107 protein-coding genes (1 of these 107 cut by a window edge) are annotated in these 111,736 nt (G+C 67.2%); 42 read left to right on the top strand and 65 right to left on the bottom strand.

Annotation, left to right across the window (positions count from 1 at the left end; all coding sequences use genetic code 11):
- On the bottom strand, positions 1-252 hold the beginning of the coding sequence (locus ABLE91_RS24875) for a glycosyltransferase (RefSeq protein WP_348935241.1). Its footprint begins 1,425 nt before the window's first position; the window shows 252 of its 1,677 coding nt (coding positions 1-252); it begins with the start codon at positions 250-252; its stop codon lies off the left edge, out of view.
- Positions 252-1,757: an oligosaccharide flippase family protein gene (locus ABLE91_RS24870; protein WP_348935240.1), complete on the bottom strand. Its 1,506-nt coding sequence runs from the start codon at positions 1,755-1,757 to the stop codon at positions 252-254. Before ABLE91_RS24870 ends, ABLE91_RS24875 begins: the two co-directional genes overlap by 1 nt.
- A gap of 265 nt (positions 1,758-2,022) precedes the next feature.
- Between ABLE91_RS24870 and ABLE91_RS24865 the strand changes: the two genes are divergently transcribed.
- From ABLE91_RS24865 to ABLE91_RS24855, 3 genes are all read left to right on the top strand, one after another.
- Positions 2,023-3,216: a glycosyltransferase family 4 protein gene (locus ABLE91_RS24865; protein WP_348935239.1), complete on the top strand. Its 1,194-nt coding sequence runs from the start codon at positions 2,023-2,025 to the stop codon at positions 3,214-3,216.
- A 205-nt stretch (positions 3,217-3,421) separates the two neighbouring features.
- A complete protein-coding gene (locus ABLE91_RS24860; RefSeq protein WP_348935238.1) occupies positions 3,422-4,441 on the top strand; it encodes a glycosyl hydrolase in 1,020 nt (339 codons plus the stop codon).
- A gap of 376 nt (positions 4,442-4,817) precedes the next feature.
- Positions 4,818-5,531, top strand: a complete 714-nt coding sequence (locus ABLE91_RS24855) for a sugar transferase (RefSeq protein ID WP_348935237.1) — start codon at positions 4,818-4,820, stop codon at positions 5,529-5,531.
- A gap of 37 nt (positions 5,532-5,568) precedes the next feature.
- Here the strand turns inward: ABLE91_RS24855 and ABLE91_RS24850 are convergent, their stop codons facing one another.
- Positions 5,569-5,826 (bottom strand): hypothetical protein, encoded by a 258-nt coding sequence (locus tag ABLE91_RS24850; protein ID WP_348935236.1) that lies wholly within the window; start codon positions 5,824-5,826, stop codon positions 5,569-5,571.
- 120 nt (positions 5,827-5,946) lie between these two features.
- Between ABLE91_RS24850 and ABLE91_RS24845 the strand changes: the two genes are divergently transcribed.
- Positions 5,947-7,398, top strand: a complete 1,452-nt coding sequence (locus ABLE91_RS24845; protein ID WP_348935235.1) for a hypothetical protein — start codon at positions 5,947-5,949, stop codon at positions 7,396-7,398.
- 177 nt (positions 7,399-7,575) lie between these two features.
- On the top strand, positions 7,576-9,084 hold the full coding sequence (locus ABLE91_RS24840) for an oligosaccharide flippase family protein (protein WP_348935234.1): 1,509 nt from the start codon (positions 7,576-7,578) through the stop codon (positions 9,082-9,084).
- Here the strand turns inward: ABLE91_RS24840 and ABLE91_RS24835 are convergent.
- Complete coding sequence (locus ABLE91_RS24835) at positions 9,081-10,295, bottom strand: glycosyltransferase family 4 protein (protein ID WP_348935233.1); 1,215 nt, start codon at positions 10,293-10,295, stop codon at positions 9,081-9,083. The genes ABLE91_RS24840 and ABLE91_RS24835 overlap by 4 nt on opposite strands.
- Positions 10,296-10,545: 250 nt before the next feature.
- Here ABLE91_RS24835 and ABLE91_RS24830 point away from each other — a divergent pair, with 250 nt between their 5' ends.
- The gene (locus ABLE91_RS24830) at positions 10,546-11,685 is read left to right on the top strand and encodes a glycosyltransferase family 4 protein (RefSeq protein ID WP_348935232.1); all 1,140 of its coding nucleotides are present in this window, start codon (positions 10,546-10,548) and stop codon (positions 11,683-11,685) included.
- Between the two features lie 154 nt (positions 11,686-11,839).
- Here ABLE91_RS24830 and ABLE91_RS24825 read toward each other — a convergent pair whose 3' ends face one another.
- Complete coding sequence (locus ABLE91_RS24825) at positions 11,840-13,081, bottom strand: glycosyltransferase (RefSeq protein WP_348935231.1); 1,242 nt, start codon at positions 13,079-13,081, stop codon at positions 11,840-11,842.
- 298 nt (positions 13,082-13,379) lie between these two features.
- On the opposite strand from ABLE91_RS24825, the gene ABLE91_RS24820 reads away from it, so the two are divergent.
- The 3 genes from ABLE91_RS24820 (at position 13,380) to ABLE91_RS24810 (ending at position 16,523) form a co-directional block, all read left to right on the top strand.
- A complete protein-coding gene (locus tag ABLE91_RS24820) occupies positions 13,380-14,249 on the top strand; it encodes a glycosyltransferase family 2 protein (protein ID WP_348935230.1) in 870 nt (289 codons plus the stop codon).
- Positions 14,250-14,385: 136 nt separating this feature from the next.
- On the top strand, positions 14,386-15,630 hold the full coding sequence (locus ABLE91_RS24815; RefSeq protein WP_348935229.1) for a polysaccharide biosynthesis/export family protein: 1,245 nt from the start codon (positions 14,386-14,388) through the stop codon (positions 15,628-15,630).
- 89 nt (positions 15,631-15,719) lie between these two features.
- Positions 15,720-16,523 (top strand): class I SAM-dependent methyltransferase, encoded by an 804-nt coding sequence (locus ABLE91_RS24810; protein WP_348935327.1) that lies wholly within the window; start codon positions 15,720-15,722, stop codon positions 16,521-16,523.
- Positions 16,524-16,654: 131 nt separating this feature from the next.
- On the opposite strand, the gene ABLE91_RS24805 is transcribed toward ABLE91_RS24810, so the two are convergent.
- Positions 16,655-18,532: a Wzz/FepE/Etk N-terminal domain-containing protein gene (locus ABLE91_RS24805; RefSeq protein WP_348935228.1), complete on the bottom strand. Its 1,878-nt coding sequence runs from the start codon at positions 18,530-18,532 to the stop codon at positions 16,655-16,657.
- A 1,458-nt stretch (positions 18,533-19,990) separates the two neighbouring features.
- Between ABLE91_RS24805 and ABLE91_RS24800 the strand changes: the two genes are divergently transcribed.
- The 10 genes from ABLE91_RS24800 to ABLE91_RS24755 all read left to right on the top strand — a co-directional run bounded on the left by ABLE91_RS24800 (position 19,991) and on the right by ABLE91_RS24755 (position 30,661).
- Positions 19,991-20,644 carry a LuxR C-terminal-related transcriptional regulator gene (locus tag ABLE91_RS24800; protein ID WP_348935227.1) on the top strand — a complete coding sequence of 218 codons (654 nt, stop codon included), beginning with the start codon at positions 19,991-19,993 and terminating at the stop codon, positions 20,642-20,644.
- A gap of 84 nt (positions 20,645-20,728) precedes the next feature.
- Positions 20,729-21,757, top strand: coding sequence for a glycosyltransferase (locus ABLE91_RS24795; protein ID WP_348935226.1), 1,029 nt, complete (start codon positions 20,729-20,731; stop codon positions 21,755-21,757).
- Between the two features lie 190 nt (positions 21,758-21,947).
- Positions 21,948-23,237 carry a methyltransferase domain-containing protein gene (locus ABLE91_RS24790; protein WP_348935326.1) on the top strand — a complete coding sequence of 430 codons (1,290 nt, stop codon included), beginning with the start codon at positions 21,948-21,950 and terminating at the stop codon, positions 23,235-23,237.
- A 29-nt stretch (positions 23,238-23,266) separates the two neighbouring features.
- Positions 23,267-24,094, top strand: a complete 828-nt coding sequence (gene rfbF / locus ABLE91_RS24785) for a glucose-1-phosphate cytidylyltransferase (protein ID WP_348935225.1) — start codon at positions 23,267-23,269, stop codon at positions 24,092-24,094.
- Positions 24,091-25,158 carry an NAD-dependent epimerase/dehydratase family protein gene (locus ABLE91_RS24780; RefSeq protein WP_348935223.1) on the top strand — a complete coding sequence of 356 codons (1,068 nt, stop codon included), beginning with the start codon at positions 24,091-24,093 and terminating at the stop codon, positions 25,156-25,158. Before rfbF ends, ABLE91_RS24780 begins: the two co-directional genes overlap by 4 nt.
- Before the next feature lie 22 nt (positions 25,159-25,180).
- Complete coding sequence (gene rfbC / locus ABLE91_RS24775) at positions 25,181-25,711, top strand: dTDP-4-dehydrorhamnose 3,5-epimerase (RefSeq protein WP_348935221.1); 531 nt, start codon at positions 25,181-25,183, stop codon at positions 25,709-25,711.
- Positions 25,708-27,045, top strand: coding sequence for an NAD(P)H-dependent oxidoreductase (locus tag ABLE91_RS24770; protein WP_348935220.1), 1,338 nt, complete (start codon positions 25,708-25,710; stop codon positions 27,043-27,045). Before rfbC ends, ABLE91_RS24770 begins: the two co-directional genes overlap by 4 nt.
- Before the next feature lie 224 nt (positions 27,046-27,269).
- On the top strand, positions 27,270-28,292 hold the full coding sequence (locus tag ABLE91_RS24765; protein ID WP_348935218.1) for a hypothetical protein: 1,023 nt from the start codon (positions 27,270-27,272) through the stop codon (positions 28,290-28,292).
- On the top strand, positions 28,289-29,434 hold the full coding sequence (glf, locus tag ABLE91_RS24760) for a UDP-galactopyranose mutase (protein WP_348935216.1): 1,146 nt from the start codon (positions 28,289-28,291) through the stop codon (positions 29,432-29,434). Before ABLE91_RS24765 ends, glf begins: the two co-directional genes overlap by 4 nt.
- An 87-nt stretch (positions 29,435-29,521) precedes the next feature.
- On the top strand, positions 29,522-30,661 hold the full coding sequence (locus ABLE91_RS24755; RefSeq protein WP_348935215.1) for an alpha/beta hydrolase: 1,140 nt from the start codon (positions 29,522-29,524) through the stop codon (positions 30,659-30,661).
- 49 nt (positions 30,662-30,710) lie between these two features.
- Here ABLE91_RS24755 and gltS read toward each other — a convergent pair whose 3' ends face one another.
- From gltS to ABLE91_RS24690, 13 genes are all read right to left on the bottom strand, one after another.
- A complete protein-coding gene (gene gltS, locus ABLE91_RS24750) occupies positions 30,711-31,922 on the bottom strand; it encodes a sodium/glutamate symporter (RefSeq protein ID WP_348935213.1) in 1,212 nt (403 codons plus the stop codon).
- Between the two features lie 626 nt (positions 31,923-32,548).
- A complete protein-coding gene (locus ABLE91_RS24745; RefSeq protein ID WP_348935211.1) occupies positions 32,549-33,997 on the bottom strand; it encodes a GntP family permease in 1,449 nt (482 codons plus the stop codon).
- A 3-nt stretch (positions 33,998-34,000) separates the two neighbouring features.
- Complete coding sequence (locus tag ABLE91_RS24740; RefSeq protein WP_348935209.1) at positions 34,001-35,035, bottom strand: patatin-like phospholipase family protein; 1,035 nt, start codon at positions 35,033-35,035, stop codon at positions 34,001-34,003.
- Positions 35,036-35,068: 33 nt separating this feature from the next.
- Positions 35,069-38,140, bottom strand: a complete 3,072-nt coding sequence (locus ABLE91_RS24735) for an efflux RND transporter permease subunit (protein WP_348935207.1) — start codon at positions 38,138-38,140, stop codon at positions 35,069-35,071.
- On the bottom strand, positions 38,137-39,228 hold the full coding sequence (locus ABLE91_RS24730) for an efflux RND transporter periplasmic adaptor subunit (protein ID WP_348935205.1): 1,092 nt from the start codon (positions 39,226-39,228) through the stop codon (positions 38,137-38,139). Before ABLE91_RS24730 ends, ABLE91_RS24735 begins: the two co-directional genes overlap by 4 nt.
- A 345-nt stretch (positions 39,229-39,573) precedes the next feature.
- Entirely contained in the window at positions 39,574-41,184 is a 1,611-nt protein-coding gene (locus ABLE91_RS24725; RefSeq protein WP_348935203.1) for a complex I subunit 5 family protein, read from the bottom strand.
- The gene (locus ABLE91_RS24720; RefSeq protein WP_348935201.1) at positions 41,181-42,659 is read right to left on the bottom strand and encodes a complex I subunit 5 family protein; all 1,479 of its coding nucleotides are present in this window, start codon (positions 42,657-42,659) and stop codon (positions 41,181-41,183) included. The genes ABLE91_RS24725 and ABLE91_RS24720 overlap by 4 nt, the downstream gene beginning before the upstream one ends.
- Positions 42,656-42,955: an NADH-quinone oxidoreductase subunit K gene (locus tag ABLE91_RS24715; protein WP_348935200.1), complete on the bottom strand. Its 300-nt coding sequence runs from the start codon at positions 42,953-42,955 to the stop codon at positions 42,656-42,658. Before ABLE91_RS24715 ends, ABLE91_RS24720 begins: the two co-directional genes overlap by 4 nt.
- Positions 42,952-43,878, bottom strand: a complete 927-nt coding sequence (locus tag ABLE91_RS24710; protein WP_348935198.1) for a hydrogenase subunit MbhD domain-containing protein — start codon at positions 43,876-43,878, stop codon at positions 42,952-42,954. Before ABLE91_RS24710 ends, ABLE91_RS24715 begins: the two co-directional genes overlap by 4 nt.
- Complete coding sequence (locus ABLE91_RS24705) at positions 43,875-44,177, bottom strand: monovalent cation/H(+) antiporter subunit G (protein WP_348935196.1); 303 nt, start codon at positions 44,175-44,177, stop codon at positions 43,875-43,877. Before ABLE91_RS24705 ends, ABLE91_RS24710 begins: the two co-directional genes overlap by 4 nt.
- Positions 44,174-44,461: a multiple resistance and pH regulation protein F gene (locus tag ABLE91_RS24700; RefSeq protein WP_348935194.1), complete on the bottom strand. Its 288-nt coding sequence runs from the start codon at positions 44,459-44,461 to the stop codon at positions 44,174-44,176. Before ABLE91_RS24700 ends, ABLE91_RS24705 begins: the two co-directional genes overlap by 4 nt.
- Position 44,462: 1 nt before the next feature.
- On the bottom strand, positions 44,463-45,047 hold the full coding sequence (locus ABLE91_RS24695) for a Na+/H+ antiporter subunit E (RefSeq protein WP_348935192.1): 585 nt from the start codon (positions 45,045-45,047) through the stop codon (positions 44,463-44,465).
- A gap of 235 nt (positions 45,048-45,282) precedes the next feature.
- Positions 45,283-46,170: a LysR substrate-binding domain-containing protein gene (locus ABLE91_RS24690; protein WP_348935190.1), complete on the bottom strand. Its 888-nt coding sequence runs from the start codon at positions 46,168-46,170 to the stop codon at positions 45,283-45,285.
- A gap of 151 nt (positions 46,171-46,321) precedes the next feature.
- Between ABLE91_RS24690 and ABLE91_RS24685 the strand changes: the two genes are divergently transcribed.
- The 7 genes from ABLE91_RS24685 to ABLE91_RS24655 are packed head-to-tail and all read left to right on the top strand — an operon-like array spanning position 46,322 to position 52,422.
- Positions 46,322-47,290 carry an ABC transporter substrate-binding protein gene (locus tag ABLE91_RS24685; protein ID WP_348935188.1) on the top strand — a complete coding sequence of 323 codons (969 nt, stop codon included), beginning with the start codon at positions 46,322-46,324 and terminating at the stop codon, positions 47,288-47,290.
- On the top strand, positions 47,290-48,066 hold the full coding sequence (locus ABLE91_RS24680; RefSeq protein ID WP_348935186.1) for an ABC transporter ATP-binding protein: 777 nt from the start codon (positions 47,290-47,292) through the stop codon (positions 48,064-48,066). The genes ABLE91_RS24685 and ABLE91_RS24680 overlap by 1 nt, the downstream gene beginning before the upstream one ends.
- On the top strand, positions 48,063-48,899 hold the full coding sequence (locus ABLE91_RS24675; protein WP_348935184.1) for an ABC transporter permease: 837 nt from the start codon (positions 48,063-48,065) through the stop codon (positions 48,897-48,899). The genes ABLE91_RS24680 and ABLE91_RS24675 overlap by 4 nt, the downstream gene beginning before the upstream one ends.
- The gene (locus tag ABLE91_RS24670) at positions 48,896-49,909 is read left to right on the top strand and encodes a succinylglutamate desuccinylase/aspartoacylase family protein (RefSeq protein ID WP_348935182.1); all 1,014 of its coding nucleotides are present in this window, start codon (positions 48,896-48,898) and stop codon (positions 49,907-49,909) included. The genes ABLE91_RS24675 and ABLE91_RS24670 overlap by 4 nt, the downstream gene beginning before the upstream one ends.
- A complete protein-coding gene (locus ABLE91_RS24665) occupies positions 49,906-50,964 on the top strand; it encodes an Ldh family oxidoreductase (protein ID WP_348935180.1) in 1,059 nt (352 codons plus the stop codon). Before ABLE91_RS24670 ends, ABLE91_RS24665 begins: the two co-directional genes overlap by 4 nt.
- Entirely contained in the window at positions 50,957-52,114 is a 1,158-nt protein-coding gene (locus tag ABLE91_RS24660) for a UxaA family hydrolase (RefSeq protein ID WP_348935178.1), read from the top strand. The genes ABLE91_RS24665 and ABLE91_RS24660 overlap by 8 nt, the downstream gene beginning before the upstream one ends.
- Entirely contained in the window at positions 52,114-52,422 is a 309-nt protein-coding gene (locus ABLE91_RS24655; RefSeq protein WP_348935176.1) for a UxaA family hydrolase, read from the top strand. The genes ABLE91_RS24660 and ABLE91_RS24655 overlap by 1 nt, the downstream gene beginning before the upstream one ends.
- Before the next feature lie 17 nt (positions 52,423-52,439).
- Here the strand turns inward: ABLE91_RS24655 and cnbZ are convergent, their stop codons facing one another.
- The 9 genes from cnbZ to ABLE91_RS24610 form a co-directional block, all read right to left on the bottom strand.
- Positions 52,440-53,186 (bottom strand): 2-amino-5-chloromuconate deaminase CnbZ, encoded by a 747-nt coding sequence (gene cnbZ, locus ABLE91_RS24650; protein WP_348935175.1) that lies wholly within the window; start codon positions 53,184-53,186, stop codon positions 52,440-52,442.
- 22 nt (positions 53,187-53,208) lie between these two features.
- Positions 53,209-53,688, bottom strand: coding sequence for a (2Fe-2S)-binding protein (locus ABLE91_RS24645; protein WP_348935173.1), 480 nt, complete (start codon positions 53,686-53,688; stop codon positions 53,209-53,211).
- Positions 53,685-54,530 carry an FAD binding domain-containing protein gene (locus tag ABLE91_RS24640; RefSeq protein ID WP_348935172.1) on the bottom strand — a complete coding sequence of 282 codons (846 nt, stop codon included), beginning with the start codon at positions 54,528-54,530 and terminating at the stop codon, positions 53,685-53,687. Before ABLE91_RS24640 ends, ABLE91_RS24645 begins: the two co-directional genes overlap by 4 nt.
- Complete coding sequence (locus ABLE91_RS24635; RefSeq protein ID WP_348935170.1) at positions 54,527-56,893, bottom strand: xanthine dehydrogenase family protein molybdopterin-binding subunit; 2,367 nt, start codon at positions 56,891-56,893, stop codon at positions 54,527-54,529. The genes ABLE91_RS24640 and ABLE91_RS24635 overlap by 4 nt, the downstream gene beginning before the upstream one ends.
- On the bottom strand, positions 56,893-57,615 hold the full coding sequence (locus tag ABLE91_RS24630) for an ABC transporter ATP-binding protein (RefSeq protein WP_348935168.1): 723 nt from the start codon (positions 57,613-57,615) through the stop codon (positions 56,893-56,895). The genes ABLE91_RS24635 and ABLE91_RS24630 overlap by 1 nt, the downstream gene beginning before the upstream one ends.
- Entirely contained in the window at positions 57,612-58,364 is a 753-nt protein-coding gene (locus tag ABLE91_RS24625; protein WP_348935166.1) for an ABC transporter ATP-binding protein, read from the bottom strand. Before ABLE91_RS24625 ends, ABLE91_RS24630 begins: the two co-directional genes overlap by 4 nt.
- Positions 58,361-59,296, bottom strand: a complete 936-nt coding sequence (locus ABLE91_RS24620) for a branched-chain amino acid ABC transporter permease (protein ID WP_348935164.1) — start codon at positions 59,294-59,296, stop codon at positions 58,361-58,363. The genes ABLE91_RS24625 and ABLE91_RS24620 overlap by 4 nt, the downstream gene beginning before the upstream one ends.
- Positions 59,293-60,159: a branched-chain amino acid ABC transporter permease gene (locus tag ABLE91_RS24615; RefSeq protein WP_348935162.1), complete on the bottom strand. Its 867-nt coding sequence runs from the start codon at positions 60,157-60,159 to the stop codon at positions 59,293-59,295. The genes ABLE91_RS24620 and ABLE91_RS24615 overlap by 4 nt, the downstream gene beginning before the upstream one ends.
- Positions 60,160-60,247: 88 nt before the next feature.
- Complete coding sequence (locus ABLE91_RS24610) at positions 60,248-61,447, bottom strand: amino acid ABC transporter substrate-binding protein (RefSeq protein WP_348935160.1); 1,200 nt, start codon at positions 61,445-61,447, stop codon at positions 60,248-60,250.
- Positions 61,448-61,563: 116 nt separating this feature from the next.
- Here ABLE91_RS24610 and ABLE91_RS24605 point away from each other — a divergent pair, with 116 nt between their 5' ends.
- The gene (locus ABLE91_RS24605; RefSeq protein WP_348935158.1) at positions 61,564-62,460 is read left to right on the top strand and encodes a LysR family transcriptional regulator; all 897 of its coding nucleotides are present in this window, start codon (positions 61,564-61,566) and stop codon (positions 62,458-62,460) included.
- A 24-nt stretch (positions 62,461-62,484) separates the two neighbouring features.
- On the opposite strand, the gene ABLE91_RS24600 is transcribed toward ABLE91_RS24605, so the two are convergent.
- The 8 genes from ABLE91_RS24600 to ABLE91_RS24565 all read right to left on the bottom strand — a co-directional run bounded on the left by ABLE91_RS24600 (position 62,485) and on the right by ABLE91_RS24565 (position 69,675).
- Complete coding sequence (locus tag ABLE91_RS24600) at positions 62,485-62,883, bottom strand: RidA family protein (RefSeq protein WP_348935156.1); 399 nt, start codon at positions 62,881-62,883, stop codon at positions 62,485-62,487.
- A gap of 11 nt (positions 62,884-62,894) precedes the next feature.
- Positions 62,895-63,293 (bottom strand): RidA family protein, encoded by a 399-nt coding sequence (locus ABLE91_RS24595; RefSeq protein ID WP_348935154.1) that lies wholly within the window; start codon positions 63,291-63,293, stop codon positions 62,895-62,897.
- Between the two features lie 31 nt (positions 63,294-63,324).
- Positions 63,325-64,155, bottom strand: coding sequence for an ABC transporter permease (locus ABLE91_RS24590; protein ID WP_348935152.1), 831 nt, complete (start codon positions 64,153-64,155; stop codon positions 63,325-63,327).
- A 22-nt stretch (positions 64,156-64,177) separates the two neighbouring features.
- Entirely contained in the window at positions 64,178-64,948 is a 771-nt protein-coding gene (locus ABLE91_RS24585; RefSeq protein WP_348935150.1) for an ABC transporter ATP-binding protein, read from the bottom strand.
- A gap of 24 nt (positions 64,949-64,972) precedes the next feature.
- Positions 64,973-65,989 (bottom strand): ABC transporter substrate-binding protein, encoded by a 1,017-nt coding sequence (locus ABLE91_RS24580; RefSeq protein ID WP_348935148.1) that lies wholly within the window; start codon positions 65,987-65,989, stop codon positions 64,973-64,975.
- A gap of 392 nt (positions 65,990-66,381) precedes the next feature.
- Entirely contained in the window at positions 66,382-67,302 is a 921-nt protein-coding gene (locus ABLE91_RS24575) for a LysR family transcriptional regulator (protein ID WP_348935146.1), read from the bottom strand.
- 160 nt (positions 67,303-67,462) lie between these two features.
- The gene (locus ABLE91_RS24570; protein WP_348935144.1) at positions 67,463-68,959 is read right to left on the bottom strand and encodes an ATP-binding protein; all 1,497 of its coding nucleotides are present in this window, start codon (positions 68,957-68,959) and stop codon (positions 67,463-67,465) included.
- The gene (locus ABLE91_RS24565; RefSeq protein WP_348935142.1) at positions 68,956-69,675 is read right to left on the bottom strand and encodes a response regulator; all 720 of its coding nucleotides are present in this window, start codon (positions 69,673-69,675) and stop codon (positions 68,956-68,958) included. Before ABLE91_RS24565 ends, ABLE91_RS24570 begins: the two co-directional genes overlap by 4 nt.
- A 360-nt stretch (positions 69,676-70,035) precedes the next feature.
- Between ABLE91_RS24565 and ABLE91_RS24560 the strand changes: the two genes are divergently transcribed.
- The gene (locus tag ABLE91_RS24560; RefSeq protein WP_348935140.1) at positions 70,036-70,284 is read left to right on the top strand and encodes a hypothetical protein; all 249 of its coding nucleotides are present in this window, start codon (positions 70,036-70,038) and stop codon (positions 70,282-70,284) included.
- A 56-nt stretch (positions 70,285-70,340) separates the two neighbouring features.
- Here the strand turns inward: ABLE91_RS24560 and soxA are convergent, their stop codons facing one another.
- The 9 genes from soxA to ABLE91_RS24515 form a co-directional block, all read right to left on the bottom strand.
- A complete protein-coding gene (gene soxA / locus ABLE91_RS24555; RefSeq protein WP_348935325.1) occupies positions 70,341-71,105 on the bottom strand; it encodes a sulfur oxidation c-type cytochrome SoxA in 765 nt (254 codons plus the stop codon).
- Positions 71,106-71,263: 158 nt separating this feature from the next.
- Entirely contained in the window at positions 71,264-71,584 is a 321-nt protein-coding gene (gene soxZ, locus ABLE91_RS24550) for a thiosulfate oxidation carrier complex protein SoxZ (protein ID WP_348935138.1), read from the bottom strand.
- Complete coding sequence (locus ABLE91_RS24545) at positions 71,584-72,045, bottom strand: SoxY-related AACIE arm protein (protein WP_510181994.1); 462 nt, start codon at positions 72,043-72,045, stop codon at positions 71,584-71,586. Before ABLE91_RS24545 ends, soxZ begins: the two co-directional genes overlap by 1 nt.
- 2 nt (positions 72,046-72,047) lie before the next feature.
- Positions 72,048-72,485, bottom strand: a complete 438-nt coding sequence (soxX, locus tag ABLE91_RS24540) for a sulfur oxidation c-type cytochrome SoxX (RefSeq protein WP_348935135.1) — start codon at positions 72,483-72,485, stop codon at positions 72,048-72,050.
- Positions 72,482-73,711, bottom strand: coding sequence for an FAD-dependent oxidoreductase (locus tag ABLE91_RS24535; protein ID WP_348935133.1), 1,230 nt, complete (start codon positions 73,709-73,711; stop codon positions 72,482-72,484). Before ABLE91_RS24535 ends, soxX begins: the two co-directional genes overlap by 4 nt.
- 16 nt (positions 73,712-73,727) lie before the next feature.
- Entirely contained in the window at positions 73,728-74,033 is a 306-nt protein-coding gene (locus tag ABLE91_RS24530) for a c-type cytochrome (RefSeq protein ID WP_348935131.1), read from the bottom strand.
- Positions 74,030-76,198 (bottom strand): xanthine dehydrogenase family protein molybdopterin-binding subunit, encoded by a 2,169-nt coding sequence (locus tag ABLE91_RS24525; RefSeq protein ID WP_348935129.1) that lies wholly within the window; start codon positions 76,196-76,198, stop codon positions 74,030-74,032. Before ABLE91_RS24525 ends, ABLE91_RS24530 begins: the two co-directional genes overlap by 4 nt.
- Positions 76,199-76,208: 10 nt before the next feature.
- A complete protein-coding gene (locus ABLE91_RS24520; RefSeq protein ID WP_348935127.1) occupies positions 76,209-76,670 on the bottom strand; it encodes a (2Fe-2S)-binding protein in 462 nt (153 codons plus the stop codon).
- A gap of 269 nt (positions 76,671-76,939) precedes the next feature.
- A complete protein-coding gene (locus ABLE91_RS24515; RefSeq protein ID WP_348935125.1) occupies positions 76,940-77,377 on the bottom strand; it encodes a c-type cytochrome in 438 nt (145 codons plus the stop codon).
- A 316-nt stretch (positions 77,378-77,693) separates the two neighbouring features.
- On the opposite strand from ABLE91_RS24515, the gene ABLE91_RS24510 reads away from it, so the two are divergent.
- On the top strand, positions 77,694-78,482 hold the full coding sequence (locus ABLE91_RS24510; protein WP_348935123.1) for an SDR family NAD(P)-dependent oxidoreductase: 789 nt from the start codon (positions 77,694-77,696) through the stop codon (positions 78,480-78,482).
- A gap of 6 nt (positions 78,483-78,488) precedes the next feature.
- On the opposite strand, the gene ABLE91_RS24505 is transcribed toward ABLE91_RS24510, so the two are convergent.
- Together ABLE91_RS24505 and ABLE91_RS24500 are read right to left on the bottom strand one after the other, a co-directional pair.
- Positions 78,489-78,716 carry a MerR family transcriptional regulator gene (locus tag ABLE91_RS24505; RefSeq protein WP_348935122.1) on the bottom strand — a complete coding sequence of 76 codons (228 nt, stop codon included), beginning with the start codon at positions 78,714-78,716 and terminating at the stop codon, positions 78,489-78,491.
- A 10-nt stretch (positions 78,717-78,726) separates the two neighbouring features.
- Positions 78,727-78,921: a MerR family transcriptional regulator gene (locus ABLE91_RS24500; protein WP_348935120.1), complete on the bottom strand. Its 195-nt coding sequence runs from the start codon at positions 78,919-78,921 to the stop codon at positions 78,727-78,729.
- A 74-nt stretch (positions 78,922-78,995) separates the two neighbouring features.
- On the opposite strand from ABLE91_RS24500, the gene ABLE91_RS24495 reads away from it, so the two are divergent.
- Positions 78,996-79,868, top strand: coding sequence for a class I SAM-dependent methyltransferase (locus tag ABLE91_RS24495; protein WP_348935119.1), 873 nt, complete (start codon positions 78,996-78,998; stop codon positions 79,866-79,868).
- A gap of 26 nt (positions 79,869-79,894) precedes the next feature.
- Here the strand turns inward: ABLE91_RS24495 and ABLE91_RS24490 are convergent, their stop codons facing one another.
- Both ABLE91_RS24490 and ABLE91_RS24485 read right to left on the bottom strand, forming a co-directional pair.
- Positions 79,895-81,028, bottom strand: a complete 1,134-nt coding sequence (locus tag ABLE91_RS24490) for a cupin domain-containing protein (RefSeq protein ID WP_348935117.1) — start codon at positions 81,026-81,028, stop codon at positions 79,895-79,897.
- A gap of 67 nt (positions 81,029-81,095) precedes the next feature.
- The gene (locus ABLE91_RS24485; RefSeq protein ID WP_348935115.1) at positions 81,096-82,193 is read right to left on the bottom strand and encodes a helix-turn-helix domain-containing protein; all 1,098 of its coding nucleotides are present in this window, start codon (positions 82,191-82,193) and stop codon (positions 81,096-81,098) included.
- Positions 82,194-82,419: 226 nt separating this feature from the next.
- Here ABLE91_RS24485 and ABLE91_RS24480 point away from each other — a divergent pair, with 226 nt between their 5' ends.
- The 6 genes from ABLE91_RS24480 (at position 82,420) to bla (ending at position 90,713) form a co-directional block, all read left to right on the top strand.
- Complete coding sequence (locus ABLE91_RS24480; protein ID WP_348935114.1) at positions 82,420-83,424, top strand: hypothetical protein; 1,005 nt, start codon at positions 82,420-82,422, stop codon at positions 83,422-83,424.
- Between the two features lie 90 nt (positions 83,425-83,514).
- Complete coding sequence (locus ABLE91_RS24475) at positions 83,515-84,345, top strand: FAD binding domain-containing protein (protein ID WP_348935112.1); 831 nt, start codon at positions 83,515-83,517, stop codon at positions 84,343-84,345.
- Complete coding sequence (locus ABLE91_RS24470) at positions 84,342-87,041, top strand: molybdopterin-dependent oxidoreductase (protein WP_348935110.1); 2,700 nt, start codon at positions 84,342-84,344, stop codon at positions 87,039-87,041. Before ABLE91_RS24475 ends, ABLE91_RS24470 begins: the two co-directional genes overlap by 4 nt.
- Positions 87,038-88,000: an antibiotic biosynthesis monooxygenase gene (locus ABLE91_RS24465; protein ID WP_348935108.1), complete on the top strand. Its 963-nt coding sequence runs from the start codon at positions 87,038-87,040 to the stop codon at positions 87,998-88,000. The genes ABLE91_RS24470 and ABLE91_RS24465 overlap by 4 nt, the downstream gene beginning before the upstream one ends.
- A 135-nt stretch (positions 88,001-88,135) precedes the next feature.
- Complete coding sequence (glpD, locus tag ABLE91_RS24460) at positions 88,136-89,665, top strand: glycerol-3-phosphate dehydrogenase (protein WP_348935106.1); 1,530 nt, start codon at positions 88,136-88,138, stop codon at positions 89,663-89,665.
- A 160-nt stretch (positions 89,666-89,825) separates the two neighbouring features.
- Entirely contained in the window at positions 89,826-90,713 is an 888-nt protein-coding gene (gene bla, locus ABLE91_RS24455) for a class A beta-lactamase (protein ID WP_510181993.1), read from the top strand.
- Between the two features lie 33 nt (positions 90,714-90,746).
- Here bla and ABLE91_RS24450 read toward each other — a convergent pair whose 3' ends face one another.
- Together ABLE91_RS24450 and ABLE91_RS24445 are read right to left on the bottom strand one after the other, a co-directional pair.
- Positions 90,747-91,577, bottom strand: coding sequence for an extensin-like domain-containing protein (locus tag ABLE91_RS24450; RefSeq protein WP_348935104.1), 831 nt, complete (start codon positions 91,575-91,577; stop codon positions 90,747-90,749).
- 26 nt (positions 91,578-91,603) lie between these two features.
- Positions 91,604-92,608, bottom strand: coding sequence for a L,D-transpeptidase family protein (locus tag ABLE91_RS24445; protein WP_348935103.1), 1,005 nt, complete (start codon positions 92,606-92,608; stop codon positions 91,604-91,606).
- Between the two features lie 323 nt (positions 92,609-92,931).
- On the opposite strand from ABLE91_RS24445, the gene ABLE91_RS24440 reads away from it, so the two are divergent.
- A complete protein-coding gene (locus ABLE91_RS24440; RefSeq protein WP_348935101.1) occupies positions 92,932-93,594 on the top strand; it encodes a hypothetical protein in 663 nt (220 codons plus the stop codon).
- Between the two features lie 163 nt (positions 93,595-93,757).
- Positions 93,758-94,201, top strand: coding sequence for an SRPBCC family protein (locus ABLE91_RS24435; protein WP_348935100.1), 444 nt, complete (start codon positions 93,758-93,760; stop codon positions 94,199-94,201).
- 133 nt (positions 94,202-94,334) lie between these two features.
- Here the strand turns inward: ABLE91_RS24435 and ABLE91_RS24430 are convergent, their stop codons facing one another.
- The 7 genes from ABLE91_RS24430 to ABLE91_RS24400 all read right to left on the bottom strand — a co-directional run bounded on the left by ABLE91_RS24430 (position 94,335) and on the right by ABLE91_RS24400 (position 99,772).
- On the bottom strand, positions 94,335-95,039 hold the full coding sequence (locus ABLE91_RS24430; protein ID WP_348935098.1) for a DUF4336 domain-containing protein: 705 nt from the start codon (positions 95,037-95,039) through the stop codon (positions 94,335-94,337).
- 160 nt (positions 95,040-95,199) lie between these two features.
- A complete protein-coding gene (gene glpK, locus ABLE91_RS24425; RefSeq protein ID WP_348935096.1) occupies positions 95,200-96,693 on the bottom strand; it encodes a glycerol kinase GlpK in 1,494 nt (497 codons plus the stop codon).
- A 30-nt stretch (positions 96,694-96,723) separates the two neighbouring features.
- The gene (locus ABLE91_RS24420; RefSeq protein ID WP_348935095.1) at positions 96,724-97,395 is read right to left on the bottom strand and encodes a nitrile hydratase subunit alpha; all 672 of its coding nucleotides are present in this window, start codon (positions 97,393-97,395) and stop codon (positions 96,724-96,726) included.
- Positions 97,396-97,409: 14 nt separating this feature from the next.
- Entirely contained in the window at positions 97,410-97,703 is a 294-nt protein-coding gene (locus ABLE91_RS24415; RefSeq protein WP_348935093.1) for an SH3-like domain-containing protein, read from the bottom strand.
- Positions 97,693-98,013: a nitrile hydratase gene (locus tag ABLE91_RS24410; RefSeq protein WP_348935091.1), complete on the bottom strand. Its 321-nt coding sequence runs from the start codon at positions 98,011-98,013 to the stop codon at positions 97,693-97,695. Before ABLE91_RS24410 ends, ABLE91_RS24415 begins: the two co-directional genes overlap by 11 nt.
- Before the next feature lie 76 nt (positions 98,014-98,089).
- Positions 98,090-98,986 carry an SDR family oxidoreductase gene (locus tag ABLE91_RS24405; protein ID WP_348935089.1) on the bottom strand — a complete coding sequence of 299 codons (897 nt, stop codon included), beginning with the start codon at positions 98,984-98,986 and terminating at the stop codon, positions 98,090-98,092.
- Between the two features lie 42 nt (positions 98,987-99,028).
- Positions 99,029-99,772 (bottom strand): SDR family oxidoreductase, encoded by a 744-nt coding sequence (locus ABLE91_RS24400; RefSeq protein ID WP_348935087.1) that lies wholly within the window; start codon positions 99,770-99,772, stop codon positions 99,029-99,031.
- A 120-nt stretch (positions 99,773-99,892) separates the two neighbouring features.
- Between ABLE91_RS24400 and ABLE91_RS24395 the strand changes: the two genes are divergently transcribed.
- The 3 genes from ABLE91_RS24395 (at position 99,893) to ABLE91_RS24385 (ending at position 102,554) form a co-directional block, all read left to right on the top strand.
- Positions 99,893-100,801, top strand: a complete 909-nt coding sequence (locus tag ABLE91_RS24395; RefSeq protein ID WP_348935085.1) for a LysR family transcriptional regulator — start codon at positions 99,893-99,895, stop codon at positions 100,799-100,801.
- Between the two features lie 112 nt (positions 100,802-100,913).
- On the top strand, positions 100,914-101,132 hold the full coding sequence (locus ABLE91_RS24390; protein ID WP_348935083.1) for a hypothetical protein: 219 nt from the start codon (positions 100,914-100,916) through the stop codon (positions 101,130-101,132).
- A gap of 144 nt (positions 101,133-101,276) precedes the next feature.
- On the top strand, positions 101,277-102,554 hold the full coding sequence (locus ABLE91_RS24385; RefSeq protein ID WP_348935081.1) for an NAD(P)/FAD-dependent oxidoreductase: 1,278 nt from the start codon (positions 101,277-101,279) through the stop codon (positions 102,552-102,554).
- A gap of 7 nt (positions 102,555-102,561) precedes the next feature.
- Here ABLE91_RS24385 and ABLE91_RS24380 read toward each other — a convergent pair whose 3' ends face one another.
- Both ABLE91_RS24380 and ABLE91_RS24375 read right to left on the bottom strand, forming a co-directional pair.
- A complete protein-coding gene (locus tag ABLE91_RS24380) occupies positions 102,562-103,566 on the bottom strand; it encodes an aldo/keto reductase (RefSeq protein WP_348935079.1) in 1,005 nt (334 codons plus the stop codon).
- A gap of 151 nt (positions 103,567-103,717) precedes the next feature.
- Positions 103,718-104,611, bottom strand: coding sequence for a LysR family transcriptional regulator (locus ABLE91_RS24375; protein ID WP_348935077.1), 894 nt, complete (start codon positions 104,609-104,611; stop codon positions 103,718-103,720).
- Positions 104,612-104,728: 117 nt separating this feature from the next.
- On the opposite strand from ABLE91_RS24375, the gene ABLE91_RS24370 reads away from it, so the two are divergent.
- Positions 104,729-105,559 carry an oxidoreductase gene (locus ABLE91_RS24370; RefSeq protein WP_348935075.1) on the top strand — a complete coding sequence of 277 codons (831 nt, stop codon included), beginning with the start codon at positions 104,729-104,731 and terminating at the stop codon, positions 105,557-105,559.
- Between the two features lie 196 nt (positions 105,560-105,755).
- Here ABLE91_RS24370 and ABLE91_RS24365 read toward each other — a convergent pair whose 3' ends face one another.
- The 5 genes from ABLE91_RS24365 to ABLE91_RS24345 all read right to left on the bottom strand — a co-directional run bounded on the left by ABLE91_RS24365 (position 105,756) and on the right by ABLE91_RS24345 (position 111,312).
- Positions 105,756-107,279, bottom strand: coding sequence for an FAD-dependent oxidoreductase (locus tag ABLE91_RS24365; RefSeq protein ID WP_348935073.1), 1,524 nt, complete (start codon positions 107,277-107,279; stop codon positions 105,756-105,758).
- Between the two features lie 10 nt (positions 107,280-107,289).
- On the bottom strand, positions 107,290-108,123 hold the full coding sequence (locus ABLE91_RS24360; protein WP_348935071.1) for an NAD-dependent epimerase/dehydratase family protein: 834 nt from the start codon (positions 108,121-108,123) through the stop codon (positions 107,290-107,292).
- Between the two features lie 4 nt (positions 108,124-108,127).
- On the bottom strand, positions 108,128-109,108 hold the full coding sequence (locus ABLE91_RS24355) for a Bug family tripartite tricarboxylate transporter substrate binding protein (RefSeq protein ID WP_348935070.1): 981 nt from the start codon (positions 109,106-109,108) through the stop codon (positions 108,128-108,130).
- A gap of 27 nt (positions 109,109-109,135) precedes the next feature.
- A complete protein-coding gene (locus tag ABLE91_RS24350) occupies positions 109,136-110,194 on the bottom strand; it encodes an SDR family oxidoreductase (RefSeq protein WP_348935069.1) in 1,059 nt (352 codons plus the stop codon).
- Positions 110,195-110,319: 125 nt separating this feature from the next.
- On the bottom strand, positions 110,320-111,312 hold the full coding sequence (locus tag ABLE91_RS24345; protein WP_348935067.1) for a Bug family tripartite tricarboxylate transporter substrate binding protein: 993 nt from the start codon (positions 111,310-111,312) through the stop codon (positions 110,320-110,322).
- Between the last annotated feature and the right edge of the window lie 424 nt (positions 111,313-111,736).

Raw genomic sequence — 111,736 nt, 5'->3', positions numbered from 1 at the left:
CCCATTGGCCTGCCGGATGGCGGTGATGCCGGGGAATAGCGCCATGACCTCGGGCGTGCAGTCGACCGAGCCGTCATCGACGACGACCACCTCCAGGGGGCGCCATGTTTGCGCCAGGACGCTTTCGATGGCCTCGCGCAGGAACTGGCCCTGGTTGTAGCAAGGGATCACCACGGACACGAGCGGGCGCTCGGCCACGGCCGGCCGCGCCTCGTCCCCCCAACTCCTTGCAGGCGGCGCGGACGCTCTCATCAGCCCACTCCTCTTGCACGCAGGCGCCTGCGGGAGAGCAAGGCCATGCCTGCGGCGCGCGCGGCGGCAAGCCTGCTGCGCGCGGATTTCCCCATGTGATCGATTTCCGAGCGGAAGGGATGGCGCGTGCGCACCAATGCCAGCGCCCATCCCGCCACGGCGCCGATGGCGGAGACGATAGCGGCGGGGATCGACAGCTCGAAGCTGAAGCCGTTGAGCGCGAGGACGACAGCCGGGACCACGGCGCTGGACGCGCACACGACGATGCTGCCGGCGAGCGCGCCGGCGATCTCACGCCATTGGCACGGCACGCGACGGCGGATCACGTGCAGCCAGATGATGGTCTGGATCGGCGCGGTGGCGAACATGCTGAGCGCCGCCGCCTCCAGCCCGTACAGCGCCGCGGCCCCGGCCACCAGCGTGCACAGGGGCACTGCGACGAGCGTCGCGAGAAAGGCGTCGCGCACGCCCCCGGCCGCGACGAGAAGGGGGTAGGCCAGCATGGTGAGGAAGGACGGGAGCAGGGCCAGGCTCATGATCTGGACCAGCGGGACGATGCCGAGCCACTGGTCCCCTAGCAGGATGAGCACCACGGGATGGGCGAGGAAGGCGAGCAGCAGCAAAGCCGGCCACTGCATGACGGTGATGTAGGTGAGGCTGAGCAGATAGGCCGTCTTCAGGCTGCGCCCCTCGCGCGCCTCCGCCGCCATGGCCGGGAGCGCGATGGGCAGCAGCCCCGCCAGCAGGCACTTGTCGGGAAGCTGGCTCACCATGGCCGCGCGGCTGTAGAGCCCCATGGCCTCAAAACCGAGGCTCCGCCCCAGCACCAGGGAGGGAACATAATCGTAGATCTTGTTGAGGAGCCCGGTGGCAGTCCAATAGCTGCCGAATGACAGGGTGGTCCGCCAGTCCCTAAGGGAGGGTCGGAAGATCCAGAAGTCCCGCCGGAGGGCCATGGCGAGCACCGCGCCCACCGCTGCGCCCGCCGCGCCGCCCCAGGCAAAGCTCATATAGCTGGCGCCGAGCAGCGCCATGGCCAGCGTGCCGGCGGCGGTGGTGAGGGCGGTGGCCACGTTGATGATGGCGATCGACCCGAAATGCATGTCCCTCTGGAGCAAGGCGATGAGGGGACCCGTCAATGGCCCCGCCAGCAGGGTCAGCGCGATCACCTGAAGATAGGGTCGCAGCCCGTCCCGCTCGTAGAAATCCGCAAGCGGCGCCGCGGCCACCCAGACGATGGCGGCGATCAGGAGCGTGGTCGCCAGCATGATGGTGGCCGCGGTCCGGGCTTCCTGCGCCTCCAGCTCCTTCCGCTGCACGATGAAGCTCAGGGCGCCGAAGTCCCTGAACGATTCCACGACCGCGAGGATGGCCGCGCCGACGACCGCAAAGCCGAATTCCTCCGGGGTGAGCACCCGCGCGACGATGGCAACCATCAGGAAGTTGGCGCCCATGACCACGTAGCGCTCGGAGACCGAGAACAGGAATGCACGTCGGACCGACATGAACCCTCCCCGCCGGAGATGATGAGATGAACCCAACAGCATGGCGCACGCCGCCAATGCAAAGGTACAGCGGGCGCGCCGCGCGCGGCTCTCACCTCAAGGTGCAATGCATCAACGCAAAGGAGTAGGGACGCCGGGCATTTCCGGCGGCGACCTGCCGTTACGGCAGGCGAGGGACTACCTCTTTGTGCGTTCGGATTGCCCGCACGGTGTAGTTGATAGAGAGATATATTGTGTAATATTGCTTATCATTATGGCGAAATACATGATCAAAGCCACAGAAGATTGGTCGGATGATAACTTTTCCCCAAATCATGACGATTTGCGGAATGGGTTTGATATTCATCGGCGTGAATATATTGTAGATTTTTCGCTTTCTCTCATCAATAAAACCGGCGCATACTATGTAACGCGCGACATAGTCAGGCATTTTCCTGAATTGTTTGTGGCCCAGAGATATTGGCGTTTACGGCTGCGTTCGGAGCCGCAGGGGGTGACGCGCCGCCTGCTTGGCACCGCGATGCTGCTGGAGCTCGCCTTTCCACTGCTGAGCCGCATGCTGCACCGGCGCGGCAATGCCATCTCCACCGAGCGAACGCTGTTTCTCGATCCGCTCTACGTGCTTTTCTCAGGCGTCGCGCCCGGCGACATCGTGCTGTGCCACGATGTGGGGCCGCTCACCTTGCCGGACGCCTTCGACGGCAACACCGCGGAGCGCTACCGCGAGGCCTACCGGCTGATCAGCGCGGCCCGCCCCGGAATGGTGTTCGTCAGCGAGGCGTCGCGGCTGGAGTTCGTCTCGCTCTTCGGCGATGATTTCCGGTTCCTGGAAGTAATCCCGCTCTATACCCGTACGGATTCCGAACGGGGCGAGGACGTTGAGCCCAGGGACATGAAGGCGCCTTTCCTCCTCACTGTCGGCGCCCTTGAAGTGCGCAAGAACCACCAGCGCAGCATCGAGGCGTTTCAGCGCTCCGGCCTGCGCGAGCGCGGCTTCGAATATGTCCTGTGCGGCCCCCGCGGCAACGACGCGGCCGCCGTGGAGCGCCTGGTGGACGAGACTCCAGGGGTGCGCTGGCTGGGATATCTGCGCGATGCGGAGCTGCGCTGGCTCTATCGCCACGCAAAGGGCTTCGTGCTGCCGAGCCTTCTGGAAGGCTTCGGCCTGCCGGCACTGGAGGCGGCGAAGAACGGCCTCGTTCCCCTCATCAGCTCGCAGGGCGCTCTTCTTGAAGCGGCCAATGCGGGCGCCATCCTCGTGGACCCTCGTTCCGTGGACGACATCGCTGCTGGAATGCGCCAGCTTGTCGACATGACGGCCGCCGAGCGCACGCGCAGGATTGCCCAATTGCAGGAGCACGCCCGCTCCATGTCGCTGGAACGCTACATCGCGCGCTGGGGCGGGCTGCTCGCCTCAGACATGAAGGCATCAGCCAAACCGGCCGCCGCGCGCGTGTGACATCATCCGTTGGGTGTACCGCCGGTCCAGAAAGCGACTGGGCGATGCACACACGGCGCCCATGGAGCCGGCGGGCAGTCTCGCCTGGCCCCGTATCGGAGCGCGCTCTCGTCTGAATTCGGCCCGGTCGCCGGGCCGATTGCGCCGGCATGCCCGCTTCCTGGCGGCGGCCGGTTTCCCAAACCCGCCGGTTCCAGGAGGCCCGATGCTTTTACCCAAGCTCCTCGCGCGGACCTGCGCGCTCCTCGCCTGCGTCACCTTCGGACATGCGGCGCCGGCCCGCGCCGATCTCATGTGGGGGATAAACGGCCACCCGGTGGTGTCCTATCCCGGCGTGAGCATCGAGACGCAGCTCGATCTGGTGAAGGACCTCGGCATGAAGTCCTACCGGGTGGATCTGTACTCGACAGACCAGATGGATGCGCTCGCCAAGCTCATCGCAGCCGGGAAGGCGCGGGGGGTGGAGATCCTTCCCATCCTCATCCCCCACCTCGATCTCGAAAAGCTGAGCGAGGACGAGATCCATAAGCAGGCCTACGCCATGGCCGAGACCTTCGTGGCGCGCTTCAAGGACGACGTCTCCGTCTGGGAGCTCGGCAACGAGATGGAGATCTTCGCCCTCATCCACCCTTGCGAAATGCGCGATGACGGCACCCAGTATCCCTGTGAGTGGGGCATGCCGGGCGGCGTTGGGCCGCTGGATTATTACGGCCCGCGCTACGTGAAGGTGGCGGCGGCGCTGCGGGGGCTAACGGAGGGCGCACGCGCCGCGAGCCCGACGGTGCGGCGGGCCATCGGCACCGCCGGCTGGGGGCATCTCGGCATCTTCGAGCGGCTCGATAATGACGGCATCCAATGGGAAATCACCGTCTGGCACATGTATGGGGAAGACCCGGAGGAACCCTTCAAGACGCTCGTGGAATATGGAAAACCCATCTGGGTGACCGAGTTCAACCATCCCAATGGCAGCCAGAAGAGCGAGAAGGAACAGGCCGAGGGACTGCGGCGGACCATGCTGCGCCTTCGCGAATTGTCGGGCCCTTATAAGGTCGAGGCCGCGCACATCTACGAGCTGCTGGACGAGACGTATTGGGCGCCGAATTTCGAGGCCTATATGGGGCTCGTCCGGCTCGATGCTCGTCCACAAGGAGGATGGATGCTCGGCAAGACCAAGCCCGCTTATTCCGCCGTCAAGAAGACGATTTCCACGGGCGCGCCCCGCTGACCGAAAGGTGTGCGTCCATCGGGGGCATCAGGCGCGCCGCGAAGTGCGATAGCCGCTACCGAGAAGTGTGTAGGGCGGCTGTGCCCGTAAGATGCGCTATACGCCCTTTAAGCCCTTTCCTTGGTGCGGCGCGGCATTGAAGATGGTTGCAGCGTTATTTCACGCTGCGCCTCAGAATTCTTAAGCTTAGCTTTGGCCTGTTGAACGCTTTGCGGCCCATTGTGTCATTCGCAAATGCGAGAAAAGGGAGGCGGGCTGGGGGCTTTTCGAGACGGCGGGGGAGGGGGAGCGTGGCAACACGCTCTTCGGATGTTCACTCCATGCGTTCAGCCGCGTTCCAGGCCGGAAACGTGTATCGAACGAGAGGATCGCGAGCATGGTTCATCCCGTCGATATGGAGCGAAGCCCGCTGAAGGGGACGCGGCGCTTTTTCCCCACCCTGCCGGGCTTCTCGTCCTGGCAGTCTCCGGCGCCGTGCATCGGCGGCTGGGTCAAGCGGGCGACGGACATTCCCATTGCCCTCCTGGCGCTGATCATGCTCTTGCCGCTCATGCTCATGACGGCGCTGCTGATCAAGGTGACCACGGGCGGCCCCGTGATCTTCGGCCATCGGCGCGTCGGCCTGAACGGCAACACGTTCTGCTGCCTCAAATTCCGCACCATGGTCCGGGACGCCGACACGGCCCTCGTGCACCATCTCGCCTGCAATCCGGACGCCGCGCGGGAATGGCAGGAGACTCGCAAGCTCCAGAACGATCCCCGCATCACGACCTTGGGCAAGATCCTGCGCAGCTCCAGCATCGATGAGCTGCCGCAGCTCATCAACGTGCTGCGCGGCGACATGAGCTGCGTCGGGCCAAGGCCCATCGTCGCGGAAGAGCTAGAGCGCTACGGGGCGGGCGCATCGGATTATCTCAAAGCCCGCCCCGGGCTCACCGGGCTGTGGCAGGTGAGCGGCCGGAGCAGCCTGTCCTATCCCGAGCGGGTGGCCCTGGACTGCGCCTATGTCCGCCAATGGTCGTTCCGAAACGACGTGGTCATTCTCCTGAAGACCATTCCGGCGGTGATGCGCTACGACCGCACCTCGTGAGCGCCGCACCCCCACATTGCGGCGCGCCCGCGTCCCTTCAGTGCCGGCCGCCGCGCGACCGTCGCGCCTTCATGCGCGTCAGCCCGGCGGCAAGCAGCACACCCGCCAGATACGCCCCCTCGAACAGCGCCAGCAGGATGAAGCCGGACAAGGCCGCATCGGCCCAGCCTGCCCCTTGCAGCCGCTCCGCGCCAACGGCCGCGGCGAACAGGAGGGTGCCCATGGCGAGGACCGCGGGGACCCTGAACACGAAGCCGAACGCGAGGCCAATCCCGCAGACCAGAAGCCAAGGCACGGCGTCGCCTCCCCATGATGCAGGCCCGGCGATGTCCCCGCGCACCCCTGGCGGCGCCCGAGGCGCCCCGCCGCGGCCAGCAGAGCAACCCGCACCATCAGACAGGAGGAGTGGGGGGCGATGCAACCATCCTTCGTAGGATTGGCGCTGTGCTGTGCCCTTCTGGTGTTCGGGCGGCTGCTGGGCGCGCCCCTGGTGGTCGCCCTGATCACCTCCATCGCCTTCGGCTCCACGGCCATCGCAACGCTCGGGGCGGTGGGCGGGTCGTCTCCGCTCATCTACATGGTGTTCGTGCTCCTCCTCCTCGCCTCCATGCTCATGCGGGGCCGCATCTGGCGTGAGCTCACCATCGTCTTCCAGCTCCATCGCCCGGCCTGGATCGTCTGCCTCCTCACCCTCTATGCGGTCTGCGGCGCGCTCATCCTGCCCCGGCTGTTCGCCGGGCGGACCAGCGCCTTCATTCCGATGCGCGAGCATGGCCTCGTCTTCGAGGTGCCACTTGCGCCGGTATCCGGCAATTTCACCCAGACCGCCTATTTCGCCCTCGGCGCCATGGCGTTTCTCGCCATGAGCGTGCTTCTGCTGCGCAGGGACGCCCTTAACGCCGTGCGCAAGGGCTTCTTCGCCTGGGCGGGCATCAACGCCGCCGCCGGCGTCATCGACCTCGCGAGCAAGATGATGGGCGCGGGCGATGTGTTCCTGCCGCTTCGCACCGCGACCTATGCACTGGTGACCGAGGTGGAGCAGGCCGGCTTCTGGCGCATTGTCGGGCTCTATTCGGAAGCGTCTTCCTTCGGCGCGGCCGCCCTTGCCTCCCTCGCCTTCAGCTTCACCTACTGGAAATCCACCGGCTCGCGCCCCGCTTTCGTGCTCGCCATGGTTCTGCTGGTGCTGGTGCTGCTCTCCACCTCCACCACCGCTTATGTGGGGTTCGGCATCTTGTTCCTGCTCCTCATGCTGAGCCTGGCTTGTTCCCTGGCGGCGGGGCGGGTCTCGCGGGCGGACGTCGCCTTGCTGGCGCTCTGCGTCGTCTGCGCTGCCGTGGGGCTCGCCATCCTGGTGCGCGACCGGCACGCATTCGAGGCGTTCGAGGGGTTGTTCCGCACCACCATCCTGGAAAAGTCCACCTCCAGCTCGGCGCTGGAGCGCACCTTCTGGAACGCCCGGAGCCTGCAATCATTCCTCGACACCTATGCCCTGGGGATCGGGCTCGGCAGTTCGCGTTCGTCCAACTGGGTCATCTCGGTGCTCTCGCAGCTCGGCCTCCTCGGTGCCCTGCTTCAGGCCGCGCTCGTGGCGACGCTGGCCTATGCGCCCGGACGGGAGGCATGGAGCAGGGGGGATAGGGGGCTGATCGCGCTTCATGACAGCGTGCGCGCGGCCGCTCTGACGGCGCTGCTCTGCGGCACCATTGCGGGCGGCGGCGCGGACCCCGGCCTCCTGTTCTTCATCTCGCTTGCCACCGTCCTTGCCTGCCGCGCCCATCTGAGGGCGGACGCGGCCATCGCCTCGACCCTGCGTGCGGACAAGCGGGCGCGGATCTGGAGTGGGCCCGGAATGGGCTATGCGTGAGCGGGAGGCCCCCACTCAGGCGAGGTTCCGCAGTACGGCCTGCTACGTCTTTTGTGTCGCTGAAGCATGCGTTTAGGCCAAGGCGCGGCATGCATGTTCGGCGATACGCTCACATGCCCTGGGAAGCGGGGCGCGCGGGCCATGTGGTGGCTCCCAAGCGAAGAGGATGGGCCCTTCATGGTTGGTGTCAGGCAAGCGCTTTTGCTCACCGCCGCCGAGCGTTACGTCGTCATCAGCGTCAATTTCCTTATGATCGCGGTGCTGGCCCGCCTGCTGACACCGGAGGAATTCGGCTTCTCCGTCATCGGCGCCGCCACCGTCGCCCTTGCCGAATGCCTGCGGGATTTCGGCGTGAGCGGCTACATCGTCCAGCAGCGGCACCTCACGCGCCACGGCACGCAGACCGCCTTCTGCGTGATGCTGCTTTTGTCCATCCTGGTCGCGGCCGCGGTCTGGTTCGCCGCGGGGCCGATGGCGAGCTTCTACAATAAGGACGGGCTGCGCTTCTATCTCGAGGTGACCGCCTTGAGCCTTCTCGCCGGGCCGTTCTCGGGCCCGCCCTTGGCGTTGATGCGCCGGGACATGGATTTCGCCAAGGTCGCCATGGTCAATGTGGCGAGCGGGGTTGTCACGGCGGCGGTGACCGTGGGCCTCGCGATACTCGGCGCCACCTATATGAGCTTCGCCTGGGGCGCCTGCGCGGGCGCGCTCGCCGCAGCGATCCTCGCCGTGGCGCTGCGCGGGGAACTCTGGATCTTCCGCCCCTCCCTGGCCGACTGGCGCGACACGCTATCCTTCGGCGCGTATGCGAGCGCGACCGGTTTCCTGAGCAAGATCTACGAGTTCGTGCCCTCGCTGCTGCTGGGGCGCATCCTCGATTTCACCGCCGTCGGCCTCTATAGCCGCGCCGCCCTCGTGTGCCAGCTTCCCGACAAATGCCTGCTCACCGGGCTGCTTCCCATCGCCTTGCCCGCCATGGCCGCGGAAGTGCGCGCGGGCCGCAGCCTGAAGCCGGTCTATCTGCACGGCATCACCTACATCACCGCCGTCCAGTGGCCGGCGCTGATCGTGCTGGCGTTCCTCGCGCAGCCCATCGTGCTCCTCCTGCTGGGGGAGCAATGGGGCGCCATCACGCCTTTGGTGCGCATCATGGCGCTTGGCCTGCTGCTCTCGTTTCCCACCGTCCTCGCCTATCCGCTTCTGGTGGCCGCCGGCGGCGTGCGCGATACCATGCTCGGCTCGCTCATCGTGCTGGTGCTTGGCGGATCGTTGATGACCGCTGCCGCGTTCTTCGGGCTCTTCGCCATGGCTTTCGGCTGGGTGGCGGCGGTCGCCCTCCAGGCGGGCGTCTCGCTCTATTTCCTCCGGCGGCATATCGTGTTTAACGCAGGCGAACTGGCGGGAGCGCTGCGCAAGAGCGCCATCGTCGCGGCCGCCAGTTCCGCTGTTCCTGCCCTCGCCGTGGCCCTCAACGGGTTCGATTTCCACCTGCCCATCCCGGTCGCCATCGCAGTCGGTGCGGGCGCGGTCCTGGTGTGGGCCATCAGCCTGAAATGGACCGACCATCCGCTGCATGCGGAAGCAGCCCTTCTCCTCCTCGCCATCCGCCGTGCGGCCGCGAGCGCCCGTGGGATGGCCGCGCGGTGGTCGATGCGGAGGCGGTTGCGGGCGCGGGGGGCCGACTAGGGTTGGACGGCTTGGAATTCCGGCTGGTCTGCGCCCTGGGACAGCCCGTCCAACTCCGCCATCAGGGAGAGATAGATGAGGGCGATGCCGCGCCAGGTGAAGGCGCGGGCGCGCGTATGCCCTGCCGCGATGAGGTCCCGCCGGAGCCCGGGCGACGACATCAGCCGCGCCACCGCCGCGATCCAGGCGCCCGTATCGTCGGGATCGGCATAGAGCGCCGCATGGGCGCAGACTTCCGGCAGGCAGGGGGCGCTGGAGGCGATCACCGGGCATCCCCGCGCCATGGCTTCCACCGCCGGCAGGCCGAAGCCTTCCATGCGCGAGGGAAGCAGGAAACACAGCGCCTGCGACAAGGCCGCGGCGAAGACATCATCCTCGATGCGCCCCAGCAGGCGGATGTTTCCCGCGCCATCGATGCGCTGAAGGATTTCCGGCCCCACGTCGCCTGCCATAGCGAGGTCCACGCCGAGCGCATCGAGGGGGGCGGCGAGCCGCAGCAGGAGGTCCAGATTCTTGTGCGCCTCCGTCCGGCCCAGGCACAGGACGAACGGGCGCTTCGGCGCAAAATCAAACACGGTGCGCTCCGCCCGCCAGCGCAGGGCATGGTCGCTGCCATTATAGGTCACGCGGATCTTCTCCGCCGGTGCGACGCCGAACCGGATCAACTGGTCGCGGGACATGTTCGAGACCGTGGTGATGCCCGCCGCCCGCCGCCCGAGCGCGGGGAGGATCAGCCGGTGGGCGAGGCGGAACAGCCGCCCATAACTCTCCGGCGCGAGCCGGGTCTGGAGATCGTGGATGCAGACGATCTGGTGCCGCACGGCGACCGGGGCGAGGTTGCAGAAGCTGACCAGCCCGCCGCGCACATGGCGGGGCAGTTGCAGTTGCACCCAGGCCTGGGGCAGGCGGGGGCGCTGGAATTCCGGCACCACCTTGAGCGCCAGATGATCGAACGCCTCTGCGGGGGGCTTGGGGCAGATGAGGGTCAGCTCCACCCCCCGGACCAGGGGATGCTGCGCGGCAACGAGGGCATCGAGGGCGCGGGTCACTTCGCGCGCATAGCGGGCGACGCCGGTTGAGCGCAGCGTGACGAAATCGCCGTTGATCGCCCAGCGGCGCACGCCGGCGCCCCCGCGCTCCATGCTTCCCGATCGCTGAGGGAGGGGGAGGGCCTGCGCGTCGTCGATCGCCACGCGGGGGGAGATGCTCATCTGCGCGGCCGGCCTTCAAACGGGGACAAGCGCCCGGAGGCGCAGCGGAAAATCACTCTTGCTGCGATGCCGCCCATCACCAACAGCGCCCAAAGGGCGCGAGGGTCCGCCAAGGGGCGTAGGCGCGGTCGTCCCGCGCCGGGCACCGCAGCCTTTTTCGCCTGCACGGGCAAACTGTTCGCCATGGCGCCCGCGGGTGCGCGCGGGTGTACCTGCTGATGTTGCGGCGCGATGCCGTTGGACCGGCCCCATGATCCGACATTGGACCATCAACGGACGCTTCCTGACCCAGCCGGTGACGGGCGTGCAGCGCTACGGGCGGGAGGTGGTGCAGGCGCTGGACCGGCAGATGGCCCAAGGCCACCCGCTGGCACGCGACCTGGAGATCGAGCTGGTGGCGCCGCCCGATATCTTCGACCCGCTGCCCCTGACGGCAATCCGCACGCACATCGTGGGCGGTGCCGGCGGGCATGCGTGGGAGCAGGCGGTTCTTGCGGGCCGCGCGCGGGGCGGGACCATCAGCCTGACCAATACCGGACCATTGCTCGCCCGCAAGCACATCGTCTGCATCCACGATGTGAACACCCGCGCCTTTCCCGCCAGCTATTCCAGGCCGTTCCGCATGCTGTACCGGGCGCTGATGCCGGCGCTCGGGCGCTCGGCGATCAGGGTCGCGACCGTGTCGCATTATTCCGCCGACCAGCTCGTCGCCCACGGCATCTGCAAGGCGGAAAAGCTGCTCGTCGCGCCCAACGGCCACGAGCACGCCCTGCAATGGACGCCCGCACACACCGAAGTGACCTGCGCCGCGGCAGGGCGCGACACCATCGTGCTTCTCGGCAGCCAGGCGCCCCACAAGAATGTCGGCCTCGTCCTGTCCATTGCCGGGCGGCTGGCGGAAGCGGGCCTGCGCATCGCCTTGGCGGGGCATGCGGATCCCCATGTCTTCCAGAGCGCCGGGATCGCGCGGGCCGACAATGTCCAGGCGCTCGGCCGCCTGCCGGATGCCGCTTTGGCCGCGCTCCTGCAGGATTCCCTGTGCCTCGCCTTCCCCTCCTTCGTGGAGGGGTTCGGGCTGCCGCCTTTGGAGGCCATGGCGCTCGGCTGCCCGGTGGTGGTGTCGGACCGTGCAAGCCTGCCGGAAATATGCGGCGATTCAGCGCTCTACGCCTCGCCCACGGACCCTGAAGCGTGGCTCGACAGCTTCCTGCGGCTGCGGAACGAGGACGCACTACGTGCCGGTCTGGTGGCGCGGGGGCGGGCGCGGGCAGCGGATTTTTCCTGGAGCACGACCGCGCAACTCTATCTGCGCGCCATGGCGGTGGCGGACGGCCTGCCGGTGGAGGATGAAGCACCGGCGGATGCGCCGGCCGCGTACCTCGCCATGTGATGGATCAGCCGTCATGGCCAGGCTTGTCCCGGCCATCCACGTGGCCCCGCCAAGTCCGCACTCAACGGATAAGCGCGGATGCCCGGGACAAGCCTGGGCATGACGGATGTCTTTGGGGAGCGAAGATTATCTGTTCGCTAAATGGCGATGCAGCCTACCGCTCCTCATGCAGGCTGATGGCCCGGTCGATGGCGTTCTCCATCTGGGTGCGGAAGCGCTCCACCGAGAAGCGGTCGGCATTGGCCCGGCAGGCGGCGGGCGTGATGGTGGCGGCCTCAAGCTCGAACCGCTCCACGGCCGCCCGCACCGCCTCCACCGTCTGGTGCGGGAACAGCAGGCCGGTCGGTTCGCCGCTCCCGCCCAGCGGGCGGACGATGTCTCGGGCGCCGCCCCGGCCGAAGGCGATCAGCGGCGTGCCGCAGGCCTGCGCCTCCGCCAGCGCGATGCCGAAATCCTCGCAGCCGGCGAACACCAGAGCGCGCGCCAGCCCCACCGCCCGCACATAGTCCTGCCGAGGAAGATAGCCGGCAAAGGTGACATTCGGCCCCGCCAGCGCCCGCAAGCCCGCCGACTGCTGCCCTTCGCCCACCACCAGGAGACGCCGCGCGGGCATCTCGTTGAAGGCGCGGATCACCAGATCGGTGCGCTTGTAGGGGGCAAGGAAGGAGGCGGTGACGTAATAATCGTCCTTGTAGGGGAAGTATTCCAGCTCGGCCGCGCCGGTCTTCACCGGCGGATGCACCACCTGCGCGTCGCGGCCATAGATGCGGCGGATGCGGTCGCGCACATAGCGGGAATTGGCGAGCATCACGTCCGGCCCGTGCGCGGTCCGGGTGTCCCAGGTGCGGATCTGGTGCAGCAGATAGCGGAACAGAAGGCCCTTGGGGCCATAGCCGAGCCGCCCTTCGGCCAGATAGGTGAACTGCTCGTCCCAGGCATAGCGGATCGGGCTGTGGACGTAGCAGATGTGCGGCTGGTCCGGGCGGGTGAGCACACCGCGCGCGAAGGCGGCCGAGGAGGTGATCACCGTGTCGAAGCCCGTGACGTCGAACTGCTCCATCAGGAAGGGGCAGGCGAAGAAGAGCGAGCGATAATATTTCCGCACGCCCGGCAGCCCGTTGGCGATGGAGGTGTGGAAGGTCACATCGCGAAAATGCTCGTCCTTGATCTCCCGCGGCAGGAAATCGAAGAGGGTGAAGATGTCCGTTCCACCCGTGAGACGGCACAGCTCGGACAGGACCCGCTCCCCGCCCCGGAAATCTGGGCACCAATCATGGACGAGGGCGATCTTTCCCGCGCGCTCGACGGCACGGGGGGCGGGCCTTGAGGCAGTCAGGCCGACCGTGTGCTCCACCAGGTCGGCGACCGGCGGGACGCCGGTGGACAATAGGGTCATCGCTCGTCGGCCTGGATCATCGGCGCAGCCTGTCCATGAAGGGCGCAACACATTGAACCATCGTCCCATTCGGTCCGGGCGGGCAAAAGAGAGCAGAATGATGCCGGCGCACCCCCTTAGGAGCAGTGGCGCGGCGCGCGCTACGCCTATCGGCGCTCGCAGGCGGGCGTGATCATCCCGTTCGCCGATGCCGCTTGCCTGGATTGGGGCGCTCCGCGGAGGGCCGTCCAAGGGTAGCATAGAGCCATCAGATATCCCGCTCCGGGGCGCCCGACAGAGTCAATTGGCAGGCCGACAAATGAAGCTGGTGGTGATCATCCCCACTTTGGGGCGAAGGGACGTGGCCGACCGCCTGCTCGCGCATCTTGAGAACCAACACAGGCCGCCGGACGAGGTGATCGTCTCCGCCCCCGACGAAAGCCATGCGGGGAGCTATGTGCCAAGCCGGTATCGCCGCCGCGACGTGTTCGGCGCGAACGGCCTCTGCGCCCAGCGCAACCGGGCCATGGCTGCCGCCGGCGGTTTTGACATCCTCACCTTCTTCGACGACGACTTCCTGCCGGCCGACGACTATCTCGCCAGCGTCGTCGAGGCGTTCGAGCAGAATCCGGGGTTTGCCGTCCTCATGGGCGATGTGCTGCGCGACGGCGCCCACGATGCCGGACTAAGCTTCGAGGAAGGCTGTGCGATCCTCGCCGCGGCCGCGTCCTCGCCGCCGCGCCGCCACCCGCCGGTGGACGAGCCGGGTGCCTATGGCTGCAACATGTCGATCCGCGCCGCCCTCATCGGCGACCTGCGCTTCGACGAGCGCCTTCCCCTTTACGGCTGGCAGGAGGATATTGACTTCACCAGCCAGCTGCGGCGCCGGGGGCGGGTGGTGCGGATCGCCACCCTCATCGGAGTGCATCTCGGGTTGAAGGGCGGGCGCGTCAGTGGCGTGCGCTTCGGCTACTCGCAGATCATCAACCCCATCTATCTGGTGCGCAAAGGGACCATGCCGGCCCTGTTCGCGGCCGACCTCATCTGCCGGAACGTGGTCTCGAATGTGGTCAGGAGCATCCGGCCAGAACCCTATGTGGACCGGCGCGGCCGCCTGAAGGGAAACCTCCTTGGCGCCCGCCACCTGATGGGGGGACGCATCGAGCCCGAATACATTCTCCAGCTTTAGACGCGACGGGTAAGGGAGCATCCCAATGGAACATGAGACACCGCAGGATTCCGGACCAGGGGCTCTCTTCCGGCGCGCTGGCCTCGCCGCAATTCTGTTGGCGGCGGTTTTTTCCACCTTTCTTTCCGGTAGGCCCGTGGCGGCCGCCGGCATGGAGTATCGGCTCGGTCCTGAGGACCGCATTCGCCTGAAGGTCTATGAATGGCGCGCCTCCCAGGACCAGATCTTCGAATGGGAGGCGCTGGGCGCCGAATTCACCGTGGGCGCCGAGGGCAATCTCTCCATCCCCCTGGTCGGCGAGGTGCCCGCCGAGGGCCTTATGACCAGCGAGATCGCCCGGAGCATCGGCGAGCGCCTCAAGGCCCGCATGGGGCTTCTGGAACCGCCGGACACGGCGGTGGAGGTGGTGCTGTTCAGGCCCTTTTTTGTGTCGGGGGAGGTGGCCAAGCCCGGCCCTTATCCCTTCAAGCCCGGATTGACCGTGCTCCAGGCGACCGCCATTGCCGGCGGCGTTCTGCGCCCTTCCGATGCGGGGCTGATGCGGCTCGGGCGGGACGCCATCGCGGCCGAAGGCGATATCAGCCTGCTCAACCATGAAACCGATGCTCTGCGCGGCCGCCGCGCCCGCCTTCAGGCCGAGCTCAAGGATGCAACTGAGATAGAGTTTCCGGCCGAGCTCAAGCGCCGCGAGGCAGAGCGGCCGATCATCCTCCTCATGCAGCAGGAGCAATTGATCTTCCAGGCGCGCAACGAGGCCCTCAAAGCGCAGGCAGACGCCCTGGCGGAGCTGAAGACCTTCCTCGGCAAGGAGGCGGAATCCCTGAAAGCGCAGCTGGTCACGCAGGACAAGCAGCTGGCCTTGGTGAGCAAGGAACTGGAGGGCGTCGCCACCCTTGTGGAGAAAGGCTACGTCATCACCCCCCGCCAGCTCGCCTTGGAGCGCGGCATCGCCCAGATCCAGGGGGACCGGCTGCGCCTGGAGACGGAGCTCCTGCGCGTGCGGCAGGAGGCCAGCAAGACGGACATCGCGCTCATCGAGCTGCGCAATAAGAGAGTGAACGAAGTCACCCTCGATCTGCGCGACACCCAGGCCAAGCTGGAACAGATCGAGCACAAGACCGTCACCGGCCAGAAGCTGCTCTACGAGGCGGAGGTGATCGCCCCCCGCCTGCTGGCGGACCACATCAGGGGGCGGCGCCTTCTGCCCACCTATGTCATCGTGCGCCAGGTGGATGGCCGGCCGGTGGAGATCCAGGCCTCTGAAACCACGCTCGTGGAGCCGGGCGATACGGTGAAGATCGACCTGCCTCTGCCGGGGGACGGGCCGCCGGTGCAGGCGGCGGAGACAGCGCCGGCGGTCGCGGGGCGGAGCAGCCGGTAAGCGGGCCGCCGGATTCTTGATAAGCTGACTGCCGGCGGGAGGCCCGCATGCAGGAGCGCGCATGCGCTGCTGCAGAAGAGGGGATCGTCATGCCGTCGAACTTCACCGTCCGCAGCGCTGCCGGATACGACCGGCTCATGGGCCGCTGGAGCCAGATGCTGGCGGGGCCGTTCCTCGATTTTGCCGGCGTGGCGGATGGCGACCGGGTGCTCGATGTCGGGTGCGGCACGGGCAGCCTGACCTTTGCGCTGCCCCAGGCGGCCGAGGTGGACGAGGTCGCGGCCATCGACTATTCGCCGGTCTTCGTCGAGGAGGCGCAGAGGCGAAACACCGATCCGCGCATCACCATTCAGCAGGGTGATGCCTGCGCCATCCCGTTCCCCGATGGCCGGTTCGATCGCGCTCTGGCGCTGCTCGTCCTCCATTTTGTGCCCGACGCCGACAAGGCGGTGGCCGAGATGCGCCGCGTGGTGCGACCCGGCGGCGTGGTCGCGGCGGCGGTGTGGGACCATCTCGGCGGGATGTCCAACATGCGCATGATGCTGGACACGGTTGCCGCGCAGGATGAGGAGGCTCGGCGGGTGCGCAGCCAGTACTGCTTCCAGCCCATGATGCGGCCGGGCGAGATGCGGCAGAGCTTCCTCGCGCAGGGCCTTGCGGAGGTGGAGCAGACCTCGCTCCTGATCCGCATGGAGTACGAGAACTTTGCCGACTATTGGGAGCCGATCGCCGCCGGCGAGGGGCCACTGGGCAAGTATGCGGCGGGGCTCGATCCGGCGCGCCGGGCCAAGGCCGAGGCGGCGGTGCGGGCCGCCTACGAGGCCGAGCAGCCTGACGGCCCCCGCTCCTTCGCGGCCGTGGCCTGGGCCTGTCGGGGTGTGGTTCCGGGTTGAGAGGCAGGCTTTCGGCGCGGCCGGATGACCCTGGGTGGATCGATACTTAGAATGGCGAACGATCCTCGCTCTTTACAGCCATGACGGTGGTTCTTTGAGGCGATCCAGAGACGAGTGAACGTCGATCCGCCCTACGCTTCCGCCTTGGTGATCACGGCGCCCAGAATCTTCGCCCGCGCCGCTCCCAGCCAATGGACAGCCTCTCCGAGGGCGTCGATGGAGGTCGCTCCCGACTGAACCGCGATGACCACCCCGTCGAGGATCGCGCTCAGTGTCAGTGCGGCATCCATGGGCATCAGGGGCGGAAGGTCGACGATGACGATGTCATAGGCCTGCACGGCTTCCAGCAGCAGCAGGTGCACGGCGTCGGAGCTGACCACCTCATTGCCGCCTATGCTGGATTCCGCTCCCGCCGCCGGCAGCAGGTCCACCCTTCCGCGCGCCACAGGCACCACCGCCTGGCCAAGGGGGGCGAGGCCCCGGAGCACTTCGGACAGGCCCAAGGGCGCATTGGGTGACACCTTCTTCGTCAAGGAGCGGCTGCGCAGGTTCGCGTCCACGATCAGCACCCGCTGGCCGGATGCGGCGAACAGGGTGGCGAGATTGCTGGCGATGGTGCTCTTGCCTTCGCCGGCATTCACCGAGGTCACGCCGAAGCAATGCAGCGGGCTCGACCGCCCATAGATCTCGATCAGGGTCTTCACGCCGAGCAGTTCGTCGCGGAACCGCGACGTGACGGGCTTCAGCACCTCGTCGAAATAATGATGGCCCTCGGGCGGCGGCTGGTGCGCCGTCACCATGGCGGCGGGCGCGGTGGGCGTGGTCTCGCGGGACGGCCCGGAGAGCGCACGGCGCGGCGGATCAAGCCCGGGCACCCCCGGCAGGACGGGCAGCTGGCCCAGGCATTCGATTCCAAGCTCGGCACGGAGCTGATGCGGCCCGCGCACGCTGCGGTCGAGATGGTGGCGGGCGAGGGCGAGGCTGAAGCCCACCATGGTGCCCAGCAGGGCGCCGAGGGCGAGGACGAGCTTGCTGCGCGGCTCACTCGGCGCCAGCGGCGCGGTCGCGGGGGTGAGGATGCGTGCGTCCGAGACCGGGAAGGACTGGCGCTGCACCGCCTCCGTGAAGCCTTGCAGGAAGCTCTCATAGACACGGCGATAGATGTAGGCTGTGGTTTCCAGCTCTTCGAGGGTGTTGCGCGGCAGGGCCGGGGAGGGCGCTCCCGTTGCCGCCTGCGCCTCCGTGGGGCGCTTGAGGATGCGGTAATCGTGGCCGGCCTTGAACTCCTGCACCGCGCGTGCGGCGGCATTCATCTGGGTGCGGAGTTCGAGGGTGCGCTGCTCCAGCCAGTCTCCGCCCACCCGCGCGGCCTGGGAGCGCGCCGCAAGCTGGTCCTGGATATAGGCTTCGGCCGTGGCATTGGCGATTTCGGCTGCCCGCACGGGGTTCGGCGAGCTGAACGAGACATCCATGGCGTAGGACAGGCCGGCCCGCCGCGCATCGAGGCCCTCGGCGAAGGTCTCTATGGTGCGCCGCTCCTTCTCCAGTTTCGACAATGGACCGGGGGCCTTCTCGGTATGGAACAGGCCCATGAGCCAGCCGAGAAGCGAGGAGCGCGGCTGGAAATCGGGGGCATCCATCAGGCCGAGCTTGTCGATGACCATGGTGGCGATGCGCTCGGAGCGCAGGACGGCGATCTGGCTCTCCACCTGCGCGGTGTCGAGGGACGCCACCTGGTCTCCCGTCTGGACACGGAGCTGCTCGGGAATTCTCGGATCGATGATGAGCTGCGCCCGCGCGGTGTAGATTGGCGTCGCGAACTCCACATAGATCACCGCAAGAACCAGGGCCGCGGCCATGGGGATGAGGATCAAATACGCATGGCGGCGCAGGAAGGCGGAGATTTCCGACGCGCTCAGGAACCGCTTGCCATCCTCGAGATTGAGCCGCGGATCTCCGGGGCCGAGGCCGGTGGTTCGATTGGTCGGCAGCGTCAGCGACATGAACATAAGCGAGCTCACAGGTGAGCCTGCGAGATCGCTCCCGATCAGGCGTGCGGTGGTGAACGGCGTTCAGCCCTGTCGGGCGAGCCGGCCTTGCGTGATGCGGTTCTCCCGAGACGGGAATGGCTCATGCGCACCTCCGACGCGTCGATGTGCGTTCGTGCTCCGGTGAAGGAAGACAGGGACATGGCAGCCTTCACCGGGAACATGATGGTGGAAGGGTAATGGAAGGGGGCGCCGGTGCAACGTCTCCAAAGGGAGGCGGTGTCGCGACATTGCGGCCATCATGCGGGCCGGTGATGCCGGCGGTCCGGACCATGGCCTTTTGCGGCGAATGCTGGCCTTAAGAGGCGCTTGCATATTCACGCCGATGGTTGTCAGTTTCCGCCGGCCCGCTGGACAAGGCTTGGCCGTGCGGGGCGTAAGGGCGGATCCACCGGACGGGATCCTGGATCCCTCATACCGATGGTCATGGGTACGCCTTTCTGGGTAGTCGTCCCCTGAAGACCGTGTCGGCGGCATTTTATCGGCTTGATGCTTCGCCTGTGTTCGCCCAAGCGGGTTTAGCGAGGAATGCGGGCGCGAAACATGGTGTTTGTACTTCGAGCGCCGCGTTTTGAACGGCACCGCACACGTCGCCGGCGCGTGCGGGAAAACAGGCCCGGATCATATGTTTTCCGAGGTCAGAGATGCCCCCGCACCACATGAATCCCGCCACGTTCCAGGGTTCCATTGGCCTGGAACGGGGCAGCAATTATGACGTAGAGTAACGCTTGTGACACGAAGACGTGAAACACAATTCATGCATCGTATAGATTCTCAGTAATTTCGAAGCTTGTCTGTAAAAAACCCGCTTCTCAAATCGCGGGGTATTGATCTATTAATCTATATAGTGAGAAAGAAAATATAGACAATCTTTCATATATTTCCTCCGTTTCTGATCCAGAAATGGGTCTTAATTACAAATATAAGAGTAAATAAAGCCAATATCCTGTAGATTTTATTTGCATTTCGCAGTGCAGTGTGGTTCTCCCCGAACTTGTGCGGTGCACGAAAGCGCTCGGCGCCGCGTTCTCGCTTTGCTCGATTGCATGCAGTATCTTGAATGAAATTCAGGTCCACGTGGCCTGAATTATAATATATTTTCCAGGATTTGATTTTTGTTTTCATGATCTCTGATAATTACCCTTGTATTTTCAGGTACATCCAGGAGGATAACTACTCGAAATTGGCTTATTTGATCTGATCTACATCCTTTGGGTGTATGTGCGCCGGCGTCCATCTCACCTATATTGGATTGCGCGCGCATCCGAAACCGTCAGCGCTTCGAAGGTGGCGACCATGGCTACAGCACATGTCAATGGGATATCCGAAGCGCGGCGAATGGCTATGCCTCCCCAAGATGGATGCATCAGCTTTCCAGCCGCATGCGATGAGCTTGATCGAAGCTTGCAGAAATCTCCGGTGGTCGCGGTCATCGAACCCCGCGTCCTGTTCAGCCAGTGCCTGCTTGCTGCACTGCGGTCGTTGGACCGGGAGAGCATCTTTAGAATCTATCACAGCGTTGCCGACTGGCAGGACGCGCCGGACCGCTCCGATGCGGCCATCGTCCTTCTGTGCATGCCCAGCGGGGAGGGGTCGGACGCTGCGCTTGCCGCCGCCGAGCAAGGCCTCACCGAGCTTCAGGCCCTCGAGCCGCCCGTAATGTTCGCGGTCATGTCGGACCGCGAGGAGCCGGAGCGCATCCTCAAGGCACTTGAAAGCGGTGCGCGCGCCTACATCCCCACCAGTGTCTCACTGGAGGTGGCGGTGCAGATCCTCCATCTGGTCATTGTGGGCGGGATTTTCGTGCCCGCATCCAGCCTCGTGGCCATGGCAAGCTTCAACGGGACGAAGATCGTCTCAGAGGTGGAAGACACGTTCTCGCTCTCCGCCCGCCAGCTCTCCGTGGCCAAGGCGCTGCGCAAGGGCATGCCCAACAAGCTCATCGCCTATGAGCTGAACATGTGCGAGAGCACGGTGAAGGTGCATGTCCGCAACATCATGAAGAAGCTGAAGGCGAAGAACCGCACCGAGGCGGCTTTGCTGTCCAATCGCCTGTTCTCAGAAGACAAGTAAAGCCGGTGCGGCAGCGGATCGTGGTCCTCTGTCCGCGGGGGCTGGGACCGTCCTGGCAGACCTATGAAGCTGGAGGCCCGGCCCATGGTGGCTCAATCTTCGCAAGGCGAGGCGGGCTGGCCCCTCGTGGTAATCGCGACGCCGGTCTATAACGGCGCGCCTTTCCTCGCCGAGACCATGGCCTGCGTCCAGGCGCAGACCTATCCCAACATCGTGCATTGCGTGCTCGACAATGCGAGCACCGATGCGACCCCCGACATCATCGCGCGCTTTGCCGACGGCCGTGTTCCACTGATGGTCGCGCGCAATGCAAAAACCTTGTCCATGCTCGACAATTGGAACGCGGTGCTGCGCCTCGTGCCGCGCAGGGCGGCCTATTTCCGCATCCTGCCGGCGGACGATCTCATCCTCTCGCAAGGCATCGAGAAGATGGTGGCCATGGGCGAGCGGCATAAGGACGTCGACATCATCGGCTGCCAGGAATGGGCGAACGAAACCCTTCTCGGCGCGGAACTGCCGCGCGACCGCGACGTGTTCGACGGGCGCGCCATCGTGCGCGGCTCGCTGCTCAATGCCATCCACGGCTTCCCGCATCTGCACTGCCTGTACCGCAAGCGGGCCGGCCCCATGCCGGAAGCCTTCTACGACACGGAATTCCACGGCACCCGGCTTCTCTCCATCGACATGGATGCGGCCATGCGCGTGCTCTGCAAAAGCCGGTACGCCTATGTGCACGAGCCCCTGGTGATCACCCGCCTGCATGAGCATTCCGTCACGTCCACGCTGGCGACGCCCAATCATCTGAAGATGTGGTCCGAGCTGCAACTGATAGACCGGTGGGGCCCGAAGGTTTTCGATAGCGAGGCTGAATATCTGAAGTGCCGCAAGCGGCACCTCCACTTCTATTATCGCTATCTGCTGCTGTGGCGGGCGCGCCGGCAGCTCACGCTCCTGAACCAGCATCTCGACTGGCTGGCGAAGGCGTCGGCCCTGCCGACCCCGCAGGATTATGCGCGTGCCGTCGCCGAATGGCCGTTCCTGCGGCTCGCGCGGGTAAGCCGGAGCTTGTCGGTTCGGTTCGGTCTGCCGGCCGCTTCTTATCAGATCGTATAGGAGGCCAAGCCATTCGGCTGATGCCCCTACGCTCCGATTTGGAGGCCGCGTCTCGCACACGCGAAAAACGGCCGTTTTCGGTACTTCGCGGTGCATCCGTCCCGGGTTCACACTTCAAATTCAGGTCCACCGGAAATCCACCGTGAACAAGCTCGATCCTCAAGGCGCGATCCGGAATGAGGTCTCTCAGATCGGGTTCCCGAATGGCCCCGGCACGCGCGCGGGCGGAACCTGTCATTGCCGCCATTGCGGCTCCCCCTTAAGCGAAACATTCGTGGACCTCGGCATGTCGCCTTTGGTGCAGAGCTTCGTGCAGGTGGACCGGCTGGATGAGATGGAGCCGTACTTTCCGCTCCATGTGATGGTGTGCTCCGACTGCCGGCTGGTGCAGCTCCGGGATTATGTGAGCCCGGCCGAGATCTTCTGCGAATACGCCTATTTCTCCTCCTACTCCCCCTCCTGGGTGGAGCACGCCCGGCTCTATTGCGAGATGATCGCCCGGCGGCTCGGCCTTCACGAGAACAGCAGGGTGGTGGAGATCGCGGCGAATGACGGCTACCTCCTCCAGCACTTCCTGCCCCTGGGCATTCCCGTGCTCGGCATCGAGCCGGCGGCGAATGTGGCCGACGCGGCGCGGGCGAAGGGCATTCCCATCGTCGGGGAGTTCTTCGGCCTGGAGCTCGCGCAGCAGCTCGTCGCGGAGGGGCGCCCGGCAGACCTCATCATCGGCAACAACGTGTTCGCGCACGTGCCGGACCTCAACGATTTCGTCGCCGGCCTCAAGCGGCTCCTGGCGCCGGAGGGCGTCGTCACGCTGGAATTCCCCCACCTCGAACGGCTGATGGTGGAGAACCAGTTCGACACCATCTACCACGAGCACTTCTCCTATTTCTCGCTGCTCACCGCCCAGCGCGTCGTCCGGCACCACGGCCTCGACGTGTTCGATGTGGAGGAGCTTCCCACCCATGGCGGGTCGCTCCGGATCTATCTCACCCATGCGGATAGCAGCGCCCATGCGCGCGCGCCGCGTGTGGACATGGTGCTGGAGCGCGAGCGCCATGCCGGCTTTGAGGGGCGCGTCGCCTATACCCGGTTCGGGGAGCGGGTCCGGCAGAGCAAAAGGAACCTGCTCTCCGCCTTGATTGCGCTGAAGAACGAGAACAAGTGCATCGCCGGCTACGGCGCGCCGGGCAAGGGCAACACCCTGCTCAATTATTGCGGCATCGGCACCGATTTCCTCGACTTCACCGTGGACCGCAACCCTTACAAGCATGGGCTCTACACGCCCGGCATGCACATCCCCATCCTCCCCGTCGAAATGATCGACGAGATGAAGCCGGACTATCTGCTGATCCTGCCCTGGAACCTGAAGTCCGAGATCATGGAGCAGATGAAGCATATCGCCGACTGGGGCGGGCGCTTCATCGTCCCCATTCCCGAAGTCGAGATCATCGACCCGCGCGGGCCAGCGCGACCCTGATCCAGGATCCCTCTTGAAGGAGCGGCGCCATGAAGGTTGTCATTCTTGCGGGCGGAAAAGGCACGCGGCTCGTCGAGGAAACCAGCGTGCGGCCCAAGCCCATGGTGGAGATCGGCGGGCAGCCCATCCTGTGGCACCTGATGAAGCTCTACGCCTCCCACGGCCTCACCGACTTCGTCGTCTGCTGCGGCCATAAGGGCAATGTCATCAAGGAATATTTCGCCACTTACGGCCTGCGCAATGCCGACGTGACGTTCGACTTCCGCTCCGGCGACACGATCTATCACGCCAATGCCGTGGAGCCGTGGCGCGTGACGCTGGCGGACACCGGCGAGGAGACCATGACCGGCGGCCGCCTGAGGCGCATCGCCAAATATGTCGGCGGGGAAACCTTCTGCTGCACCTATGGCGACGGCCTGAGCGATGTGGACCTCACCGAGCTCATCGCCTTCCACCGCCGGCAGCGCCGGCTCGCCACCCTGACCGCGGTGCAGCCGCCCGGCCGCTTCGGCGCCTTCACGCTCAGCAATGACGAAACCCTCATCGGCGACTTCCGGGAGAAGCCGCGCGGCGACGGGGCGTGGGTGAATGGTGGCTTCTTCGTGCTGGAGCCCGAGGTCTTCAACTATATCGATGGCGACGCCACGGTCTGGGAGCAGGAGCCCATGCGCCGGCTCAGCGAGGAGGGCCAGCTTTCGGCCTTCCGCCATGAGGGCTTCTGGCAGTCCATGGACACGCTGCGCGACATGCTGCTGCTCCAGGACGTCTTCCAGCGCGGCAATCCCCCCTGGCTCGCGAAGATGCCGCCGGTGGTGACGCCGCTCGACACCGTCCGCATTCTGGGGGTCGCGTCATGAGGGTGCTGGTCACGGGGGACACAGGCTATATCGGCTCCGTCATGGCGCCGATGCTGGCGCGGGACGGCTTCGAGGTGGTCGGCGTCGATGCGGACCTATTCGAGGCGTGCATCTTCGAGCCGCCCGAGGCGGGCGGGCAGCACATCCATGCCAACATCCTCGACCTTCAGGCGCGGCACCTCGAAGGCTTCGACGCGGTGTTCCATCTCGCAGCCCTGTCCAACGACCCCTTGGGTGATCTCAACCCCACCGTCACCTACGAATTCAACCACGCCGCCACCGTGCGGCTCGCGACGCTGGCCAAGCAGGCGGGGGTGAAGCGCTTCATCTTCTCGTCCTCGTGCAGCCTCTATGGCGCATCGGGGGACGAGGCAGTGACCGAGGAGGCCCCGTTCGCTCCGCTCACCCCCTATGCGCGCTCCAAGGCCATGGTGGAATGGAGCCTTTCCGCTTTGGCCGATGCCCATTTCAGCCCGGTCTTCCTGCGCAATGCCACCGCCTATGGGGTGTCGCCGCGCCTGCGCTTCGATCTGGTGCTGAACAATCTGGTGGCCTGGGCGGTGGCGAAGGGCACGGTGCTCATCAAGAGCGACGGCACGCCCTGGCGGCCCATCGTCCATATCGAGGACATCATCCGCGCCTTCATCGCCGCCGCCCGCGCGCCGCGCGAGTGCGTCCACAACCAGGCGTTCAATATCGGCCGCGATGCGGAGAATTATCAGGTTCGCGAGCTCGCGGAGATCGTGCGCCAGGTGGTGCCCGGCTGCGTCATCGACTATGCGCCCGGCGGGGAGCCGGACAAGCGCTCCTACCGTGTCAGCTTCGAGAAGGCGCGCACGCAGCTTCCCGAGTTCCAGCCGCAATGGACCGCCCGCAAGGGCGCCGAGCAGCTTTACGAGGCCTATCGGCGCGTGGGGATCAGTGTGGAGGATTTCGAGGGCCCGCGCTTCCGCCGCATCTCGACGCTGCGGCGGCTGATGGCGGAGGGAAGCCTCGATACCGGCCTGCGCTGGGTGACCCCCGTGCCGCTCCGGGCCGGCGCCGACCTCGCCGCCGTTCCCTGACAGAGGAAGGAGGCCGGCCGCCGTGATCTTCTCTCCGACCCGGCTTGAGGGCGCCTACATCATCGAAATGGAGCGTCGCGTGGACGAGCGGGGCTTCTTCGCCCGCACATGGTGCGCGCAGGAGTTTGCCCGCCATGGCCTTGCGGACACGCTGATCCAGTGCGGCATGTCCCACAATGTGCAGCGCGGCACCTTGCGCGGCATGCATTATCAGAGCGCGCCCTACGGCGAGGACAAGGTGGTGCAGTGCCTCGCCGGTGCCATCCACGACGTGATCGTCGATCTCAGGTCGTCCTCCCCCACTTATTGCCAATGGTTGGGCGTCGAGCTGACCGCCCATAATGGGCGCATGATCTATGTGCCGCCTGGCTTCGCCCATGGCCTGATCACGCTCGCCGATGATACCCGCGTCGGCTATTTCATGGGGCGCGAGCACGCGCCGCGGGCGGAAGCGGGCGTGCGCTTCGATGATCCGGCCTTTGGTATCGAATGGCCGCTGCCCGTGAGCGTGATCTCGGAGCGGGACCGGCAATGGCCGGACTACGTCCCATGATCATCGTCGACACCGCCCTGGAGCGCCTGGAGAGCGAAGGCCGCCACATCCGCGTCGCGCTGGTGGGGGCGGGCTTCATGGGCGCGGGCATCGCGCTGCAGCTCCTCACCGTCGCACGGGGCATGCGCCTCGTCGCCGTGGTCAACCGCAACGTGGAGAAGGCGCGCCTCATCTGCGCGAAGGCGGGGTTCGACACGTGCGAGGTCAGCAGCATCGATGCGCTGGAGCAGGTGGTGACGCAGCAGGGCATCGCTATCACCGACGACCCGACTTTGGTGTGCGCCGCCGGCAATATCGACGTGGTCATCGAGGCGACCGGAGCCGTGGAATACGGCGCCCATGTCGCCATGGCGGCCATCACCCACGGCAAGCACGTGGTGCTCATGAATGCCGAGCTCGATGGCACCATCGGCCCCATCCTGAAGGTCTATGCCGACCGCCAGGGGGTGATCCTCACCAGTTGCGACGGCGACCAGCCGGGCGAGACCATGAACCTCTACCGCTTCGTGCGCGGCATCGGCGTGAAGCCCATCATGTGCGGCAACATCAAGGGGCTGCACGACCCGCACCGCAATCCCAGCACGCAAATGGAGTTTGCCCGACGCTGGGGGCAGAAGCCGCACATGGTTGCCTCGTTCGCGGACGGCACCAAGATCTCCTTCGAGCAGGCGCTGGTCGCCAATGCCACGGGCATGCGGGTGGCGAAGCGCGGCATGTATGGCCCCGACAAGAGGGGAGAGGCGGTGGACGAGGCGCCCAACTGGTTTCCCCTGAACGCCATGATGGAGGGGCCGGGCATCGTCGATTACGTGGTGGGCGCGCTCCCCGCGCCGGGCGTGTTCGTGCTCGGCACTTGCGAGCATCCGATGCAGAGACGCTATCTCCAGCTCTACAAGCTGGGGGCGGGGCCCATCTATGTGTTCTACACGCCCTATCACCTCTGCCATTTCGAGGTGCCGAACACCATCGCGCGGGCGGTGATCTTCAAGGACGCCGCGCTGGCACCACTCGCCGGTCCCGTGGTGGATGTGGTGACCACCGCGAAGGTGGACCTCGTGCCCGGCGACCTCATCGATGGCTTCGGCGGCTACAAGACATACGGGCTCGCGGAAAATCACGATGTGGCGCAGCGCGAGCGCCTGCTGCCCGTGGGTCTCGCCGAAGGGTGCCGCCTGCGGCGCCCGGTGCGGCGCGACGAGGTGGTGACCTACGACGATGTGGACGTGCCGCACCATCGTCTCTGCGACCGATTGCGTATGGAGCAGGACGTCTGCTTCGCGCCCGCCGCTTCCCCCAATGGGACAGATCTCGGCACATTGAAACACACCGCCTGACGGGTTCGGCACAAGGGTACGGACCGGGCTACGTCTTTCGTCTGCGGGCGCGTCCGTCCTTTTCGCCCTGGCGGACGGAAGCTTCGCGCTGACAATGGGGAAGCCTTGCCGGGTGGCTTCCGGACCGCGGGGCTCGATCGCCGAAAATCGAACGAGAGCGGAGACCTACCACGGATGGACATGCGGACGGACGGGCGGGCCGAAGGACGAGACTCGGGGACGCGATGCCACTTCAGTCACACGTGCCCCAGCTGATCCGCGCGCCCGCGTTTCGCAGCCGGCTGACCCCTGCCGTCTATGGTGGCCTGAGGCGATGGGCCCGGGAGATCGACCAGTGGCTGAGATTCCAGGACCACGTCCGGTTTGAGAACCGCAGCCGGGGCGCGTCGGTCCTCGTCTGCATGCTTGCGGGCTACAAGGCCGATTTGTGGCCTTACGTGATGCCGCGCTTCCGCGCCGCGCTGCCGGACGTGGACGTGTGCATCGTCTCCCCCGGCCTGCACAATGCCCATCTTGCCGAACTCTGCGCGCACGAGGGCTGGAGCTATCTCTCCACCTCCACCAACGATGTCTGCCTCGCGCAGAATGTGAGCTATGCGGCGCATGAAAGCGCGGAGCTGATCGTCAAGGTGGACGAGGACATGTTCCTGCTTCCCGACAGCCTCTCCTCGCTGATCGAGCAATACCGCCGCATCAAGTCCGACGGCATCGTGGACCCCGGCTTCGTTGCCCCCGTAATCCCTGTGAACGGCTTCTGCTATCGCTATCTGCTGGAGCAACTGGATCTGCTGGACGCATACGAGGCGAAGTTCGGCCGCGCCCGCATCGCCGGTTTCGGCGTGCCGATCCAGCTCGACCCGGCCGCCGCGCGCTGGATGTGGGAGCACACCGCGCCGCTCGAGGAGACGGCGCGGCTCCTGGCGGCGCGGCCGGTCCGCACCCTGCTGTGCCCGGTCCAGTTCTCCATCGGCCTCGTGGCCTTCGAGCGCGCCTTCTGGGAGCAGATCGGGCACTTCCCCGTGTTCCGCAGGCGATTGCTGGCGGGCATGAGCACCCTAGGGGCCGACGAGGAATACATCTGCGCCAAGGCGGTCAGCCAGTCCCGGCCCGCCGTTGTGACCACCGCCGCCTTCGCGGGCCATTTCTCCTTCGGCCCTCAATACGCGGCGATGAAATCGCTGACGCTGGACCACCCCGAATATTTCGCGGCAATGCCGCCGACCGGCCCTGAAAGGAAAACGGCATGAGCGCGCCTGATTGGGTGATCGTGGGAGCCGGCTTCACCGGCGCGGTGGTGGCCGAGCGCATCGCCAGCGGGCTCGGCCAGGACGTGCTGGTCATCGACCGGCGCACGCATATCGCGGGCAATGCCTATGACGAACCGCACGAGAGCGGTTGCCTCATCCATCGCTACGGCCCGCATATCTTCCATACCAACAGCAAGCCGGTGTGGGACTACCTCAGCCGGTTCACCGCGTGGCGGCCCTATTATCACCGCGTGCTCGGCATGGTGGATGGGTGCGCGGTGCCGATCCCCTTCAACCTGAATTCGGTCCGCGCCCTGTTCCCGCCACGCATGGCGGACCGCCTCTCCGAGGCCCTCATCTCCCGCTACGGCTTCGGCAAGAAGGTGCCCATCCTGAAGCTGCGGCAGGAGGCGGATCCGGATCTGCGATTCCTCGGCACCTACATCTTCCAGAAGGTGTTCGAGGGCTACACGCTCAAGCAGTGGAGCCTCAGGCCGGACCAGCTCGATCCCAGCGTCACGGCCCGCGTTCCGGTGCATGTGAGCCGCGACGACCGCTATTTCCAGGACACCTACCAGGCCATGCCCGAGGAGGGCTATACGGCCCTGTTCCGCCGCCTGCTGGATCACCCCCGCATCAGCGTGCGCCTAGGGGTGGACTGGAAAAGCCTGTCCGCCGCCATGCCCCATGCGCGGATCGTCTATACCGGCGCCATCGACGAATTCTTCGACTACGAATATGGCGCGCTTCCCTATCGCAGCCTGAGGTTCGAGCCCATGGCGGTGGCGCCCCATCGCGGGCTGCCGGTGGGCACCATGAACTTCCCGAACGAGTTCGACTTCACGCGCATCACCGACCAGCGGCACCTCAGCGGCACGCCCGACGGCCAGCCGGTCCTGATCCACGAATATCCCGAAGCGCACATGCCTGGTGTGAACGAGCGTTATTATCCAGTGCCCACGGAAGCCTCGACCGCACTTCTCCAGCCCTATCTCAAGCGCGCGGAGGAATTGAAGGGGCGGGTCTTCTTCGCGGGACGGCTCGGTGATTATGCCTATTACAACATGGACCAGGCCTGCGCGCGGGCCCTCACCCTGTTCCATAAGCAGATCGCCGCCGCGCTGCCCATGGCTGCGGAGTGACGCAGGGGCATTTACGCTGACGCACGCCGGTCATTCAGTTCCCGCGCCGAATGGGCTAGGAATGCCTTCGGACGGGAGGGGCGTTCTGTGACTTGGCTCGGTATCCTTGCGCGTGGAGGTGCGGCGGCAGCGGTTCTGGCGCTGTGTGCGTGCGGGCGGCCCGAGGGCATGCTCATTCCCGTCGAGAACCCGCCGGCCAATGCGGACAAGGTGGACATGCTGGTCGCCACCACCCGTGCGCCGAGCGAGACGCCCGGCGTGGTCTTCAACGGCGAGCGCGGCAACGGGCTCTCTTTTGCGAACGTGGTGGTCTCCATCCCGCCGAACCGGCAGGTGGGGTCGATCCAGTGGCCCACCCAGGCGCCGGGCGATCCGGCGCGGGAATTCGCTGTCACCTCTCTGTCCAACGTGCAGCGGGCGGATGTGGGCAAGTGGCTCGCCACCACCGGCAAGCGGCGCGTGCTCATTTTCGTGCACGGCTTCAACACCCGCTTTGACGGGGCGGTCTTCTTCTTCGCGCAATTCGTCCACGACATGAATGCCAGCCTCGCGCCGGTCATGTTCTCCTGGCCCTCCCGGGGCAGCGCGCTCGATTACGTCTATGACCGCGAGAGCACCAATTTCTCCCGCTCGGACCTCGCTTACGTGCTGCGCGCCGCGGCCAGCAGCCCGAAGGTGGACGAGGTGGTGGTGCTGGCCCATTCCATGGGCGCCTGGCTGACCATGGAGGCCCTGCGCCAGCTCGCTTTGGAGCAGGGGCGCATCCCCGCCAAGATCTCCAACGTGATCCTCGCCTCGCCCGACCTCGACGTGGACGTGTTCCGCCGGCAGGTGGTGGAGATGGGCGAGAAGCGGCCCGACATCACCATTTTCGTCTCGCGCAACGACCGCGCCCTCGGCCTCTCCTCCTTCATTGCCGGCGGCGTGACGCGCGTGGGTGCGGTGGATCTCAGCCAGGAGCCCTACCGTTCGCAGCTTGAGGCGGCGCGCGGCATCACGGTGCTCGACCTCACCGCGCTGCAGAGCGGGGACCCGCTGAACCACGGCAAGTTCGCGAACACGCCGGAAGCGGTGCAGCTCCTCGGCAATCGCATGGTGGCGGGGCAGACCATCTCGGAAGGCGAGGGGGGCGGAAACGGCGCCGTCGCGGCCCAGGCGGTGGGCAACACCGTCGGCGCGGTGGTGGCCGCGCCCATCCTCATCTTCAGCGCCGGGATGCGGAATTAGCCGCCCAGAACGCCGCCATCATGCCCGGGGATGACGATAGGGCGATCGCTCAGCGCAGCATGAAGCCGATGGCGAAGGCGTTGGCGATGTCGATGAAGAAGGCCGACACCAGAGGCAGGATGATGAAGGCGGTGGGCGCCGGGCCGTGCACCTTCGTCACCGCCGTCATGTTGGCGATGGCGGTGGGTGTCGCGCCAAGGCTGATGCCGGTGAAGCCGGCGGAGAGCACGGCTGCCCGATAGTCCCGGCCCATGGCGGGGAACACCACGAACAGGATATAGGCCACCGCCGCCAGCGTCTGGATGCCGAGCACGACCACCAGCGCCGGGCCGAGCCCGCCCAGGGTCCAGAGCTGCATGCTCATGAGCGACATGGCGAGGAAGATGTTGAGCGACAGGTCGGAGATCAGCGCCAGCGCCCGCGTGCGAGTGGGCCACGGCACCCTCGGGAGCACGCGCGGCACGGTGTTGGTGAGGACGATGGCCACCAGCAGGCACACCACGAACATGGGCAGCTTGATGCCCGTCGCCAGCACCGTTTCCTCCAGCGCGAAGCCGATGATGATGGCGATGTTGAGCACGAGGAGTGAGCTGAGTACGCTCATATAATCGAGCCGGCCCGCGTCCGGGTCGCCATGGCCGTCGGCGATGCCCACCACAGGATCGTCGCCCACAGGGCCTTTCAGCTTGAAGCGGGAGATGAGGATGCCCGCCACCGGCCCGCCCACGAGGCTGGCGATGACGAGGCCGAGGGTGGCGGAAGCGATGCCCACCTCCATGGCGTTGGAGAGGCCGAAGCGCTGCGTGATCAGCGGCGCCCAGGCGATGGTGGTGCCGTGGCCGCCGATGAGCGACACCGACCCCAGCAGCGGCGCGATGCCGTCCGGCAGGCCGAGTGCGCCGGCAGCGCCCGTAGCGATGACGTTCTGGAGGATGAGATAGCCGACGGTGAGCGCAAGCAGGATCAGCAGCGGCCGCCCGCCGGCGATGAGGTCGGAGAGGCGGGCATTGAGGCCGATGCCGGTGAAGAAATAGAGCAGCAGCATGTCCCGCGCTTCGAGGTTGAAGCTCACGGCGACGCCCAGGACCTTGTAGGCGGCCAGCGTCGCCAGCGCTGCCACGAGGCCGCCGGAGACCGCTTCCGGGATGTTCCATCGGCGCAGGGGCGCGACGGCCTTGTTGAGGCCTGCGCCGAGGAAGAAGACCAGGATGGCGATGGTAAAGGTGAGGAGGCCGGGCACCTGAAGGGCGGTGGGCGTCATGTGGTCTGTCTCTCCCCCAGCCGGCCCCCGAATGACGCACCGGATGCCCCCTCTCCCGCGTGCGGGGGAGGGTTGGGGAGGGGGCAGATTTTACGCAGGAGAGCGCCGGCCGGCACATGTGTGCCCAGCCATTCCCCCTCCCTCGCTTTCCCCCTGCGGGAGAGGGAATGCTCGCCCCATCAAAGCACGCGCTGCAGCACGATCCAACCGCACCGCCGAAGGTCGCGGCTGAAATTGCTGCGTCTCTCGGGCGCGTCTCTGGGAATGCGGAGTTGTAGGTGCATTGCGCTCCCTCTCCCGCTTGCGGGGGAGGGCTGGGGAGGGGGCTCTCAAGCAGAACAAGCGTCTGGGAAGGTTCGACAGGCGGCAGCTTCCCCCTCCCTAACCCTCCCCCGCAAGCGGGAGAGGGAACTAGCAACCCTTAATGCACGCGCCGCAGTCCAATCCCGAAGGCAAGCGCCATCCTCCCTCTCCCCGCGGGGGAGAGGGGCGGGGTGAGGGGGAACCACCCTCTCAAGTCCTGAAGCGCCGGAGCCCCCTCACCCGGCTGCTACGCAGCCGACCTCTCCCCCTCGGGGAGAGGTGGAGGGTCCGCCGGGTCTTTGGATATGGTCGTCAAGCCACGCTCAGAACGACCCAACCGCGCCGCCGATGACGATCACCGCCACAAGAGCCAGGATGGCGCCCACCACCGCCACCATGACGAGGTCGAAATAGCTCTTGGCATGGGTGGAGCCGCACACGGCCAGCAGCGTCACCACCGCGCCATTATGGGGCAGGCTGTCCAGCGTACCGGCGCCGATCACCGCCACGCGGTGCATCAAGGCCGGGTCGAGGCCGGTCTGGGCCGCAAGCTGCATATAGGCGGCGCCCAGCGCGTCCAGCGCGATGGTGAGGCCGCCCGAGGCCGAGCCGGTGAGCGCGGCGAGGATGTTGGTGGCGATGGCCAGCGACACCAGCGGCCCGCCTTCGATGCCCAGCACCCAGTCGCGCACGAGGGCGAAGGCGGGAAGGGCCGCCACCACGGCGCCGAAGCCTACGAGGCTCGCAACGCTGAAGGCGGGAAGCACCGAGGCGTTGGCGCCGGCATCCATGGTGTCCTTCAAAGCCGGCAGGCGGCGGAAGTTGAGCGCGACCAGAACCACGATGGCGCTCGCCAGCGCCACAGCGACCGACCACACGCCGCCCACGGCGGCGAGGGTGGTGTTGCCCCAGCGCTCCTCGGCGAGGAAGCTCACATCCATGCGCGGCAGGACGGCCAGGGACATGATGAGGTTCACGCCCACCACCACGACGAGAGGCAGCGCCGCCACCCAGAGCGGCGGCGCGCTGGTGCTGTGGGCGCCGTGGGCGAGTTCCGCCGTGTCGAATTCGTGGGAGGCGGTGGCGCGCTCGCGCAGGAACTGGTCGTTGGCGATGTCGCCGGCCACCGCCTCGTCGCCGAAGCCCTCGCCTTTGGCCCGCGCCGTCTTCTCCGCGCGCGTCAACCACCACATGCCGAAGCCCAGCATGATGGCGGAGGCGATGAGGCCGAGCCCCGGCGCCGCGAACGGCGTGGTGCCGAAGAAGGGCATGGGAATGGCGTTCTGGATCGCCGGTGTGCCGGGCATGGCCGACATGGTGAAGGTGGAGGTGCCGAGCGCGATGGCCGCCGGCATGAGCCGGCGCGGCACGCCGGCCGAGCGGAACAGAGCGGTGGCCATGGGCGCCAGCACGAAGAAGGCGACGAACAGGCTCACCCCGCCATAGGTGACGATGGCGCCGGCCAGCACCACCGCCAGCATGGCGCGCTTCTCGCCCAGGCGCCGCGTCATCTCCTCGGCGATGACGGTGACCGAGCCGCTGTCGTCCATGAGCTTGCCGAACAGCGCGCCCAAAAGGAACAGGGGGAAGAACTGCGCCACGAAGGTGGCGGCGTTCTGCATGAAGGTCTGGGTCCAGTGGGCGAGCAGCGGCTCGCCGGAAAACGCCGCCGCCACCAGCGCCGCCACGGGCGCCAGAAGAAGGATGGACCAGCCGCGATAGGCGAGAAACAGGAGCAGCCCGAGGCCGAGGAGAATACCGAGGAGACCCATGGGTCAGATGTCCTTCAGCAGCACGTCGAGATCGACAGAGGAGCGCACGCCGAGATCGCCGCTCGTCTTGGCCAGGAAGGTGTCCGCCGCCTTGCGGCCCTCGTCCCGCAGCATGGTGAGGAAGCCCCATTCCGCATTGAGCTTGGAGGAGGCGCCCAGCTCCAGCATCAGGTGGCTGTGGACCCGGTGCACGCGCATGTTCGCCCAGCGCGCGCCTTCCGCATGGCCGGGATCGGCCACCTGCCGCAGCAGCGCGATCATGCGCAATTCCTTCAGGGTGGCGGAATTGAAGGAGATCTCATTCAGCCGGTCGAGGATGTCGCGCGCGCTGCGGGGCGCGGTCGGCCGCTCCACCGGGTTGATCTGGACGATGATGGTGTCCTGCGAATCGCACTCCCGCACCAAGGGCGTGATGGTGGGGTTGCCCATGTAGCCGCCGTCCCAATAGGGCTCGCCGTCAATCTCCACCGCGTGGAACATGAAGGGCAGGCAGGCGCTCGCCAGCAGCACTTCGGGGGAAATCTCCGGGTTGCGGAACACGCGGGCGCGGCCGGAGAGCACGTTGGTGGCGGTGATGAAGAGCTTCACCGGGCTCTTCGACAGCCGCTTGAAATCGATGGCCTCGTTCAGGATGTCGCTGAGCGGGTTCTTGCCGCGCGGGTTCAGGTCATAGGGCGAGAACATGCGCGCCACGAGATCCATGGTGAGATAGGCGGGGGAGTAGTCGAGGCTCCATTTGCCGAGCAGGATGTCCAGCGGCCCGCGCTGGATGGGGCTCATGAGCGCGGCCCGCGAGACCGCGCGCCAGAAGCGCTCCAGCGACGCCTTCGCGCCCGCGGGCCCCCCGGCGGCGAGGCCGTCCACCAGCAGGGCCGCGTTCATGGCGCCGGCGGAGGTGCCGGACACGCCTTCGATCTTCAGCCAGGGCTCCTCCAGGAGGCGGTCGAGCACCCCCCAGGTGAAGGCGCCGTGGGAGCCGCCGCCCTGGAGGGCGAGATCGACGAGAAGCGGCGGGCGGTCTTGGTTGAAGGACGGCATCGCTTCTCTATCCCTTTAAGAAATGCGGAGGCGTCATGCCTCCACAGGCTGCCCGGCGCCCTCAAGGCGTGCGTCGGGGCCGAACCAGGTCACGTAGAGCGCCGGCAGGAAGATCAAGGTGAGCATGGTGGCCACCAAAAGCCCGCCCATGATCGCAAACGCCATGGGCCCCCAGAACACCGTGGGCGCGATGGGGATCATGCCGAGCACCGTGGAGACGGCGGTGAGCATGATGGGCCGGAAGCGCGTGCAGCTCGCGGTCACCACCGCGTCCCACACGGTGGCGCCGGCTTCCCGTTCCGCCTCGATCTGGCCGATGAGGATCACGGCATTCTTGGTGATCATGCCGATGAGCGCCAGCACGCCGAGGATGGCGACGAAGCCGAGGGGCTTGCCCGAGAGCAGCAGCGCCGCCGCGACCCCGATGAGGCCGAGGGGCGCCACGCTCAGCACCAGGATGAGGCGCTGGAAGCTCTGGAGCTGGAGCATGAGCACCGTGAACATGATGAGCAGCATCACCGGCACCACGGCCACCACCGAGGCCTGCGACTTCACGCTCTCCTCCACGGTGCCGCCGGTCTCGATGCGGTAGCCGCGGGGCAGGGTCTTGTTGATCTGCGCGATTTTCGGCGCCAGCGCGCTCACCACGCTTTCCGGCAGCTTTCCGGGGATCACGTCCGCCTGCACGGTGAGGGTCGGCACCCGGTCGCGCCGCCAGATCACCGGATAGTCCTGCGTGTACTCGAAGGTGGCGAGCTGGCTCAGCGGTACGGTGCGCCCCGAGGGGAGGGGCACCTGGAGGGTGGAAAGGTTGGCGAGCGAGACGCGCTGTTCGTCGGTGGCGCGCAGCACCACGTTGACGAGATAGATGTCGTCGCGCACCTGCGTCACCGGCCGGCCGGACATGACGGTGTTCAGCACCCCGGCCAGCGACTGGGTGGAGAGGCCCAGAAGCCGCGCCTGGTTCTGGTCCACCCGGATGCGCACCTCGCGGGTGGGCTCGATCCAGTCGAAATTCACGCGCTCAGTGCGCGGGTCGGTATCGAGCACATGGGCGAGATCGAAGGCGATGGCGCGCACCTTCTCGATGTCCGGTCCCACGACGCGGTATTGCACCGGCCAGCCCACGGGCGGGCCGAGTTCCAGCGGGTAGACGCGCCCGACCACGCTGGGGAAGTCGTTCTCCAGCGCCTTTTCCAGCCGCACCCGGAGGCGCTCGCGCGCCGCAACGTCCTTGGCGACAATCACCGCCTGGGCGAAGAAGTCGTTGGGGAGCTGCACGTTGAGCGGCAGGTAGAAGCGGATGGCGCCGCGCCCCACATAGGTGCTCCAGCGCGCCACGTCCTTGTCGTCCTTCAACAGCGCGTCGAACCGCTCGGCCAGGGTCTCGCTGGCATAGATGGAGGCGTTCTGCGGCAGGCGCAGATCCACCAGCAGCTCGGGCCGGTCGGAGGAGGGAAAGAACTGGCGCGGGATGAGCGGCAGCGCCAGGAAGGACAGCACGAACAGGCCGACCGAGATGGCGAGGGTGACCCAGCGCCCGCGCAAGGCCAGCGTGAGGAGGCCCCGATAGGCGCCGAGCACGCGGCTCGGCTTCTCCGGCGCATCGCCGGCCTTCTTCTTCGGCGCCTTCAGAAGCAGCACGCCGAGCAGCGGCGCGAAGATCACCGCCACGAACCAGGAAACGATGAGGGCGATCGAGACCACCGCGAACAGCGAGAAAGTGTATTCGCCCGCCGAGGAGGCGGCGAAGCCGATGGGCACGAAGCCCGCCACCGTCACCAGGGTGCCCGCCAGCATGGCCATGGCGTAGGTGCGGAAGGCGAAGGTGGCCGCGCTCTCCTTGTCATCGCCCGCGGCGAGGCGGTTGATGGTGGCGTCCGTGGTGGTCATGGCGTCGTCCACCATGAGCGCCAGCGCGATGATGAGCGCGCCCAGCGAGATGCGCTGCATGTCGATGCCGACAAGGTCCATCACCGCGAACACGATGGCGAGCGTGAGCGGGATGGACAGCGCCACCACCATGCCCGCGCGCACGCCGAGGCTGATGAAGCTCACCACCAGGATGATGCCGATGGCCTGCCAGAGCGAGCTCATGAACTCGCCGATGGCGTCGTCCACGGTCACCGCCTGGTCCGCCACCAGGATGGGCTCGATGCCGATGGGCAGATCGGTGGTGATATCGGCCATGGCGCGGCTGATGTTCCGGCCCAGGGCCAGGATGTCGCCGCCGTCGCGCATGGCGATGGCGAGGCCCAGCGCCTGCTGGTTGTTCACCCGGAAGATGGGCTGGGGCGGATCGGCGGTGCCGCGCCGGACGGTGGCGATGTCGGACAGGCGCAGCACCCGGCCGTTCACCACGAAATTGACGTCGGCGATGTCCCGCTCGTCCTGGAACGCGCCGGAGACGCGCAACGAGATGATCTCGTTGCCGGTCTCGATGGTGCCCGCCGGCTGCACCACGTTCTGCGCCTGGAGCGCCTGGATGAGCGCGCCCCGGTCGATGCCGAGGCTCGCCAGCTCCTGCATGGAGAATTCGATGAAGATGCGCTCGTCCTGCGCGCCCAATATCTCGATCTTGGAGACGTCGGGAATGTTCAGGAGCTTGGAGCGCACATCCTCCACATAATCGCGCAATTCGCGCTGGGAGAAGCCGTCGGCGGTGAAGCCATAGATGATGCCGAACGTGTCGCCGAACTCATCATTGAAACCGGGGCCCACCACACCCTGGGGCAGGGTGGCGCGCATATCGCCCACGCTCTTGCGCACGTGGTACCAGATGTCCGGGACCTCCTGGGCGGTGGCGCTGCCCTTCAGGTTCACGAAGATGGTGGTGACGCCGGCGCTGGTATAGCTGCGCAGGAAGTCGAGCTTGGGCGTCTCCTGGAGCGTGCGCTCCAGCCGCTCGGTCACCTGCTTGGTCATCTCCTCCACGGAGGCGCCGGGCCAGCCGGCCTGGACCACCATGGTCTTGATGATGAAGGTGGGATCCTCGCCGCGGCCGAGCCGCTGGTAGGAGTAAAGACCGGCCAGAACCGCAACCGCCATGAAATAGATCACGACGGAACGGTGCTTCAGCGCCCATTCCGAGAGATTGAACGTCACCGGCCCGCTCCCAGGAGGCGGACCTTCTGGCCCGGATGGAGCGCCTGGACGCCGGCGGTCACGACGATGTCGTTCTCCTTCAGCCCGTCGTCCACCGTCACGTTGGCGGGGGTGTAGCGCACCACGCCCACCGGCCGCAGCGAGACGGTCTTGGCGGCGGGGTCGACGATCCACACGGCGGGCTTGCCGTCGATGCGGGTGAGGGCGCTCGCCGGCACCTCGATCACCGGGCCGTTGTCCACCTGGGCGGTGCCGGTGACGGTGGCGCCGAGCCGCATGGCCTCCGGCGGGTTGATGAGGCCGACGCGCACCTGGAAGGTGCGGGTCACGGGATCGGCCTGGGGCGCCACTTCGCGCACCCGGCCGGAGGCGGTGATGGCGGGATCGTCCGTGAGGCTCACGCGGATATCGGGGTCGGCCGGGAGGCTGCGCAGGAGCTGCGCGGGCACGTCGAACACCGCGTCGCGCCCGTCCTTGCGGGCCACGGTGATGACGGGCTGGCCGGGCTGCACCACTTCGCCGGGCTCGGCGCGCCGGGCGGTCACGGTGCCGGCGCTGTCCGCCTTCAGCTCGGTGAAGCTGAGCTGGTCGTCGGCGATCCTGGCGCGCGCCTCGGCATCGTCCGCCTGGGACTGGGCGCTGAGATAGCCCTGTTCCGCCTGCTCGTATTGGGCGCGGGGCGTGAATCCGCGGGCAAGCAGAGCGCGCTGGCGCTCATAGGCGTTGCGCGCCACCGTGAGCTGGCCGCGGGCCGAGGTCAGCGCCGCCTGGGCGGAGCGCTGGGCATTGATCTCGTGCTGCGGGTCGAGCCGTGCCACCACCTGGCCCGGCTGCACCACGTCGCCCACATTCACCAGCCGCTCGGTGATGCGACCGCCGATGCGGAAGGCATAGTTCGCCTCGTTCTGCGCTTCCACATGGCCGGTCAGGCTGACCGCGTCGCCCACGCCCTGCGGCGCCACGGTGACGGCGCGCACCGGGCGCGGCTCCGGCTCCGCCTGCTTGGCCTTCTTGCCGCAGGCGGCCAGGAGGAGCGATGCCCCTACCGCGAGCACGAGCACCCGTTGCAGCCCTTTCAGGCGATCCATGTGCACACGCACCGGGCAATCCTTTCCAGACACAAAGCGATCTCTCAACGCTCGCAGGGACACGTAAAGCGGCAGCTTGACATTGCCATGACCGGGATGCAATCGATATGGCCAAGCCAATGCTTTAGAACATTTTTGATATTGATATGACTGACCTTGCGGATGTTCCTCTGATCCAGGTCAAAGTATTACAAGATGTCTCGCCGCGAACATGAACGGTCGCTGAATTTGCCGTGATATCGCGAGAAAAGGAACCGATCTCCCTTAAAAAACAGGATGAGTTCTTCCCCCAGCGTCAAGGCGAATGCCGTCGCGCGCGCTGCGGACGCTGGGGCATGCGGGTGACTAACGACCCGAGGTCACGGCCGCCAGCAGGAGGGTGATCGCGACCAGGAGCAGCATGGCGGCCGGCCAACGGCGCAGGGTTCCCTCCATGCGATCGGCCGCCTTCATCGAGGCGGTCAGCGTCGGCCCCAGGCGCTTCGCCAGCACCACCACGTCGCCGGGAGGAATGGCGGGCAGGCGCCCCACGTGGCTGCGCAGGGCGGCCGCCAGCGCAAGGCCCAGCAGAACCGGCCAGAGGGTGTTCCAGAGGTCGGCCAGCGACACGACGGCCCAAGCGGCATCGCCCGTCGCCAACGGGAGCAGGACGTAAGGGGCAACCAGCGCCGTGCCGGCGAGCGCGGCCCAGGGGATGAGAAGGCCCTTCGGCGCGCCGGTCTCCTCCCCGGTCGCGGCGGCCCGCAGGCGTTCGAGGAAGCGCAGCATCAGCAAAGTGGTGCCCGCCGCCGAGAGGGTGAGGAGGAGGGCGGCAGTGCCGTCGCCCAGAGGCCCCTTTATGGCGACCTTCGCCAGCATGCCGCCGGTGAGGGGAAGGCCGGCGAGGCTGAAGCCCGTGAGCGCGAGGAGGGCGAGGGGCCAGAGGCGATCGCGCGGAGTCGTGAGCACCACGCCCACGCCGAGGAACAGCGCACCCTTCAGCAGCACATGGTTCGCCGCATAGAGCGCCGCCGCGACGACAGTGCCTTCATCCCCCGCCGTAAGGCCGGCGCCCAGCACCACGGCCACCACCCCCATCTGGCTGACGGTTGAATAGGCGAGCACGGTCTTGGGATGGGTCTGGGTGAGGCCCACGAGGATGCCGAAATAGGCCGTCACCAGCCCCGAGACCACCAGCAGCCCGCCCCAGCCGGGCAACACATCGCCGAAGGGCAGGAAGCGCATGAGGCCGATGACGCCCGCCTTCACCACGATGCCGCTGAGCACGGCGGAGGCCGGCACGGGCGCCACCGAATGGGCCAGCGGCATCCAGACATGAAGCGGCACGAGACCCATTTTCAGGCCGAAGCCCAGAACCAGCAGCGTGATGATGGCATCGCGCCAGGGCGATAAAGGCAGCGCCGCCACCACCTCGCGGATATCGGGATTGCCGCCGGCCCCGCTCGCCAGCATCACGAAGGCCATGATGAGCAGTGCCTCGCTCACCAAAGTGAGCACGAGATAGAGGATGCCCGCCTGACGCGCCGCCGCATTGTCCTCATGGGCCGCGAGGCCATAGGCGGCAAGGCTCACCAGCGCGAAGGCGAGGTAGAAGCTGGTGAGGTCCGCCACCAGGAACACCCCCTGGCTTCCAGCCAATGTCAGCAGCCACCAGACGGCAAAGCCCCGCGCCTTCTCGTCGCCGCGCATATAGGTGCTGGCATAGGCGCCCGCCGCGATCCACAGGAGGGAGGAGGTGCCGAGCAGGATAGCGCCGGGGGTGTCGAGGAACAGCGTGATGCGGAACGGGGCGGGCGGCAGGATCAGGACCCCGCCCGGCGCCAGCAGCGCCGCCGCAAGGCCGGGCACGGGCGCGAAAGCCAGCATCTGCATGGCGTGCCGGCGCACCTGCGGGAGGATGCAGAGCAGCGCGAGGAGGAAGGGAAAGAACGGGGCGGCCGCCAGGAGATAGGTCACGGCATCGCCTCCCAGCTTCCGGGACGGCCGATGGCGAGGAGAGAAGAGGGCTGGAGCGGCACGAAGCCGAGCGCGATGGCGCACAAGGCCAGCGCCAGTGCGATCAGTTCGCGCCGCCGGGAGATGGCCTTGACCGGCACGGGCATCGGCCCCGGCGCGATGGCGGCCAGCACGAGGCGCAGCACATAGCCGCCGGCCAGGAGTCCGCCCAGAAGGATCACCACCGCGATCCACCATGCGCTCTGCGCCACGGCGGCAGACAGCAGCATCACCTTGGCCGTGAAGCCGCCGGAAGGCGGTAGGCCCATGAGCGAGAGCCCGCCGAGCCCGAAGGCAAAGACGCTCATTGGCAGGAGGCGGCCGACGCCGGACAGCCCCGAAATCCTGTCATGCCCCATGGCCTCGGCGATGAGGCCCGCGGCCATGAACATGGCCGCCTTGGAGAAGGCGTGGGAGACGAGGTGCAGCACCCCGCCGGTCCAGGCGATGGAGGCGAACGGCTCCGCGCCCGTGAGCGGGAACATGAGGAAGAGGTAGCCGATCTGCGAGGCCGTGGAATAGGCCACCAGCAGCTTCAGCCGCTCCTGCTGGAAGGCGAGGGTGCCGCAGAACAAGATCGCCCCCGCGCCCAGCAGCGCCAGCAGCGTCGCGCCCGCTTCCGGCACGGGTGCGATGTCGTACCACAGGCGCATGGCGAGGAAGATGGGCGCCTTGATCACCAGGGCCGAGAGCACCACGCTCGCCGCCGGCGGGGCGCCCGCATGGGCGGGCGGCAGCCACAGATGGAAGGGGAACAGGGCCGCCTTCGCCAGCATGCCAGCCACCATCAGGCAGATGGCGAAAAGCGTGATGCCCGCGCCGGTGCCGGCCCGCGCCCGCTCGGCGAGGAGAAGGATGTCCAGCGTGCCGTGGGCGCCGTAGAGCAGCGCCGCGCCGAGGAGGTAGAAGGCGGAGCCCACCAGCGCGAACAGCAGATAGCGCAGCGCCGCCCGGAGCGTTGCGGCGCTGCCATCGAGGCAGACCAAGGGCACGGCGCCGAAGGTCAGCAGCTCCAGCGCCACGAACAGCGTGAAGAGGTCCTGCGCCAGGAATACGAGGTTCAGCGCGCCCCACAGCGCGATGAGGAGAACCCAGAAGGCGAACGGCGCACGGGCCTCGCTCTGCCCCTCCGGCGTGCGGAAGGCGGGCGCGGCGAACACGGCGGTGGCGGCCATGACCACCGCTGTCATCACCAGCATGGCGGCGGAGAGGCCGTCCGCCCGCAGGCCGACGCCGAGGGGCGGGCGCCAGCCGCCGAGAAAATAAATGATGGGGCCGCCATCGGCGACCAGCGCGGCGATCACCAGGGAGATGGCGAGGCCGAAGGGCACGAAGAGATGGGCAAGATGTTCGCTCGCCCGGCCGCCGGCCACCAGCATCAGCGCGACCCAGGCCGGCGGCAGCATGATGGCGAGGACCAGCAGGAAGCCGCTCATTCCACCTCCCCGCCCTCTTCCTTGGCGGCGAGGCGCACGAGGAGGGTGACGGCGAGGGCGGTGGCGCAGAAGGCGACGACGAGGCCGGTGATCACCACCGCCTGGGGCACCGGGTCGGCCCCGAGGCCATCCACGGCGCCGCGCCGCGCCACCACGCCGAACACGATGAAGACGCCCGCGCCGACGAGGTTGAAGGCGAGGATGCGGCGCAGCGGCTCCGGTCGCACGATGAGGCCGTAGAGCCCGAGGCCCACCAGGGCCGCGGCGAGGAGGCCGAACAAAGTCGCGGGGCTCATTGGGCGGCCCGCGTGGCGGGGCCGGCCACCAGGAGGCCGAGAGCGACGGCGATGGAGAGGATCAGCGCCGCCTCCACGAACAGGATGAGGGGCTTGGCGATGCTTTCGGGAAAGCCGAGGAACGACCCTGTCGCCAGGACGCCCACAAGGCCGATCAGCATGAATACCGCCGGGCCGAGGATGACGAGGACGCGCAGCCGCTGGCCTGAAAGCGCGGGCATGCGCGCGTGCCCGGCCATCAGCAGGAGCAGCAGCATGGCGGCGATCACTGCCCCGCCCTGAAACGCCCCGCCGGGATTGTCGGCCCCGGTCCAGGCGAGATGGACGCCCAGGAGGATGCCGAAGGGCGGGAGGACGCGGCCGAGGAAGGACAATGGCGGTGCGGCCGGCATGGGCGCGAGCGGCTCGGGATGGCCGCCCCAGGCGCGGTCCGGGCCGAGCGACCACACGCCCACGAGGGCGAGCAGCAGCACCACCGTCTCCAGCAGCGTATCGAGCGCGCGATAGGCGACGAGGACGGCGGTGACGGGATTGCCGAGGCCGGTCTGCGGGAGATGGCGGGCGGCCTCCAGGGCGAGGGTGGGGGCGGGCTCGGGAAGCAGGAGCACGACGGCGGCGAGAGCGCCTGCCAGAAGGGCGGAGAGCAGGCCGGCCGCCAGCTTCAGGGCGGGCGCGGGGGCGCGGGCCTGGGAGGAGGGGAGCCGGCTTGCGGCCCGCACGAGAAGAAGGCCGGTAATGCCGCTTCCCACCGCCGCCTCGGTGAGCGCCACGTCGATCGCGTCCAGGCGCACCCAGACCAAAGCGAGGACGATGCCGAGGCCGACAAAGGCGATGACCGCGCCGAGCGTATCCTGAACCGTGGCCACCCGGAAGGCGAGTGCCAGCGCCAGTAGAAGGAGGATGAAATCGAGGAGGACGCTCACGGCCGGTCCTCCGGCGTCGCCTCGCCGAGCGCGGTCTCCGCCAGAAGCTGGCCCACGGCGCCGGAGGCAAGCTGCATGAGGAGCCAGACCCCCACCATCTTGGCGGCCATCCAAGGACTCGACGCCTGCGGCAGAAGCCCCAGCAGAATGAGGCCGAGGCCAAGATTGTCGGCCTTCGTGAGGGCATGCAGGCGCGTCAGCGCGTCCGGGAAGCGCAGCAGGCCCAGCGTGCCGGCGATGAAGAAGACGCATCCGGCGCCCACGGCCAGGATGGTGAAGATGCCGAGGAGGATGCTCATGGCCCCTCCGCTTCCGGCGGGGATGCGGCCCGGCGCGGCCGCCGGGCGGCATGGAGCGCCGCCACCGCGAAGGCCGCCAGCACCGCCACGGTCAAGGCGGCATCCACTAGCGCGTCCTGGGCGAGCGCGACCGAGAGGAGGATGAGCACCGCGACGCTGCCGCTGCCGAGGAGCTGGACGCCCATCATCCCGTCCACGGGGGATGAGGCGCGGCGAAGGGCCACGAGGCCCGCACCCGTGGCAGCAAGGATCAGGGCTGCGGCGAACAGCAGGAAACCGCCCACCTTAACGGCCCACCACGGCGAGGAAGGCCCGCTCGTCCTCGGCAAGCTGGGCGGCGATGGCGGGGTCCTGTTGAAGGCAGTGCATCAGCAGCGTGTCGCCCATGGTCGCCACCGGCATGGCGCCGGGCTGGAGGCTCGCCACCGCCCGGAAGCCGTCGCGCTCCATCCCCGGGGCGCAGCGGGTGGGAACGCTGAGGAAGCCGGGCGTCACCTCGGGATGCCGCGCGAAGGCGAGCCGCGCCGTCTCCATGCCGGCCACCGCCGATTGGCGTAGGAAGCGTATGGCGAAGCGGGGCAAAGTGGTGATCCGGAAGCCTTGGCGCGAACCGGGCCAGAGGCGAAGGCTCAGCGCGGTGGAGAACGCGGCCGTGCACGCGCCGGCCAAAAGGTCTGCAGGGGCATGGCCGGCGACGATGTTCCAGGCCGCGAAGAAGCCGAGCCAGCGCAGGATAACGGACGAACCGGCCGGTCCTCGTCCCGCATCGCCGGCAGCCGAAGGGCTGTCAGCGGACCGGGCGACGGGGTGGTCGAATTGTTCCAAGCGGGCCTCGGCGCAATTGTCCACGCTGTGAAGCGCATCGGGCATGTCTATCGTCTGGGCGGAAGCTTTACAACGCGACCGGAAGGACACCCCGCTTAGGCTGTACCGGCATACAATCTGAGGATAGGCCGAGAAACCGCCGTCATGGCTGGGCTTGTCCCGGCCATCCACGGGGCTCCGCTAGGTGCAACTTAAGCGATGGACGTGGATGCCCGGGACAAGCCCGGGCGTGACAGCTGTTCGGCACGGAGATCTTCTGCCCGTCCAGTAGCGAGCCAGCCTAAGGCTCCCGCTGGGCGGTCGACACCACCCATTCCTTGAAGCGCCTCACCTCGGAGCGGCGCTCGTTCTCGTGGGGGTGGACGACGTGCCAGCCGCCGGGGATGCGCACGTTGAGACCGAACGGCGCCACCAGTCGGCCCTTGGCAAGGTCTTCCGCAATCAGCCTGCGGCGGATGATGGCGATGCCGAGCCCCGCCGTCGCGGCGCCGATGGCGAGCACGAAGGAATCGAGCCGCGGCCCGCGATCGATATCGTCGGCGCTCACATTCGCCGCCGTCAGCCATTTGCGCCAGTCGTCCGGGTCGGTGCTGGAGTGCAGGCGGGTATAGTGCAGCACATCCTCCGGATTGCGCAGGCCGCGCCCGCGCGACAGGAGCTGCGGGCTGCAGGCGGGGGTGATCTCCGCGCTGATGAGGAAGGTGGCGTCGAGCCCCGGCCATGCCGTGCCCAGGCGAATGGCAATGTCGGCGTCGCCGTGGGGGAAGTCCGCGGTGCGGTGGGAGGTGACGAGATGCACCTCGATGTCGGGATTGGCGTCGCAGAAGGTCTTGAGTCGGGGCAGGAGCCAGAATTGCGCGAAGCCCGGCAGCGCGCTCACCCTGAGGATGCCGGGCGGGCGGCGGGTGCGCACCGCCTCGGAGACGGCGGAGATGGCGAACAGGGCATCCTGGAAGCGCGGCAGGAGCTGGGCGCCAGCTTCCGTTATGTGAAGCGCATTGTGGTGCCGAATAAAGAGCGGCGTGCCTAAATCTTGTTCAAGCAGGCGAACCTGCTGGCTGATCGCCGCCTGGGTGACGCCCAGCTCCTGCGCCGCCTTGGTGAAACTGAGGCTGGCGCCGGCCGCAACGAAGGCGCGCAACGCATTGAGGGGCGGCAGCTTTTCCATCTCGACGCCTTTAAGGCTGAATTTAAGATAGAAATTCTATTGCAAGACAAAAGCCAGTTGAAGCCGTTTTCACCGATTTTGCTGAGTTTCCGGACTGGCACGTGGCTTGCTTAGGAAATTTGAAAAATAATTTCTAATGGAGCCTTCCCCCATGTCCCAAATGGACCGACGTCACGTCCTCCAGCTTATCGGCGGTTCGCTCGCCGCGCCGCTGGTCACCGGCCTGCCCGCTTTCGCCGCCCCCACCATAACGGTGGTCTCGGGCCGCCTCGGCTGGCCGCACTGCATGCCGTTCATCGCCACCGAGATGAAGCTGTGGGAGAAATACGGCCTCAGCGTTGATCACCGCGACCTTGGAAACGGCAGCGCGGCGGCGGAGGCCATGGCGGCGGGCAGCGCGCCCTTCGGCTACATCAATGTGCCCAATGCCGTCACGCTGATCCAGGCGGGCCTGCCCATCAAGATCCTGGCGGCCACCACCATCGGCGGCACCAGCGTCTATACGTTCGACGAGAAGATCAAAACCGTCGCGGACTTGAAGGGCAAGAAGGTGGCCGTGCCGCGCGGCGTCACCACCCACGCGCTCCAGTTCGAGATGTATGTGCTGCCCACCGCCGGCCTCTCGAAGGCCGACGTGGAGATCGTGCCGCTCCAGCCCACGGACAACATCACGGCGCTGCGGCGCGGCGATGTGGATGCGGCGGTCTCGTTCGATCCTTACGTGTCCCAGGCCGTCGGCATGGGCGCCAAGATCCTGGTGCCGCCGGACAAGATGTGGGACGGCCCGGCCTATTCCGCCATCGTCGCCGCGCGTGCCGACTTCGTGGCGAAGGACCCCGACACCGTGCGCAAGCTGGTGCAGGTGCATTGCGACGTCATCAAGTTCATCAATGACGACCCGAAGAAGGCCGCCGAGATCGTCAACAAGATCATGCGCGGCACTGAGAAGGACCTGGCGCTGCAGCTGGAGTCCATGCGCAGCCTCACCTTCACCTCCAAGATCGAGCCCGCCGCCCTCGCCAAGTTCGCCACCGCCATGGTGACGTTCGGCGTCATCAAGTCGGCCCCGGAGCTCGGGCCCGTGGTGGACACCTCCTTCCTGCCGAAGGATGCCATGTGATGGCGGACATCATCATCAAGAATGTCAGCAAGAGCTTCCCCAAGCCCGACGGCAAGGGGACGTTCCTGGCGCTCTCGCCCACCGACATCGAGGTGAGGGAGGGCGAGTTCCTCTGCATTCTCGGACCGTCCGGCTGCGGGAAGACCACGCTCCTCAACATCATCGCCGGCTTCGAGAAGCCGACCACTGGCGAGGTGCTGGTGGGCGGCAAGCCAGTAAAGAAGCCGGGGCAGGAGCGCGGCTACGTGTTCCAGGAATATGCCCTGTTCCCCTGGATGACGGTGGCCGAGAACGCCGCCTTCGGGCTGCGCAATCTCGGCGTCGGCGTCACTGAGGCCAATGCCAAGGCAGCGGAATATCTGAAGCTCGTCGGGCTGTCCGGCTTTGAGGCGTCCTACCCCAACCGCCTCTCCGGCGGCATGAAGCAGCGCGTCGCCATCGCCCGCGCTTTGGCGCCGGAGCCCGACATCCTGCTGCTGGACGAACCCTTCGCGGCCCTCGACGCCCAGACCCGTTACCTCATGCAGATCGAGCTCCTGCGCATCCAGCGGGAAGCCAAGAAGACCATGGTCCTCATCACCCATTCGCTCGAGGAGGCCATCGTGCTGGCGGACCGGGTGATCGTGCTCTCCGCCCGGCCGGGGCGGATCAAGCTGATCGAGGAGATCGACCACCCCCACACCCGCAATCCCAACGATCCGTCCATGACCGAGCTGCGCTACCGCCTGTTCCAGGCCATTGCCGACGAGATCGCGCCCGTGGGAGCCGCCGCATGAGCCTCGCCTCTCTCGAAACCCGCCGGACCGAAGGCGGCCCCGTGAAGGACACGGCCTTGAAACTGTTCCTGCAATTCATCGCGCGCCCGCTGCGGCACCTGTGGCTGCTGGCGGCCATCGTGATCGCCTGGCACCTCGTCGCAACCTCGAAGATCTATCCGCCCTTCCTGCTGCCATCCCCCGAGGCGGTGGTGATCTCGCTCATCGAGATGACCCAGTCGGGCTATCTCATCCAGAACATCGGCATCAGCCTCGGCCGGCAGATGACGGGCTTCGCGCTCTCGGTGGCGTTCGCGCTGCCGGTGGGCGTGCTGCTCGGCTATTCCAAGACCTTCCGCGAGCCGGTGCAGCCCATCCTCCAGCTGCTCTACCCCATTCCGGGCCTTGCCTGGGTGCCGCTGGCCATCCTGTGGTTCGGCATCGGCGTGGAGTCGATCATCTTCGTGATCTTCTTCTCCTCTATCTGGCCGCTTCTGTTCAACACGCAGGCGGGCATCACCAGCATCAACCCGGTCTACCGCCGTGCGGCCCTGGCGCTCGGCACCTCGCAATGGCGCACCTTCACCCGCGTCATCATCCCCGCCGCCTTGCCCTTCATCATCGCCGGCCTCAGGCTCACCTACGGCACGTCCTGGCGCGTGATCGTGGGCGCGGAAATCCTCTCCGCCCGGTCCGGCCTCGGTTTTATGATCGACAATGCGCGCGGCCTCCTGCGTGGCGAGGAGGTGATCGCGGGCATGATCACCATCGCCATCATCGGCTACCTGTTCGAGAAGATCGCCTTCGACCTCATCGAGCGGGCCACGATCAAGAAATGGGGCATGAGCCTATGAGTGCGTTTGTTATCGGGTCGTCATCGGTGGCACCGGGCGGGCGGGGGCTTGCCTCGCTGCCCGTCACGCGCACCCTTAGGGGCGACCTTTCCATTCCCGTCCATGTGCTGAACGGGCTGAAGAAGGGGCCGACTTTGGCCATCCTGTGCGCGGTGCACGGGGATGAGAACGGCTCCCTCGTGGCGCTGAAGAAGCTCATCGACACGCTGGACCGCGACCAGCTTTCCGGCACGCTCCTCCTGCTGCCCGTCGCCAACCCGCTCGCCTTCGCGGACCTGCGCCGCGAGACCAGCGAGCAGCGGGAGAACACCGACCTCCACCGCTGCTTCCCCGGCAATCCCAAGGGCTCCATCACCGAGATGATCGCCGCCGTGATCGCCAAGGAGGTGATCGCCAAATGCGATGCGCTCATCGACATCCATGCGGGCGGGAACGGTGGGCGCACCCAGCAGCGCGCCGACCTCAACGAGGACGCCACCGGCGAGGTGCGCGCGAAAAGCTTCGCCATGTGCGAGGCGTTCGGCACGGGCTTCGTGCACGTGAACTTCCTGCCGCCCTCGACAGCTGCGGGCCATGCCAACGCGCAGGGCATCGCCGCCTGCGCGGTGGAGGTGGGCGGCACCTACCTCTCGACCCAGCTCGCCGACTATTACCGCGACATGACCGTCCAGGGCATCGAGGCGGTGATGACGCTGCTCGGCATGCTGAAGGGCCAGCCGTCCGTGCCGCCCGGCCAGCACGTGTTCGGCCGCAAGGCGCGCAAGGAGGCGAACCCCACCCGCGCCGGCTATCTTATCTCTCTCGCGGACGAGCCGGCGGACCTCGGCCGCGTGGTGAGCAAGGGCGAACTGCTCGGCACCGTCATCGATCCCTTCACGCTTGAAGTGGCGGAGGAGCTGCGCGCGCCTTGCGACGGCGTGCTGTTCTTCAGCCGCATGTCGGGCATCGTGGATGCGGGCGCCAAGGGCTTCGCCATCGCCGACAGCGCCTTGATGGAGGCGACCCATTGAGTGCGGGCACCCTGCGGCTTCCCGCGCCGCGCCTCGAGGATTTCGCGGCCGCGGTGCTCGAGCAGGTGGGCTGTCCCTCCACCCATGCACGGGAGACCGCCGCGTGCCTCGTCAGCGCGAACCTGGAAGGCGTCGATACCCACGGCGTCGCCCGCCTTGCGGTCTATGCCCGGCGGGTGAAGTCCGGCGGCATCAATCCCGACCCGTCTCTGGCCCTGGTGGCCGGGCGGGGCGGGCTTGCAGTGCTCGACGGCGATAACGGCCTCGGCCCGGTGGTGGGGCAGGCGGCCATGCGCCACGCCATCGCGCTGGCCGAGGACTTCGGCATCGGCTGGGTGATGGCGCGCAACAGCAACCATTACGCCCATGCCGGCTTCTATGCGGCCATGGCGACGCAGGCCGGCATGGTGGGCCTCACCGCTTCCAGCGGCGAGCCGGTGGTGGCGCCGTGGGGCGGCACCAAGGCGTTCTTCACCAACAATCCCCTGGCCATCTCGGCGCCCAACGGGGCGGAGCCGATCATCGTCGACCTCGCCACCAGCGTCGCCGCGCGCGGCCAGATCCTCCTGGCCGCGCGGACCGGGCGCGAGATCCCCGAGGGCTGGGCGGTGGACGCCCAGGGCGAGCCCACCACGGACCCCAAGGCGGCCCTTTCTGGCTCCGTCCTGCCTATGGCCGGCGCGAAGGGCTATGCGCTGATCCTGGGGCTGGAAATCCTCACCGGCATCCTCGCCGGCAGCGCCTTCGCGCCCAATGTGGGTTCGCAGCATGGGAGCGGCGGCGAAGCGGGCATCGGCCAGTTCTTCGCCGCCATCGATCCTACCGCCATCATGGGCGCCGGCGATTTCGCAAGCCGTATGGCGCAGATGAACGCGAACCTCGCGGCCGCCCCCGCCCGCGAAGGCGAGACCATCCGCCTGCCCGGAGCACGGCGCATGGAGACCGCCCGCATGCGGACGGAAGAGGGCATTCCCGTGCCCCGCGAGATCCTGTCCGAGCTCGAAACCCTTGCCGACGAAATCGGCCTTCCCGAAAGCATCCGCCTCCATGCCTGAGCCATGGCTGGGTTATCGCCGCGCCGATGGCACGGTGGGCCTGCGCAACATCCTCGCCATCATCTCCGCAACCGACGCCGCAAACCCCGTGGCGCGCCGTCTTGCGGCGCGGGCGCCCGACGCCGTCGCGCTCACGCCGCTCTACGGGCGGGGCCAGCTCGGCGATGATCTCGACCTCTCCATCCGCACCATGGCGGGGCTCGGCCTCAACCCCAATGTCTATGCGGTGCTCATCGTCAGCCTGGAGCCGGTGGCCGGCGGGCGCGTGGCGGAGCTGATCGCGGCCGGCGGCAAGAGGGTGGAGACACTCTCCATCCAGGGCCTGTGCGGCACCGCGAACGTGGAGGCCGCCGGCGCCGCCATCCTCGCGCGCTGGCAGGCGGAGACCGCGCTTCTGAAGCGCACGCCGTTCGAAGAGGGCGAACTGACCATCGGCCTTGAATGCGGCGGCTCGGACGCTTCCTCCGGCCTCGTCTCGAACCCCGCAATCGGGCTCGTCTGCGACCGGCTGGTGGATGCCGGCGCGCGGCTCGTCTTCTCCGAGCCGGTGGAGCTGCTGGGCGGGGAGGCGGCGCTGGATGCCCGCGCCGCGAGCCCCGACGTGGCCCGGCAGGTGCGCGCGGCGATCCTCAAATATGAGCGCATCGCCGAGGAGGCCCACGTCAACCTCAATGCGGTGAACCCGGCCCCCGACAATATCAAGGGCGGCCTCACCACCATCGAGGAGAAGTCGCTGGGCGCCATGTGCAAGAGCGGCTCGCGCCGGCTCTCCGGCGTGCTCGCCTATGGCGAGGCGGCGCCCGGGCCGGGCCTCTGGCTCATGGACGCGCCGGCCCCCGCCACCGAGAACATCACGGCGCTCTCGGCGGGCGGGGCGCATGCCATCCTGTTCGGCACGGGCGCACTCAATTCCATCGGCAGCCCGGTCTCGCCCACCTTGAAGATCTGCGGTAACCCGCGCACCTGCGCGACCATGGCCGACCATATCGACGTGCGGCTCGACGACGTCGTCACCGCCGACACCACCCTCCAGGAAGCCGCAGCGCGCATCGCGGAGCGGCTCTCCGACGTGGCGTGCGGCGCCATCACCGCCGCCGAGCGGCTGGGCGAGCTTGAGATCGCCATCAGTCGCATCCGGCCCTCCATCTGATGAGCGGACGAACCATGCCGGCAGTGGCCTTCATCCTTCACCCCTTAGACAATGTGGCGACCATTCTCGGGGGCGCGGCAGCGCCCGGCGAGGCCTTGGCGCTGCGCGGCGTCTCCGCTGGCACGCGCGCTCCGGCCGCGCCCATTCCGGACGGGCACAAGTTCGCGCTGGCGCCCATCGCGGCGGGCGAGGCCGTGGTGAAATACGGCGTCACCGTGGGGCGCGCGACCGCCGATATCGAAGCCGGCGGGCACGTGCACATCCACAACATGGAATCCCTGCGGGGGCGGGGCGACCTGAAGACATAGGCCGCCGCCCGCGCGCCTCAGATCACCAGTTCGGTGGCGATGCCGCGGCAGTCCATCTCATATTCGAGACCGGCCACCGGCGGGCGGTTGAAGTACCAGGTGAGGCCGCCCCGCGCCGCGCCCCGCGCGACGATCTCTTCGGCGAGGAAGGGGTGGAGGTCGTGCACGGTATAGACCTGCGCCGCCGTGGTGTCGGCCCAGGTGAAGCCGAGCGCCGCCATGCGGCGCTCCATCTCGCCCAGCACGTATTGTGCCTTCTCCCTCAAGGCGTCCGGGCCCGTCTCGCCATAGCGCACCGTCGCCTCGCGATAGGTGGCGAAGCCTTCGCGCGCCTCGCCGGAGCCGGCCACCTGGAAGGAGGGGGCGGCGGCCGCATCCTCAACCGTATAGGTGAAGGCGTAGAAGGAGGGTTCCGGCGGCGGTGCGATCTCCGGGCACACATTGCTGCGCGCCACGGGATTGGTGGTGCCGTCGAACAGGCCCCATTCCTTCAGGGTGCCGGCATAGATGCGGTTGAAGGCAACGAAGCCCTCCTCGCTGAACGGCTCGGGCGAGCGCAATTCGCAGGCGGCGAAGGCGGTGAGCGGGCGGCCCATGGCGGAGAGATGCGCGGCGATGGCTGCGAAGCCGTCCTTCAGCGGGATGGGATTGCGGAAGCGAGCCCGGACGAGCTTGAAGCCGGGCTCTGCCGCGACGCCGCCGGAATATTGGAAGACGGCGGGAATGAAGCGGTAGCCGCCGGGGGCGAAGGGTGCGGTGGACACGTTGGTGCTCCTGCTTTCGGGGTCAGGTCTTGAGGCCGGCTGCGGCTTCCACCGCATCGACGATGGCGTGGTAGCCGGTGCAGCGGCAGTAATTGCCGGAGAGCGCGGCGCGGATCTCCGCGCGGTCCGGGGCGGGCATGTCCGCCAGCAACTCGGCGCTGGTGAGCAGCATGCCGGGCGTGCAGAAGCCGCATTGCAGGGCGGCGCGCGCCACGAAGGCATCTTTGAGCGCATCGAGCCGCCCGCTGCGGCTCGCTTCTTCTATGGTCTCGATCTCCGCGCCGTCCGCCTGGGCGGCCAGCAGCAGGCAGCCGCGCACGCAGCGCCCGTCCAGCACGATGGTGCAGGCGCCGCAGACGCCGTGCTCGCAGCCCACATGGGTGCCGGTGAGGCCGAGGCGATGGCGCAAAAAATCCACCAGGGACAGGCGCGCGGGCACGCGGTCGACGATCTCCTCGCCGTTCACGCGGCAGGCGATGTCCACATGCGCTTCGCCGCTCATGCCGCCACCCGGCTGCAGAGCCCCGCGACGGCCCGGCGCAGCAAGGTGCCAATGACCGTGCGCCGATAGGCTTCGGGATATTCGCCGCTGCCCAGAATTTCCACATCATCGAGGGCGCGAACGGCCGCATCCACGCCGTCACCCGTCAGGGCGGCTTCGGCGTCCGCGAGGCGGACGGGGCGTTCGCCGACGCCGAAGGCGACGAGGCGTGCCGCCGAAATGTCCGCGCCGTCACAGCCGAGGCCTGCCGCGAGCCCTGCAATGGCGAAGTCGCCGTGCCGCCGGGCGAACTCCGTGCAGGTCCAGCGCCAACCGGGTGCGGGGGGCGGATAGCGCACCGCCGCGATCATCTCGTCCTCCGCGAGGGCGGTGTCGTAGATGCCGGTGAAGAAATCGTCCGCCGCCACCCAGCGCTCGCCGCGTGAGGAGACGAGCTTCAGCCGCGCATCGAGCGCCACCGCGCAGGCGGGCATCTCGGCGGCAGGGTCGGCCAGCGCGAGGGAGCCGCAGACGGTGCCGCGATTGCGCACGCCCGCATGGGCGACGAGGGGCAGGGCGGCCGCCAGCAGCGGGTGGCCACCGCGCGCGCAATGGCGCAGCAGCTCGGCATGGCGCACCACGGGGCCGATCTCGGTGCCCTCGGCATCCTCGATGATGATCCCGCCGCCCGCCACGCGGTTGATGTCCACGAGGATGGCCGGCTGGGAGAGGCGGAAATTGAGCATGGGCATCAGGCTCTGCCCGCCGGCCAGGATGCGCGCGCCCCCATCGCCCTCCGCCAGAAGCCCGACCGCCTCGGCAATGGTGGCCGGGCGTGCATAGCCGAACGGCGCGGGCTTCATGCCGCCGCCTGCTGCGCGAGGGCGTTGAGGACCATTACCGGGGTGACGGGGGTCTCGGCGATAGAGGCGCCGAAAGGCGCGAGTGCATCGTTCACCGCATTGAGCACGGCGGCGGCCGCCGCGCAGGTGCCGGCCTCTCCCGCGCCCTTGGCGCCGAGCACGGAGCCAGAATAGGGCGTCTCCACATGGGCGATGGCGATGTCCGGCATCTCGCCCGCCATGGGCAGCAGATAGTCCGCCAGCGTGCCGGTGAGGAGCTGGCCGTCCGCATCGTAGCGGCAAGCCTCGAACAAGGCTTCGCCGATGCCCTGCACCACGCCGCCGCGGATCTGCTCGTCCACCATCAGCGGGTTGAGGAGGCGGCCGCAATCCTCCACCACCCAATGGTTCAGGCAGGTGACGAGCCCGGTGCCGGGGTCGATCTCGATGAGCGACGCCTGGATGCCGTTGGTGGGGATGGCCCGGTCCTGGGGGCGGCCATATTGGTGGGAGACGGCAAGCTGCGGCAGCCGACCCTCGGGGAATTCATAGCCCCGGAACAAAGCGGTCTGGACCAGTTCCTCGAGGGTGAAGCGGGCCTGCCCGCTCGCGTCCACCACCGCGCCGTCGATGATGTCGAGCGTGTCCGGCACGGTCTGGGCGAGGACGGCGGCGGCCTCCAGGATGGCGGCGCGCAGGCGACGTGCGGCCCCATGGGCCGCTTCTGCGCCGATCGCCGCGCCGCGCGAGGACCAGGCGCCGCCGCCATGGGGGGCGCTGCGCGTGTCGCCGGTGAAGATGCGCACCTGCTCCGCCGGAAGGCCGATCCCCTCTGCCACCACCCGCGCAAGCGTGGTGGCGATGCCCTGGCCGATCTCGCTGACGCTGGCTTCCCCCTTCACCGAGCCGTCCGGCTCCAAAGCGAGGGTGACCGTGTCCATGGCCGCGACCGCCACATCGCCCATGCCATAGGCTTCGCTGCCCGAGGCGGTGAGTTCCACGAAGGCCGCGAAGCCGAGGCCGAGGAGACGGCCCGCCGCGCGGCCGTCCGCCAGTTCCTGTCGCAGCCTGGGGAGGTCCATGAGCGCTTCCAGCCGCTCCAGGCAGGCGGCATGGGAGAGGTCCATGAGGCGCACGCCGGCGGGGTTGGTGAGCGGCAGGGCCGCGACGGGGGTGTAGTTGCGCGCGCGGAAGGAAAGTACATCCTCGCCCCGCGCCCGCGCCGCCCGCTCCACCAGCACCTCGGTGACGGTGCAGGCGATGGGATGGCCCACGGAGCGGTATTGCCCGGTTAGGCTCTTGTTCTGGAAGACCGCCGTCATGCGGGCCCGATAGGCCGACATGCCATAGGGCGCGCCGATGGTGCGCACGGCGGAGACCGTCTCCATGGTGGAGGAGCGGGGATACACGGAATAGGCGCCGAGCCCGTGCCGATCCTCCACGTCGAAGGCGGTGATGAGGCCTCGGGCATCCACCGCCATACGGGCTTTGACGATGTGCTCGCGGGCATGGACGTCGGCCGCCATGGCCTCCAGCCGGTCGGCGATGAACTTCACCGGCCGCCCCAGCAGGATGGCGGCGGCGCACGCCGCCACCTCGTCCGCATGGATGTGCATCTTGATGCCGAACCCGCCGCCCACGTCGGGGGTGAGCACGCGCACCCGTGTCATGGGGAGGCGGAAGAGGCGGGCGAGGTAGGTCTGGAGCTGGTGCGGCTGCTGGTGGGAGATGCGCACGTCCAGCGTGCCGGCGGCGGGCTCGAACGCGGCGAGGAGCCCGCGCGGCTCCAGGGTGACGCCGGTGTGGCGGGTGAAGCGGAACGTCTCCTCTACCACCAGGGCGGCATCGCGGAACGCGCCGTCCACATCGCCGCCTGCGATCTCGCCGGCCCAGCACAGATTGTCCGGCAGGGCGGGATGGGCGCGCGGCGCGCCGGGGTCGAGCGCCGCCTCGGCGCTGGCGGCCGCGGGGAGGGGCTCGTACGCCACATCGATGGCTTCGAGCGCGTCTTCCGCGGCGGCGCGGGAGGCGGCGAGCACCAGCGCCACCGGCTCGCCCTGATAGGCGACGCGGCCATTGGCGAGGGGATATTGCAGGGGGCTTACGAGGCCCGGAAAGGCGCCGTGCCGCGTCTCCATGGGCTGCACCACGCCGGAGAGATCGTCCCATGTGAGCACCGCCGCGACGCCGGGCATGGTCCGCGCCGCTCCGGCATCCAGCGCGGCGATCATGGCGTGGGCGTGGGGGCTGCGCAGGAAGGCAGCGTGAAGCTGGCGCGGATGGTCCAGATCGTCCGTATAAGCGCCCCCGCCCGCCACCAGCCGCGCGGCCTCGGTGCGCGGGGCGGGGCGGCCGAGGAGGCGGAACGCGCCGTCCGCGCCCATCAGGCGAGCCCGCCCATATAGGCGTCCTGGATCGCCGGGTCGTCGGCCAGCTCGGCGGCGCGGCCGGAAAGGGTGACGCGCCCGCGATCCACCACGAAGGCGCGGTCCGCCAGCTCAAGCGCGTTCATCACGTCCTGCTCCACCAGCAGCACCGCGACGCCTTCCTTGTTGATGCGGCGCAGGCCGTCAGCCAGCAGCTCCACCATGCGGGGCGCGAGGCCGAGGGAGAGTTCATCGATGAGCAGGAGGCTCGGCCGGGCCATCAGGCCCCGACCCACGGCGCACATCTGCTGCTCGCCGCCCGAGAGCGTGCCGGCATCCTGCCGCTGGCGCTCTGCGAGGCGCGGGAACAAGGCGTAGACCTTCTCCAGGTCTTCCGCGATGCCCGCTTTGTCGGGGCGCAGATAGGCGCCCATCAGGAGGTTATCGCGCACGCTCATGGCGCTGAACAGGCGGCGGCCTTCCGGCACATGGGCGACACCGGCCTCCACCATGCGGGCGGAGGTGGCGCCCGTGAGGTCCACGCCGTCCACCTGGATGGTGCCGGCCTTGGCGGGGAGGAGGGCGGAAATGACGCGCATCAAGGTGGTCTTGCCGGCGCCGTTGGAGCCGATGATGCAGACCATCTCGCCGGGCATCACGTCGAGGGTGACGTCCCACAGCACCTGCACGTCGCCATAGGCGGCCTGGAGGCTCGCGACCTTCAGCTTGGGCGCGGTCATCGGGCGCCTCCCGCGAGGCGCGCGGCGTATTTCTCGCCGAGATAGGCTTCGATGACGCCGCGGTCGGCGAGCACGGTCTTCGGCGGGCCTTCCGCGATCAGGGCGCCGTGATGCAGCACCGCGAGGCGGGTGGAGATGGTCACCACCACCTTCATCAAATGCTCGATGACGAGGATGGTGACGCCCCGCTCGGCGATGCGGCGGATCATGGCCAGCGCCTCGTCCACCTCGGAGGAATTGAGGCCGGCATTCACCTCGTCCAGCATCAGGAAGCGCGGGTTCATGGCGAGGCCCTTGGCCAGCTCCAGCCGCTTGCGCTGGGCGAGCGTGAGGGTCGAGGCGGGCTTGTCCGCGACGTGCCCGAGGCCGGTGAAGTCGAGATGCTCCTGCGACAGGCGCATGCCCTCCTTCAAGGAGGGCGCGGCCCCGGCGAACACCGCGCCCGCCGCCACATTCTCCAGCACGGTCATGCGCGGGAAGGGCTGGACGATCTGGAAGGTGCGCGCGAGGCCCTTGCGGGCGATGCGGTAGGGCTTCAGGCGGGTGATGTCCTCGCCCTGGAGCAGGACCTGCCCCGACGTGGCGGGGTGGACGCCGGTGACCACGTTGATGAGGGTGGTCTTGCCCGCGCCGTTGGGGCCGAGGAGGCCGAGGATCTCGCCCGCCTCCACCTTCAGGGTCACGTTGTCCAGCGCGTTGAGCCCGCCGAAGCGGCGCGAGACGTTCTCGAGGGACAGGAGCGCGCTCATGCCTTGCCCTCCTTCCGGCGGCGCTCCAGCCAGGAGCGCACCAGCGCGAGGAGGCCGTTGGGCATGAACAGCACCAGCAGCACGATGATGAGGCCCAGCATGGCCGCATGGATGGTGAGGAAGGAGCGCCACACCACCTCCTCGAAGGTGATGAGCAGCGCCGCGCCGATGATGGGGCCGAACACCGTGCCGAGCCCGCCCAGCAGCACCATGACCAGGGGCTTCACCGCGAGCAGGATGTCGAACACGTCCGGCGGTTCGATATAATGCACCCAGGAGGCGTAGATGGCCCCCGCAATGCCGGAGAACACGGCAGAGAGGCAGAAGGCGGCGGTCTTGTAGCCATAGGCGTTGACGCCGAGGATATTGGCCGCGTCCTCGTTCTGCTGGATGCACCGGAGGCCGAAGCCGAGCTTGCCCCGCTGCACGATGATGGCGACGGCGGTGGTGAGCGCCGCAAGGCCCAGCATGGCGAAATAGAAGAGCTGGGCGGAAGCCGCGATCGAGAGCTTGGGCACCGGCAGGTTCATGCCCATGCCGCCGCCGGTGAGATCAGGCGTGGTGTTGACGATCTCCCGCATCACCTCGCCCACTGCGAGACTGGCAATGGCGAAATAATGCCCGCGCAGATGCAGGATGGCGCCGCCGATGAGGGCGGCGAACAGGGTCGCCATGAGCCCCGCCGCGCCCCAGGCGAAACCGGTCGGTGCGCCGTGGGCCAGCAGCACGGCGGAGGTATAGGCGCCGAGGCCGAAGAAGGCGGCGGTGGCGAAGGAGGGATAGCCGGCGAGCCCGCCGATGAAGTTCCAGGACTGGGCCAGCACCGCATACATGGCGACGATGGTGCCGAGGCGCATGAGGTAATTGTCGCCGGCCAGCGGCAGGGCGCTCGCGGCCAGGGCGAGGGCGAGGAGGATGAGCCAGTCCCTCATTCGTACCCCCTCTTGCCGAGGATGCCGCTGGGGCGCACGAACAGCAGCACAAGCAGGAGGCCGAAGGAGAGGGTGACGGCGTGCTCAGGGCCGAACCAATAGGCGCCGAAGCTTTCGATCAGCCCCAGCGCCACCCCGCCCACCATGGCGCCGGGCACGCTGCCGAGCCCGCCCAGCACGCACACCACGAACGCCTTGCCGAGAAACAGCGACGAGTTGAGCGGCGAGATGGGATAGATGATGGAGAGCAGCGCCCCCGCCGCCCCCGCCATGCAGGCGCCGAGGCCGAAGGTGATGGCGTTGATGCGGCTCACATTGACGCCCATGAGGGCGGCCGCCTCCCGGTCCATGCGCACGGCGATGATGGCGCGGCCGATGCGGCTGTCGCGCAGCAGCCGGTAGAGCAAAGCGGTGAGCAGGAAGGCGAGCACCATGGCCGCCACGCGGTCGCCCGGCAGGAAGATGGGGCCGAGCTCCAGCGAGCCCAGCGGGCTGGCGAGGTTCACCTTCCGGTAGTCGGCGCTGAAGACCAGCAGCATGGCGTTGTTGAGGATCAGGTCGAGGCCGAAGGTGAGGGTAAGGGTGATGAGCACCGGCGCGGCGATGACGCGGTTCACCAGCCCCGCCTGCACCGCATAGCCGAGCGCGAACAGGAGCAGCCCGGCGATGGCGGCCGAGATGAAGGGGTGGATGCCGAAATAGGCATAGCCGAAGAAGGCCACGTAGGAGCCCAGCACGATGAACGAGCCGTGCAGGAGGTTGATGACGTTCAGCACGCCCCAGACCAGCGAGAAGCCCACCGCGATGGCGGCATAGAGTCCTCCCAGCACCAGTCCGTTGGCAAGCACCTGTAGGTAGATCATGGGAGTGTGTTTCTGCCTGCCGTCATGCGTGTGGCGGGATTCCCTCCCCCGCAAGCGGGAGAGGGAGCGCGATGCGCTTTGGGAACGCCTATTTCCCGAAGATGAAGTCCGCCTGCTTCACCGCTTGCGGGAAGACCACCATGGTCTTGCCGCCCTGGATCTGGAACACCGGCGGCTCGAGCGAGGTGATCTGGCCGGTGGGGCCGAACTTGATGGGGCCGTAGAAGGTGGTCGCATCCATGGCCGCCAGAGCGTCGCGCACCTTGGAGGGATCGAGGGTGCCGGCCTTCTCGATGGCCATCTGGAGGATGGCCCCGGCCGCCGCGGCAGAAGCCTCGGCATAGTCGGGCACTGCGCCGTACTTCTTCTCGAAGGCCGCATTGAAGGCCTCCGTCGTGCCGAACAGGTCGGTGCCCTTGTAGCGCACCGCCGGGTGCCACCAGGAGGCGCTGGAGACATTCTCTGCCAGCGGGCCGGTGGCCTCGATGAACTCCTTGTAGGCCGGGCCCGCGATCATGGTGAGGACCTTGGGGTTCACGCCCTGGTCGGCCATCTGCTTGCGGATGAGGATGAGGTCGTTGATGTAGCCGGTGGCGAACACCCAGTCCGGCTTCACGCCGCGCATCTGGGTGATGGCGGAGGCGTGGTCCATGGCGCCGATATTGAAGCGCTCCATCATCACCACTTCCATGCCCTTCGCCTTGGCCGCGGCCTGCATCAGGTTGGCGAGGGAGAGGGTGAGGAGGTCGTTACGGGCGAGGATGGCGATGCGCTTCACGGAAGGATCGCCCTTGGAGACGATCTCGGTGAGGGGATCGATCAGCGTCTCGTTGGGGGTGAAGGTGCCGAACAGGTATTTATAGCCCTGGTCGTAGACCTCCCGGGAGGAGGCGGTGGCGGCGATGGTGGGGATCTCATATTTCTCGGAGACGCCGCTCGCTGCCTTGGCCGCGCCGGAACCGAAGGGCGCGAACAGGAAGTTGGCCTTGTCCTCGGTGATCAGCCGCTCCGCCACCTGCACCGCGCGCGGTGTGTTGGAGGCGTAGTCCACATAGACGATCTCGACCTTGTAGGCCTTGCCGCCCACCTTGATGCCGCCCGCGGCATTGGCCGTGTCGGCCCACAGATTGTAGCCGCGCTGCTGCTTCAGCCCCTCGGGTGAAAGGGCGCCGGTGAGCGGCAGGGGCGCGCCCACCTTTATGACATCCTGCGCCAGCGCGGGAATGCTGGCGGCAAGACCCGCAGCCAGGGCTACGGCCTTGAAAATCGATGTGCGGACGGCATTCATTGGCTCGTCTCTCCTCTGAAAGGTGCCTCAAAATTAGCGCTGCCTAGCGTTGCGACAAGCGCAAAAATCAGCGCTATCTGTTCTCAACTCGGCAACGATCGGGCACAGTGGCGCCCATGTCCTTCAATCAGGTCCGCTATTTCCTGGAAGTCGCCCGCGCCGCCTCCATCCGCGAGGCGAGCGAGCGGCTGAACATCGCCCCGTCCGCGCTGAGCCGGCAGATCCAGAACTTGGAAGAGGATCTCGGCATGCCGCTGTTCGAGCGCCGGCCGCGCGGCATGGTGCTGACCCCGGCGGGCGAGGTCTATTCGCGCTACGCCCAGGCCATCGCGCTGGAAACCGACCGGGTGCGCACCGAGCTTGAGGAACTGCGCGGCCTCCGGCGCGGCCGCGTGCGGGTCTATACGGTGGAGGGCATCGTTTCGGACGTGCTCACGCGCCTCATCGCGGAGTTCAACGAGAAGCTTCCGGGCATCAGCTTCAAGCTCGTCACCACCGGCACGGACGATGTGGTGGCGGCGGTCCGCGAGGGCCATGCGGACCTCGGCATTTCCTTCAACGCCCAGCCCGACGCCGCCGTGCGGTTCGTGCGGCGCATCCGCGACCCGCTGATCGCTCTGGTCCATCCCGACCATCCCCTGGCGGGGCGGGGCAGCGTCCGGTTTGCGGAAATCCTCACCTACAGGCTCGGCGTGCCTGAGCCGGGCTTCGGCATCCGCCGCCTCATCGACGATGAATGCCGCCGCCTCGGCGCCTCCCTCCAGCCGGCCCTGGAGACCAATTCCATCGAGGCGCTTCGCGGCTTCGCACGCTCCGGCGCGGGGGTGACGCTGATGTCGAGCCAGTCGAGCACGCGGGAACTGGCCCAGGGGCTGGTGCGCAATGTGGGCCTCGACGAGCCGGCGCTCCTCCGGTCCACCCTGGATGTGGGCGTGCTGGCGGGCCGCCGGCTCCCCAGCGCGGTCACCGAGTTCCTCGCCGCGCTGGACCGGATTTTTGCCGTGCGGGGCTGAGGGGAGCGTAGGCACCCCGTCGGATCACGCCAGCGCCACGCACTCGATCTCGATCTTCAGCCCGCCGGTGAGCTGCACGCCGCAGGTGGTGCGGGCGGGCGGGGCGGAAGGGAAGAATTCGCGGTAGACCGCGTTCATGTTCTCGAATTCGAGCATGTTGTAGAGGAAGACGTTGACCTTCACGATGTTCGCCAGCGACGAGCCGGCGGATTCCAGCATGTGGCTCATATTGGTGAGGATCTGCCGGGTCTCGCTCGCCACCGTCCCAAGGGCGCGCTCGCCGGTCTCGGGGTCGATGGAGACCATGCCCGAGAGGAAGATGAAGTCGCCCACCTTCACCCCCGGCGAGTGGGGAAGGTTGAAGTTCTTCGAGACGTTGAGCTTGGGGTTCTTGGGCTGGATGATTTCGCGAGTGAGTTTCATCTGATCGTTCCTCAGGCGGCTGCCACGACGTCGAGCTGGACCTTGAACCCGGCCTCGAGCTGCACGCTCCAGACGGTGCGGGCGGGGGGCATGTGCGGCACGTAATTGCGATACATGCGGTTGAGCACGTCGTATTCGATGCGGTCGTAGATCATGGCGTGGATCTGCACGATGCGGTCGAGCGAGGAGCCGTTCGCCTCCAGGAGAATCTTGAGATTCTCGAAGATGCGCTTGGTCTCGCTGGTCACCGTGCCGTGCTCGCGCTCGCCGGTCTCGGGATTGATGGGCAGCAGGCCGGAAATGTAGATCAGCCCGCCGGCCCGGATCGCCACCGACTGGTGGTGGCCGTATTCCTTGCGCATGTCGAAGCCCGGCATGGGCGGTTCGAGCACCTCGCGGTGAAGCGTCATCGCGGGTTTCCTCCTCAGGTGGGAATTGGGTCTAGGCGCGGGGCGCGATCTGTCCGTTGTCGTTGTCGCGGGGCCGCCAGCGCAGCACGCGGGCCTCGATGGCGTCCACCCCGGCGGTGAGTGCCATCATGATGATCATCATGACGAACACCATGGCCAGCGCCCCTGTTGTGTCGTAGCCGGTGGAATAGGCGTTGAGCCGGTAGCCGAGGCCCTTGGAGGACACCAGGAACTCGCCCAGGATCACGCCCACCAGGGCAAACGGCAGGCTCATCTTGAGGCCGGTGAGGATCCAGCTCGACGCGCTCGGCAGCATCACCTTGGTGAAGATCTGCCACTGGGTGGCGCCCTGGACGCGGGCCACGTCGCACAGCGCCTTGTCCACGCCCCGCACCCCCGAGAGGGTGTTGAAGAAGGTGATGAAAAAGACCAGCGTCGCCCCCAGGAACACCTTGGACGCCATGCCGATGCCGAACCAGACGATGAGCATGGGCGCGAGCGCGATGCGGGGGATGGAGTTGAGGGCCAGCAGGAACGGGCTCAGCACGTTCGCCACATAGTCCCACCGGGCCAGCAGCACGCCCAGCGCGACGCCGGCCACGGCGCCGATGGTATAGCCCGCCACCATTTCCTGCGCTGTCACCAGCAGGTCCACATAGAAGCCCGAGGCGCCGAGCTCGCTGGCGATCTTCAGGAAGATCAGGCTCGGCTTGCTGAAATAGAAGGCGTCGAACAGCCGCCCGGAGCCGAACTCCCACAGCGCGAACACGATGGCTGCGAGGACGATGCGCCCGGCCTGGACGCTGAGGGTGCCGCCGAGGGGAAGCCTGCGGCGTTTGCGGGAGGGGCGTCTGGTGGTCACGGCGCCTCCGGCCAATGCCTTGTCAGTGTGTGCCATTCATCTGCACCGCGAGTTCGTTCCAGATCAGGTCGTAGAGCCGCCGGAATTCCGGCTGGTCGTGCAGGAAGAAGATGTCCCGCGGGCGCGGGATCTCCACCGGGTCGTTGCGCGCGATCCGGCCCGGGCGTGCGCTCATGAGGATCACACGGTCCGCAAGGCCGATGGCCTCGGCAAGGTCGTGGGTCACGAACAGCACGGTGGAGCGCTGGGTCTCCCAGATGGACAGGAGGAGGGATTGCAGCGAGAGCCGGGTCTGCGCATCCAGCGGCCCGAACGGCTCGTCCATCAGGATGATCTCGGGCTCGTAGATCAGCGTGCGGATGATGTTGCCGCGCTGGCGCATGCCGCCGGAGAGCTGGTGGGGGAAGGCGTCCTCGAAGCCGGCGAGGCCGACCCGCGCGATCCACTTGTCCGCCTCGCGCCGCCGCGCGGCGGCGGGCACCCCGGCAAGCTCCAGCGGGAAGGCGACGTTGTCGCGCAGGGTGCGCCAGGGGAAGAGATTGTCCCTTTGGGTGATGTAGCCGATCTGCCGATTGATGCCGATCACCTCACGGCCGTCCACCCAGATGCTGCCCTCGGAGGGCGGCGAGAGGCCCGAGATCAGGTTGAGCAGCGTGGATTTCCCACAGCCGCTGGGCCCGACGATGGTCACGAACTCGCCGCGCTGGATGTGGAGGTCGGTGCGCGCGATGGCGTCGATCTCCATGCCGTTGTTGCCGCCGAAGCGCTTGAGGACGCCGTCGATATGGAGCATGGGAGCGGTCCTTATCTGGCAGTCTTACTTCTTGGGCAGGAAGTCGTTGTTGGCGACCTCCTCGAAGGTGGCGGCCTTCTTCACGGCCCCGGTATCCACCAGGAACTTGCCGGCCTTCTCCACGGCGGTCTTGGTGACGGTGCCGGTGCGGCTGTAGCTGTCCTTCATGGTGTCCAGCATGCCGAGGATCATCTCGTCCGACAGGCCGGAATTCTGCGCCTTCAGCGCCGGCAGGAAGCTCGCGCCGGGCTTTTCCATGATGTCGTTCACCGAGGCGAACAGGCCGCGCAGGAACTTGCGCGTGGTTTCCGGATGGGCCTTCACATATTCGGGCAGCGCATAGACCAGCTCGAACAGGAAATCGTCAAACTGCGGGTCCTTGCCGGCGGCGTTCTGCGTGAAGGCGATGCCCTTGCCACGCTGCACGGCGAGCTCCACGAACGGGGCGCCGGTGCAGCCCACGGCGATCTGGCCGTTCTCGAGCGCCGGCAGCATGGAATTGGTGCCGCCCACGCCGATGATGGTGATGTCCTTCTGAGGGGTGAGGTCGGCGCGCAGGGCATATTCCTGGAGCATCAGATAGGTGAAGGAGCCGGGCCGGGTGCCGGCCACCGTCAGGCCCTTCATCAGCTTCAGGCGCTCCGCCAGCGGCGTCTCCGCGGTGATGCCGAGCTTTTCCGCCGTCGCCTTGTTCATGGCGCAGTCGATATTCATGCGCTGGGCCATGTTGGCGATGGCGAGCAGCGGCTTGCCCTGCTCGGCGGCCATGAACAGGCGGTTCGGCGTCGAGACCGTGAACTGCACGCTGCCGGAGATCAACGCGTCCACGTCGGGCCCGTCGCCATTGGTGCTGATGACCTCTACGTCCAGCCCTTCCTTGGCGAAGAAGCCGTTCGCCTGCCCGTTGAACAGCGGAAAGAAGATGATGGCCGCGACCGGGATGGTGACCTTGATCTTCTCAAGCTGCTGGGCGTGCGCGCCGGAAAGCGAACCGAAGACGAGGAGAAGCGCGAGGAAAAGGCGGGAGACGTTGGCGGTCATGAGGCCCTCCGGGACAGTCGGAGGAGGGATTAGCAAGCCATGTGCCAATCCCGCCGGGAGGGCCGTGGGCTTTTATCGGCAGGAAAGCCCACCTTGCGGAAAACGCGGGCGATGGATCCATCTGCATCGTTCTTGGGCACGATGTTGGATAAAGTGGCAGATAATGTGCCTCTTTTGGCTGTCTATCTCAAGAAGAGGCGTCTGAAACGCGCGGAAATGGGCTTCTTCAATCAACTGAGAAATAGAAAGAGCAGGAAGACGGCGCGAGGGATTCAAAGCGGACGCGACCCCGATACCTGACATGAGGGTCGTGTTCGAATTTCGGCAACGACAAAATCAGATAATTGGAAGGAGGTAAGTCACGAATGCTGTCTTATGGACCATAAGCTGCGCTATGGCTGCTGTTCGACAAACGCGGCGCCCTGCGCTTCGGCCGAACGATGGAGCTGTGCCAGGAAGGCTTCCACAGCCACGGGAAGCTTCCGGCCGGCCAGCACCATCACGTCCATGGAGGCGCTTTGCAGCGCGCGGTCGGCGAGGGGGATTGCGCGCAGATGGCCGGTGGCCACCTCTCGCTGGCAGGAGCGCAGGGAATTCATGGACAGGCCGAGCCCGGCTTTGGCGAAGGCGCGCAACGCATCGATGCTGTTGGTGAGCAAGGCCGGCTTGAGGCGCAGGCCCTCGATGCGGCAGCACTCGTCGATCATGGCACGGATGCCGAAGCCGGTGATCGGCACCGCCACGGGGTGGGACAGCACCTCGCGCAGCGAGACCGAGGCCTTCTGCGCCAGGGGATGGTCGGGCGCGCAGAAGACGTTGAGCTGGTCCACCAGCCGGAAGCGGAATTCCACCTCCCGTTCCGGCTTGGCGTTGAAGGCAAGGCCGATATCCGCTTCCCCGCTGCGCACCGCCGCCACCACGTCGTCGGTGCCGGTGACATGCAGGTCGAACGCGATGCCCGGATGCTGGGTGCGGAACCCGCCCATGGCGTCGGTGATATAGTCGCCCACAAGGCCTTCCACCGCGGCGAGCCGCACCGAGCCTTGCTCCAGCCCCATCAAGGCGGCCAGCTCCGAGCGGGTGCGCTCCTCGTCCAGCATCACGAGCTTGACGTGCTGCGCGTAGATCTTCCCGGCTTCGGTGAGCCGCATCCCGCGCGGGTGCCGCTCGAACAGCGGCATCCCCACCTGCTGCTCCAGCAACTGGATCTGCCGGCTCACGGCGGAGGCGGCGACGTTGAGCTGCCGGCAGGCATCACGGATCGTGCCCGCGCGCGTGACCTCGTAGAAATAGCGGAGCTGCGTGAAGTCCATCTCACCCCGGGCGTCTGGATCGAGCAGGTTCTGTTACCAGCTTTCCCCGTTTTTCCCGAGAGCTCGCGCCCGGGACTGGCAGCGAGACATGGATGCCCGGGAGAAACCCGGGCATGAAAAAGCCTTTCACCACCAATTGCGTGATGAATGTCGAGGCCGCTCAAGCCCTCGATATGCCCGCCGGTGCGAAGGGGCGTGGGATGCGCACGGCCGGATACCGCGCTTTGCGCTTCTGGGCCGTGCTGTCGCCGTCCATGGCGGGCAGGCTCATGACCGCTTTCAGGCCCTTGGGCTGGTTGATGAGGAAAACATCGCCGCCATGGTGGCGCACGATGGTGCGTGCGATGGCAAGGCCGAGGCCGAGCCCCCCGGTCTCCCGGTTGCGGGAATGCTCCAGGCGGAAGAACGGGGCGAAGACCTGCTCGCGGGACTCGTCCGGAATGCCCGGGCCGTCATCCTCCACCACGATGTCGATATTGTCCGCGCTCCGCTCGATGCGCACGCGGGCGCACTCGCCATAGCGCACAGCATTCTCCACGAGGTTCCGGCATGCCCGCCGCAGGGAGGCGGGGCGGCAGCGATAGCTGATCTTCGGCGCCTCGGCGAAGGTGACGGTGTGGCCGAGCTCGGCCAGATCCTCGCACAGGCTTTCCACCAGGGCGGAGAGGTCGACGGTGCGGGTCTCCTCGGCGGTGCCCTCCTCGCGGACGAAGGCGAGGGTGGCCTCGCACATGGACTGGATCTCGGTGACCGTGCTGAGGATCTTCTCGCGCAGCTCGTCATCCGCCACGAACTCCGCCCGCAGGCGGAGGGAGGTGAGGGGCGTGCGCAAATCGTGGCCGATGGCCGCCAGCATGCGGGTGCGATCGTCCACGAAGCGCACGAGGCGCTCCTGCATCTGGTTGAACGCCTCCGCCGTGCGGCGGATGTCGTCCGGTCCGGTCTCCGGCAGTGGCGCGATCTGCTGGCCGCGCCCCAGCGCCTCCGAGGCCTGGGCGAGCCGCCGCAAAGGCTGGGTGATGCCGCGCGCGGCGAATACGGCGATCACTGAGAGGACCAGCGCGGAAATGCCCATGGAGGTCATGGTCTGGGCGTTCCAGAAACTGTCGGGGGTGGGCTTGGCAAAGGCGGAGTTCAGCCAGCTGCCATTCTCCAGCCGCACGGCGAGGCCCATGCCCATGGTGTTGTCGAGATAGAGGAATTTCGCCGGGCGGGAGAGCGCCCATGCGGCGGCCGGCATCTCGATCCAGTTTGCAGATCCTATGTCCGCGGCGTCGCGCGGCGGCTCGATCCGGGGCTCCAGCAGCGGTGCGGGATGCCCGGGCAGGGAGACGCGCGGCAGAGGCTGCGCCAGCTGCGCCCAGGCCTGCATGCGCCATGCCGGGGCCTCCGCGGGCGCGGCGGGGGAAATCCAATAGCGCGTCGTATAGGTGTTGCTGGCGGCGAGGATGTCGCTTTGCAGCTCGGGCGGCGTTGCCTCCAGCACGCGGGCGAGGGAGGCGCAGCGGCTCAGCATCTCGCCCTTGGCGGATTTGCGCATGGCCTGTCCGTGCTCGTCCCAGGAGATGAAGAACACCACCGCCTGCGAGAGGATCAGCGAGAACAGGGTGAAGCAGATGAAGCGCGCCGCTAGGCTGCGCGTCCAGAGGCGCATCATGGCTGCCTCACTTCCGCAACGAGACTGTAGCCGCCGCCCCAATGGGTCTTGATGACGGCGGGAGATTTGGGGTCCGCCTCGATCTTCTTGCGCAGGCGGCTCACCTGATTGTCGATGCTGCGGTCGAACGGGTCCGCATTGCGGCCCACGGTGAGGTCGAGAAGCTGGTCGCGGCTCAGCACGATACCGGGATGATCCAGGAAGGCGCACAGGAGGCGGTATTCGGCCGTGGAGAGGGGCACCGCCACGGCGTCCGGCCCCAAAAGCTCGCGCCGGCCGGCATCCAGGGTCCAGCGATCGAAGCGCACCACCTTTGCCGCGAGCTGGCCCTTCTGCGGCGGCAGGCTGTTCACCCGGCGCAGCACCGCCTTGATGCGCGCCAGAAGCTCCCGCGGATTGAAGGGCTTGCCCACATAATCATCGGCGCCCACCTCGAGGCCGACGATGCGGTCCGTCTCCTCGGTCATGGCGGTGAGAAGGATGATGGGCAGGTCCGTCGTGCTGCGCAGGTGGCGGCAGAGGGACAACCCGTCCTCGCCCGGCATCATGACGTCGAGCACCACGAGATCGGGCGCGCTCTTCTCAAGAAGACGGCGCAAAGCAGCCCCGTTCTCCGCAAGGCTGATGCGGTAGCCGTGCTGAGTGAGATACTTGCCGACGAGATCGCGGATGTCGCGATGATCATCGACGACTGCGATATGCGGTGCCGCGTCCATTGATATGCTCCATCCGGACCATACCCAAGCCGTCCCGCAAGCCCATCTCAAAAGTGTATCAGATTGTCTCAATCCCTGCCCTTGGGACACTCCGGCACTATTTTCCTGCCTCGCCGGCGGCAGAATACTGTCGCAGCCACATTCCGTTCAGGAAACCCCATCTCGATACCGAATAAAGTTTTCGCCGTAGCTCGGTAGCGTCTTCGTATCAATGTGTAGGCTTGGCTGAGATCACGACAATTTAAAACAATTTGGGGCGATCGCGCCATAGGTTTGCGACAAGTGGCAAATAGGCTGCGCAGCGTCGGGCGACCGGCTCAATTCGCAGTCAACAACTGCACAGCCAAAGGATATATACCAATGCGCTACGCTCTCATCGCTGCTGCTTCTGCCGCCCTTCTCTCCACCGGTGCCATGGCACAGGAGAACACCTACAACCAGCGCACCCAGATGCAGGCGCCCCGCGCTTATGCACCTGCCGTGGCCCCCTCCCAGGCGACCACCACCTTCCCCCAGAACGTGATCAATCCCGAGCGCCAGGGCGCCGGCATCACCAATGAAGATCGCCTGTTCCTGATGCAGGGCGATCGCGGTCTCGGCAACGGCTGATCGACGTTTATCCGGTCCAAGCGAGAGCGGCCGGCCTTGCCGGCCGCTTCAGCGTGTCAAGGCCGAACCCCCGGCGTCTCCATTTTGAGGCCGGTGGCCCGCGACATGAGATAGAGTTCGAGATCGACGAATTCCGGCGCCCCGTAATCGAACGGCTCCGCCCGAACCCCCACCATGCAGGCGCGCATGCGTCTTTGCAGCGAGCCCAGCGACTGCCATTCCAGGCGGTAGAGCGGATAGGCGTTCGGCTGGGCCTGCGTCACCGCGCTGCCGCCGAGCCGGGCGTTCCAATGATCGTCATGACAATTGGCGCAGGAGAGGTCGAGCTGCCCCATGCGCTGCTCGAACAGGCGCCGGCCTTCCGCTAGGTTATTCGCGAGCCGCGGGTCGGCGGCGGGGGTGACCGGCATGCCCCGCGACTGGTTGGCGACGAAGGCCGTGAGCGCCAGCATTTGCGGGCTTTCGTGGCCGAGCGGCGCGGCCTGCTGATGATTGGCCCGGCACAGATTGATGCGGCCGGAAAGATCCACCGGGCGCCCTGATTGAGCGTCGAAGTCCGGATAGCGCGCGGCGACGCCGCGCATGCTTTTTGCCGCGTCCTGATGGCAATCCGCGCAGGATTTCCCGGCCGCGCCCTCCCGCTTGCGCCAGAGTTCGGCGCCGTCCAGCACCCAGAACATGCCGGGATTGGCGGTGTCGTCGGCCTGCATGGCCTGCGTCTCCGGGGAGGCGAACTCGATGCCCGAGCGCCGTTCGGCTTGCTCGATGCCGGCGGCACCGGAGGCGGAGAGGAGCAGAGCGGCAAGGCTCGCCGCGCGCAGCACAGCCGGGCGAATGACTCCCTCCCCCCTTGCGGGGGAGGGGTGGGGAGGGGGGTATGTCTCCGCTTGATGCCGACGCCTGTGGTCCAGGCGGCGCCATACCCCCCTCCCTGCCCTCCCCCGCAAGGGGGGAGGGTTCTGGCTCGGGGAAGGCCCCATCAGGTCACCGTCAGATCCGCGGTCGCCACCTGAACCTCGCCGCCATCCTCCGTCCAGGAGAAGGTCACGGGCCCGCTCTCGTCCGCGCGGATGAAGAAGGAAACGAAAGGATTGGCGGACATGGCCGGGAACAGCTCCGCAGAGAACACCGCCTCCCCGCCATAGGTGCAGACGAAGCGGTTGATGATGCGCCTCGGGATGGCGACGCCGTTCGGCCCCATGCGGTGGCCGGTCTCCATGGGGTGGGCGATCATGGCGCGGATCTCGATGATGTCGCCGCGCCGCGCGGTCTTCGGGACATTGATGAGGGTGCGGGCCATCACAGCTCCTCGATGCAGGCGGCGAGCGTCACCACAACGCTGCCGGCGCGCGCCCAATAGGTGCCGTCGCTCATCTCGGCGACAGCGATCACCTGCTGGGAGGTGGCGAGGCGGATGCGCGTGGAGACGCGCGCCCGGCCGGCGCGCGGCGTGAGGTGGAAGACGGCGATGTCCGCCTGCGGGTTCTTCTCGTTGAAGAGGGCGATGCGGCGCACATGATCCTCGGTGGTCATGGGGCTTGCCACATCCACCGTGACGCCCACCGCATTGCCGTTCTCCACCAGCGGCGCGATGTCGAGGCGCACCCGGCCGTCGCGGATCTCGGCCCCGCCTGTGAAGAGGCGCACCGCTTCCTCCAGATCGGGGCGGGCGAGGGCGCGCCGGGGGAGGCTGAGCACGAGGAGGCCGGCGGCCGCGCCCACCAGCACATCACGCCGCTTCAGAGGGGTGGTCTCGGCCATCTTCATCCCCTCAAGGTAGAGAGATAGGCGACCAGATCCTCGATCTCGTCCGCCGACAATATGGGTTTCCCGCGCCACGCCTCCGCGATGCGCGCGCCGCCCGCCGGCCCATAATAAGTGGGCATGATGCTCGCGGGATCGAGCGCCTTCATGTCCACGATGCGCAGGCGGATCTGCCCCTCGGACAGGCGGGCACCCACATCCGCGAGCGTCGGCGCCAGCGTGCCCTGCATGTGCGCCGGCGCATCGACGCCCGAATGGCACAGCACGCACAGGCTCTTGTTCCGGTCGCCCATGAGGGCGGCGCCGCGTGCGGCGTCTCCCGCCGCGCCGGTGAGGGAATGGGGAATGGCGTCGCCCTCCACGGAGTAGGACACGACCTGCGCGCCGGCGGGGGAGGCGGCCATGAGGAGGCCGGCGGCGAGCGCGCCGGCCTTCATGCGAACACCTGGTGCGTGATGGTGCCGAACCACGCCTCGGCATAGGCCGCTTCCAGCGCCCGCACCTCGGCGGGGGCGTTCAGGGGGCTGGTGCCGCCCGCGCCGTCCACTTCCGCAAGGAGGCCGTCTTTGGGGCGGTAGACCCCGGCGATGGAGATGCCGTAGTCCGGCGCCACGAGGCTGTAGCAGGTGTTGATGAGCTTCGGGGTCTGCGGCTGCCGCCCGGCCAGAAGCTCCGTCACGGCGGCGGCGCACACCTTGGCCTGTCCATTCGCCGTGAAGGCGGATTTCGGCATGGCCCCGCCGATGGCGGCATCGCCGATCACATGCACGCCGCTCTGGAGCCGGGATTCGAACGAGACCGGGTCGATGGGACACCAGCCGGAGGCATCCGCCACGCCCGCCGCCTGCGCGACGGCGCCCGCACGCTGGGGCGGGATGACGTTCGCCACATCCGCCTTGTGGCTCCCGAACTCGGTCACGAGGGTGTGCGTCGCGGGATCCACCTCCGTCACCTTGCCGCCGAAGGAGAGCGACACCCATTCGATCAGGCCGGGATAGAGCGCGGTCCAGGCCGCCTCGAACAGGCGCTGCTTGGAGAAGGCATCCTTGGCATCGAGGATGAGGAGCTTGGAGCGCGGTTTGCGGGTCTTCAGATAATGCGCGATCAGGCTCGCCCGCTCATAGGGACCGGGCGGGCAGCGGAAGGGATTGGCGGGGGCCGAGATCACCACCAGCCCGCCATCCTCCATGGCTTCGAGCTGTCGGCGCAGCAGCACCGTCTGGGCCCCGGCCTTCCAGGCATGGGGCATCAGCTCGGCGGCGGCGCGGTCATAGCCGGCGATGGCATCGAAGTTGAGGTCGATGCCCGGCGCGAGAACGAGCCGCTCATATCCCAGCTCGGCGCCGTCATCGAGCCGCACGCGCTTTGCCTGCGGATCGACGGCGACCGCGCCGCGCGGCACATGGATGACGCCAGCCTTCTCCACCCCCGCATAGCCGAAGGTCTGCGCCTCCATCTCCCGCAGGCCGGCGATGACGCCGTTGGAGAAGGGGCAGGCAACATAGCGCGCATTGGCCTCCACCAGCGCCACGGCAAAGCCCTGGCCTGCCAGCGCGCGGGCGCAGCTCGCCCCGGCAAACCCGCCGCCCACCACCACCACGCGGGCAGGGGCCTGCGCCAGGACGGCGGGCGCGCCGAGCACGGCCGCGCCGCTTGCCGCCATGCCCTTGAGGATCGTCCTACGGCTTGGCCGGCTCGCCTGCGCCCGTCGTGACGAGCCAGTCGGCGATGGCGCGGGTTTCTTCATCGGAGAAGCCTTTGGCGATGCGGTCCATCACGGTCGCAGGGCGGGCGCCGCTGCGGAATGCCTGCATGTCCGCGACGATCTCGCCGGCATTGCGGCCGGCGAGGCTGGGAATGGCGCCCTCGGGCGCAGGCGCGTGGCACCCGCCGCAGGAAAGCGCGCCGGGCGGTGCGACGGGTGCGGCCATGGCGGGTGTTGCCGCCATGGCCGCGACGAGGAGCGCCGCGTGCGCGGGCCTCATGCCAGCGGGTGGTTCTTCAGCGGCAGCATGCGGATGCGCTTGCCCGTGGCCGCGAAGAGGGCGTTGAGCACTGCCGGCGCGGCCACTGCGATGGTAGGCTCGCCCACCCCGCCCCAGAAGCCGCCGGAGGGGATCATGATGGTCTCCACCTTCGGCATCTGGGCCATGTGCACCACGTCGTAGGTGTCGAAATTCTCCTGCTCCATGCGCCCCGCCTTGACGGTGCATTCGCCATAGAGGCTGGCGGAGAGGCCGTAGACAAAGGAGCCTTCCACCTGCCGCTCCACCTGGGCGGGGTTCACCACGTGGCCGGGGTCGGTGGCGGCGATGATGCGGTGGATCTTCAGTTCGCCCTTCTCCACCGAGACTTCCGCCGCCGCCGCCACATAGGAGCCGAAGCCCATGATCTGGGCGAGGCCGCGGCCGATGCCCTTCGGAGGAGGCGTGTCCCAGCCGATGCGCTCGGCCACCGCGTTCAGCACCGCGAGGTGCTTCGGGTGGTTGGCCATGAGCTTGCGGCGGAACGCCAGAGGATCGACGCCGGCGGCATGGGCCAGCTCGTCCATGAAGCTTTCCACATAGATGGCGTTCTGGTTGAGGTTCACCCCGCGCCAGAAGCCCGGCGGAACCGGGGGATTGCGCATGGCATGGTCGATGAGGATGTTCGGGACCGTATAGCCCAGCATCCCTTCCGGGCTCTTGGGCGTGAGGCCCTGGAACACCACCGGGTCCATGCCGCCCTGCATGCCTTCCGGCCGCACCGAGGCGAGGATGGACTGTCCGGAAATGCGCATGTGCAAGGCGGTGAGGTTGCCCTGCTCATCCAGCGCGCCGGTCATCTTGCACTGGGTGGTCGGGTGATAGAGGCCATGGAGCATGTCCTCCTCGCGCGACCAGAGCAGCTTCACGTGGGTGCCGGGGAACGCCTTGGCGACGATCACCGCCTGCCGCACATAGTCCTGGAAGCCGCGCCGGCCGAAGCCGCCGCCCAGAAGCAGCTTGTGGACCTCGCACTGCCGTGCCGGCAGGCCGGAAGCTTCCGCCGCTGCCGCAAGGCTCGCCTCGCCGTTCTGGGTGGGCGCCCACACCTCGCAACGATCGCCAGTGAACAGCGCGGTGGCGTTCATGGGCTCCATGGTGGCGTGGTTCTGATAGGGGAAGGCGTAGGTCGCCGTCACCGTCTTCTGCGCCTTGGCCAGCGTGCCCTTGGCATCGCCCGCGCTGTTGGCCACGAAGGCCTCGGGGGCGTCGAGGCCCTCCTTCAGCATGTCCGCGATGGAGGCGCTGGTGACGTCCTTGTTGGGGCCGTCTTCCCAGGTGATGGGCAGAGCGTCGAGGGCGGTCTTCGCCTGCCACCAGGTCTGCGCCACCACGGCGAGGGTGGCGTCGTCCACCTTCACCACCTTGCGCACGCCGGGCATGGAGGCGATGGCGGCCTCGTCATAGGAGCCGATTTTGCCGCCGAATTGCGGGCAGGCTTTCACCGTCGCATTCAGCATGCCGGGGAAGCGCAGGTCCGCGCCGTAGATCTGCTTGCCAGTGAGCTTGTCCGCCGTGTCGAGGCGGGGCAGGGGCTTGCCGGCGATGGTCCAGTCCTTGGGGTCCTTCAGCGCGATGCTGGCGGGGGGAGTCTGGCTTGCCGCCGCGGCCGAGACCTTGCCATAGGTGGTGCTGCGGCCGGAGGCGGCATGGGTGATGACGCCCTTGGAGACCCGGCATTCGGCGGCCGGCACCTTCCACTCGGCGGCGGCTGCGGCGATCAGCATCTGGCGGGCGGCGGCGCCGCCCTCGCGGACATATTTTTCCGATTCACGGATGCCCCGGCTGCCGCCGGTGGAATAGCTGCCCCAGACCCGGTTCCGCTTCAGGTTTTCCGCCGGGCCGGGATATTCGGTGGTGACCCTGGCCCAGTCGCATTCCAGTTCCTCGGCGACCAGCTGGGCGAGGCCGGTGAGGGTGCCCTGGCCCATTTCCGAGCGGGCGATGCGGATCACCACGGTCTCGTCGGGCTTCACCACCACCCAGGCATTCACCTCGGGCGGGGTGGCGCTTTGCGCGTTCGCCTCCGAGACGAACGGCAGATGGAAGCCGAGGGAGAGGCCGCCAATGGCGGCGGCGGAGCCGACAACGAAGTTGCGGCGGGAGAGTGCGGGTTGGATGGTCATGCGCGCCTCCTCAGCCGGCCTGCTTGCCGTCAGCGGCAAGATGGATGGCGGCGCGCACCCGGTTATAGGTGCCGCAGCGACAGATATTGGTGATCTCGGCGTTGATGTCTTCGTCGCTGGGGTTCGGGTTCTGCTGGAGCAGGCCCACCGCCGCCATGATCATGCCGGACTGACAGTAGCCGCATTGCGGTACGTCCAGCGCAAGCCAGGCCTTCTGCACGGGGTGGCTGCCATCGGGCGACAGGCCCTCGATGGTGACGATCTTCTGCGCTTCATCGACGCCGCTCACCGGCATGGCGCAGGAGCGGGTAGGAACGCCGTCGATATGCACGGTGCAGGCGCCGCACATGGCAATGCCGCAGCCGAACTTGGTGCCGGTGAGGCCGATCTGTTCCCGGATCACCCAGAGCAGCGGGGTGTCGGGATCGACCTCCACGTCGCGGACCTGACCGTTGATGGTCAAACGAGGCATGTGCAGCTCCTTGTGCAGGAAATCTTTTGGGGCAAGACATCCTTGGGGCAGGGAAGGCGGAACCCGTAGCGTGCCCACGCCGCCGGAGGACCGGCGAGGAAGGGGCGTTTCTGCGCGCGGTCCTCACGGCGGGTGCCACGATGTGAGGCGGGGGGAAGCCTAGGCGCCAGCTGTCGCAGAACCTTGTCCCCCGCGTTCGGCTTTGTCGCAAAGTATGCCTAGGTCTAGCTCCTGATAAGAATTGATACAATTTGGAAGTGTGGCGGCGGCTATTGCTGGGCCGTGGGCTGTGCCTGGGCCGTGGGCTGTGCCGGGGCCGGGGACTGCGTCTGGGTCGTGGGCTGTGCCCGCAGATAGGCGATGATGGCGCTGCGCTGCGCCGCGTCGGCCACGGAGACCGTCATGGTGGTGCCGGTCACCGCGATCCGGGGATTGGCGAGATAGGTGTCGAGGGTCTGCTCGTTCCAGGTGATGCCCGAGGCTTTCAATCCCGGCGAATAGCGCGCGCCCTCCACCGAGCCCGCCGCCCGCCCGAACAGTCCGGCAAGGCTCGGCCCCACCCGGTTCTGTCCGGCTTCCAGGGTGTGGCAGCTTCCACAGCGGGTGCGGAACAGGCGCTCGCCCTCCGCCGCGTCCTCCGCATGGGAGAGGGGCGCGAGGGCGACGAGCGGAAAGGCGAGGACAACGGCAAGCGGCAGGGCGTTCATGAGACATCCTCTTCCACGCGGCGGGCGATGGGGGGCGGCCCGCCGGGGCTGAGCCGGGAGCGTGCCGGCCGGTGGGGTCTGCGGAGGCGGATGAACTTAGGTCCATCGCGCCATCCGGGGTTGGTGCGCCTTAAGGGTGGTGGGCACCTTTCGCAGAACTTTGCCAAGCACCACGAGAAATGTCGCAAGATGTAACGGCTCCAGAATGCCTTGGGGGCCTAAAGGCATCTCTGCCGGCACAGCCGCGCGCAGGGTGGGATTCCATCTGGAATCAAGGCGCTATAAGAAGTCTGGCTGCAAACTTATGGATTCCCGCATGACGACATCCCCGGACAAGGTCGCCCTCATTACCGGAGCGGCGCGCGGCATCGGGCTTGCCGTCGCCAAGCTCTTCCTGGCGGAGGGCTGGCGCGTCGGGCTTCTCGACATTGACGGGGAGACCTTGCGCCGATCCGTGGACGGCCTGGCGCAGCCGGACACGACGCTCGGCTTGGAATGCGACGTGTCCGATCCGCAGGCCGTGGCGTCCGCCATGGCGGCGCTCGTGGCGCGCTTCGGCCGCCTGGATGCGCTGGTCAACAATGCCGGTGTCGCGGCATTCAAGCCGCTGCTGGACACCACGGACGCGGAGTGGGGCCGCATCCTGGCCGTCAACCTCACCGGCCCATTCCTCTGCACCAAGGCCGCCGCGCCCCTGATGCGCGAGCATGGCGGAGGGGCCATCGTCAACATCACATCCATTTCGGGGCTGCGGGCGTCGACGCTCCGGACCGCCTACGGCACCAGCAAAGCGGGCCTTGCCCATCTCACAAAGCAGCTGGCTGTGGAACTCGCCGCCATGGGCATCCGCGTGAACGCGGTCGCGCCCGGGCCGGTGGAGACGGCCATGGCCAAGGCCGTGCACACGCCGGAAATCCGCGCCGACTACCATGATGCGATTCCACTGAACCGCTACGGCCTGGAGGAGGAGCTTGCGGAGGCGGTGTTCTTCCTCTGCAGCAATCGCGCCAGCTACATCACCGGGCAGATCCTCGCCGTGGACGGCGGGTTCGACGCCGCCGGCATCGGCCTGCCGACGCTCCGGGGCGAACGCCGCAACGGGTAAAGCGCCCTAACCGAGCGCGGCCTGGGGCGCCTTTTTCGTTCGCGCTCCGGACGCGGCGGCGCGCAGGATGCGGCGGAAGGTTGGGCAATCCATATGGCTTGGCGTAGGGCAGGCGGCAGCGTGCCTGAGGCCGTCGCGCATGGCGCTCAGCTTGCGGATGGTCTTGTCCAGATCCTCCGCCTTGGCCGCGAGCATCTGCCGGTCGATGCGCGGCTGCCCGTCCGGCGCGAACATGAGCGCGATCTCATCCAGCGCAAGCAAAGCCGGCGGCGCGCGCCAGGGCGATCAGCGCCAGCCGTTCCAGCACGTCGGGATCGAACAGGCGGCGCAGGCCCCGCCTGCCGATGGAGGCGATCAGCCCTTTCTCCTCATAGAAGCGCAACGTCGAGGCCGGGACGCCGGAGCGTTGCGCCACCTGCGCTATATCCAGGTCTCTCATCCTCTTGACCTCAAGTCGACTTGAACTGGCAAGGTGCGGGTTCCACGTTCTTAAGGCAAGCAGAGGAGGCGATCATGGATGACGCACGCCAGACCGAAAGCGCGCAGGCGCTGCATTGGAACGGCCTCGCCGGCCGGGCCTGGGTCGAGGCACAGGACGTGCTCGACCAGATGCTCAAGCCGTTTCAAGAACTGCTCGTTGAAGCGATCGTCCCAGGCTCCGGAGGGCAGGTGCTCGATGTCGGCTGCGGCACGGGCAGCACGACGCTTGCCGTCGGGCGGCTGCTCGGCGCGAACGGGCGCTGCGTGGGCGTCGACATTTCGGAGCCGATGATCGCCGCCGCCCGCGCCCGCGCCGAGCGGGAGGGCTCGCCGGTGAGCTTCATCCGCGCCGACGCGCAGACCCACGCCTTCGCGCCTGCCAGCTTCGACATGATCATCTCGCGCTTCGGCGTGATGTTCTTCGAGGACCCCATCCGCGCCTTTGCGAACCTGCGGCACGCCGCAAGGAACGATGCCGAGCTCCGTTTCGTCGCCTGGCGCAGTGCCGCGGAAAATCCGTTCATGACTACGGCCGAGCGTGCTGCGGCACCGCTTCTGCCCGACATGCCCACCCGCCCGCCGGATGCACCGGGGCAATTCGCCTTCGCGGATCAGCACCGGGTCCACCGCATCCTGGAGGAGAGCGGCTGGGGCGGAGCAGAGATCCGGCCCATCGATGTCGCCTGCACCCTGCCCGAGACGGCGATGGTCTATTACCTAACCCGGCTTGGTCCCCTCGGCTCGATCCTCCACGAGGCGGACGCGCCGATGCGCGCCCGGGTCATCGACACGGTCCGCGCTGCCTTCGATCCCTATGTGCACGGAGCGGAAGTCCGCTTCACAGCCGCCTGCTGGATGGTGCGCGCCGAAGCACGCTCAGTGTCGAGGGGGGAAGCGCCCGCCTGAACGCCATCCCCAGTCGCGGGGCGACTTCAGGATTTGATGACCCGCTCCAGATCCTTCGGCGAGAGACGGAGATTGGCGGCCAGAAGTTCGGCGGTGTTCGAGCGCACCCAGTCCGTCATCTCCACGGATTCATAGATCCCGTCGTCAAACACCGCCGCAAGCTCCAAGGGGCCCGTCCCGATGCTTTGGGTGAAGTGGCCGCACCCGCGCGGCACATAGGCCAGGTGGCCCGCCGGCAGGTCGTAGGAGACAACCCGGTCGGGGGACAGGAAGATGGTGGTGCGCGCCGTTCCGGAGATCACGTACTGCCATTCATTGGCGTTTGGATGCCAGTGTGGGTCGCGCTGCTCGCCCTGCTCGATATGGACGAGGGCGCTGGTCATCGTCTTGCAGAGGGGAAACTCCTTCGACGACGCGATGGTCATGGACACGCCGTCGCGCTTCACGTTCGGCCGCTGCGCCCGCAGCGGGTAGCGGCAGGAGAGGGGGCCTTCGTTCAAGCTCCCGGAGGCCGGCTCGGCCGGCAGCGGTCCCGGCGACGTGGCTGTCGCGAAGAACTCGCCTTTCCTGGGAAGGGCGTCGAAGGTGGCGGCCGGCACGTCGAAGGCTTCGGCCAAGACGGGCTTCGGCATGTTTCCGAGCCAGTTGGACAGGCTGAACGTGGCGTATTCGGAGTAAACCCCGCTGTCGAAGGCCAGCAGGAATGTACATGCCTTATCGTCCAGGCTCTGGATGGCGTGGCCGTAGCCGCGCGGGAAGTACCATGTGTCGCCGGCAGCGAAATCCAGCGTCTGGGACTTGCCGTTTGGGTCGATGATGCTGACGCGGCAGCGACCGGACAGGACATAGGCCCATTCAGCGGCATTGGCATGCCAGTGCAGTTCCCGGAGCGCACCGGCGGCGAGGGTGATGACGCCCCCGGAAATCCCCTTGGATGCAGGGAAATTGCGAAAATTCGCTTCCCTGAGCCAGCATCCGTTCATGGCGAAATGATCGGGCTGGCCAAGCAGGTCGATGGTGAAGGTTTCGCCGTCCGGGGCCGGTGCTGGAGACGGGGCGGCGCTGGGCACGGTCTGCGCCTGCGCAACGGAGGCTTGGGCCAGGAGGATGCCCCCGGCACCCACAACGCCTTCGAGAATTCCCCGCCTCGACACACTCATCGCTGTCTCCCCCCAACTTCTGCGCGCTGCGCTTCCGCGCGGCGTGAATTCCTGATGATGGCGCTGCTTAAGGCTGAGCCTCGCGGCTTCGCCGGTGATCCGCCCCGGGCCTTGGCTCGTTTGGCCGCTCTGGCTCCCCGGCAGCGTCGCCGTGTGCCCGCCGGCTCGAATGGCGTGCCTCGCGCGGGGTCATCCCGTAGCGCCGCTTGAACATGCGGTTGAAGGTGGGGTGCTCGAGGAAGCCGCAGCGGAAGGCGATCTGCGAGATCAGAAGGTGCGAAAAGGCCGCCGATGCGAGCATCCGCCGCGCATGATCGAGGCGCCGGCTCCAGATGAAGGCGCTCACGCTCTCGCCATGTAGCGCAAAGGTCCGGTAGAGGGCGGCACGGGAGCAGCCGAGGCGTGCCGCAACCACATCCGGCGTGAGGCTGGGATCGGTGCATGTCGCCTCGATAAGGCGGGTCGCCGCCGCATAGAAACCCTGCGGAAAGCACTCCGTCACAGCCGCCTCGCACTGCTCCGCCTGTAGCATGGCAAGCGCCATGTCCACGGCGGCGTTCACGCTCAGCCTGCGATGGGTGGCGGAGAGCATGGGTGCGTTGTCGAGGGATGCGCGCATGTGGGAGCCGAGGACAGCCGCCATGCCTGCGCCGGCAAAGTGGCGTCCGGCCAAAGCCGACAGGTCGCTGCCGAGAACCGCGCAAACCTGCGCACGCGGGAGGATCAGGGCGATCGCGCGGTGCCTGGAGCGGACCATTTCGCTCGGGCGCGCATAGTCGATGACATGGATGTCGCCGCTGCGCACCCTGCGCGATCCCTGCTGTTCGAGGCATGCGCTGGTGCATTCGAGCATCAGGTCGATGATGATGTCGTCGCAGTCGTCACGGGCGCAGCGCGCGGCGGTTCGCTCCGCCGTAAGGCCGTCGGAGGCGTGCTCCACGAGCTCGCCCACCGTGCCGGAGATGCGCCGGAGGCTGGCCTGGAACGGGCGGTCCGTGTCAAGCGCCCGGCGCGGCTCCACGCGTCGCAGGACATCCTCGCGCCAATAATCGAGCCGCTCTGCTGCCGGGATACCGTCGGTGGTCCATTGGGAAAATGCACCCCCGGCAGCCTCCGCGCCGCCGTGAGACGCACGATCAAGTTCCTGCCCACCCCCGCGAGACATGGCGCCTAACTCCCGACTTTAGAAGTATAGTACTTTTCCGCTGTTGGGGAATTTTTTCGCGCTATCTCACACACTTAGTTTGTGGGCATGCGCCTTCGAGCAAAGCGGGCGGGGGCTTGAAATGAAAAAATATGTGTTGTCGCTATCGGCGATTACGAGTGTGTGCCTTGCTTTGGCGGGTGCGGTTCCGAGCAATTTTGCTTCAGCGGCTGACGCCCCACCCTTCATGAATATCATCGTCGGCGGCCCGGTGCCCAGCGCGAGCGAGACGGCGACGCAGAATGTTCTGGCGCTGAATACGGCAATGTTCGCCCTTTATGGTGATTCAGGCCGCATCATTTCCAGCAATATACTTGCCCAGCATCCCGTGATCCTGGCCCTCTTTTCCGGGGCCGGCGGGCGGCTTCTTCTCTATCGTCCCGGCATGCCGCGCCTTGAGGCGCCGCCGGTTCCCGAGGTCTATCAGCTCCTCAAGTCCATCGGCCACAGCACCATGGTGCTCTCGGTCCTGGCCGGCCCGCATATCGACAAGCCCGCCGACCAGAGCTGGGTTTCGCCCATGCAGGCGTTCCGCGCGCAGATGCAGTCCGCCCTCGACAGCCTGGACAAGACCTCCATGCCGGAGGCCTGGCGCGCCAACAACATCGCGATCCTCAAGGACAATATCGCGTTCATGGATGAGAGCCTGAAGAAGGGCGTCATCACGTTCGACGCCTTGGAGGCGTTCGCGAAGAAGCAGGGCCCGCAGCTGAAGAAGAGCATCGCCTGGGCCGCCCAGACCCAAGTGAACCATTGGATGGGCGTGATGAGCGAATGGAAGGCCATGCTCGGCGCGGATTGGGACAAGACCTATGGGGCGAGCAACACCATCTATGTCGCCCGACAGAACAACGTCCTGTTCAGCGTCCTCGCCCAGTTCTTCGGTCCGGAGGCCATGAATACCCGCCTCATGCTGATCGAGACGGTGTCCTTCACCACCACGCCGGAGGACATGCTCGGGTCTTTGACCCGTATCATTGCGGACCGCACCGTGGGTGGTCTGTTCTTCGGCAACAATGCGCTGATGGACTACGAACTGATGGGCGGCGATGCGCGTGACGCCATCATCGCGGATGCGACGAAGCGTGGCATGACCCCGTTCTTGCCGCCGCTCGTGCCGTTCGGTTCCAAGCAGTGGCCCACGCTGATCACGCCGGGCCCGGGCCCGGCCACCCTGTCGCAGCTGCCCTGAATGAACAAGAGTCCCGACGCGCTGTCATTGGCGCGTCGGGAACCTGTGCTCTCGGACCTCATTACGCGATAGCGATAGAGCGGCCTTTCCATGGACATCAACACCATTCGCCATATCGAGCGCCCGCCTTCGGCCGCTGATGTAACCCATTGGCGTGAGGGCCTTGCCTGGCTCTCCGGTGGGACGTGGCTGTTCTCCGAGCCGCAGCCGGCTTTGGATACGCTGATCGACCTGAGGGCATTCGACTGGCCGGCACTGGCCGTAAGTGCGGACGGGCTCGACATTGCCGCGACCGCGCGGATCGCCGATCTCGACAAGCTGGTGTTTCCCAAGGAATGGACGGCAGGGCCGCTTCTCTCCCTGTGCTGCCGCGCGCTGCTCATGTCGTTCAAGATCGCCCATGAGGCGAGCGTGGGCGGCAATATCTGCATGTCCCTGCCGGCCGGGGCCATGATCTCCCTCTCCACCGCGCTCGAAGGCACCTACACCCTGTGGCCCCGAGACGCCGAGCCCCGGACGGTCGCCGCCATCGACTTCGTCACCGGCAACCGCGCCAATGTCCTGGCCCCGGGCGAGCTGCTGCGCAGCATCCATCTGCCCGCTTCGGCCCTCACCAAGCGCTTCGCGTTCCGCCGCTCGTCCTTGACCCATCTCGGCCGCTCGGCCGCGCTCCTGATCGGCACTTCCGGGCCGGATGGCGATCTGCTGCTGACCATCACCGCATCGACCTTCCACCCGGTGCAACTGCGCTTTGGCCCATCTCCCAGCGCCGTCGATGTGCGCCGCGCCATCGATGCGGCCATCCCCCAGGATGGCTATTTCGACGATGTGAACGGCCTGCCGGCCTATCGGCGCCACCTCACCTACCATTTCGCTGAAGAGATCCGCGCGGAGCTGGCCGGATCGGGAGCCGTGGCATGAACTATTCCATCGACGGACACAGCTTTTCCGCCGAGCCGCGGGCCGGACAGTGCCTGCGCACCTTCCTGCGCGATCGCGGCGTCTTCGGCGTCAAGAAGGGGTGCGACCAGGGCGATTGCGGCGCCTGCACCGTGTGGGTGGACGGATCGCCTATCCATTCCTGTCTGATGCCGGCCTTCCGGGCCGCCGGGCGCGAGGTCACCACCATCCAGGGCCTCGCCAAGGGCAATGAGCTGCACCCGACGCAGCAGGCCTTCCTGGACGCGCAGGCCTTCCAGTGCGGCTATTGCTCCGCCGGCATGATCATGACCATCGCCTCGCTGGACGAGGAACAGTTGGCGGACCTGCCGCGCAATTTGAAGGGCAATCTCTGTCGCTGCACGGGCTACGGCGCGATCCATGACGCCATCAACGGCGTGGTCAATGTGAGCGAGGACGTGGCCGGGGGCGCCTGCGGCGCCAGCCTGCCCAACCCCTTCGGCCCGGGCATCGTCACCGGCCATGCGCGCTACACCATGGATCTGGAGGTGGCCGACCTCACCTATCTGAAGGTGCTGCGCTCGTCCCATCCCCACGCCCGCATCGTCAGCATCGACCGCACGGCGGCCATGGCCGTGCCGGGCGTGCTGGAAGTGTTCACCTGGGAAGACGTGCCGCGCCGGCTGTACAGCACTGCGACCCACGAGGACCATCTGGTCGATCCCGACGACACCTACATTCTGGACGATGTGGTTCGCTTCGTCGGCCAGAAGGTGGCGGCGGTGCTCGCCGAGACCGAGGCGGCGGCGGAAGCGGGCTGCCGCGCGCTGGTGGTCGAATATGAGCAGCTGCCGGCGGTGTTCGACCCGGAACTCGCCATGGCCCCGGAGGCGCCGGTTCTGCACCGCAAGGGCGGCGAGGCTCACGGCAACGTCTTTGCCGAGATCGGCGGCGAAGTGGGCAGCGTCGCCAAGGGTTTTGCCGAGGCCGACGCGATCCACGAGCGGACCTATTCCACCTCGCGCGTCCAGCACGTGCACCTGGAGACCCACGGCACCATCGCCTGGAGGGGCGCGGACGGGCGCATCCATGTCCGCACCAGCTCGCAGGCGCCCTTCATCGCCCACGAGAAGCTCGTCTATCTCTTCGGGCTGCGGCCGAGCGAGCTGCACGTCTTCACGGAGCGCGTCGGCGGCGGCTTCGGCGGCAAGCAGGAGATGCTCACCGAGGATCTCTGCGTCCTGGCCCTCTTGAAGACCGGCCGGCCGGTGAAGTGGGAATTCACCCGCGAGGAGCAGTTCATCGGCGCCAGCACGCGCCACCAGATGACCACCCATGTGAAGCTGGGAGCCAAGTTCGACGGCACGCTGACGGCGATCCAGATCCGGGTCGTGTCGAACACCGGCGCCTATGGCGGCCATGCCAGCGAGACGCTGGCGGCCTCCCTCGCCAGCCCCATGAGCGCCTATCGCTGCGTCAACAAGAGAGCGAACGGGTACGTCGTCTACACCAACATGGTGCCGGGAGGCGGCTTCCGCGGCTATGGCGCCTCGCAGTCCACCTTCGCCATCGAATGCGCCATGGACGATCTGGCCAAGCTGCTGAAGATCGACCCGTTCGCCCTGCGCCGGCGCAACATGGTCACGGCGGACGACTGGATCGAGGCCGTCTGGAGCGAGGCGTCGGACGTGGATTTCGGCAGCTACGGCCTCGACCAGTGCATGGACCTGGTGGAGAACGCGCTCGCCACGGGCGAGCGGCGCCCGAAGCCCGAAGGCGAGAATTGGCTCGAGGGCACCGGCATCGCGCTCGCCATGCTGGAATCCGGCCCGCCCACCGAGCACCGCTCGGGCGCGGTCATGGAGCTTCTGCCGGACGGCCGGTTCCATCTTGCGGTGGGCTCCACCGAGATGGGCAACGGCTCGGTGACCTCGCACCGCCAGCTCGCGGCGAGCGTGCTCGGATCCCGCGCGGAAGACATCGACATCATCAATGCGGATACCGACAAGGCGCCGTTCGACACCGGTACCTTCGCCTCGACCGGCACCGTGGTGGCGGGGCAGGCGGTGACGCTGACCGCCACGGCGCTGCGCCAGAACATCCTCTCTTATGTCGCCCGCATCACCCAGTCGAAGATCGAGGACTGGAAGATGGAGGGTGGCGCCGTCGTCAGCGGCGACCAGCGCATCAGCCTCGCCGAGCTTCGCGCCACCGGCACGGCGGCCGGCCACCGCTTCCAGGCCAAGCGCAAGGCCTATCTCTCGCCGCGCACCGTCGCCTTCAACGTGCACGGCATCCGCCTTGCCGTGCACCGCGTGACCGGCGACATCGAGATCCTGCAAAGCGTGCATGCCGCCGATATCGGCCGGCTGATCAACCCCATGCAGTGCCGCGGCCAGATCAACGGGTCCATCATCATGGGCCTGGGCTGGGCGCTCACCGAGCACATGGACTATGACGACACCGGCCACATGAAGAATGCGGCGCTGCGCAATTACCGCATCCCGAGCTTCGCGGATGCGCCACGCAACGAGATCATGTTCGCCGACACCTACGACACCATCGGCCCGCTCGGCGCCAAGGCGCAGGGGGAATGTGCGATCAATCCCATCGCGCCCGCCATCTCCAACGCTCTGTTCAACGCCACCGGAGTGCGCTTCGCGACCTTGCCTTTCACCCCGGACCGCATCTTCGACCGCCTGCAAGGCGTGTCATGACCGCGCCCAGTTCTGCGCCAGCCGGTTCCGTCACCGTGGTCGTCCAGACCCGGGTGCGGCCCGGCTGCGACGAGGCCTTCGCCCTCTGGCAGGAGGAGACGAGCGGATATATCGACAAGCTGTCCGGCTTTCTCGGGCAGACCGTCATGCGCCCCAGCCCCCCGGCACAGGTGGACTGGGTGATCCTCCAGCGGTTCGAGAGCAGCGCCGCCGCCATCAACTGGCTCAATTCGCCGGAGCGGCTCGAGCGCATCAACAGCGCGCAGTCGATGCTGGTCGGCCGGGACGACATCCATATCGTTCCCGATGGCGTCTCGGGCGTGCTTCCGTCCCCCGTCTCGGTGGTCATCTCGACCCGCATCAAGACCGGGCAGGAAGCCGCCTACCGCGCGTGGGAGCAGCGCATGGCTGCGGCCCAGAGCAAGGCGCCGGGCTTCGAGGGCTATCGCTTCGAGCCGCCGATCCCCGGGGTGCAGGACGACTGGCTGTCGATCCTGCGCTTCGATTCCGAGCAGAACCTCCAAGCCTGGCTCAATTCGCCCGAGCGGAAGGACCTGCTGGTCGAGGCGGAGCCGTTCACCCAGGAGTTCCATGCCCGCATCGCCCGCGCCGGCTTCGACCAGTGGTTTGCGACGCCTTCAGGCGGCCAGCCCCAGCAGGCGGTGTGGAAGCAGAACATGATCGTTCTGATGCTGCTGTACCCGGTGGTCTTTCTGTTCGGATACACAGTGCAGGTCCCTGTTCTGATGGGATGGGCGGGCCTTTCCTTTCCGATCGCCCTTTTCATCGGCAATGTGGTCAGCATCTGCCTTTTGACCTATCTGGTGCCGTGGGCGAGCGGTCGCCTTGCCTGGTGGCTCAACCCGAAGCAGCCATCGTCGAAAGTGGACTTCGGCGGGGCGGCGATCCTTGCCGCCATCTATGCCGTGTCGATCGCGGCCTTCTCCCTGCTGCACTGAGACGCGCATCACCCGTGCGCAGAAGCCGCAGCGCCTTGCCCGGCCATAGCCGGTCAGACCCATGTCTTCTATATCCGGTATTGCTGAGGGCCGCGTGAGCGCGACGCTCGGCGAACCGGGAAGGGAGACGGGTCCGTGGGCGGTGAAGGGCAGCCAGATCACGAGTGCGACCTGCTGGTCATCGGCGGCGGCATCAACGGCGCAGGTATTGCTCGCGACGCGAGCGGACGCGGCCTCAAAGTGGTGCTCTGCGAGCGCAACGATCTTGCTAGCGGCACCTCCTCGGTCTCCAGCAAGCTGATCCATGGCGGCCTGCGCTATCTCGAGCATTACGAGTTCCGCCTGGTGCGCGAGGCGCTGGCGGAACGCGAGACCCTGCTGCGCATCATGCCCCACATCGCCTGGCCGCTCCGGTTCGTGCTGCCGCACAATGCGGATCTCCGCCCGGCCTGGATGATCCGCATCGGCCTCTTCCTCTATGACCATCTGGCCGCCCGCTCGAAGCTCGACGGCTCGCACCAGATCTCCCTTCGGGCGAGCCTGGAGGGCGCGCCGCTGAAGGGCGATTACGACAAGGGCTTCATCTATTCCGACTGCTGGGTGGATGATGCGCGTCTCGTGGTGCTGAACGCCATGGACGCGGCGGCGCGCGGCGCCACCATCCTCACCCGCACCGCCTGCGTGGGCGCCGAGCGCAAGGCGGACCACTGGCTCGCGACCCTCACCGACGACAGAGGGGAGAGCCGGACGGTCCGCGCCCGCGCCGTGGTCAATGCCGCCGGCCCCTGGGTGGCGCAGGTGCAGAAAACGGTCCTGGGACAAAGCGGAAAGGAGCATCTGCGGCTGGTGCAGGGCAGCCACATTGTCGTGCCGAAGCTCTATGAGGGCGCGCACGCCTACATCCTCCAGAACCCGGACAAGCGCATCGTCTTCGTCATCCCCTATGAGGGGCAGTTCACGCTGATCGGCACCACCGACGTGCCGTATGCGGGCAACCCGGCGGAGGTCCGCATCTCCAAGGCGGAGACCGAATATCTCTGCGCCTCGGTGAGCCGCTATTTCGAGCGGGAGATCGCGCCCGCGGACGTGGTCTGGTCCTATGCGGGGGTGCGGCCGCTCTATGACGATGAGGCGGCCGACCCCGCCTCGGTCACGCGCGACTATGTGCTGGAGGCGAGCGGCGGGCCGGAAGACGCCCCGCTCCTCACCATCTATGGCGGCAAGCTCACCACCTATCGCCGGCTCGCCGAGCACGCCATGGAGAAGCTCGGGCCGCTCCTGGAGATGTCCCCGAAGGAGTGGACGGGGAGTGAGCCGCTGCCGGGTGGCGACATGCCCGATGCTGATTTCGACGCCTTCCTCGCGGACTTCCGCGCCCGCAATCCCTGGCTGCCGGAAGACCTGTCCGCGCGCTACGCCCACAGCTATGGCACGCGGGCGCGCCTGATCGTCGACGGCGCGGACAGCCTGGACGGCCTTGGGCAGCATCTCGGCGGCACGCTTTATGAGCGGGAGGCGGAATATCTCGTGGCCCATGAATGGGCGCGCTCGGCCGACGACATCCTCCTGCGCCGCTCGAAGCTGGCCCTGCATGGCGGCAAGGAGCTGAAGGACGCGCTGGAAAAGTGGCTGAGGAAGCGCTTCGGCGACCAGTTCGCGACCTAGGTTTTTTGCGGCCTCAATAGCTTGCCTGGACGGACACCGGGGCGCCGAAGTCCCGCCGTCCTCCTGCCCCGATCATTTTACGTGATGGCGCTCCCGCCGCCGGGCCGTGACAGGCGGTTCGGCACCATGAACCCTGCTGGCGCACATTCGGGGAAGACTCATGACGATGATGATCGGCAGACGACAATTTGCGGCTCTCCTGCCCGTGGGCGCCGCGCTTCTCCTGCGCCCCGGATACGCCGCCGCCAGTGGCCCTCTGGCCCTTCCTGCGGATCGTCTCGCCGCCATCGAGGCGAGGACCGGCGGCCGGCTCGGCGTCGCCGTGATCGACACCGCGAACGATGCGCGCGCCGGTTACCGAGCCGATGAGCGCTTCCCCATGTGCAGCACCTTCAAGGTGCTCGCATCCGCCGCCGTGCTGTCCCGCGTCGATGCCGGCAAGGAGACGCTCGACCGCCGCATCCGCTATGACAAGGCGGATCTCGTGACCTATTCTCCGGCGACGGAGAAGCATGTGTCTGACGGCATGACCCTCGCCGAACTGTGCGCGGCGGCCATCACCCTCAGCGACAACACCGCCGGCAATCTGCTGCTGGCCAATATCGGCGGCCCGGAAGGCCTCACGGCCTATGCCCGCCTGATCGGCGATCCCGTCTCCCGGCTCGACCGCATCGAGACCGCGCTGAACGAGGCGGCGCCCGGCGATCCGCACGACACCACGACGCCGGCCGCCATGGCCGCGAACCTCCGCCGCCTGGTGCTGGGCGACGCGCTCTCTGCCGCCTCCCGCAAGCAGCTCACCGACTGGCTCCTCGCCAACACGACCGGCGACACGCGCCTGCGCGCCGGGCTCCCCGGCTGGCGGGTGGGCGACAAGACCGGCACCGGCGAGAACGGCACCTACAACGATGTGGGCATCGCCTGGCCGACCGGCCGGCCGCCAGTGATCATCGCGGTCTATCTCACCACCGCGAAGGCCCCTTTGGCCGACAGCAACGCGGCCATCGCCGAGGTCGCGCGGGTGGTGGCAGGGACGCTGGGCGGGTAGGGGGAAAGCGGGGGGGGCGTATGCCTTCCCGGCCTATTTCACGTCCCACTGACACATCCGGAAGCCGCCGCGGCGCTGACGTAGGTCGAGGTGGACATGGTTCGCATGCGAGCTGTCAGCGCCCGGGCCTAGGACAGTGAAAAAGCGGGCGCAGGCGCTCTTGCGCACCTCTTCGCGGATTTCCAGGGTGGTCGCATCGGCCTGCGAAAGTTCGATCGCCCGCCCGTCCGCAAGCTTGAGGCCCAGAAGGTCGAATGCGTTGCCGCTCGCGTGCTCGCTGATTTGAGCGCCCGCCTGACCGTTGCGCGGGCGGCAAGCATGTCCTCCGACCCCGGTCACCCGAGCCAATACCGTGCCGTGCCGCTTGATGAGGGGGGCAAGGTCGTCACGTATCCAGGATGCCAGTTCGAGAGCCAGGGTGCATCGAACCGTCACCGCGCTGTCCAGGGTCACGACCGGTCCATCCGGCAGTTTCACCCGCGCAAACGTCACCGGCCCGGGAATCGCGCAATCGCCCGTCGTCGCTTCGGAGGTTTTTTCCGAAGCGGTCGGCGGCGCGGCATGCTCGGTTATCGCCTCGCCTCCCCGCGCCTCGAAATCCGCGAGGCAGGCCGCGAGCGCCGTATCGTCGAGGGCTGGGGTCTTGGGGGCGCCGGCGTCCGTTGCACCTTCCGTCTTTTCGAGCTCGCGGGGCCGCGGCAGCGGCAATGGGGGAGGGGTGGCCGGCAGGGTTGCGGGCCCTGAGCGTTTCGGGACGGGCTTCGGTGTCGGGACATCATTGCCCGGGCGCGGTTTTGGCAGCGGCGTCTGCGCGAAAGCTGGAAGCGAGGGGGCTGCAATCATCGCCCATGCCAGCAATGCCACGGCCAACCGTTTGGGTCGTCTCATGGCTAGTTCACGAACCGCATCCGAACACCCGGCTTCACCATGTCGGCGAGCGCTTCGGCATCCCAGTTCGTCAGCCGCACGCAGCCATGGGACGAGGTCTTGCTGACCTGAGAGGGTTCGGGCGTTCCGTGGATGCCGAAGGTCGGCTTTGAGAGGGCGATCCACACCGTGCCCACCGGATTGTTGGGCCCCGGCGCGAGGACGAGCTTCTTCTTGTTGCGCCCCTGCTGAAAGTTCTTCTCCGGATCGTATTCGTAAGGGGGATTGTGCGCGATCCGCTTGACTGTGTATTCGCCCTCGGGCGAGGGCGTGTCGCCGCTGCCGATCGTGGCGGGATAGCTCGCGAGGATCATGTCTCCCGCGCCGTAGACCACGACCATCCCGGTATTCTTGACGGCCTCGATCCGGTCCACCTGAGCTTTTGGCACCCTGCGGTCGACCGATGCGACCACGATCCGCTCGCCCGTCCTGCGGAATTTTGCCTGCGGATTCAGCGCCACGAGAAGCGTCTTGCTCATGTGGAAGCGCTCGGCGAGCATTTCTTGCGTGCTCGTATAATCAAGCCGCTTCATCCTGGCCTGCTTCGCATAATCGTGCGGAATCCTGCGGGGCAGATGGGCGGAGGCGTCCTTCTTGGACAGCGTATATTCCGTCATGATTTCGCCGGCCGATGGACCGCCGAGCGCAATCCAGGTCTGCTCGTCGACCGTGTCACCCTCGCCGAGATTGTTCTGCCGGCGAAACTGGGCGACGGCCTTGCGATAATTCTCTCCGTCCGTCCCATCGATCTCGCCGGGCGAGATGCTGCGCCGGCTTAGCAGAACCTGCACTTTCACGATGAGGGCATCCGGCTTCCTGGCGTCCTTCTTGGCGTCCTTCTTCGCATCCTTGCGGGTGTCGCCGCTGAAGGTTGCCTGGTTGATGTCGTTGGCCGTGAGCGCAAGAACCGGCCCGCCGAGAGCGAAGAAAATCGCAAGCGAGCAAGCAGAAAGGCGTGAGATTTTCATCGGCGTTCCGATGTGAGAGCGAGGCGTGTAGCTGAACGGCCGCGCTCACAACTTGTTCCGGCCGCTGGAAGCGCTCTTCCCTGCGATGGCGTGGTGTCTATTTTCTACCCCACCCATCCGAAGGCTCGGACACGTCCTCCGGGAACGTCTCGCGGACGTCCAGGCAAGCGTCCAAAGCGGCCCACGTGCCCCTCAAGCCGGACGGCGATTCCGCGCTTGGAGTGGGGGTATGCTAACGTCATCCTGGGCCGGCCGCCGGGTATGGAGGACCAACCGGGCGGGGACGCACCCAAGAAGGCAGGAAACGACGGGAGACCCAAACGATGCGCACGAAATGTGTCACGCTTGCCGCCGCCGGGCTGCTGGCGCTCGCCGCGAGCGCTGCTCAAGCCCAGACAGCCGATATGTCCTTTTTCGTCACGAGCGCCGGCTCCGGCAAGGGGGCGGATCTTGGGGGGCTCGCAGGCGCGGATGCGATCTGCCAGCGCCTCGCCCAGGCGGTGGGTGCCGGTGGCAAGACGTGGCGGGCCTATCTGTCCACGCAAGCCGTTGGCGGGGCGGCGGCCGTCAATGCGCGTGATCGCATCGGCGCCGGTCCATGGCGCAATGCCAAGGGCGTGGTGATCGCCACCAACGTCGCGGACCTGCAGGGCGCCGCGGCGAACCTCACGAAGCAGACCGCGCTCAATGAGAAGGGTGAGGTCGTCAACGGCAGCGGTGATAGCCCGAACACGCACGACATGCTGACGGGCTCGCAGGCCGACGGCACGGCATTCCCTCCGGGCGAGGATCGGACCTGCGGCAATTACACCAAGAGCGGTACCGAGGGTGCGGTGATGCTCGGCCACCATGATCGCAGGGGGCTCGACGACACGCCGCCCGCGAAATCCTGGAACACGTCGCACCTCTCGCGCGGCGGCTGCAGCCAGGATGCCCTGAAAAGCACCGGCGGCGCCGGGCTATTCTATTGCTTCGCCGCCAATTGATGCGATCACCCTGAGGCCATTAAGGCCTGGGTGGGCAGTAACGCCGGCAGCGGGCTCGATGGGCCGCTGCCGGCACGTTCAAGAAATCCGAGATTCCGTGTCGGGTTGGTAGAGCCTCGTTCGTCCTCGGGGCGTGGATCGATATTTCACGAGGATAACGAGCATGCCCAGCACCGTACGTCTGCACCGCGTCCTGGCCACCAGCCCGGAGAAAGTCTATCGCGCCTTCACCGAGGCGGATGCGCTCGCGAAATGGCTTCCGCCCAACGGCTTTACCTGCACCGTGCATCATCTGGAGCCGAAAGTCGGCGGGACGTTCAAGATGTCCTTCCGGAACTTCACGACCGGAGGCAGCCATGCGTTTGGTGGGGAATATCTCGAGCTCGTCCCGAACGAACGCCTGTGTTACACGGACAAGTTCGATGATCCCAACCTGCCCGGCGAGATGGATGTGACCGTGATCCTGAAGAGGGTCTCGGTCGGCACCGAAGTGGATATCGTGCAGGCCGGCATCCCGGACGTCATTCCGCCGGAGGCTTGCTATCTCGGCTGGCAGGAATCGCTGCAAAGCCTGGCACGGCTCGTCGAGCCCGAGATCAAGCAATAGGGCAGCTGGATCGAGCAAAGGCCGCATCGGATCGCGGGCGAAGTCCGCGATCCGATGCGGCCGCTTCAGCTCGTATGTTCGGATCGGCCCGTCCGTGACAGTCCGCCGAACGGTGGGAGTGGGTCGGAAGCGGTCATATCAGCCAGTGGAAAGCACGGCGTATGAATTCCCGGCCCTTGCCGATGACGGGGTCGCCGTGGGCCATAAGCACATTCTCGGCGGGCCAAGTCAGAATTGGGTGAAGCGCAGCGCGTGCAGCGCGCCGGTCCGCAAAGGCGATGCGGAACTTACGCGGCACCGCGGCTTCGACGCCAGTCATGAGATCCAACCGCGCAACGATGGCTCGCCAGCCCTTGAACCATCCTGGACGGAACTGCTGGACGAGATCGGTGAACAGGACCGTGCAGCTCCTGCGGTGAAAAAACACCACCTCGGTCGTGATGAGATTGCCGCGCATGATGGCAAGATCGAGATCCTCCATCCAATCCGCGATCGGCGGTCCATCGAAATCGCCGTCAAACCGAATGTCCCAGCGCTTGTCTCGCAAGCCCGGCGGCGCATAGGTCCTGGCGTCGGGATAGGCTTTCTGCCATTCGCCCAGGAAGACGTGATGAAGCGAATTGGGCGGGGCAAGGTAGTGCACATCGCCCAGGGCACTCACCTGCGCGCGAAGGCTGTCCGAGAGCTGGATTGGTGACCAGATGAAGAGACCGCCACCCGTCAATCGGATGACGGCCATGCGCGTGGGGTAATGAAAGCCGGCCGCCGCCGTGACAGTTGGCCCCTGCGCAATCCAGATCTCAGGACCGAACGCTTTCAGCACATCGTCGCTCGTCATGTGGCTTCCGATCCTGGAATCTGTTCATCCGTCCGCGATGCCGGGGCAAACGATCTCCCGCAACGGGTCGTTTCCCGATGTCGCGACGGCCTGCCGCCAATGGCCGGGATGGATCGCAAGCGGTCCACTCGGCAAACGGACCTCGCGCCCAGCCGAAACCTCACGGCGTGTGGGTCAGCCGCGCCACCGCATCCCGCCACTGCTTCATCCGCGCCGCTCGCACCGCGCCATCCATCTGCGGCGTGAAGCGGCGCTCGCGCTTCCAGTCGGCGGCGAACACTTCCGGCGCGGGATAGAGGCCGGAGGCGAGGCCGGCGAGATAGGCGGCGCCCAGAGCCGTCGCCTCCTTCACCGCGGGCCGGTCCACCGGGGCGCACAGGAGGTCGGCGAGGCGTTGCATGGTGTATTCGGAGGCGGTCATGCCGCCGTCCACTCGCAGCACCATGTCCGAGCCGGGGGGCTGGGGCCAGTCGGCGTGCATGGCGTCGATCATGTCGGCGGTCTGGAAGCAGACGCTCTCCAAGGCGGCGCGGGCGAGTTCCGCCGGGCCGGTGGCGCGGGTGAGGCCGAACAGGGCGCCCCGCACGGTGGGGTTCCAGTAAGGGACGCTGAGCCCCACGAAGGCGGGGATGAGGAGCACGTCCTGCGCCGGGTCGGCCCTCGCGGCGAGCGCGTCGGATTCGCTCGCATGCTTGATCACGCCGAGCCCGTCGCGCAGCCATTGCACTGCCGCGCCGGCCACGAAGATGGAGCCCTCCAGTGCATAGGTGCGCTTGCCGCCGAGCTGATAGGCGATGGTGGTGAGGAGCTTGTTCTTCGAGGCCACAGGTTCCGAGCCGGTATTGAGCAGCGCGAAGCAGCCGGTGCCGTAGGTGGCCTTCAGCATGCCCGGCGCGAAGCAGGCCTGCCCCACCACGGCCGCCTGCTGGTCTCCGGCGATGCCGCGAATGGGGATGGCGCGGCCGAACAGGGAAGGGTCCGTCTCCCCGAAATCGCCGGCGCAGTCCTGAACGTCGGGCAGCAGAGCGCGGGGCACGCCGAACAGGCGCAGGAGATCCTCGTCCCATTCGCCGCGATGGATGTCGAACAGGAGCGTGCGCGAGGCGTTCGTGGCGTCGGTGGCGTGCCGGCGCCCGCCGGTGAGGCGATAGAGCAGGAAGCTGTCCACGGTGCCGAAGGCCAGTTCCCCGCGCTCCGCCCGCGCCCGTGCTCCGGGCACGTTGTCCAGCATCCAGGCGATCTTGGTGGCGGAGAAATAGGGGTCGAACAGGAGGCCCGTGCGCGCTGTCAGCAAAGGCTCGCGCCCCTCGTCCCGCAGGCGGGCGCACAGCTCCGCGGTGCGCCGGTCCTGCCAGACGATGGCGCGGTGGATGGGCTCGCCCGTGGCGCGGTCCCAGATGAGGGTGGTTTCCCGCTGGTTGGCGATGCCGATGGCCGCCACCTTTTCCGCGCCACCGGCGCGCTCCAGCACGGCGCGGCAGGTGGCGAGGGTGGTCGCCCAGATGTCGGCGCCTTCCTGCTCCACCCAGCCGGAAGCGGGGAAGTGCTGCGGCACCTCTTCCTGCGCCACGGCGGCGATGGACATGTCCGCGCCGAAGAGAATGGCGCGGGAGGAGGTCGTGCCTTGGTCGATGGCAAGTATGAAGGCGCCCACGATCACTCCCCAACCCTTTGGGAAGTTCTCTTAGGCCGGACGCTCCGCTTCCGGCAAGGCGGCACCCACCAGGCTGTCGCGGGAGATGAGGGCGGCGAGCGCCTCCTCGCCCAGCCCCTCGGTGCCTTCCGGGCGCAGCGGCATGATCATGTAGCGCAGGTCCGCATTGCTGTCGTGGACGCGGACCTCCACGGTTTCCGGGAAATCGAGGCCGAATTCGTGCAGCACCTTGCGCGGCTCGCGCACCGCGCGGGAGCGGTAGGCCTTGCTCACATACCAGGCCGGCGGCTCGCCCAGCAGCGAGCGCGGATAGCAGGAGCACAAGGTGCAGACCACGAGATTGTGCTGCTCAGGCGTGTTCTCGATCACCACCAGCTTGGCCTCGGTCACCGCGATGTCCAGTTCGCGGGCGGCGGCCTTGGGGTCGGCCATCATGCGGGCCTTGAAGGCGGGGTCCAGCCAGGCGCGGGCCACCATGCGGGCGCCCTGGTGGGGCGTGCCGCGGCTGTTGATCTCGAGCCGGCGCATGATCTCGTCGCCGGTGAGGATGCCCTTCTCCACCAGCATGCCCTTCAAGGCGAGGAACTTGGCCTCGCCGGGGGACAGCGCGACATCGTCGTCCTCGCGGGTGGGATGTGGCGCATGACCCTCGCCATGATGGTGCTCATGGTCGTGATCATGGTCATGATCGTCGTGGCTCATGGGGACGGCTCCTGTCAGGCCAGGCTCAGCCAGTGGCTGTAGATCTCGATCACGAGGCTGTCCTGCGCGGGGCCGGCATAGTCGTCCCAAAGCTCGCGCTGGCTGAAGCGGACGCGGTAGAGGGGGATGCGCCCGCCACCGACCCGGCCATAGGCGCGCTCCTCGGGGTTCTCGAAGTCGCCGCACACCTCATGGATGACGCCCACCTTGTTGCGCACATAAAAGGGGGTGCGCACATGGCCGGGCTTGCCGAGATCGACGATGCGCACGCGCGCGCCGGGCGCGTAGCGGGTGGTCTCAGCGCACATGGTCGCGCGTGCCTAATTTCAGGATCTCGGCGGCGCGGCTTTCCAGCTCGTCCCGGTCGATGATGCCCTTCTCCACCAGCACATCGGTGATGCAGTCGAGCCGCCGGTTATAGAAGCTCGCCTTGGCATAGGCCTCGGGGGGCATCTCCTCCACCGCCCGCCGGAACTCGTCGAGATTGACCAGCCCCTTGGCGCTGAGCACGTTGAACATCGCGATCAGGAGCTTTTCCCAATAGAGCTGGGTCATCTCCTCGCGGGGCACCTCGCCGGCGGGCAGGCCGCCAATGTCGCTGATCAGGCGTTCGGCCATGTTCAGACCTTCTCGCAGACTGGGGGCACAAAACTGCGCCTCCAGCCTGTCCCTGGCAACCTTCTTTATCGGGCGATCAGCCCATGTGGGGGGAGAGCAGGTCCTCCAGGCCGATCCGGCGGAACAGCTCGGTGCGCACCCGATCGGCGACGCCGTTGACGATCTCCGCGCCGTCTTCGGACGGGTCGATATGGACGCGGAACGGGCGCTTGCCGTGGGGCAGGTCCACCACCTTCACGATGGCCCGGGCCACCTCAGCCACGTCGGCATCGGCAGGCTCCAGGGCCGCGAGGCCCTTCAAGGCCTTCTCCGGCACGCCGGCATAGGGGCCTGCATCATATTCCGCGGCGCGGGCCTTGTCGGCGGGGGCGCCGGAATGGGCGAAGTGGTTGGTGCCCTTGGTGAAGGCGCCGGGCACGATGATGGAGGTTTCGATGCCCCACCGGGTCAGTTCGGAAGCGTAGGAGACGGCGAGCGAATCCATGGCCGCCTTGGCCGCGAAATAGGGCGAGAGATATGGCGGCGTGCCGCCCCGGCTGGAGGAGGAGGAGACCCACACCACGAGGCCCTTGCCCTGCTTGCGCAGCTGGGGAAGCGCGGCGCGGTTCACCCTCTGGGTGGAGAGCACGTTGGTGTCGTAAAGCTGGGCGAACTGCTCCGGCGTGAAGGCTTCCGCCGGGCCGAAGGACATGTGGCCCGCATTGTGGACCACCACGTCCAGCCGGCCCGTGTCGGCGATGATCTTTGCGATGCCTGCCTCGACCGAGGTGTCGGAGGCGACGTCCAGCTCCACGGTGCGCAGATCCACCTTGTGTTCGGCGGCATAGCGCGCCACCTCGGCCACCTGGGGCGCGTTGCGCCCGGTGGTCTCGCGCATGGTGGCGTAGACAATGTGCCCGGCATGGGCGAGAGCCCGGGCGGTGAGGGCGCCGAAGCCGGAGGAGGCGCCGGTGACGACGATGACCTTGTTCATGGGTCCATTCCTTCTATCAGAGCGATTTCAATGGGTTCAGGTTCAGATGATGCCGCCGTTGGCGCGCAGGGTCTGGCCGTTGATCCAGGCGCCGTCCGCTCCTGCGAGGAAGGCGACGGTGGCCGCGATGTCCGCGGGCTGGCCGAGCCGCTCCAGGGGCGCGAGCTTCGCCATGCGGTCCACCAGCTCTTCGGGCTTGCCCTTCAGGAACAGGTCGGTGGCGGTGGGGCCGGGCGCCACGGCATTCACCGTGATGTTCCGGCCGCGCAGCTCCTTGGCGAGCACGCTGGTCATGGCCTCCACGGCCGCCTTGGTGGCCGCATAGACGCCGTAGGTCGGCTGGAGCAGCCCCACCACGCTGGAGGAGAAGTTGATGATCCGCCCGCCGGCCCGCAGGCGCTTGGCGGCTTCGCGCATGGTGTTGAAGGAGCCCTTCAGGTTCACCGCGATCTGGCTGTCGAACAGTGCGTCGTCGCTGTCCGCGAGGGGCGCCAGCTTCATGATGCCGGCATTGTTGACCAGCACGTCCACGCCGCCGAAGGCCGCTTCCGCCGCCTCGAACATGCCGCGCACGGCCTGGGCCTCGGACACGTCCGCCTTGGCGGTCAGCGCCCGCCCACCCTTGCCCTCGATCTTGCGGGCCAGCGCCTCGGCGGGGGCGGCATCGCCCGAGTAATTGATGACGACGATGAAGCCGTCGGCCGCAAGGCGCTCGGCAACCGCCGCGCCGATGCCGCGGGAGGCGCCGGTGACGATGGCGACCTTGTTGGTGTTGTCCTCAGTCATGTCTCTTCTCCTCGTTTCGTCCGCGGCCTGTCCGCGTTCCGTGAAAAGGAAGATGCCCCTTTTGATGAGACGGATAATCCTGCATGATCCCGCATTACTGTCCGGAAAAGGCGAACAATGATGGATCGGTTCGACGCCATGCGAACCTTCACGCGGGTGGTGGAGCGGCGAAGCTTCACGCTGGCGGCGCAGGACCTGGGGCTGCCCCGCTCCACGGTGACGGACGCCATCAAGCAGCTGGAGGCGCGGCTCGGCGTGCGGCTCCTGGAGCGCACCACGCGGCACGTGGCGCCGACGCTGGACGGCGAGGCCTATCACCGGCGCTGCCAGTTGCTGATCGCCGAGATCGAGGATGCGGAAGGCGCGTTCGGCGGGGCGCGGCCGAGGGGGCTGCTGCGCATCGAGGTCCAGGGCACGCTGGCCCGCCACTTCCTCGTGCCCAAGCTGCCCGGCTTCTTTGCGGACTATCCCGACATCGAGCTGAGCATGAGCGAGAGCGAGCGCTGGGTGGACATCGTGCGCGAGGGTGTCGATTGCGTGCTGCGCTTCGGCATTCTCGCCGACAGCGACATGATCGCCCGCCGCGTCACCATGTTGGAGCGGCTGACCTGCGCGGCGCCGGATTATTTCGCCCGCCACGGCGTGCCAGAGCGATACGATGCCCTGGATGGCCACCGCATGATCGGCCTGCGCTCGCTCACCACCGGCACCCTGCGGCCCATGGAATTCATGGTGGACGGCGGGCTCGTCACCTTGCTGCTGCCGGCCATCATGTCGGTCACCGGCACCGAGAGCTATCTCGCCACCGCCAAGCTCGGTCTCGGCCTCGTGCAGGTGCCGCGCTTCCATGCGGAGGCGGATTTGGCACAGGGGCGGCTGGTGGAGGTGCTGACGCAGACGCGGCCGCCCACCATGCCCGTCTCGCTGCTCTATCCGCGCAACCGGCAGCTCTCGCCCCGCGTGCGCGCTTTCATCGACTGGGCGGTCAACGCCTTCCGCGCCGAGCCGGCGGAGGAGGGGCGTTTATAGATCTTCCATTTTTCACGTTGCCGTACTCAGGAACGGAACCGACGGCCTGGCGGGGTGTTTACCTTGTCGACCAGCGCGAACGACGCGCAGCGACGAAAAGGAACAGACCACCATGGGCTCGATCTCCAGGAATGTTGCCGCCGCTTCCGTCCGCATGGTGATTGGGACCGAGGAGCGCGAGATTCGCTCGATCAAGGAGGCAAAAGGCTTCCTGCGCGAGCATCGGGCCGGCGCTCTGGCCGATTTGATTTTGTCGGATATGGACGTGAAGGCGCCGGGTGCGCTGGTGGCGTTCCGCAACAAGCTGGAAATGGTGCGCGCAGTGCTCTGAGGCTGCGAAGACTGGTCCTGAAAGCCGGGGGCGCGGCGCGCTCCTGGCTTCGCATTTCTGATTTACCTTTCGCCTTCCGCCTGCGCCCAGGCAAGACCAAGGGCTACTTGCACTTCATCGCACGGCTGCCAGACTGATCGCATGATGGATGATCAGACCGTCGCTGCCCGTCCTCGCGTTGTGATCGTGGGCGGGGGATTCGGTGGTCTGGAGGCGGCTAAAGGTTTGCGCGGGGCGGCGGTCGACGTGACGCTCCTCGACCGCCAGAACCACCACTGCTTCCAGCCTCTGCTCTATCAAGTGGCGACGGCGGCGCTCTCGCCCGCGGATGTTGCGTGGCCCATCCGTGGCATCCTCGGATCCCAGGCGAACATGACCATTCTCATGGCTGATGTGACGGGCGTGGATACGCGCGAACGCTGCGTGCGCGCGGGTGACATGGAATATCCCTACGATTTCCTCGTTCTCGTGACCGGCGCGACCCATTCCTATTTCGGCCATGACGAATGGGGGCCGGTGGCGCCGGGCCTCAAGCGCATCGAGGACGCCACCGACATTCGCCGCCGGCTCCTGCTCGCCTTCGAGCGGGCCGAACTGAGCATCGTCGAGGAAGAGCGGCAAAGGCTGATGACGTTCGTGATCGTCGGCGGAGGCCCCACCGGCGTGGAGATGGCGGGCGCCGTCCACGAACTGGCCCGTCACGCATTGCCGCTCGACTTTCACCACATCGACCCGCGAAAGGCGCGGATCATCCTGGTGGAGGCCGGCGAGCGCATCCTGCCCTCCTTTCCCGCGCATCTGTCCGATTATGTCCGCCGCACCCTCGAAGGGATGGGCGTGGAGGTGCGGACGCAGGCGCGCGTCATCGAATGCGATGCCGAAGGCGTGGACCTGGAGGACGGCCGGATTTCCGCCGCGACCATCATCTGGGCCGCGGGTGTGGTGGCCTCACCGGCCGCGGAGTGGATCGGTGCCGGCTCCGACCGGGCGGGGCGCGTCGAGGTCGCCCCGGACCTCTCGGTGCCGGGACACCCCGACATCTTCGTCATTGGCGACACGGCACGGGTGCTCCAGCAGGACAAGCCCGTGCCGGGCATCGCGCCGGCCGCCAAGCAGATGGGCCAGTATGTTGCGCGCGTGATCGCCGGCCGGGTCGCAGGAGCGCCCCTGGAAGAGCCGTTCCGATATCGGCACGAAGGCGATCTGGCAACCATCGGCCGCCGGGCCGCGGTGGTGAAGCTCAAAAGGCTGGAACTCAGGGGCTTCCTCGGCTGGCTGTTCTGGGGCGCGGTGCACGTCTACTTCCTGATCGGCACGCGCAACCGCGTCTCCGTCGCCTTCGCCTGGCTCTGGAACTACCTGACCTATCAGCGCAGCGCCCGCCTCATCACGCAGGATCGCCCCGCCGGGCCTCCCCGCTAGGCGCCCGTCAGCGCGTCGGCCGCCCCTCGATGGGATAAGCGGGGTCATTGTAGCCGGGGGTCGAGGGATGCCCTGGTGAGACCATGCCATCCACCAGCGCCTCATCCTCGGTGGTGAAGCTGTAGGCGAGGGCGCCGATATAGTCCTCCCAATGGGCCTCCGTGCGCGGGCCGGCGACGACGCCGGTGATGAGCCGGTTGTTGAGCACCCAGGACAGCGCGAACTGGCCCGCCCTGATGCCCCGCGCCTCGGCATGGACCTTGAGGCGGGCGGCAAGCTCCAGGGATTCGGGCCGGAACTCGGTCTGGATGATGCGCCGGTCGCCGCGGGCGAGGCGGGTGTCGTTGGGCGGGGGCGCGTCGGCCGAATATTTGCCGGTGAGAACGCCGCGGGCGAGAGGGGAATAGGGGAAGACGCCGAGCCCGAAATGGCCGCAGGCCGGCAGGTGCTCCACCTCCGGCATGCGGTTCATGGCGTTGTAGTAGGGCTGGCTCACCACGGGCCGGTCGATGCCCATCTCGTCGCAGATGCGGCAGATCTCGGCGACCCGCCAGGATTTGTAGTTGGAGACGCCGAAATAGAGGATCTTGCCCGCCCGCACGAGGTCGGCCATGGCGTGGACGGTCTCCTCCAGCGGCGTGTCGTGGTCTTCCTTGTGCAGATAGTAGATGTCGATGCGGTCGGTGCTGAGGCGCTTTAGGCTGGCCTCCACCGCGCGCATGATCCACCTGCGCGATGTGCCACCGGAATGCGGCTGGCTGGCGACGCTGTTCGCCACCTTCGTGGCGATGACCCAGGAATTGCGGTCGTCCGCGGTCAGCCGGCCGACCACCTCTTCGGACTGGCCGTCATTGTAGACGTCCGCCGTGTCGATGAAATTCACCCCGGCCTCGCGCGCCCGGGCGACGATGCGCCCGCCCGTCGCCTCGTCGGTGGGGCCGCCGAACATCATGCTTCCCAGACAGAGGCGGGAGACCTTCAGGCCGCTTCGGCCGAGATTGCGCATATCCATGGGATGTCCTTCGTGCCCCTTGCGTTTCCGGCAGGCAGGGAACAGCAAAATTCGACTGTGAACAACGTCCCCTGGAGGGGATTTTCGGCTTTCGTCCGGCCCTGTCCGCAAAGCCGCTGGGGCGCTGCGTCATCTCCGGCGAGAACCCGGCTCAGACCCGCTGCGACTTCACGAAATCGATGAAGGCGCGCAGCGGGGCGGGGATCTGGCGGCGGCTCGGATAATAGAGGTAGAAGCCGCTGTAATAGGGGCACCAATCCTCCAGCACGCGCACCAGCCGGCCCTCGGCGACGAGCGCCGCCACCTGGGCTTCGAATGCAAAGGAGAGCCCGGCGCCATCCAGCGCTGCCTGGATCATCAGGACAGGGTCTCCGAGGGTGAGCGGCCCGTCCACTTCGATGGCGAGCTCAAGCCCGCCGCGCTCGAATTCCCAGGCATAGAAGCGGCCGCTGTCGAAGCGGAAGCGGATGCAGGGCAGCCCCTTGAGCTGCTCCGGATGGGTGGGCTTGGGGTGCCGTTCGAAATAAGCGGGCGCCGCGACGATGGCAGTGCGCTGGCGCGGGCCCATGGGCACGGCGATCATGTCCTGCGCGAGGGTCTCGCCGAAGCGCACGCCGGCATCGCAGCCTTCCGCCACCATGTCCACGAGCCCGTTATCCACGATGATCTCCACGGAGACACCGGGATAGGCGGCAAGGAAGGTCGTCACCAGCGGCAGCAGCACCAGTTGCGCCGAGACGCCGGCCGCATTGATGCGCAGCGCGCCCATGGGCTGGTCGCGGAAATTGTTGAGGTCGTCCAGCGCGTCGGCGATGTCGCGGAAGGCCGGGGCGATGCGCGCATGAAGCCGCTCGCCCGCTTCGGTAAGGGCGACGCTGCGGGTGGTCCGGTTCACGAGGCGCACATCCAGGCGCTCCTCCATGGTGCGCAAGGCATGGCTCAGGGCGGAGGGCGTGCAGCCGAGCTCGTCCGCCGCGCGCCGGAAGCTCTTGTGCCGGGCGATGGCCAGGAAGGTGGCGAGGTCGGACGGGTCGATGGCACGCATTGATGAATACGGCTCAATAGATCGGAGATAATTTGCACGATTATCTCAGCATTCGCCAGGGGCTACCAACAGAGCGCGGCGGGGCTTCACCCGCCTGGAGCTTTCAGGAGACCTTCCATGCGCACTTGGTTCATCACGGGCGCCTCGCGCGGCTTCGGCGCCCTCATCACCGAACAGGCCCTCGCCAAGGGCGATGCGGTGGTCGCCACCGCGCGCAACCCCAAGGCCATCACCGACAAATTCGGCGACCACCCGAACCTGTTGCCGGTGGCGCTCGACGTGACGAACGAGGCGCAGGCCCATGCGGCGGCCAAGGCGGCGGTGGAGCGGTTCGGCCGCATCGACGTGCTGGTCAACAATGCCGGCTACGGCCTGCTCGGCGCGGTGGAAGAGGCGAGCGCGTCCGAGATCGAGGCGCTCTACCGCACCAATGTGTTCGGCCTCCTGGCCGTCACCCGCGCCGTGCTGCCCCATATGCGCCGCCAGCGCTCGGGCCGCATCCTCAACATGTCCTCCGTGGGCGGCTATACCGGCTTCCAGGGCTGGGGCGTCTATGCCTCCACCAAGTTCGCGGTGGAGGGGCTGACCGAGTCGCTTGCCATGGAGCTTCGGCCGCTGGGCATTCATGTCACGGCCATCGAGCCGGGCTTCTTCCGCACGGATTTTCTCGATGAGAGCTCTCTGGCGGTGAGCCCCGCCAGGATCGCCGATTATCACGAGACCTCCGGCGCCATGCGCGACTTCGCGGCCGGGGCCAACCATGCCCAGCCGGGCGATCCGCAGAAGCTCGCCGAGGTTCTGGTGGCCTTCGTCGATACGCCGAACCCGCCTGTCCGCCTGCCGCTCGGCAGCGACACGGTGGCCCGGATCACGGCCAAGAATGCCGAGACCGACGCGCTGCTGCGGGACTGGCACGACATCTCCGTGTCCACGGATTTCTCGGCCTGAGGTGGTCTGCCGGCCCTTCCCGTGCGACGCGCTCCCTCTCCCGCTTGCGGGGGAGGGCTGGGGAGGGGGCCGTCAAGCAGAGGAGGAGCTGGGCAGCCAAACGGGCGCACCATTGCCCCCTCCCTAACCCTCCCCCGCAAGCGGGAGAGGGGATGGCATCGCGACCTTCAAGAAGCGTTGGTGATCAGTCCGTGGCCTAAGCCGGCACGCTCGCCCCCGCCACCTGCCGCGCGCAGAGGCGGCCGGAGATGAAGGCCCAGTCCAGATGGTGCCCGTGGCCTTCCAGCAGCAGGCCGCCCTGGCCCACGGAGCCCACCGCATAAAGGCCGGGGATGGGCGCGCCTTCGGCCCCGGTCACTTCGAATTTCTCGCTGATGCGCAGCCCGCCCTCGGTGAAGACCACATAGGTCCGCACCGGCCCGAGCGCATAGAACGGCCCCTTGCGGATCTGCGGCAATCCCTCGCCCACGGCTGCATTGTGAGCCTTGATGGTCTCGGCAAGGCGCGCCGCCGGCATGCCGAGCTTTCCCGCCAATTCCTCCAGTGTCGCGCCCTCGGCATAGATGTCCGGGCGGCAGCGACGGTAATCCTCCACATAGGCATAGGCGATGCCCGGCGCGGTGGAGACGAAATAGGGCCAGCCGGAAAACTTCGTCGCCAGCTCCTGGTCGAAGACGATGTAGGCTTCCTTGCCCGGCTGCTGGGCGAAGTCCTTGGCGGGGGAGGACAATTCGTTGGTGAAGCGCTGGCCCGCCTTGTTGACGAGCACCGCGCCCTCCTTGAACAGCGCGGGGGAGGGGCCGAGCACGGTGGTGAGGAACTTCATCAAAAACGGCCGCAGGATGAATTGCGGCAGCGTCTTGGTGGCCCACACGATGAGATGGGCGATGGGGCGCAGAGGCGGCAGGTCCTGGATGAAGTTTCGCTTCGCCGGCGGCACGAAGCGCATGATGGGGCCGCGGATGATGTCCCCGTTCAGCACTTCCGCGCCCAGCGTCATGGCCATGCGGTGGCCGTCGCCGGTGGAGGTGGGGGCAACCCCGTCCACGTCCGCCATGGCGGGGGAGGCGAAGTCGCGCTTGAAATCGGGGGCGGCGCTGAAGTCGCCGGTGGCAAGGATCACCCCGCGCTTGGCCCTAAAGCGGCTGATCTTGCCGCCGGCCTCGGCATCCACCGCCACGACGCGCCCGCCTTCCGTCACGAGGCGCACGATGTTCGTGTTGAGGCGGATGTCCACCCCGTGCCGCCGGCATTCGCGCTCCATGTGATAGGCGAAGGAGGCGCTGCTCGGCACCACGTTGAGCATGCGCGGCTCGCGGTGGGGCGGGTCCGGCATGGGGCCGGTGAAGACGATGCCGAGCTTGGTCAGCCATTCCACCGTCTCGGTGGTGTGGTTCACGAGGATGCGGCGGAGCTTCAGATTGTCCCGCGGCGCGAGCGCGCCGGCATGGTGGCCGAGATCCTCGAAATGGGCCTCGATGCTGTCCTTGATGCCGGCCTCGATCTGGTGGGGCGTGTTCACCGCCGTCACCGTGCCCACGCACCAGTTCATCATGCCGCCGGTGCGATCCGCCTTTTCCAGCAGGATGGTGTGGAGCCCCAGCCGCGCCGCCTCGCTTGCCGCCGCAAGGCCGCTGGCGCCCGCGCCGACGATGACCACATCGGTCTCGATGGTGTGCGAGGGGGCGCCGAAGGCGGCCGGGTTTGCAATCTGGTTCATCATCTTCCGCTCAATCCACCCGTGACGGGTCGCCCGCGAACTCCGCCGCGCAATAATAGCCGCCCTGGAACAGCTCCGTGACGGCGGCATTTCCGGTGGGCCGTTCCTCCAGCCCCGCCGCATAATCCTCCGCGCTGTCTTGTGGCACATAGCCGATCTTTTCCGCGTCCGGATTCTCCCAGAAGGCGCGGGGATTGGCGGAGATGCCGTAAAGCATGAGGTAATGATAGCGCGGCGCCTCGATGCAGCGGGCGACGAGGCGGGTGAAATCGTCCTCGCTCACCCACACGCTGAGATGCCGCAGATCCTCCGGCTTCCGGCGCACCACGCCGATGCGGATGCAGGCGACGGCAAGGCCGTATTTGTCCGCATAAAGCCGCCCCAGCGCCTCGCCGAACACCTTGCTGACGCCGTAGCGGCTGTCGGGGCGGGGCGCCACTTCGTTGTCGATGATCTCGTCGCGCCGGTAGAAGCCGATGGCATGGTGCGAGGAGGTGAAGACCACCCGCTCCACGCCTTTGCGCCGCGCCGCCTCGAACAGGTTGTAGACGCCGGAGATGTTCTTGCTGAGGATGGCGTCCCAGTCCGCCTCGATGGCCTGGCCGGCGAGGTGGACCACGCAGTCGATCCCCTCCAGCGCGGCCTCGATGGAGGCCGGGTCAGTGACGTCGAGGTGGCAGGTCTCTTCGCCCGGCCCCGCCTCCAGTGGCACGATGTCCGCCATGCGCAGCACGGCGTAGCGGCCGGCGAGCTTCTGCCGGAGCACGCTGCCCACCCGGCCCGTCGCCCCGGTGATGAGCACCTTGTGCGGCAGCGGGCCGTCGGTTTCGGGAAGGATGCCCATCGCCTTATTCGACCTTGATGCCGGTATCGCGGACGATCTGGCCGAGGCGCTTGATCTCTTCCTTGATGAAGGCGTCGAACTCCTTCGGCGCCATGGGCGCGGGCTCGGCGCCCAGGGCCTGGATGCGCTGCTGCACCTCGGGCTGGGCGAGCACGAGCTTGGTCTTCTCATAGATCGTGTTGATCTGCGCCGGGTCCATCTTGGCCGGGCCGACGAGGCCGTACCATTCGTAGATCTCAAGGCCCTTCAGGCCCGCCTCGATGGCGGTGGGCACGTCGGGCAGCTCGGGCGAGCGCTTGGCGCTGGTGACCGCCAGCATGCGCAGCTTGCCGGCCTTCACGTTGGCGATGGCGGAGGCCATGGAGATGAACAGCACCTGGGTCTGGTTGCCCAGCACCGAGGTCATGGCCGGCCCCGCGCCCTGATAGGGGACGGGCAGGAGGTCGGCGCCGGTGAGCTTGTTGAACTCGGCGAGCGCCAGATGGCCCGGCGTGCCGAGGCCGGCAATGGCGGCATTCAGCGTGCCGGGCTTCGACTTCGCCAGCGCGATCAGCTCCTGCACGGTATTCGCCGGCACGGAGGGGTGGACCACCAGCACATAAAGGCCCTTCGTGAGCAGGGTGATGCCCGCGAAGTCCTTCTCGGCGTTGAACGGGATGCTGGGATAGATGGCCGGGTTGATGGCGAGGTTGCTGGTGGCCATGCCGATGGTGTAGCCGTCCGGCATCGCCTTGGCGGTGGCGTCGAGGCCGATATTGGTGCCCGCGCCGCCGCGGTTTTCCACCACGAAGGGCTGGTGCAGCTGTTCGGTGAGCCCCTGCGCCACGATGCGGCCCACCGCATCCGCGCCGCCGCCGGGCGGGTAGGGGATGATCATGCGCACCGCGCGGGTGGGATAGGCCGTCTGCGCCGCGGCGGGTAGCACGAGGCCGAGCATCGCCAGGGCCGACAGGCTGAGGGCCGCGACCGTGTTCAGGATTTTCATTCTTCCCTCCCTGTTTTTTGTTCTTCTTCAGGGAATGAGGCGCTCTGCCCTCAATTGCCCGAAGATCTTCTGGAACATGACGCCGCTGTCCATGGCCTCGCAGAAGCCGGCCTGACGCAGGCGGACGGTGTCGGCGATCACGTCGTATTCGCAGGCGAGGCGGGAGTTCGGCGCCTGGTATTCGCCGAGGCTCCAGCGCGGCAGCCGGTCATAGGGGAAGGGCGCGAGAGCGTGGTCGCGCACGAGGGCGTCCCAGACCGGCTTCTGCTGCTCGAAGATCTCGGTGAGGAAGGTCCCGCTCGGTGCGCCGGGCTTCAGCCCGAAGAAGGCGGCGATGGCGGGCCAGAGGCTCTCCCACCGGAAATAGTCGCCATTGTTGATGTTGAAGGTCCGGTTGCGCCCGCGCTCCATGGTGGAGACATGGATGGCGGCGCGTGCCAGGAGGCCGGCATCCGCCACCTGGAACAGGGTGCGGAAGGTGCGCTCCGTGCCGGGGAAGGGAAGCGTGTCGCCCTGGGCGCGCTGCATGGAGGCATAGACCGCCAGCGCACTCGCCACATTGACGGGGTTGCCCGCCGAGGTGCCGCAGACCGAATGGGGCCGGAGCGTCGTCCAGGTCCAGGCGCGGCCGTCCTGGCGCGCCTGGATCATGTCTTCCTCGGTGTAATAGAAATCGCAGCCGGGTACGCGCGGGTCGGTTTCCTTCGCCGGCGTGGGGAAGGGTCCGAGATGGCAGCCGTAATATTTCATCCCCTGGATGAAATTGATGTTGGCGAAGCGCGGCAGGTTCTCGAGCCCGTCCAGCAGCGAGCGGATCATCTCCTTGCGCGCCTCGGCGGAGGGCGAGTTCGCGCAATAGAAGACGTGGGTGATGTCCGGCCGCTCGGCCAGCGCCGCATTGGTGCGCGCCACGTCGTCGAGATCCAGCGCGAGGTGCGAGAGGCCGTCCAGCGGCGTGCCGGGGGCAAGCTGCGGCACCCGGCGGGAGAAGGCATTGACCCGCCATCCCTCGTTAAGAAGCTGCTCGCACAAGGGCGCGCCGGTGACGCCGGTGGCGCCCACCACGAGGGCTGCACGCGCGCTCATGAACGTTCGGCCCTGCGGGTGTGTCTCATGAAATCTCCCCGCCGGACTGGCGCTTATCTCTCATTATCGTACTCGATCTCATATAGAAGCAATTTTAGGACTGCAAGGGAGCGCGCGGGCTGCTTCTATTCGAGGGCGATCTTCGCCTTGGCAGCGATGTCCTTCCACGTCCCGATTTCCCGCACGACGGTGTCGCCGAGCTGTTCGGGCGTCGAGGAGAGCATCTCGATGCCGGGGCTCTTTTCCGGGATGTCGGCGCGTCCGGAGAGCTTCTTCACCTCTTCGCGCCACATGGTCACCGCGACCTTCGGCATGCCCTTCGGGCCGATGAGGGCCCACCATTCGGCGGTGACGAGATCGGGATAGCCCAGCTCCTTGAAGGTGGGCACATCAGGCACCGCGCTGGAGCGGGCGTCCGAGCTCACCGCCAGAGCGCGGATCTTGCCGGCCTTGATCTGCGGCACGGCTGTTGTGAGCGAGGCCATCATGATCTTCACATGGCCGGCGACGAGGTCCGCCAAAGCCGGGGCGCCGCCCTTGTAGGAGACGTGCTGGAGGTCGATGCCGGCCGCGAGCTTCAGCATCTCGCCGGTGAAATGGGTGTTGGTCCCGGTGCCGGAGGAGGCATAGCCCTGGCCGGGATCCTTCTTCGCCAGCTCCACGAACTCCTTGAAGGTCTTCGCCGGGTAGGAGTCCGTCACCACCAGCACGTTGGGCACGCGGGCGATCATGGAGATGAATTCGAAATCCTTCACGGGATCGAACGGCAGCTTCGCGTTCAGCACGGGATAGGTGGCGAGCGCGCCCGTCAGCACGCCGACCGTATAGCCGTCGGGCGCCGACTTCGCGATCAGATCGGTGCCGATGAGCCCGCCGGCGCCGCCCCGATTGTCCACCACCACGGGCTGGCCCCAATCCTTGGTGGCGGCTTCGCCGAGCTGGCGGGCGAGGAAGTCCGTGGTGGCGCCGGGGGCGAAGGGGACGATGAGCCGGATCGCCCGCGTCGGATAGGCCTCGGTCGGCGGCGCGGCCGTCTGGGCCTGAGCTTGCGTGCCGGCGGCGAGCATTACCAGCAGCGCCGGCAGGATGCCGCGTATGGAAAGGGCCTTGGTCCCCATGAAAACATCCTCCCCTGAAGGCCCCCTGTTCCGGAGGCTTTGGCGGGCGTCTTGCGTGCCGAAGCAGCAAGGTCCCTCGAACTGGCGTTGGCGCGCCGGCAATGAGCATCGAGGGTGGAGGATAGCAATTTTACGATGACGGAGACAATCCCATGATGCGCAGTAGATAAGGGAGGCGGTGATCGCCATGCATTCCGGGACGGGTGCAGTGCGCCCCCTCTCCCGCTTGCGGGGGAGAGCTGGGGGAGGGGGAAGGGTGCACCCTCCAGATATCCCAGCTCAGCTCTGCTTGAGGTGCCCCCTCCCTAGGGTCTGAACTCAATCGAGTTGCGGTTTGGTTGTGTTACTGATTCAAAGCTTCTGCTTGAGAGCGGAGGCTTGAATGGCGAAGGCTCTGACGTGGTTGAGCGATGCGGAGTGGGCT

This window comes from Aquabacter albus, from assembly GCF_040049275.1.
Taxonomy (GTDB): Bacteria; Pseudomonadota; Alphaproteobacteria; order Rhizobiales; family Xanthobacteraceae; genus Aquabacter.
Note: the sequence above shows the minus strand (reverse complement) of the source record. Positions and strands in the feature narration are given on the sequence as shown.

What these genes read in the sequence shown, in the direction of transcription:
- ABLE91_RS24870 (WP_348935240.1), bottom strand. Translation starts at nt 1,757, where the DNA reads ATGTCGGTCCGACGTGCATTCCTGTTCTCGGTCTCCGAGCGCTACGTG.
- ABLE91_RS24865 (WP_348935239.1), top strand. Translation starts at nt 2,023, where the DNA reads ATGATCAAAGCCACAGAAGATTGGTCGGATGATAACTTTTCCCCAAAT.
- ABLE91_RS24860 (WP_348935238.1), top strand. Translation starts at nt 3,422, where the DNA reads ATGCTTTTACCCAAGCTCCTCGCGCGGACCTGCGCGCTCCTCGCCTGC.
- ABLE91_RS24855 (WP_348935237.1), top strand. Translation starts at nt 4,818, where the DNA reads ATGGTTCATCCCGTCGATATGGAGCGAAGCCCGCTGAAGGGGACGCGG.
- ABLE91_RS24845 (WP_348935235.1), top strand. Translation starts at nt 5,947, where the DNA reads ATGCAACCATCCTTCGTAGGATTGGCGCTGTGCTGTGCCCTTCTGGTG.
- ABLE91_RS24840 (WP_348935234.1), top strand. Translation starts at nt 7,576, where the DNA reads ATGGTTGGTGTCAGGCAAGCGCTTTTGCTCACCGCCGCCGAGCGTTAC.
- ABLE91_RS24835 (WP_348935233.1), bottom strand. Translation starts at nt 10,295, where the DNA reads ATGAGCATCTCCCCCCGCGTGGCGATCGACGACGCGCAGGCCCTCCCC.
- ABLE91_RS24830 (WP_348935232.1), top strand. Translation starts at nt 10,546, where the DNA reads ATGATCCGACATTGGACCATCAACGGACGCTTCCTGACCCAGCCGGTG.
- ABLE91_RS24825 (WP_348935231.1), bottom strand. Translation starts at nt 13,081, where the DNA reads ATGACCCTATTGTCCACCGGCGTCCCGCCGGTCGCCGACCTGGTGGAG.
- ABLE91_RS24820 (WP_348935230.1), top strand. Translation starts at nt 13,380, where the DNA reads ATGAAGCTGGTGGTGATCATCCCCACTTTGGGGCGAAGGGACGTGGCC.
- ABLE91_RS24810 (WP_348935327.1), top strand. Translation starts at nt 15,720, where the DNA reads ATGCCGTCGAACTTCACCGTCCGCAGCGCTGCCGGATACGACCGGCTC.
- ABLE91_RS24805 (WP_348935228.1), bottom strand. Translation starts at nt 18,532, where the DNA reads ATGTTCATGTCGCTGACGCTGCCGACCAATCGAACCACCGGCCTCGGC.
- ABLE91_RS24795 (WP_348935226.1), top strand. Translation starts at nt 20,729, where the DNA reads ATGGTGGCTCAATCTTCGCAAGGCGAGGCGGGCTGGCCCCTCGTGGTA.
- rfbF (WP_348935225.1), top strand. Translation starts at nt 23,267, where the DNA reads ATGAAGGTTGTCATTCTTGCGGGCGGAAAAGGCACGCGGCTCGTCGAG.
- ABLE91_RS24780 (WP_348935223.1), top strand. Translation starts at nt 24,091, where the DNA reads ATGAGGGTGCTGGTCACGGGGGACACAGGCTATATCGGCTCCGTCATG.
- ABLE91_RS24770 (WP_348935220.1), top strand. Translation starts at nt 25,708, where the DNA reads ATGATCATCGTCGACACCGCCCTGGAGCGCCTGGAGAGCGAAGGCCGC.
- ABLE91_RS24765 (WP_348935218.1), top strand. Translation starts at nt 27,270, where the DNA reads ATGCCACTTCAGTCACACGTGCCCCAGCTGATCCGCGCGCCCGCGTTT.
- glf (WP_348935216.1), top strand. Translation starts at nt 28,289, where the DNA reads ATGAGCGCGCCTGATTGGGTGATCGTGGGAGCCGGCTTCACCGGCGCG.
- gltS (WP_348935213.1), bottom strand. Translation starts at nt 31,922, where the DNA reads ATGACGCCCACCGCCCTTCAGGTGCCCGGCCTCCTCACCTTTACCATC.
- ABLE91_RS24745 (WP_348935211.1), bottom strand. Translation starts at nt 33,997, where the DNA reads ATGGGTCTCCTCGGTATTCTCCTCGGCCTCGGGCTGCTCCTGTTTCTC.
- ABLE91_RS24740 (WP_348935209.1), bottom strand. Translation starts at nt 35,035, where the DNA reads ATGCCGTCCTTCAACCAAGACCGCCCGCCGCTTCTCGTCGATCTCGCC.
- ABLE91_RS24730 (WP_348935205.1), bottom strand. Translation starts at nt 39,228, where the DNA reads ATGGATCGCCTGAAAGGGCTGCAACGGGTGCTCGTGCTCGCGGTAGGG.
- ABLE91_RS24720 (WP_348935201.1), bottom strand. Translation starts at nt 42,659, where the DNA reads ATGAGCGGCTTCCTGCTGGTCCTCGCCATCATGCTGCCGCCGGCCTGG.
- ABLE91_RS24715 (WP_348935200.1), bottom strand. Translation starts at nt 42,955, where the DNA reads ATGAGCCCCGCGACTTTGTTCGGCCTCCTCGCCGCGGCCCTGGTGGGC.
- ABLE91_RS24705 (WP_348935196.1), bottom strand. Translation starts at nt 44,177, where the DNA reads ATGAGCATCCTCCTCGGCATCTTCACCATCCTGGCCGTGGGCGCCGGA.
- ABLE91_RS24695 (WP_348935192.1), bottom strand. Translation starts at nt 45,047, where the DNA reads ATGCCCGATGCGCTTCACAGCGTGGACAATTGCGCCGAGGCCCGCTTG.
- ABLE91_RS24690 (WP_348935190.1), bottom strand. Translation starts at nt 46,170, where the DNA reads ATGGAAAAGCTGCCGCCCCTCAATGCGTTGCGCGCCTTCGTTGCGGCC.
- ABLE91_RS24685 (WP_348935188.1), top strand. Translation starts at nt 46,322, where the DNA reads ATGTCCCAAATGGACCGACGTCACGTCCTCCAGCTTATCGGCGGTTCG.
- ABLE91_RS24680 (WP_348935186.1), top strand. Translation starts at nt 47,290, where the DNA reads ATGGCGGACATCATCATCAAGAATGTCAGCAAGAGCTTCCCCAAGCCC.
- ABLE91_RS24675 (WP_348935184.1), top strand. Translation starts at nt 48,063, where the DNA reads ATGAGCCTCGCCTCTCTCGAAACCCGCCGGACCGAAGGCGGCCCCGTG.
- ABLE91_RS24670 (WP_348935182.1), top strand. Translation starts at nt 48,896, where the DNA reads ATGAGTGCGTTTGTTATCGGGTCGTCATCGGTGGCACCGGGCGGGCGG.
- ABLE91_RS24660 (WP_348935178.1), top strand. Translation starts at nt 50,957, where the DNA reads ATGCCTGAGCCATGGCTGGGTTATCGCCGCGCCGATGGCACGGTGGGC.
- ABLE91_RS24655 (WP_348935176.1), top strand. Translation starts at nt 52,114, where the DNA reads ATGAGCGGACGAACCATGCCGGCAGTGGCCTTCATCCTTCACCCCTTA.
- ABLE91_RS24645 (WP_348935173.1), bottom strand. Translation starts at nt 53,688, where the DNA reads ATGAGCGGCGAAGCGCATGTGGACATCGCCTGCCGCGTGAACGGCGAG.
- ABLE91_RS24640 (WP_348935172.1), bottom strand. Translation starts at nt 54,530, where the DNA reads ATGAAGCCCGCGCCGTTCGGCTATGCACGCCCGGCCACCATTGCCGAG.
- ABLE91_RS24635 (WP_348935170.1), bottom strand. Translation starts at nt 56,893, where the DNA reads ATGGGCGCGGACGGCGCGTTCCGCCTCCTCGGCCGCCCCGCCCCGCGC.
- ABLE91_RS24630 (WP_348935168.1), bottom strand. Translation starts at nt 57,615, where the DNA reads ATGACCGCGCCCAAGCTGAAGGTCGCGAGCCTCCAGGCCGCCTATGGC.
- ABLE91_RS24625 (WP_348935166.1), bottom strand. Translation starts at nt 58,364, where the DNA reads ATGAGCGCGCTCCTGTCCCTCGAGAACGTCTCGCGCCGCTTCGGCGGG.
- ABLE91_RS24620 (WP_348935164.1), bottom strand. Translation starts at nt 59,296, where the DNA reads ATGAGGGACTGGCTCATCCTCCTCGCCCTCGCCCTGGCCGCGAGCGCC.
- ABLE91_RS24615 (WP_348935162.1), bottom strand. Translation starts at nt 60,159, where the DNA reads ATGATCTACCTACAGGTGCTTGCCAACGGACTGGTGCTGGGAGGACTC.
- ABLE91_RS24610 (WP_348935160.1), bottom strand. Translation starts at nt 61,447, where the DNA reads ATGAATGCCGTCCGCACATCGATTTTCAAGGCCGTAGCCCTGGCTGCG.
- ABLE91_RS24605 (WP_348935158.1), top strand. Translation starts at nt 61,564, where the DNA reads ATGTCCTTCAATCAGGTCCGCTATTTCCTGGAAGTCGCCCGCGCCGCC.
- ABLE91_RS24600 (WP_348935156.1), bottom strand. Translation starts at nt 62,883, where the DNA reads ATGAAACTCACTCGCGAAATCATCCAGCCCAAGAACCCCAAGCTCAAC.
- ABLE91_RS24595 (WP_348935154.1), bottom strand. Translation starts at nt 63,293, where the DNA reads ATGACGCTTCACCGCGAGGTGCTCGAACCGCCCATGCCGGGCTTCGAC.
- ABLE91_RS24585 (WP_348935150.1), bottom strand. Translation starts at nt 64,948, where the DNA reads ATGCTCCATATCGACGGCGTCCTCAAGCGCTTCGGCGGCAACAACGGC.
- ABLE91_RS24580 (WP_348935148.1), bottom strand. Translation starts at nt 65,989, where the DNA reads ATGACCGCCAACGTCTCCCGCCTTTTCCTCGCGCTTCTCCTCGTCTTC.
- ABLE91_RS24575 (WP_348935146.1), bottom strand. Translation starts at nt 67,302, where the DNA reads ATGGACTTCACGCAGCTCCGCTATTTCTACGAGGTCACGCGCGCGGGC.
- ABLE91_RS24570 (WP_348935144.1), bottom strand. Translation starts at nt 68,959, where the DNA reads ATGATGCGCCTCTGGACGCGCAGCCTAGCGGCGCGCTTCATCTGCTTC.
- ABLE91_RS24565 (WP_348935142.1), bottom strand. Translation starts at nt 69,675, where the DNA reads ATGGACGCGGCACCGCATATCGCAGTCGTCGATGATCATCGCGACATC.
- ABLE91_RS24560 (WP_348935140.1), top strand. Translation starts at nt 70,036, where the DNA reads ATGCGCTACGCTCTCATCGCTGCTGCTTCTGCCGCCCTTCTCTCCACC.
- soxZ (WP_348935138.1), bottom strand. Translation starts at nt 71,584, where the DNA reads ATGGCCCGCACCCTCATCAATGTCCCGAAGACCGCGCGGCGCGGCGAC.
- ABLE91_RS24545 (WP_510181994.1), bottom strand. Translation starts at nt 72,045, where the DNA reads ATGGCCGAGACCACCCCTCTGAAGCGGCGTGATGTGCTGGTGGGCGCG.
- soxX (WP_348935135.1), bottom strand. Translation starts at nt 72,485, where the DNA reads ATGAAGGCCGGCGCGCTCGCCGCCGGCCTCCTCATGGCCGCCTCCCCC.
- ABLE91_RS24535 (WP_348935133.1), bottom strand. Translation starts at nt 73,711, where the DNA reads ATGGCGGCAAGCGGCGCGGCCGTGCTCGGCGCGCCCGCCGTCCTGGCG.
- ABLE91_RS24530 (WP_348935131.1), bottom strand. Translation starts at nt 74,033, where the DNA reads ATGAGGCCCGCGCACGCGGCGCTCCTCGTCGCGGCCATGGCGGCAACA.
- ABLE91_RS24525 (WP_348935129.1), bottom strand. Translation starts at nt 76,198, where the DNA reads ATGACCATCCAACCCGCACTCTCCCGCCGCAACTTCGTTGTCGGCTCC.
- ABLE91_RS24520 (WP_348935127.1), bottom strand. Translation starts at nt 76,670, where the DNA reads ATGCCTCGTTTGACCATCAACGGTCAGGTCCGCGACGTGGAGGTCGAT.
- ABLE91_RS24515 (WP_348935125.1), bottom strand. Translation starts at nt 77,377, where the DNA reads ATGAACGCCCTGCCGCTTGCCGTTGTCCTCGCCTTTCCGCTCGTCGCC.
- ABLE91_RS24510 (WP_348935123.1), top strand. Translation starts at nt 77,694, where the DNA reads ATGACGACATCCCCGGACAAGGTCGCCCTCATTACCGGAGCGGCGCGC.
- ABLE91_RS24505 (WP_348935122.1), bottom strand. Translation starts at nt 78,716, where the DNA reads ATGTTCGCGCCGGACGGGCAGCCGCGCATCGACCGGCAGATGCTCGCG.
- ABLE91_RS24500 (WP_348935120.1), bottom strand. Translation starts at nt 78,921, where the DNA reads ATGAGAGACCTGGATATAGCGCAGGTGGCGCAACGCTCCGGCGTCCCG.
- ABLE91_RS24495 (WP_348935119.1), top strand. Translation starts at nt 78,996, where the DNA reads ATGGATGACGCACGCCAGACCGAAAGCGCGCAGGCGCTGCATTGGAAC.
- ABLE91_RS24490 (WP_348935117.1), bottom strand. Translation starts at nt 81,028, where the DNA reads ATGAGTGTGTCGAGGCGGGGAATTCTCGAAGGCGTTGTGGGTGCCGGG.
- ABLE91_RS24485 (WP_348935115.1), bottom strand. Translation starts at nt 82,193, where the DNA reads ATGTCTCGCGGGGGTGGGCAGGAACTTGATCGTGCGTCTCACGGCGGC.
- ABLE91_RS24480 (WP_348935114.1), top strand. Translation starts at nt 82,420, where the DNA reads ATGAATATCATCGTCGGCGGCCCGGTGCCCAGCGCGAGCGAGACGGCG.
- ABLE91_RS24475 (WP_348935112.1), top strand. Translation starts at nt 83,515, where the DNA reads ATGGACATCAACACCATTCGCCATATCGAGCGCCCGCCTTCGGCCGCT.
- ABLE91_RS24470 (WP_348935110.1), top strand. Translation starts at nt 84,342, where the DNA reads ATGAACTATTCCATCGACGGACACAGCTTTTCCGCCGAGCCGCGGGCC.
- ABLE91_RS24465 (WP_348935108.1), top strand. Translation starts at nt 87,038, where the DNA reads ATGACCGCGCCCAGTTCTGCGCCAGCCGGTTCCGTCACCGTGGTCGTC.
- bla (WP_510181993.1), top strand. Translation starts at nt 89,826, where the DNA reads ATGACGATGATGATCGGCAGACGACAATTTGCGGCTCTCCTGCCCGTG.
- ABLE91_RS24445 (WP_348935103.1), bottom strand. Translation starts at nt 92,608, where the DNA reads ATGAAAATCTCACGCCTTTCTGCTTGCTCGCTTGCGATTTTCTTCGCT.
- ABLE91_RS24440 (WP_348935101.1), top strand. Translation starts at nt 92,932, where the DNA reads ATGCGCACGAAATGTGTCACGCTTGCCGCCGCCGGGCTGCTGGCGCTC.
- ABLE91_RS24435 (WP_348935100.1), top strand. Translation starts at nt 93,758, where the DNA reads ATGCCCAGCACCGTACGTCTGCACCGCGTCCTGGCCACCAGCCCGGAG.
- ABLE91_RS24430 (WP_348935098.1), bottom strand. Translation starts at nt 95,039, where the DNA reads ATGACGAGCGACGATGTGCTGAAAGCGTTCGGTCCTGAGATCTGGATT.
- ABLE91_RS24420 (WP_348935095.1), bottom strand. Translation starts at nt 97,395, where the DNA reads ATGAGCCACGACGATCATGACCATGATCACGACCATGAGCACCATCAT.
- ABLE91_RS24415 (WP_348935093.1), bottom strand. Translation starts at nt 97,703, where the DNA reads ATGTGCGCTGAGACCACCCGCTACGCGCCCGGCGCGCGCGTGCGCATC.
- ABLE91_RS24410 (WP_348935091.1), bottom strand. Translation starts at nt 98,013, where the DNA reads ATGGCCGAACGCCTGATCAGCGACATTGGCGGCCTGCCCGCCGGCGAG.
- ABLE91_RS24405 (WP_348935089.1), bottom strand. Translation starts at nt 98,986, where the DNA reads ATGAACAAGGTCATCGTCGTCACCGGCGCCTCCTCCGGCTTCGGCGCC.
- ABLE91_RS24400 (WP_348935087.1), bottom strand. Translation starts at nt 99,772, where the DNA reads ATGACTGAGGACAACACCAACAAGGTCGCCATCGTCACCGGCGCCTCC.
- ABLE91_RS24395 (WP_348935085.1), top strand. Translation starts at nt 99,893, where the DNA reads ATGGATCGGTTCGACGCCATGCGAACCTTCACGCGGGTGGTGGAGCGG.
- ABLE91_RS24390 (WP_348935083.1), top strand. Translation starts at nt 100,914, where the DNA reads ATGGGCTCGATCTCCAGGAATGTTGCCGCCGCTTCCGTCCGCATGGTG.
- ABLE91_RS24385 (WP_348935081.1), top strand. Translation starts at nt 101,277, where the DNA reads ATGGATGATCAGACCGTCGCTGCCCGTCCTCGCGTTGTGATCGTGGGC.
- ABLE91_RS24380 (WP_348935079.1), bottom strand. Translation starts at nt 103,566, where the DNA reads ATGGATATGCGCAATCTCGGCCGAAGCGGCCTGAAGGTCTCCCGCCTC.
- ABLE91_RS24375 (WP_348935077.1), bottom strand. Translation starts at nt 104,611, where the DNA reads ATGCGTGCCATCGACCCGTCCGACCTCGCCACCTTCCTGGCCATCGCC.
- ABLE91_RS24370 (WP_348935075.1), top strand. Translation starts at nt 104,729, where the DNA reads ATGCGCACTTGGTTCATCACGGGCGCCTCGCGCGGCTTCGGCGCCCTC.
- ABLE91_RS24365 (WP_348935073.1), bottom strand. Translation starts at nt 107,279, where the DNA reads ATGAACCAGATTGCAAACCCGGCCGCCTTCGGCGCCCCCTCGCACACC.
- ABLE91_RS24360 (WP_348935071.1), bottom strand. Translation starts at nt 108,123, where the DNA reads ATGGGCATCCTTCCCGAAACCGACGGCCCGCTGCCGCACAAGGTGCTC.
- ABLE91_RS24355 (WP_348935070.1), bottom strand. Translation starts at nt 109,108, where the DNA reads ATGAAAATCCTGAACACGGTCGCGGCCCTCAGCCTGTCGGCCCTGGCG.
- ABLE91_RS24350 (WP_348935069.1), bottom strand. Translation starts at nt 110,194, where the DNA reads ATGAGCGCGCGTGCAGCCCTCGTGGTGGGCGCCACCGGCGTCACCGGC.
- ABLE91_RS24345 (WP_348935067.1), bottom strand. Translation starts at nt 111,312, where the DNA reads ATGGGGACCAAGGCCCTTTCCATACGCGGCATCCTGCCGGCGCTGCTG.